Origin of the sequence: Acinetobacter sp. SFA, assembly GCF_001647535.1 — a bacterium.
GTDB lineage: Bacteria > Pseudomonadota > Gammaproteobacteria > Pseudomonadales > Moraxellaceae > Acinetobacter > Acinetobacter pecorum.
On the sequence record NZ_LSZI01000022.1, the window covers coordinates 1 to 115343 of the forward strand.

99 protein-coding genes, 1 pseudogene and 1 riboswitch (1 of these 101 running past the window's edge) are annotated in these 115343 nt (G+C 44.2%); of the genes and pseudogenes, 38 read left to right on the forward strand and 62 right to left on the reverse strand.

Annotated features, from left to right (window positions below; all coding sequences use genetic code 11):
* Together AY607_RS14005 and AY607_RS14010 are read right to left on the reverse strand one after the other, a co-directional pair.
* Positions 1-377: acyl-CoA dehydrogenase family protein (locus AY607_RS14005; RefSeq protein WP_171255317.1), on the reverse strand; the 377-nt coding region annotated here is incomplete at its 3' end.
* 31 nt (positions 378-408) lie between these two features.
* On the reverse strand, positions 409-1563 hold the full coding sequence (locus tag AY607_RS14010) for an acyl-CoA dehydrogenase family protein (protein WP_064102957.1): 1155 nt from the start codon (positions 1561-1563) through the stop codon (positions 409-411).
* Positions 1564-2055: 492 nt separating this feature from the next.
* Between AY607_RS14010 and AY607_RS14020 the strand changes: the two genes are divergently transcribed.
* The gene (locus AY607_RS14020; protein ID WP_064102868.1) at positions 2056-2892 is read left to right on the forward strand and encodes an IclR family transcriptional regulator; all 837 of its coding nucleotides are present in this window, start codon (positions 2056-2058) and stop codon (positions 2890-2892) included.
* Positions 2893-3119: 227 nt separating this feature from the next.
* Positions 3120-4832, forward strand: a complete 1713-nt coding sequence (locus AY607_RS14025) for an electron transfer flavoprotein-ubiquinone oxidoreductase (RefSeq protein ID WP_064102869.1) — start codon at positions 3120-3122, stop codon at positions 4830-4832.
* Positions 4833-5091: 259 nt separating this feature from the next.
* On the opposite strand, the gene AY607_RS14030 is transcribed toward AY607_RS14025, so the two are convergent.
* From AY607_RS14030 to betI, 5 genes are all read right to left on the reverse strand, one after another.
* Entirely contained in the window at positions 5092-7293 is a 2202-nt protein-coding gene (locus tag AY607_RS14030; RefSeq protein ID WP_064102870.1) for an OsmC domain/YcaO domain-containing protein, read from the reverse strand.
* A gap of 334 nt (positions 7294-7627) precedes the next feature.
* On the reverse strand, positions 7628-8398 hold the full coding sequence (locus tag AY607_RS14035; protein ID WP_064102871.1) for a hypothetical protein: 771 nt from the start codon (positions 8396-8398) through the stop codon (positions 7628-7630).
* A 128-nt stretch (positions 8399-8526) separates the two neighbouring features.
* Positions 8527-10182 carry a choline dehydrogenase gene (gene betA / locus AY607_RS14040; RefSeq protein WP_064102872.1) on the reverse strand — a complete coding sequence of 552 codons (1656 nt, stop codon included), beginning with the start codon at positions 10180-10182 and terminating at the stop codon, positions 8527-8529.
* An 11-nt stretch (positions 10183-10193) separates the two neighbouring features.
* Positions 10194-11669, reverse strand: a complete 1476-nt coding sequence (gene betB / locus AY607_RS14045) for a betaine-aldehyde dehydrogenase (RefSeq protein WP_064102873.1) — start codon at positions 11667-11669, stop codon at positions 10194-10196.
* Between the two features lie 21 nt (positions 11670-11690).
* Positions 11691-12269, reverse strand: a complete 579-nt coding sequence (gene betI / locus AY607_RS14050) for a transcriptional regulator BetI (protein WP_064102874.1) — start codon at positions 12267-12269, stop codon at positions 11691-11693.
* A gap of 269 nt (positions 12270-12538) precedes the next feature.
* On the opposite strand from betI, the gene AY607_RS14055 reads away from it, so the two are divergent.
* The gene (locus AY607_RS14055) at positions 12539-14575 is read left to right on the forward strand and encodes a choline transporter (protein WP_064102875.1); all 2037 of its coding nucleotides are present in this window, start codon (positions 12539-12541) and stop codon (positions 14573-14575) included.
* A 25-nt stretch (positions 14576-14600) separates the two neighbouring features.
* Positions 14601-15212, forward strand: coding sequence for a MarC family protein (locus AY607_RS14060; protein WP_225215744.1), 612 nt, complete (start codon positions 14601-14603; stop codon positions 15210-15212).
* Positions 15213-15279: 67 nt separating this feature from the next.
* On the opposite strand, the gene AY607_RS14065 is transcribed toward AY607_RS14060, so the two are convergent.
* Together AY607_RS14065 and AY607_RS14070 are read right to left on the reverse strand one after the other, a co-directional pair.
* Positions 15280-17445: a TonB-dependent receptor family protein gene (locus AY607_RS14065; protein WP_064102876.1), complete on the reverse strand. Its 2166-nt coding sequence runs from the start codon at positions 17443-17445 to the stop codon at positions 15280-15282.
* A gap of 468 nt (positions 17446-17913) precedes the next feature.
* Positions 17914-18831: a LysR family transcriptional regulator gene (locus AY607_RS14070; protein ID WP_064102877.1), complete on the reverse strand. Its 918-nt coding sequence runs from the start codon at positions 18829-18831 to the stop codon at positions 17914-17916.
* A 305-nt stretch (positions 18832-19136) separates the two neighbouring features.
* Between AY607_RS14070 and AY607_RS15080 the strand changes: the two genes are divergently transcribed.
* The gene (locus tag AY607_RS15080; protein WP_171254973.1) at positions 19137-19304 is read left to right on the forward strand and encodes a hypothetical protein; all 168 of its coding nucleotides are present in this window, start codon (positions 19137-19139) and stop codon (positions 19302-19304) included.
* A 162-nt stretch (positions 19305-19466) separates the two neighbouring features.
* Here the strand turns inward: AY607_RS15080 and AY607_RS14075 are convergent, their stop codons facing one another.
* From AY607_RS14075 to AY607_RS14085, 3 genes are all read right to left on the reverse strand, one after another.
* On the reverse strand, positions 19467-19667 hold the full coding sequence (locus AY607_RS14075) for a hypothetical protein (protein ID WP_064102878.1): 201 nt from the start codon (positions 19665-19667) through the stop codon (positions 19467-19469).
* A 253-nt stretch (positions 19668-19920) separates the two neighbouring features.
* Complete coding sequence (locus tag AY607_RS14080) at positions 19921-21651, reverse strand: bifunctional protein-serine/threonine kinase/phosphatase (protein ID WP_064102879.1); 1731 nt, start codon at positions 21649-21651, stop codon at positions 19921-19923.
* A 66-nt stretch (positions 21652-21717) separates the two neighbouring features.
* Positions 21718-22527: a formate/nitrite transporter family protein gene (locus AY607_RS14085; RefSeq protein ID WP_064096757.1), complete on the reverse strand. Its 810-nt coding sequence runs from the start codon at positions 22525-22527 to the stop codon at positions 21718-21720.
* 286 nt (positions 22528-22813) lie between these two features.
* Between AY607_RS14085 and cynS the strand changes: the two genes are divergently transcribed.
* A complete protein-coding gene (gene cynS, locus AY607_RS14090) occupies positions 22814-23263 on the forward strand; it encodes a cyanase (RefSeq protein ID WP_064102880.1) in 450 nt (149 codons plus the stop codon).
* Positions 23264-23566: 303 nt separating this feature from the next.
* Here the strand turns inward: cynS and AY607_RS14095 are convergent, their stop codons facing one another.
* The 13 genes from AY607_RS14095 to nirB all read right to left on the reverse strand — a co-directional run bounded on the left by AY607_RS14095 (position 23567) and on the right by nirB (position 39430).
* On the reverse strand, positions 23567-24916 hold the full coding sequence (locus tag AY607_RS14095; protein WP_064102881.1) for an MFS transporter: 1350 nt from the start codon (positions 24914-24916) through the stop codon (positions 23567-23569).
* Positions 24917-25244: 328 nt separating this feature from the next.
* A complete protein-coding gene (locus tag AY607_RS14100; protein ID WP_064096754.1) occupies positions 25245-25886 on the reverse strand; it encodes an ATP-binding cassette domain-containing protein in 642 nt (213 codons plus the stop codon).
* A gap of 1 nt (position 25887) precedes the next feature.
* Positions 25888-26571: a molybdate ABC transporter permease subunit gene (gene modB / locus AY607_RS14105; RefSeq protein ID WP_064096753.1), complete on the reverse strand. Its 684-nt coding sequence runs from the start codon at positions 26569-26571 to the stop codon at positions 25888-25890.
* 6 nt (positions 26572-26577) lie between these two features.
* Positions 26578-27342, reverse strand: a complete 765-nt coding sequence (modA, locus tag AY607_RS14110; protein WP_064102958.1) for a molybdate ABC transporter substrate-binding protein — start codon at positions 27340-27342, stop codon at positions 26578-26580.
* A gap of 26 nt (positions 27343-27368) precedes the next feature.
* The gene (locus AY607_RS14115; RefSeq protein WP_064102882.1) at positions 27369-28610 is read right to left on the reverse strand and encodes a molybdopterin molybdotransferase MoeA; all 1242 of its coding nucleotides are present in this window, start codon (positions 28608-28610) and stop codon (positions 27369-27371) included.
* On the reverse strand, positions 28607-29530 hold the full coding sequence (moaCB, locus tag AY607_RS14120) for a bifunctional molybdenum cofactor biosynthesis protein MoaC/MoaB (RefSeq protein WP_064102883.1): 924 nt from the start codon (positions 29528-29530) through the stop codon (positions 28607-28609). Before moaCB ends, AY607_RS14115 begins: the two co-directional genes overlap by 4 nt.
* Before the next feature lie 68 nt (positions 29531-29598).
* Positions 29599-30141 carry a molybdenum cofactor biosynthesis protein MoaE gene (locus tag AY607_RS14125; RefSeq protein WP_064102884.1) on the reverse strand — a complete coding sequence of 181 codons (543 nt, stop codon included), beginning with the start codon at positions 30139-30141 and terminating at the stop codon, positions 29599-29601.
* Between the two features lies 1 nt (position 30142).
* On the reverse strand, positions 30143-30409 hold the full coding sequence (locus AY607_RS14130) for a MoaD/ThiS family protein (protein ID WP_064102885.1): 267 nt from the start codon (positions 30407-30409) through the stop codon (positions 30143-30145).
* Positions 30410-30411: 2 nt separating this feature from the next.
* The gene (moaA, locus tag AY607_RS14135; protein ID WP_064102886.1) at positions 30412-31437 is read right to left on the reverse strand and encodes a GTP 3',8-cyclase MoaA; all 1026 of its coding nucleotides are present in this window, start codon (positions 31435-31437) and stop codon (positions 30412-30414) included.
* A 230-nt stretch (positions 31438-31667) separates the two neighbouring features.
* Positions 31668-32294 carry a molybdenum cofactor guanylyltransferase gene (locus AY607_RS14140; protein WP_064096747.1) on the reverse strand — a complete coding sequence of 209 codons (627 nt, stop codon included), beginning with the start codon at positions 32292-32294 and terminating at the stop codon, positions 31668-31670.
* The gene (locus AY607_RS14145) at positions 32291-35068 is read right to left on the reverse strand and encodes a nitrate reductase (RefSeq protein WP_064096746.1); all 2778 of its coding nucleotides are present in this window, start codon (positions 35066-35068) and stop codon (positions 32291-32293) included. Before AY607_RS14145 ends, AY607_RS14140 begins: the two co-directional genes overlap by 4 nt.
* Positions 35069-35248: 180 nt before the next feature.
* A complete protein-coding gene (gene nirD, locus AY607_RS14150; protein WP_064102887.1) occupies positions 35249-36859 on the reverse strand; it encodes a nitrite reductase small subunit NirD in 1611 nt (536 codons plus the stop codon).
* A gap of 24 nt (positions 36860-36883) precedes the next feature.
* Positions 36884-39430, reverse strand: a complete 2547-nt coding sequence (gene nirB / locus AY607_RS14155; RefSeq protein ID WP_005170842.1) for a nitrite reductase large subunit NirB — start codon at positions 39428-39430, stop codon at positions 36884-36886.
* Positions 39431-39933: 503 nt separating this feature from the next.
* On the opposite strand from nirB, the gene AY607_RS14160 reads away from it, so the two are divergent.
* Together AY607_RS14160 and AY607_RS14165 are read left to right on the forward strand one after the other, a co-directional pair.
* Positions 39934-40512: an ANTAR domain-containing response regulator gene (locus AY607_RS14160; RefSeq protein ID WP_004280362.1), complete on the forward strand. Its 579-nt coding sequence runs from the start codon at positions 39934-39936 to the stop codon at positions 40510-40512.
* 10 nt (positions 40513-40522) lie between these two features.
* Entirely contained in the window at positions 40523-41527 is a 1005-nt protein-coding gene (locus AY607_RS14165) for an ABC transporter substrate-binding protein (RefSeq protein ID WP_064096743.1), read from the forward strand.
* Between the two features lie 64 nt (positions 41528-41591).
* On the opposite strand, the gene mtlD is transcribed toward AY607_RS14165, so the two are convergent.
* A complete protein-coding gene (mtlD, locus tag AY607_RS14170; RefSeq protein ID WP_064102888.1) occupies positions 41592-43718 on the reverse strand; it encodes a bifunctional mannitol-1-phosphate dehydrogenase/phosphatase in 2127 nt (708 codons plus the stop codon).
* A gap of 318 nt (positions 43719-44036) precedes the next feature.
* Here mtlD and AY607_RS14175 point away from each other — a divergent pair, with 318 nt between their 5' ends.
* The 5 genes from AY607_RS14175 (at position 44037) to AY607_RS14195 (ending at position 48163) form a co-directional block, all read left to right on the forward strand.
* A complete protein-coding gene (locus AY607_RS14175; protein WP_064096741.1) occupies positions 44037-44981 on the forward strand; it encodes an ABC transporter permease in 945 nt (314 codons plus the stop codon).
* On the forward strand, positions 44981-45862 hold the full coding sequence (locus tag AY607_RS14180) for an ABC transporter ATP-binding protein (RefSeq protein WP_064102889.1): 882 nt from the start codon (positions 44981-44983) through the stop codon (positions 45860-45862). The genes AY607_RS14175 and AY607_RS14180 overlap by 1 nt, the downstream gene beginning before the upstream one ends.
* Positions 45863-45939: 77 nt before the next feature.
* A complete protein-coding gene (locus AY607_RS14185; RefSeq protein ID WP_064102890.1) occupies positions 45940-46947 on the forward strand; it encodes an isopenicillin N synthase family dioxygenase in 1008 nt (335 codons plus the stop codon).
* Positions 46944-47825: a hypothetical protein gene (locus AY607_RS14190; protein ID WP_064102891.1), complete on the forward strand. Its 882-nt coding sequence runs from the start codon at positions 46944-46946 to the stop codon at positions 47823-47825. The genes AY607_RS14185 and AY607_RS14190 overlap by 4 nt, the downstream gene beginning before the upstream one ends.
* Before the next feature lie 8 nt (positions 47826-47833).
* Positions 47834-48163, forward strand: a complete 330-nt coding sequence (locus AY607_RS14195) for a DMT family transporter (protein WP_004280373.1) — start codon at positions 47834-47836, stop codon at positions 48161-48163.
* A gap of 67 nt (positions 48164-48230) precedes the next feature.
* Here AY607_RS14195 and AY607_RS14200 read toward each other — a convergent pair whose 3' ends face one another.
* From AY607_RS14200 to AY607_RS15260, 5 genes and pseudogenes are all read right to left on the reverse strand, one after another.
* Complete coding sequence (locus AY607_RS14200; protein ID WP_064102892.1) at positions 48231-49253, reverse strand: ABC transporter substrate-binding protein; 1023 nt, start codon at positions 49251-49253, stop codon at positions 48231-48233.
* The gene (gene atzF / locus AY607_RS14205) at positions 49250-51058 is read right to left on the reverse strand and encodes an allophanate hydrolase (RefSeq protein ID WP_064102893.1); all 1809 of its coding nucleotides are present in this window, start codon (positions 51056-51058) and stop codon (positions 49250-49252) included. The genes AY607_RS14200 and atzF overlap by 4 nt, the downstream gene beginning before the upstream one ends.
* A gap of 11 nt (positions 51059-51069) precedes the next feature.
* Complete coding sequence (locus AY607_RS14210; protein ID WP_004894906.1) at positions 51070-51513, reverse strand: CopG family ribbon-helix-helix protein; 444 nt, start codon at positions 51511-51513, stop codon at positions 51070-51072.
* The gene (locus tag AY607_RS15345) at positions 51506-51637 is read right to left on the reverse strand and encodes a hypothetical protein (RefSeq protein ID WP_004647016.1); all 132 of its coding nucleotides are present in this window, start codon (positions 51635-51637) and stop codon (positions 51506-51508) included. The genes AY607_RS14210 and AY607_RS15345 overlap by 8 nt, the downstream gene beginning before the upstream one ends.
* Positions 51638-52150: 513 nt before the next feature.
* Positions 52151-52297, reverse strand: a pseudogene (locus tag AY607_RS15260) (type II toxin-antitoxin system RelE family toxin); the annotation flags it as partial.
* Between the two features lie 87 nt (positions 52298-52384).
* On the opposite strand from AY607_RS15260, the gene AY607_RS14215 reads away from it, so the two are divergent.
* The gene (locus tag AY607_RS14215; RefSeq protein ID WP_064102894.1) at positions 52385-53434 is read left to right on the forward strand and encodes a hypothetical protein; all 1050 of its coding nucleotides are present in this window, start codon (positions 52385-52387) and stop codon (positions 53432-53434) included.
* Positions 53435-53495: 61 nt separating this feature from the next.
* On the opposite strand, the gene uca is transcribed toward AY607_RS14215, so the two are convergent.
* The 4 genes from uca to AY607_RS14235 all read right to left on the reverse strand — a co-directional run bounded on the left by uca (position 53496) and on the right by AY607_RS14235 (position 59749).
* Complete coding sequence (gene uca / locus AY607_RS14220) at positions 53496-57101, reverse strand: urea carboxylase (RefSeq protein ID WP_064102895.1); 3606 nt, start codon at positions 57099-57101, stop codon at positions 53496-53498.
* A gap of 3 nt (positions 57102-57104) precedes the next feature.
* Positions 57105-57755: an urea amidolyase associated protein UAAP2 gene (locus AY607_RS14225; RefSeq protein ID WP_044110873.1), complete on the reverse strand. Its 651-nt coding sequence runs from the start codon at positions 57753-57755 to the stop codon at positions 57105-57107.
* A gap of 11 nt (positions 57756-57766) precedes the next feature.
* Positions 57767-58504 (reverse strand): urea amidolyase associated protein UAAP1, encoded by a 738-nt coding sequence (locus tag AY607_RS14230; RefSeq protein ID WP_064102896.1) that lies wholly within the window; start codon positions 58502-58504, stop codon positions 57767-57769.
* Positions 58505-58534: 30 nt separating this feature from the next.
* A riboswitch (guanidine-I (ykkC/yxkD leader) is annotated at positions 58535-58650 on the reverse strand.
* 205 nt (positions 58651-58855) lie between these two features.
* Entirely contained in the window at positions 58856-59749 is an 894-nt protein-coding gene (locus AY607_RS14235) for a LysR family transcriptional regulator (protein ID WP_004647024.1), read from the reverse strand.
* A 281-nt stretch (positions 59750-60030) separates the two neighbouring features.
* Here AY607_RS14235 and AY607_RS14240 point away from each other — a divergent pair, with 281 nt between their 5' ends.
* Positions 60031-60741: an HAD family hydrolase gene (locus tag AY607_RS14240; RefSeq protein ID WP_064102897.1), complete on the forward strand. Its 711-nt coding sequence runs from the start codon at positions 60031-60033 to the stop codon at positions 60739-60741.
* Positions 60742-60822: 81 nt separating this feature from the next.
* Here the strand turns inward: AY607_RS14240 and AY607_RS14245 are convergent, their stop codons facing one another.
* From AY607_RS14245 to AY607_RS14260, 4 genes are all read right to left on the reverse strand, one after another.
* Positions 60823-61173, reverse strand: coding sequence for a hypothetical protein (locus AY607_RS14245; protein WP_064096729.1), 351 nt, complete (start codon positions 61171-61173; stop codon positions 60823-60825).
* 232 nt (positions 61174-61405) lie between these two features.
* Positions 61406-62572, reverse strand: a complete 1167-nt coding sequence (locus AY607_RS14250) for a fatty acid desaturase family protein (protein WP_064102898.1) — start codon at positions 62570-62572, stop codon at positions 61406-61408.
* Between the two features lie 42 nt (positions 62573-62614).
* Positions 62615-63637 (reverse strand): flavin reductase family protein, encoded by a 1023-nt coding sequence (locus AY607_RS14255; protein WP_064096727.1) that lies wholly within the window; start codon positions 63635-63637, stop codon positions 62615-62617.
* 299 nt (positions 63638-63936) lie between these two features.
* Entirely contained in the window at positions 63937-65574 is a 1638-nt protein-coding gene (locus tag AY607_RS14260) for a long-chain-fatty-acid--CoA ligase (RefSeq protein ID WP_064102899.1), read from the reverse strand.
* A gap of 470 nt (positions 65575-66044) precedes the next feature.
* Between AY607_RS14260 and AY607_RS14265 the strand changes: the two genes are divergently transcribed.
* Positions 66045-67463 carry a PLP-dependent aminotransferase family protein gene (locus AY607_RS14265; RefSeq protein WP_064096725.1) on the forward strand — a complete coding sequence of 473 codons (1419 nt, stop codon included), beginning with the start codon at positions 66045-66047 and terminating at the stop codon, positions 67461-67463.
* A gap of 42 nt (positions 67464-67505) precedes the next feature.
* Here the strand turns inward: AY607_RS14265 and AY607_RS14270 are convergent, their stop codons facing one another.
* The 3 genes from AY607_RS14270 to AY607_RS14280 all read right to left on the reverse strand — a co-directional run bounded on the left by AY607_RS14270 (position 67506) and on the right by AY607_RS14280 (position 71444).
* The gene (locus tag AY607_RS14270; RefSeq protein WP_064096724.1) at positions 67506-68828 is read right to left on the reverse strand and encodes a DcaP family trimeric outer membrane transporter; all 1323 of its coding nucleotides are present in this window, start codon (positions 68826-68828) and stop codon (positions 67506-67508) included.
* Positions 68829-68936: 108 nt separating this feature from the next.
* A complete protein-coding gene (locus AY607_RS14275) occupies positions 68937-70310 on the reverse strand; it encodes an MFS transporter (protein WP_064102900.1) in 1374 nt (457 codons plus the stop codon).
* Positions 70311-70529: 219 nt separating this feature from the next.
* Positions 70530-71444: a LysR family transcriptional regulator gene (locus AY607_RS14280; RefSeq protein WP_064096722.1), complete on the reverse strand. Its 915-nt coding sequence runs from the start codon at positions 71442-71444 to the stop codon at positions 70530-70532.
* 115 nt (positions 71445-71559) lie between these two features.
* On the opposite strand from AY607_RS14280, the gene AY607_RS14285 reads away from it, so the two are divergent.
* The 12 genes from AY607_RS14285 to pcaD all read left to right on the forward strand — a co-directional run bounded on the left by AY607_RS14285 (position 71560) and on the right by pcaD (position 82751).
* A complete protein-coding gene (locus AY607_RS14285; RefSeq protein ID WP_064102901.1) occupies positions 71560-72669 on the forward strand; it encodes a muconate/chloromuconate family cycloisomerase in 1110 nt (369 codons plus the stop codon).
* 13 nt (positions 72670-72682) lie between these two features.
* Positions 72683-72973, forward strand: a complete 291-nt coding sequence (gene catC, locus AY607_RS14290; RefSeq protein WP_064096720.1) for a muconolactone Delta-isomerase — start codon at positions 72683-72685, stop codon at positions 72971-72973.
* Positions 72974-73126: 153 nt separating this feature from the next.
* On the forward strand, positions 73127-74047 hold the full coding sequence (catA, locus tag AY607_RS14295; protein ID WP_064102902.1) for a catechol 1,2-dioxygenase: 921 nt from the start codon (positions 73127-73129) through the stop codon (positions 74045-74047).
* Positions 74048-74119: 72 nt separating this feature from the next.
* On the forward strand, positions 74120-75508 hold the full coding sequence (gene benA / locus AY607_RS14300) for a benzoate 1,2-dioxygenase large subunit (protein WP_064096718.1): 1389 nt from the start codon (positions 74120-74122) through the stop codon (positions 75506-75508).
* Positions 75505-75996: a benzoate 1,2-dioxygenase small subunit gene (benB, locus tag AY607_RS14305; protein WP_064102903.1), complete on the forward strand. Its 492-nt coding sequence runs from the start codon at positions 75505-75507 to the stop codon at positions 75994-75996. Before benA ends, benB begins: the two co-directional genes overlap by 4 nt.
* 92 nt (positions 75997-76088) lie before the next feature.
* A complete protein-coding gene (gene benC / locus AY607_RS14310) occupies positions 76089-77105 on the forward strand; it encodes a benzoate 1,2-dioxygenase electron transfer component BenC (protein WP_064102904.1) in 1017 nt (338 codons plus the stop codon).
* Positions 77106-77123: 18 nt separating this feature from the next.
* Positions 77124-77909, forward strand: a complete 786-nt coding sequence (benD, locus tag AY607_RS14315; RefSeq protein ID WP_064102905.1) for a benzoate diol dehydrogenase BenD — start codon at positions 77124-77126, stop codon at positions 77907-77909.
* Between the two features lie 58 nt (positions 77910-77967).
* The gene (gene benE, locus AY607_RS14320) at positions 77968-79188 is read left to right on the forward strand and encodes a benzoate/H(+) symporter BenE (RefSeq protein ID WP_064102906.1); all 1221 of its coding nucleotides are present in this window, start codon (positions 77968-77970) and stop codon (positions 79186-79188) included.
* A 37-nt stretch (positions 79189-79225) separates the two neighbouring features.
* Positions 79226-79897: a 3-oxoacid CoA-transferase subunit A gene (locus tag AY607_RS14325; RefSeq protein WP_064102907.1), complete on the forward strand. Its 672-nt coding sequence runs from the start codon at positions 79226-79228 to the stop codon at positions 79895-79897.
* A gap of 19 nt (positions 79898-79916) precedes the next feature.
* Entirely contained in the window at positions 79917-80570 is a 654-nt protein-coding gene (locus AY607_RS14330; RefSeq protein WP_064102908.1) for a 3-oxoacid CoA-transferase subunit B, read from the forward strand.
* A 126-nt stretch (positions 80571-80696) separates the two neighbouring features.
* Entirely contained in the window at positions 80697-81902 is a 1206-nt protein-coding gene (gene pcaF / locus AY607_RS14335; protein WP_064102909.1) for a 3-oxoadipyl-CoA thiolase, read from the forward strand.
* Positions 81903-81971: 69 nt separating this feature from the next.
* The gene (gene pcaD, locus AY607_RS14340; RefSeq protein WP_064102910.1) at positions 81972-82751 is read left to right on the forward strand and encodes a 3-oxoadipate enol-lactonase; all 780 of its coding nucleotides are present in this window, start codon (positions 81972-81974) and stop codon (positions 82749-82751) included.
* A 75-nt stretch (positions 82752-82826) separates the two neighbouring features.
* Here the strand turns inward: pcaD and AY607_RS14345 are convergent, their stop codons facing one another.
* The gene (locus tag AY607_RS14345) at positions 82827-83714 is read right to left on the reverse strand and encodes a DMT family transporter (protein WP_064096709.1); all 888 of its coding nucleotides are present in this window, start codon (positions 83712-83714) and stop codon (positions 82827-82829) included.
* 378 nt (positions 83715-84092) lie between these two features.
* Between AY607_RS14345 and AY607_RS14920 the strand changes: the two genes are divergently transcribed.
* Both AY607_RS14920 and AY607_RS14355 read left to right on the forward strand, forming a co-directional pair.
* Positions 84093-85574: a PAS domain S-box protein gene (locus AY607_RS14920; protein WP_081408825.1), complete on the forward strand. Its 1482-nt coding sequence runs from the start codon at positions 84093-84095 to the stop codon at positions 85572-85574.
* Entirely contained in the window at positions 85565-86212 is a 648-nt protein-coding gene (locus tag AY607_RS14355; RefSeq protein WP_064102911.1) for a response regulator transcription factor, read from the forward strand. Before AY607_RS14920 ends, AY607_RS14355 begins: the two co-directional genes overlap by 10 nt.
* A gap of 32 nt (positions 86213-86244) precedes the next feature.
* Here the strand turns inward: AY607_RS14355 and AY607_RS14360 are convergent, their stop codons facing one another.
* The 11 genes from AY607_RS14360 to AY607_RS14410 all read right to left on the reverse strand — a co-directional run bounded on the left by AY607_RS14360 (position 86245) and on the right by AY607_RS14410 (position 95306).
* Complete coding sequence (locus AY607_RS14360) at positions 86245-87237, reverse strand: 2Fe-2S iron-sulfur cluster-binding protein (protein ID WP_064102912.1); 993 nt, start codon at positions 87235-87237, stop codon at positions 86245-86247.
* Between the two features lie 6 nt (positions 87238-87243).
* Positions 87244-87576 (reverse strand): non-heme iron oxygenase ferredoxin subunit, encoded by a 333-nt coding sequence (locus AY607_RS14365; RefSeq protein WP_064102913.1) that lies wholly within the window; start codon positions 87574-87576, stop codon positions 87244-87246.
* Complete coding sequence (locus AY607_RS14370) at positions 87573-88343, reverse strand: SDR family oxidoreductase (RefSeq protein WP_064102914.1); 771 nt, start codon at positions 88341-88343, stop codon at positions 87573-87575. The genes AY607_RS14365 and AY607_RS14370 overlap by 4 nt, the downstream gene beginning before the upstream one ends.
* Positions 88340-88864 carry a flavin reductase family protein gene (locus AY607_RS14375; RefSeq protein WP_064102915.1) on the reverse strand — a complete coding sequence of 175 codons (525 nt, stop codon included), beginning with the start codon at positions 88862-88864 and terminating at the stop codon, positions 88340-88342. Before AY607_RS14375 ends, AY607_RS14370 begins: the two co-directional genes overlap by 4 nt.
* Positions 88851-90122, reverse strand: coding sequence for a styrene monooxygenase/indole monooxygenase family protein (locus tag AY607_RS14380; protein WP_064096703.1), 1272 nt, complete (start codon positions 90120-90122; stop codon positions 88851-88853). The genes AY607_RS14375 and AY607_RS14380 overlap by 14 nt, the downstream gene beginning before the upstream one ends.
* A gap of 56 nt (positions 90123-90178) precedes the next feature.
* Complete coding sequence (locus AY607_RS14385) at positions 90179-90640, reverse strand: nuclear transport factor 2 family protein (protein ID WP_064096702.1); 462 nt, start codon at positions 90638-90640, stop codon at positions 90179-90181.
* Between the two features lie 11 nt (positions 90641-90651).
* A complete protein-coding gene (locus tag AY607_RS14390; protein ID WP_064102916.1) occupies positions 90652-91005 on the reverse strand; it encodes a hypothetical protein in 354 nt (117 codons plus the stop codon).
* An 11-nt stretch (positions 91006-91016) separates the two neighbouring features.
* The gene (locus AY607_RS14395) at positions 91017-92219 is read right to left on the reverse strand and encodes an aromatic ring-hydroxylating oxygenase subunit alpha (RefSeq protein ID WP_064102917.1); all 1203 of its coding nucleotides are present in this window, start codon (positions 92217-92219) and stop codon (positions 91017-91019) included.
* 89 nt (positions 92220-92308) lie between these two features.
* Entirely contained in the window at positions 92309-93643 is a 1335-nt protein-coding gene (locus AY607_RS14400; RefSeq protein WP_064102918.1) for an acetamidase/formamidase family protein, read from the reverse strand.
* A 33-nt stretch (positions 93644-93676) separates the two neighbouring features.
* On the reverse strand, positions 93677-94561 hold the full coding sequence (locus AY607_RS14405) for a transporter (protein WP_064096698.1): 885 nt from the start codon (positions 94559-94561) through the stop codon (positions 93677-93679).
* 301 nt (positions 94562-94862) lie between these two features.
* Positions 94863-95306: a GNAT family N-acetyltransferase gene (locus AY607_RS14410; protein ID WP_064096697.1), complete on the reverse strand. Its 444-nt coding sequence runs from the start codon at positions 95304-95306 to the stop codon at positions 94863-94865.
* A gap of 402 nt (positions 95307-95708) precedes the next feature.
* Between AY607_RS14410 and AY607_RS14415 the strand changes: the two genes are divergently transcribed.
* Positions 95709-96776, forward strand: coding sequence for a putative zinc-binding metallopeptidase (locus AY607_RS14415; RefSeq protein WP_064096696.1), 1068 nt, complete (start codon positions 95709-95711; stop codon positions 96774-96776).
* 106 nt (positions 96777-96882) lie between these two features.
* Here AY607_RS14415 and AY607_RS14420 read toward each other — a convergent pair whose 3' ends face one another.
* The 3 genes from AY607_RS14420 to AY607_RS14430 all read right to left on the reverse strand — a co-directional run bounded on the left by AY607_RS14420 (position 96883) and on the right by AY607_RS14430 (position 101539).
* Positions 96883-98379 carry a succinate CoA transferase gene (locus tag AY607_RS14420; RefSeq protein ID WP_064096695.1) on the reverse strand — a complete coding sequence of 499 codons (1497 nt, stop codon included), beginning with the start codon at positions 98377-98379 and terminating at the stop codon, positions 96883-96885.
* A 125-nt stretch (positions 98380-98504) separates the two neighbouring features.
* Positions 98505-99674, reverse strand: coding sequence for a thiolase family protein (locus AY607_RS14425; RefSeq protein WP_064102959.1), 1170 nt, complete (start codon positions 99672-99674; stop codon positions 98505-98507).
* An 83-nt stretch (positions 99675-99757) separates the two neighbouring features.
* Entirely contained in the window at positions 99758-101539 is a 1782-nt protein-coding gene (locus tag AY607_RS14430) for an acyl-CoA dehydrogenase C-terminal domain-containing protein (RefSeq protein ID WP_064102919.1), read from the reverse strand.
* 499 nt (positions 101540-102038) lie between these two features.
* Between AY607_RS14430 and AY607_RS14435 the strand changes: the two genes are divergently transcribed.
* Positions 102039-102644, forward strand: a complete 606-nt coding sequence (locus tag AY607_RS14435) for a TetR/AcrR family transcriptional regulator (protein ID WP_064096693.1) — start codon at positions 102039-102041, stop codon at positions 102642-102644.
* Positions 102645-102738: 94 nt separating this feature from the next.
* On the opposite strand, the gene AY607_RS14440 is transcribed toward AY607_RS14435, so the two are convergent.
* From AY607_RS14440 to cysK, 4 genes are all read right to left on the reverse strand, one after another.
* Complete coding sequence (locus AY607_RS14440) at positions 102739-102933, reverse strand: heavy-metal-associated domain-containing protein (protein WP_064102920.1); 195 nt, start codon at positions 102931-102933, stop codon at positions 102739-102741.
* Positions 102934-102982: 49 nt separating this feature from the next.
* Entirely contained in the window at positions 102983-103390 is a 408-nt protein-coding gene (gene cueR / locus AY607_RS14445; RefSeq protein WP_064096691.1) for a Cu(I)-responsive transcriptional regulator, read from the reverse strand.
* Entirely contained in the window at positions 103390-106083 is a 2694-nt protein-coding gene (locus AY607_RS14450; RefSeq protein ID WP_064102921.1) for a heavy metal translocating P-type ATPase, read from the reverse strand. Before AY607_RS14450 ends, cueR begins: the two co-directional genes overlap by 1 nt.
* Positions 106084-106267: 184 nt before the next feature.
* On the reverse strand, positions 106268-107266 hold the full coding sequence (cysK, locus tag AY607_RS14455) for a cysteine synthase A (protein ID WP_064096689.1): 999 nt from the start codon (positions 107264-107266) through the stop codon (positions 106268-106270).
* Between the two features lie 281 nt (positions 107267-107547).
* Here cysK and AY607_RS14460 point away from each other — a divergent pair, with 281 nt between their 5' ends.
* The 5 genes from AY607_RS14460 to AY607_RS14480 all read left to right on the forward strand — a co-directional run bounded on the left by AY607_RS14460 (position 107548) and on the right by AY607_RS14480 (position 112592).
* Positions 107548-107865 carry an ArsR/SmtB family transcription factor gene (locus AY607_RS14460; protein ID WP_064096688.1) on the forward strand — a complete coding sequence of 106 codons (318 nt, stop codon included), beginning with the start codon at positions 107548-107550 and terminating at the stop codon, positions 107863-107865.
* A gap of 183 nt (positions 107866-108048) precedes the next feature.
* Positions 108049-109797 carry a SulP family inorganic anion transporter gene (locus AY607_RS14465; RefSeq protein ID WP_064096687.1) on the forward strand — a complete coding sequence of 583 codons (1749 nt, stop codon included), beginning with the start codon at positions 108049-108051 and terminating at the stop codon, positions 109795-109797.
* Between the two features lie 329 nt (positions 109798-110126).
* Positions 110127-111323: a serine/threonine transporter SstT gene (gene sstT, locus AY607_RS14470; RefSeq protein ID WP_064102922.1), complete on the forward strand. Its 1197-nt coding sequence runs from the start codon at positions 110127-110129 to the stop codon at positions 111321-111323.
* Positions 111324-111365: 42 nt separating this feature from the next.
* Positions 111366-112043 carry a YoaK family protein gene (locus AY607_RS14475; RefSeq protein ID WP_064102923.1) on the forward strand — a complete coding sequence of 226 codons (678 nt, stop codon included), beginning with the start codon at positions 111366-111368 and terminating at the stop codon, positions 112041-112043.
* A 12-nt stretch (positions 112044-112055) separates the two neighbouring features.
* Positions 112056-112592: a DUF2058 domain-containing protein gene (locus AY607_RS14480; protein WP_064102924.1), complete on the forward strand. Its 537-nt coding sequence runs from the start codon at positions 112056-112058 to the stop codon at positions 112590-112592.
* A gap of 200 nt (positions 112593-112792) precedes the next feature.
* Here the strand turns inward: AY607_RS14480 and AY607_RS14485 are convergent, their stop codons facing one another.
* Entirely contained in the window at positions 112793-114586 is a 1794-nt protein-coding gene (locus tag AY607_RS14485; protein WP_064102925.1) for an NAD-dependent malic enzyme, read from the reverse strand.
* Between the two features lie 523 nt (positions 114587-115109).
* Between AY607_RS14485 and AY607_RS14490 the strand changes: the two genes are divergently transcribed.
* On the forward strand, positions 115110-115343 hold the beginning of the coding sequence (locus AY607_RS14490) for a mechanosensitive ion channel family protein (protein WP_064096836.1). 1020 nt of this gene lie beyond the right edge of the window; only the first 234 of its 1254 coding nucleotides appear in the window; its start codon is at positions 115110-115112; its stop codon lies off the right edge, out of view.

Sequence of the window (115343 nt, forward strand, 5' to 3'; positions counted from 1 at the left end):
GGTAAATACTTCTGCTTTTGCTCTTCAGAACCAAATTCATTAATAGGCACCATCACCAGAGAGCTTTGTACGCTGGCCATGGAACGATAACCTGAATCGACACGTTCAACTTCACGGGCAATCAGACCATAACTGACATAATTTAGACCTGCACCACCGTACTGTTCTGGAATGGTTGGACCCAGCAAACCTAATTCTCCCATTTCACGGAAAATAGCCGGATCGGTTTTTTCATGACGAAACTGTTCCAGTACACGCGGCATCAGTTTGTCTTGACAGTATGCTGCCGCTGCATCGTGAATCATGCGTTCTTCTGAAGTGAGTTGCTGTTCGATTAAAAACGGGTCTTGCCAATCAAATCTAATTTTTGTCGTCATTTTAATATTTCCTTATTTTAAAATTATGAGATTAGGCAGTTGCTTGTTTAATCATTTCACGCGCAATAATAATTTGCTGGATTTGTGTGGTTCCTTCATATAAACGGAACAGACGCACATCACGGTAGAAACGTTCAATTGAATATTCACTGATATAACCCGCTCCGCCATGAATCTGCAAACAGCGATCAGCTATTCGGCCACACATTTCGGTTGCAAACATTTTGGCACAAGAGGCTTCAGTCGTAACATTTTGACCCGCATCACGCAGACGCGCAGCATCCAGCACCATACATTTGGCTGCATAAATTTCGGCCTTAGAGTCTGCCAACATCCCCTGGATCAGCTGGAAATTCGCAATGGGCTGACCAAACTGTTTGCGTTCCACTGCATAGTTAAGTGCGTCTTGCAGCATACGCTCTGCCATGCCAACGCTATAACCGGCAATGTGCAGACGACCCTTATCCAGCACACGCATTGCTGTTTTAAAGCCGATCCCTTCTACACCGCCAATCAGTTGATCTTTATGCACTTTACAGTTATCAAAAATTACATCACAGGTATAGGAACCATGTTGGCCCATTTTCTTGTCAATTTTACCTAGGCTTAAACCAGGCGTGCCTGCTTCAACTAGAAATGCTGAAATAGCACTAGCACCTTTAATTTCTTGATTGGTACGTGCCATCACAGTAAATGTCGTAGCTCGTGGGGCATTGGTGATGAAGCGTTTAGTTCCGTTTAAAATATAATAATCGCCGTCTTTGACTGCACTGGTTTTTAAAGCAGCAGCGTCTGACCCTGAATCAGGTTCGGTTAAACAGAATGAACCAATAATTTCGCCCGTTGCATAACGCGGTAAATATTTCTGTTTTTGTTCTTCTGTACCGTCGATGATGATGCCACTTGAGCCAATGCCGTTGTTAGTACCAATTAAAGAGCGGAAGGCAGCCGATGTCTGACCCAACTCCATCGCGACCAGAATTTCTTCTTCCATGGTAATGCCTAAACCGCCATATTCTTCTGGAATCGTCAGGCCAAACAAACCCAACTCTTTCATCTGTTCCACAATATGTTCAGGAATGGCATTGTTCTCTTCTACTTCATGCTCAAGAGGCACCAATTCATTTTTTACAAAATTTCGAATCGTCGACAGAAGCTGGTCTAACATTTCTGGATCACGAATCATATAAATCTCCATGGATATAATTTAGGTAAATTCCTTTACCATTATTTTTGTTTCGCAATACGAAATAAATAATCACATAAAATCATTTTTAGCAAGAAAAATTACCAAAATTTTTATTTTTATCTTAAAAATGAAATTTTTCTGGTATTTGAGTTAAGTTGTGTTTAAGATTTAATTTCACAATGCGAAATATTACCAATGAAGAATCGTTGTGTTTATCAGCTTTTGAAGATAAGGCTGCATCTTTCTTCTTGAGGTAATGCTTATTAATTATTGCTATTGTGGTGAAAAATCGAAATTTTGAATGACTTTCTTTAACCTGAAAACCAGATGACTGCATGTTGTCTGGAAGCTTGGATAACTACATTCTTTCCGATCACAAATAATTTAGGTACTTTTTTCTACATTTTATCTTTTGTATAAGTGTTTTATTTTGTATCGTGAAATTATATTGTTATCATATTTACTAATTTAACCTTAATTGCCTTGAACATGACAAAAAATAAAACTGGTGAAATTCCCAATTTTGATGAAATCCGTTTAGACCCGATTTCACATATTCATAGAGAAAACAATCCTCAATTTATTGCGTCTATTGCGCGTGGATTGGAAATCTTGCGCTGCTTTTCTTCAACCAATCAATTACTTGGCAATCAGGAAATTGCACAATTAACCAACTTGCCTAAGCCGACTGTAGCGCGTATTACCAGTACCCTGGTTTCTTTAGGTTATTTAAAACAATTGCCTAATACCACAAAATATTTACTGGATGTGGGTGTATTGGCTTTGGGCTATGCAGCTCTGAGTAATATTTCTGCGCGGACTCAGGCTTATCCATTTATGGAAGAAATGTCGCGTTATTCTCAAGCTCCTGTGGCAATGGCTACACGTGACCGTTTGAGCATGATTTATCTGGAAGTGGTACATACAGAATCGACGCTGACCATGCGCCGCCCTGTCGGTTCTACCTTACCGATTCATAGCAGTGCCATGGGACGTGCCTGTCTGGCAGCAATGGATGTAAAAGAACGCGAATATTTATTTGATGCGATCAAAAAAAGAAATGAAGACCAGTGGCCAACCATTAAGCGTAATCTGGAACGTGCAATCCGTGATTATCAGGATTATGGCTACTGTCTGTCTTTAGGTGACTGGGCGAAAGATGTGAATTCCGTGGCAGTTCCACTGGTTCATCCCAAACATGGGATTTTAACGTTTAACTGCGGTGCACCAAGTTATCTGTTAAACCAGGAAAAACTGGAAAATGAAATTGGACCGCGTCTGATTCACATGGTGAATAATATTGCGATGAATCTCAATAACATATAAAAAATTAATCATCAGAGCGACATTAAGTCGCTCTTTCTATTGAATACCCAGGCTATACATCTTCTTACTTTACCCAGAATTTGCCGCAAACCTTTTTGATGCTGTGAAATAGATAAGATTTAAAAAAAAAGATAAAGTCCTATTTCAAATAAAAAGATCAAGAATAAGCTTCATAACCGATTTAGATAATGCTATAAATATCGCTATACGAAATTGGATTTTATATTATGAAAGATATAACAAGAGAATCAATGGAGTTTGACGTCGTCATCGTAGGCGCAGGCCCTGCGGGTCTTTCTGCTGCAATCAAAATCCGTCAACTTGCAATTGAAAACAACTTAAACGATCTGTCCGTTTGTGTCGTAGAAAAAGGCTCCGAAGTCGGTGCGCATATTCTTTCCGGTGCTGTGCTTGAACCGCGTGCCATGAACGAGCTGTTCCCGGACTGGAAAGAACAGGGTGCCCCGCTGAATGTCCCGGTGACTGAAGATAAAACTTTCTTCCTGCTGTCAGATGAAAAATCACAGGAAGCACCGCACTGGATGGTACCTAAAACCATGCATAACGATGGCAACTATGTCATCTCGCTCGGCAACGTGGTGCGCTGGTTAGGCCAGAAAGCGGAAGAACTGGAAGTGTCGATCTTCCCGGGCTTTGCCGCCTCTGAGATTCTTTATCATGAAGATGGCACGGTAAAAGGCATCCAGACCGGTGACATGGGTATTGGTAAAGATGGCGAACCGACACATAACTTTACTCCGGGTTATGAACTGCACGCTAAATACACGTTATTTGCTGAAGGTTGCCGTGGTCATTTAGGTAAGCGCCTGATCCAGAAGTTCAACCTGGACAAGGACGCCGATCCGCAGCATTACGGCATCGGCATTAAAGAGCTGTGGGAAATTGATCCAGTCAAGCACAAACCGGGTCTGGTGATGCATGGTGCCGGCTGGCCACTCAATGAAACCGGTTCTTCAGGTGGCTGGTGGCTATACCACGCCGAGAACAACCAGGTGACCCTGGGCATGATCGTGGATCTTTCTTATGAAAACCCGCATATGTATCCATTTATGGAAATGCAGCGCTGGAAAACCCATCCACTGATCAAGCAGTATCTGGAAGGTGGCAAGCGTATTTCTTATGGTGCCCGTGCCGTGACCAAAGGTGGTTTTAACTCGCTGCCGAAATTCACCTTCCCGGGTGGCTCATTAATTGGGGATGATGCCGGCTTCCTGAACTTCGCCAAGATCAAGGGTTCTCATACGGCAATGAAATCCGGCATGCTCTGCGGTGAAGCGGTATTTGAAGCGATTGCTGCCGGTGTAGAAAAAGGTGGTGATCTGGCGGTTGCACGCGTGGTAGAGGGCGAAGATTTCTTTGTTAAGGAATTGACTGCTTATACCGACAAGTTCAACCATAGCTGGCTGAAAGAAGAGCTGTACAGCTCGCGTAACTTCGGCCCGGCGATGCACAAGTTCGGTCAATGGATGGGAGGTGCATTCAACTTCATCGACCAGAACGTGTTTAAAGTGCCGTTCACCCTGCATGATCTGCTGCCTGACTTCAAGGCATTAAAAACTGTCGATGCAGTGAACTTCAAGCCGACCTATCCAAAACCGGATGGCAAGCTGACTTTTGACCGACTGTCTTCGGTATTTGTATCGAACACGGTCCATGAAGAAAACCAGCCTTCGCATTTGAAACTGACTGACCCGTCCATTCCGGTTGAAGTGAACCTGCCGAAATGGGATGAGCCTGCACAGCGTTACTGCCCGGCGGGGGTGTATGAAATCATGGAAAATAATGACGGTTCCAAGCGTTTCCAGATCAATGCAGCCAACTGTGTGCACTGCAAGACCTGTGACATCAAGGATCCTTCCCAGAACATCACCTGGGTGACACCGGAAGGTGGTGGTGGTCCGAATTACCCGAATATGTAAGGTAATTCTTGTGAATGTGAGAAATAAATTTATTTCTCACATTCATATACCCAATCTTGAAGCAGTTAGTATTAACACTTCACTTTAATTTTTTAGGTAATTCCAGTTCCCTCGGGAGCTGGAATTAATAAGTTAGAATAGAAAATAATATAAAAGATTGCATATAGGATCAGAGATAAAAATGGCCTACTCGAAACCGAGTAAGCCATTTTTAAGATTTAAAACAAATGACGAAAAATTTTAGTCATTCATCTATGGATTATTGCTGAGCCACAAACTTGGCACGCGCTGCATGCAATTTCTTATAGCTGTCAATTAAACGTAGATGACGATCCAGCCCTTCAAGCTGCATGTTGGTTTCGGTCAAACCATAGAAACGAACTGTTCCTTCGATTGAACCTAGAACGGCATCCATACGGGCATCACCAAACATACGACGGAAGTTGTGTTCATAATCTTCCAGTTCCATTTCATCATCCAGAATGACTTCCAGAACGACATTCATGGACTGGTAGAACAGGCCACGTTCAACGGTATTGGTATTGAACTGCAGGAATTGCTCCACCAGATCTTTGGCTTCTTCAAATTGCTGCAAAGCCACATAAATCAACAGTTTCAGTTCAAGAATAGTGAGTTGGCCCCATTCAGTATTTTCATCGAACTCGATACCGATCAAGGTTTTGATCTCGGTATAATCATCTTCATCCGCTTCTTCCAGACGCTCAACCAGTGCTTCCAGTTGTTCATCATCCAGGCGGTGCAGATTCAGGATATCTTCACGATATAACAAAGCCTTGTTGGTATTGTCCCAAACCAGATCTTCTACCAGATAAATTTCCGAATAGCCCGGTACCAGAATACGGCAAGCTGTTGCACCTAGATGCTGATACACCGCCATATAAACTTCATGACCCATGTTTTCCAGAATCGTGAATAATTCCTGAGCTTCATCAGCATTCGAATTTTGACCATTATTGGTGAAGTCCCACTCGACAAAATCATATTCTGATTTCGCGCTGAAGAAACGCCAAGACACCACACCGCTTGAGTCGATGAAATGCTCAACAAAGTTATTCGGTTCAGTTACTGCATTGCTGCTAAAGGTTGGTTTTGGCAGATCATTCAGACCTTCAAAACTACGGCCTTGTAACAACTCAGTTAGACTGCGTTCTAATGCCACTTCAAAGTTAGGATGGGCACCAAATGAGGCAAATACACCGCCAGTACGCGGGTTCATCAAGGTCACACACATGACCGGGAACTGGCCGCCTAATGAGGCATCTTTGACCAGAACCGGAAAGCCCTGTTCTTCCAGACCTTTAATACCTTCAATAATTTTTGGATATTTTGCCAGAACATGTACAGGCACATCCGGTAATGCGAGTTCACTTTCCAGAATTTCGCGTTTTACCGCACGTTCGAAAATTTCAGAAAGACATTGTACTTGCGCTTCAGCCAAGGTATTGCCGGCACTCATCCCGTTACTTAAGTAAAGGTTTTCGATCAGATTGGACGGGAAATAAACGGTTTCACCATCAGACTGACGTACAAATGGCAATGAACAGATGCCACGAGCCTTATTGCCCGAGTTGGTATCATAAAGATGGGTACCCAATAACTCATCTTCTGGATCATAAATTTCACGGGTATGTTCATCCAAAACTTCTGCAGGTAGTTCGCCATTTGGGCCTGGCTGGAACCACTTTTCATCTGGATAATGCACAAATTCGGCATTGGCAATATCCTCACCCCAGAACTGGTCGTTATAGAAGAAGTTGCAGTTCAGACGTTCAATAAATTCACCCAAGGCAGATGCTAGCGCACTTTCTTTGGTAGAACCTTTACCGTTGGTAAAACACATCGGCGACTGCGCATCACGGATATGCAAAGACCAGACATTCGGCACGATGTTACGCCAAGAGGCGATTTCAATCTTCATGCCGAGGCCCGCCAGAATTGCAGACATATTGGCAATGGTTTCTTCCAGCGGAAGGTCTTTACCCGGAATGAAAGTCGTATGGTCAGAAGCCAGATTTGGCATTAATAAGGCCTGAGCATCGGCATCAATGCTTTCCACTTCTTCAATGACAAATTCAGGACCGGTTTGAATCACTTTCTTGACGGTACAACGGTCGATCGAACGTAAAATCCCTTGGCGGTCTTTTTCAGAAATATCAGCCGGCAGTTCCACCTGAATTTTAAAAATCTGTTTATAGCGGTTTTCAGGATCAACAATATTGTTTTGCGAAAGGCGGATATTATCAGTCGGAATGTCACGTGCTGCGCAATAGACTTTGACAAAATAAGCCGCACAAAGTGCCGACGACGCCAGAAAATAATCGAATGGGCCAGGTGCCGAACCATCGCCTTTATAGCGGATCGGCTGATCGGCAATCACCGTGAAGTCATCGAACTTGGCTTCCTGGCGAAGATTATCGAGATAATTGACCTTAATTTCCATGTGGATACCTAAATATTCTTATGTGCCGTCACGGACAGATAAGATGCTGAATCTGAATATACAAGCCGGTTCACGGAGGAGAACTTGAATGAAAAATAGAAAATGGTCAGGTTATGCCATTTGACTAAGTGTCTGGATAACGCTGCCGAGAATGGGCGCTATTATAGAATTATTTTATGAAATTGATAATATTTGTCTGAAATTCTGCCAGATTAAACCAGACCTTCAGTCTTTCCTGAACTGCCGGAGCATGAATCAACTTCAAGTCATGAATTATATTATCAATTAACGTTACGGATAAGGCAGATTTTCACCTGCCTAGTCTGAGATAACTTTAGAAATCATAACTCAGTGCAAATACTGCAAGATTACGCTGCTTGTCATCATAGCGGTCATAACCGCCAAAGATATATTCACCTGACACACTCAACTGCGGTAAAAGCGCATAACTGAGTCCGGCAGAAGCATAACGAAAGGCAAACTGCTTTTCGGTATCGCCCAGTTCACCGCCCTCATATTTGCCTTCATCGTTAAAATAGCTCCCTGCTGCCGTAACGCTGGCATTCAGGCGATCATTCAATTGATGGCTCAGGTTAAGTGTATAAAAAGTATCGCCCTGATTGGCATAAGCCACATCATACAGATAGGTCGATATGCTGACCCCGATATTGGTCTGATCATTCAACGCACGACTTACATTTAAACCCAGCTCATTTCCGGTAGTATGCTTGCCGCCCGGATAATAATAGATTGCGCTCCATAGATCCCAGTCATAATTTTCGCTGCTATGGGTATAACCCAGCAGAAAGTCATGCTCGAATTTGTCTGAGCGATGTCCCGGACGCCCCTGCACTTCTGCATAAGAGTATCCAAGCGTAGATCCCCAATATCCGACATAAAAATTGCCATAAGCTAGATTCAGCGCTGCCTGTACAGCAACGTCGTCATTTTCAGGTGCATTGGTTAGACCACGGGAGATATATTTCGAAACCACACTGATATTTCCACTCGTTTCTATTTGTTTTACTTCCGCATCATCGGCATAACAGTAAAAACTTGAAACAGCAGCACAGCCAAACAGCACTGTTTGATTGAATATTTTCATAAAATATAAAATGTATTAAGCAAAGCGGAGATAAAATCGAAAGCAGTCGAGGTTTTATCTCCGTTTTGAGACAAAATTGAAATTCGCTTTACTCCTGCTTTACTAGACGACAGGAATAAAACCATGATTTAAGCGCGAGGTGCCTTGTAAAAAGGTGCAGATGAAGGTGCAAGAGGAGGCTTGCCACGAATATGGTCTGCCAGTTTTTCAGCGATCATAATCGTAGTTGCATTGAGGTTGCCGGTAATGATCAAAGGCATAATGGAGGCGTCAATCACACGCAGCCCCTGCATTTCATGTACGCGTCCATAACCATCGACAACCGCCATGTCATCCTCACCCATTTTACAGCTACACGATGGATGATACGCGGTTTCTGCATGATTACGAACAAATTCATCAATTTCAGCATCAGTTTGTAGATGTTTTCCCGGACTGATTTCTTCACCACGATAGGGATCCAATGCCGGCTGATGCATAATTTCCCGGGTAATCCGGATGGCATCGCGGAATTCACGCCAGTCCTGCTCGGTACTCATATAGTTGAACAGAATACGTGGATGCTCAAACGGGTCTTTGGATTTCAGACGGACACGGCCACGTGACGGCGAACGCATAGAGCCCACATGTGCCTGAAAACCATGTTCATGAATGGCATTGGTGCCATTATAATTAATCGCTACAGGCAGGAAATGATACTGGATATTAGGCCATTCAAATTCGTCTGAGGAGCGGATAAAACCACCGGCTTCAAACTGATTACTGGCCCCGATACCTTTACCTAAAAATAACCATTCAGCGCCAATCATCGGCTGGTTATACCATTTGAGTGCCGGATATAAGCTAACCGGTTTTTTGCACTTATATTGCAGGTACATTTCCAGATGGTCCTGCAAGTTTTCACCCACGCCTAGCAAATCCTGAACCACCGGAATATCCAGACTTTTTAACAGTTCGGCCGGACCCACACCGGAGCGTTGCAGGATTTGTGGCGAGGCGATTGCACCACCACATAATAAAACTTCACGATCCGCAAAGACCTGAATCGGCTGTAAGGTATTTTGTCCTTCAAAATACTCCACACCAATTGCCTGATTACGATTAAACAGAATACGGTTGGTCATGGCGTGGGTAATAATTGTGAGATTATCCCGGCCTTTGGCCATATCCAGATAACCACGTGCTGTACTGGAACGACGGCCTTGCGGCGTTACGGTACGGTCCATCGGCCCAAAACCTTCTTGCTGATAGCCATTCAGGTCATCAGTACGTGGATAACCGGCCTGTACACCTGCCTCGACCATGGCATAGAACAGTTCATTATTGCCATTTTTAGGTGTTGCCACCGAAACTGGTCCAGAATCACCATGATAATCATTGCCGCCAATATCGCGGGTTTCAGCTTTTTTATAATACGGCAGACATTCGGCATAGCTCCAGTGTTCTAGCCCTTTAAGGCTGGCCCACTGTTCAAGATCCATAGCATTACCGCGAATGTAACACATGCCGTTAATTAACGAAGAACCGCCCAGACCCTTGCCGCGCCCGCACTCCATACGACGATTATTCATATGAGGTTCGGGGTCGGTCAGATAGGCCCAGTTATAACGTCGTCCCTGTAGGGGATAAGCCAACGCAGCTGGCATTTGTGTTCTGAAGTCTAGACGGTAATCCGGTCCACCCGCTTCCAGCAACAGAACTTTCACATCCGGATCTTCAGTTAAACGCGCTGCGAGCACATTTCCTGCCGAACCTGCGCCGATAATAATATAATCGTAATTCATCCAATCCTCCCTTATGCGCTAAATACAGACTGGAAAGGACTGAGTTCGACCTGAACTGACTTGGTCTGGGTATATTGCTGTAGCGTGACAATACCGTTTTCGCGACCAACACCCGAATGTTTATAACCACCAACTGGCATTTCTGCCGGTGATTCGCCCCAGGTATTAATCCAGCAAATGCCAGCTTCAATTTGATGAATAATACGGTGCGCACGTGCCAGATTCGGTGTCACGACACCAGCTGCCAGACCATACTCGGTGTCATTGGCTCGACGAATCGCCTCTTCTTCTGAGTCATAACTCAGAATACTCATGACTGGACCAAAGATTTCGTCACGGACAATCGTCATGTCGTCACGGCAATCGGTAAATACCGTTGGTAGCACATAAGCGCCTTGCGCAAACTGCTCATCTTCAGCACGGCCACCACCACACAATAAGCGTGCACCTTCGATCTTGCCCTTTTCAATATAGCTCAATACTTTTTCCATATGAGAGAAGCTGGACACTGGACCAAAATTGGTCTCAGGATCAAGTGGATCCCCCATACGGATATAAGGAATACGCTGCAAAATCTTTTCTTCGAATTCTGCTTTTAAGGCTAAAGGTACAAATACGCGGGTACCATTGGTACAGACCTGACCGGAACTGTAGAAGTTGGCCATCATGGCAATATCTGCTGCCAGATCCAGATCGGCATCTTCACAGATAATCAGCGGGGATTTTCCACCCAGCTCCATGGTGACTTCTTTCAGGCTCGAATTTGCAGCTTGGGCCATAACTTTTTTGCCGGTTGCGACACCACCGGTAAATGAAACTTTGGCTATGTCCAGATGTGAAGTCAGATAGCCACCAATTTCACCACTACCGGTTACCACATTGAATACGCCATGCGGCACGCCTGCTTCAGTATAAATTTCTGCCAGTTTTAATGCAGTTAGAGGCGTCACTTCACTGGCTTTAAAGATCATGGCATTGCCTGCTGCCAGTGCAGGTGCCGATTTCCATAAAGCGATTTGAATCGGGTAATTCCATGCACCAATCCCGGCAACCACACCCAAAGGTTCACGGCGGGTATAAATAAACGAACTGCTTCTGAGCGGGATTTGCTGGCCTTCTAATGCTGGCAAAATACCTGCATAGTATTCGAGTACATCTGCACCTGTCGCAATATCGACGGTGGATGTTTCACTGAAAGCTTTACCACTGTCGAGACTTTCTAAACGCGCCAGCTCGTCATTACGTTCACGAAGAATAGCGACAGCCTTGTTCAAAATACGGGAACGTTGAATCGCCGTCATTTCTGCCCAGACCTTTTGTCCTTGCTGTGCCGATTCAACAGCGCGATCGATATCTTTTCGCGTACATACTTGCACGTCTGCCAGAACTTCGCCTGTTGCAGGATTAATCGTTTGAAACGTGCTATTGGACGTTGCATCGACATACTGTCCATGAATATAAGGACGTTGCAGTTTGAAGGTTGTCAATGGAATTTCCTCGCAGGTGGGTTATTTGAGTTGTTGTCGGATATATTCACTACACAGTTCAATCGGCAGTTCTGGATCAATTTCGCCACTTACCAATGCTCCTCTCAGCCAGAATCCGTCAATCAATGCTGCCAGACCTTGAGCGGCTTTCTCTGCCTGGTCTTTACTCAACTTTTTCATGAATTCATATTTGAGATTGGAATGTAAACGGTAATGATTGATCTGCTGTAAACGGTGTAATTCAGGTTGGTGTAAACTGCTAGCCCAGAATGCCAACCAGACTTTCATGGCTGCCTTGTCCGTTTGTGGAGCAGAAAAATTACCACGTACGATCGCCAGTAAGCGTTGTTCCGGCATGTCATCAACCTGCATCTTTATCTGTGCAACAGATGTACCTAATTGCTGCAACAAGTAACGCATTGTGGCTTCAATCAAGCCATTTTTACCTTTAAAATAATGACTTATGATGCCGTTTGAGACACCTGCCCTTTGAGCAATCTGACTGATTGAGGCTTCTGCAAAACCCAGCTCATTGACTGCAGCTAAAGTGGCGTCGATAAGTTGCTGACGGCGGATCGGTTGCATACCAACTTTGGGCATAGGTCTAACCTGAATAACGGATATAACAATAGAAAGTTACTTTGCTAAAAAAATAGCGGAATGATGTAACAATTAATAAACGCTTTTTTAATTGAACGTTCAATTAATAAAAATTATAGTGCCAGCTCACCCTTGATGTACAGCGCAGTTTGTTTTGGATTTGCAAAAGTTTGTAATTCACGAAAACAGGGAAGCTTTATGGCATGTTTTTACTTTTAAATCACACTGCACTGTAGATCATCCGGCAACAAAACGATGGTCATGGATTTATGCAAAAGAAAAATGAAGAGATGCAAGATGGTCTGAATAAAGTAGTTTTTTATTTTTCGGCGACACTTATTCTGCTGTTTTCTATCATTACCATTTTATTTAATGAACAAGCCAATCAAGTCATTATTAATATTTTAAACTGGGTCAGTCGTACCTTTAGCTGGTATTACCTGCTGGCGGCAACGCTGTATCTAGTTTTTATCATTTTTATTGCCTGTTCTCGTTATGGCGAGATTAAATTAGGTCCCAAACATTCCAAGCCAGAATTTAGCCTGCTGAGTTGGTCGGCGATGCTATTTTCTGCCGGGATCGGGATTGACCTGATGTTTTTCTCTGTGGCGGAACCACTTTCTCATTATATGAATCCCCCTGTAGGCGAAGGCGAAACCTTTGAAGCTGCGCGCCAGTCCATGGTGTGGACCCTATTTCACTACGGCTTAACCGGCTGGAGTATGTATGCGCTGATTGGGGTCGCCCTGGGTTATTTCAGCTATCGCTATAATTTACCGCTCACCATCCGATCAGCACTCTATCCTATTTTTGGAAAAAGAATTAATGGCCCGATCGGCCATACTGTGGATACGGCTGCGGTACTCGGCACGATTTTCGGGATTGCCACCACCTGCGGGATTGGCGTTGTGCAATTAAATTACGGCCTGCATGTGCTGTTTGGTTTACCGGAAAATATCTGGATTCAAACTGCACTCATCGCCGTTGCTGTGATTATTACTATTATTTCAGTCACTGCAGGTGTCAATAAAGGCATCCGGATCCTGTCTGAAATTAATATCTATGTGTCAATTGGGCTGCTGCTATTCATTCTATTTGTAGGCAATACCGAGTTTTTATTAGCCGCCTTGATTCAGAATTTTGGTGACTATATCAGCCAGTTCCCGAAGCTTTCTTTAACCAGTTTTCCTTTTGAACAACCCAAAGAGTGGATGAATAGCTGGACCCTGTTCTTCTGGGCATGGTGGATCGCCTGGTCACCTTTTGTTGGTCTGTTCCTGGCCCGTATTTCCCGTGGTCGTACCATTCGCGAATTTGTCACCGGGACTTTGGTTATTCCTCTGTTATTTACCCTGACCTGGTTGTCTATTTTCGGTAACAGTGCTTTATACAGCGTGATTTTTGATGGTAATACTCAACTTGCTACGACAGTTTTAGAAAATCCGGCACATGGTTTTTATGATCTGCTGGCGCAGTATCCAGGCTTTATGTTTACAGCAGGTGTCGCCACCATTACCGGCTTGCTGTTCTATGTGACCTCAGCGGATTCAGGGGCATTGGTATTGGGAAATTTCACGACCAAATTCACTAATATTGAGCATGATTCACCACGCTGGCTCAGTGTGTTCTGGGCCATTGCCATCGGTTTGCTGACTTTGGCTATGCTCATGGCGAATGGCGTGACAGCATTACAGAACACCACGATTATTATGGGTCTGCCTTTTAGTTTCGTCATTTTCTTTGTGATGGCGGGACTCTATAAGTCCTTGCGTCTGGAGGATTTTCGTCAAGCCAGTACCAGCCTGAATGCGGCACCTGTGGTCGGTAATGTGGATATCTTGAACTGGAAGAAGCGTCTGAGCCGGGTCATGCTGCATCCAAGCCTGTCCCAGACCCGGACCATGCTGGACAATGTCTGCAAGCCGGCCATTGAGGCCGTTGCAACCGAGTTAATTGACAAAGGTATTCAAGTCAATATTCAGGAAAAATCACTTGAGGAAGAACCTGAACTGTATCATCTGGATCTGACTATTCAGCTCGATGAAGAAGAAAACTTTGTCTATGAAATATGGCCGGTACGCTATGACACGCCAAATTTCAGTTCACGTGGTAAACGAACCAAACGTTATTACTATCGCCTGGAAAGTTATCTGTTTGAAGGCTCTCAGGGCAACGATCTGGTCGGTTATAGCAAGGAACAGGTGATCAATGACATCCTGGATAAATATGAACGTCATATGATGTATCTGCACATTAACCGGATCAGCCCAGGTAAACGTCCGCTGTTCCCGGATCGTGAAATCTAGGATTACTCAACTACGGAAGGACGCAATGATGTCAGAAAGTTTGAATGCTTTTGCCCTGTTTTTCTCCCTGCTCAATCCATTTTTGATGAGTATCTACATGCTCGGAATTATCCGTAATTCCGATGCAAAAGTCTTCAACATGGCATTGATTCAAGGCAGCCTGATCAGCTTTATTGTGTTCATCATTTTTGCAAAAACCGGTGAAGCCTTCTTTAATGAAGTCTTGCATGTACGGTTTGAGTCCTTCCAGATTTTTGGCGGTATTATCTTTCTGGTGATTGGCTATCGTTATGTCTTTGAAGGTGCTGATACGATTGGCGTGATGCGTGGGGCACCCAGTCATCTGGCGGGCACGATTGCCATGCCGTTTATGATCGGTCCGGGCACCATTTCGGCTTCTGTGATTACCGGGATTCAGCTCAGTTTAATGCAAACCATTCTGGTGATTTTCTCAACCCTGTTTCTGACCTGTAGCTTGCTAATTCTGATGAAATACCTGCATGATCATTTACAGCACAAGTATTCAAACTATATTGACCTGTATGTCGATATCGTCGGTCGTGTTGCAGCGCTTTTAATCGGTACCATTGCCATCGATATGATCGTGACAGGTATTACAGGAATATTAGAAACCTGATAAATCCGTTCTATCAATAAATAAAAAGAGCGGGAAATATCCCGCTCTTTTTTTAATTTTTAAATAATTAAAATTTAAATGACACACCGGCATAAGTAGAAAAACCTTCACCCGGTGAAGATCGGGCAAGATCTGCACCCCGATCGTCATAACCTGGAATCACGACTGCTGCATATTTTTTATCGGTAATATTTTTAAAGTTAATCCAGGTTTTCCAGAACTGATGTTCTGGTGCATAACCCAAGTCAACACCCCAGATCTGATAGTCATCACTGAATCGGCTATTGGCATAATCATGTGCCATTTTGGACGCATATTCTGTATTCAGGCCAATATACAGGCCGTTGTATAATGCATAACTGAGCTGTGCCTGATATAGATGTTTGGGTATGCCCGGCAACTGGTTCTTGCCAAACAATGGATCATTTTTATACTGGAAATCGCTAAGCGTATAAGCCTGTTGCAGACGCAATTCGCCATATCGGGATTCATGCAATGGCGTATCCAGACTTAGCTCCACCCCTTGATGAATGGTTGGCGTGGCATTGGATTCAACAGCAATTGGTTCGGAAGGTCGTTCTGCTCCATCTTCATAGGTTTTGATCAGTTCTGAAGTTAGCAGTTCATTTTTCACTTTGGAATAGTAATAGCTCAGTGCCCAATCGCCAAAGACTGATTGTCCTCGGCCACCCAGTTCCAAGCTATTGGCGGTTTGTGTATCCAAGTAAATGGGAGCACGCACCCGGCCAGAAGCAATGCCACTGTCAAAATAATAAGGCGAAGACCATACCATAGACCAAGGGTGCGTCGGTTCAATGCTGCGGCTTAAATTGGCAAACCACTGTACATCGTCATTCGCTTGATAAGTCAATCCAAGACGTGGTGCAAAATTCCATTCATAACGGCTGACTTCCGGGCTGGCTACTGGATAAGTCACTTCACTTTCCCGATGGGTATAGGCTGCTGCGAATCCCAGATCCAGTTTGAACTGATCATTTAATGCAGTTTCCTGATCAAATTGCAGCACGTTGTCTGAACCCCGATAGGTATAACGGCGAGTAACCGTATCTGCCGGATATAATGTTCCATCAATGGACATATCGCGTCGGATGGTTTCCGTTACCCCACTGTTTGGGCGATGAGTCGTGCTGCGCAAGGCAATACGCCCCTGATGCTCCAGACCTAGAAACTGGTAAGGCTTTTCATACTGGAAGCGCGCCGTAATATCTTCATAATCGACATTGGTACGATAACTACTTTCACGTAAATCCAGAGGATAATGGTGATAGGCCAGACTACCGGTCAGTTTGGCATCATCCTGTAAATTCCAGGTCGTAGTATTGGCCAACCAGGTACTGCCCGGCTGAATCCGTATGGCATCCACTGCCAAATTAAAACTATTCGCTGCTTCAGGATCATTCTTGAGCTGTTCTTGCGTAATTCGTCCCGGAGTTAAATGCTTGCTCTCACGGTAACGGGCATAAAAACGGGTTTCGATATCCGGACTAACTTGATAGCCCAGATTAAAAGCCAGACCTTTGCCATCGCCTTGAGCATGATCCTGAATTCCGTCAAACTGGTTAGCTATTACCGCCAGATAATAATCTGATTTATCCAGCTTTCGGCCAGTACTAAACTGATATTTCTGATAACCATGGCTACCCATTTCATATTTGAGTTCAGAGCCATCCTGATCAGCGCCAGTCTTGGATTTATAGTTAATTGTTCCGCCTAAAGACAATCCACCCTGTTTTAAACCGTTAGCACCACGATACACCCCGACATGATCAATCCACCATGGCTCGAGCAGCTCATAAGCTGTACCGCCCGGTCCTGTAAACGGAATATCATCAATCATGATATAGGTACCAGAGGCATGCGCGCCTGAAGTGCGGTTAATTCCTGAGCCACGGATTGAGACTTTTACTCCTTCATTTCCCGCAGACTGGGCATAAATTCCTGACTGCAAACGGAACACATCGGCCGTCGTTGCAAGTCGCTGCTGTCCTAGCTGCTGCTCACCAATGAAATTTGTTCCTCCTGAAACCTGAGCCAGTTCTTTCTGAGATTGCTGTTGCGGAGTGGCATTTTTTTCAGCACTGATCACGATAGTATTCAACTGTTGAACGCTACCCGGTTCCCTAACCGTTTCAGCATAAACATAACCCGATAAAATCGACAGGATCATGAGGCTAAGTGGGCTTTTTCTAAGAGGTATTTTTGTCATATGCATGGCGAGTTTATACAGTCCTGTATAAGTGGTCCTGATCTGCTTGAGATGTGGATTAAAAATCTTGCTGTAGCATAGATCAACCTTGGTAATTTCAGGAGTTATTTTGTGCCAAAAAATTGACTGATCAGCGTATGTTTTTAAATTTTATTTAATCTTTTTATTAAAAATGAATTTGCAAGATCAGAACTATATCCCTACAAGTTCCTGGAATTTAAATTTTAAGTAATTGATATTTAATAATATGATATTTAATTCTGCACAGATACATTCCCACTTGGCAAAATGTAATACTTGTCAGAAATTATGATCGACTAAACCAGTTCATTAAATACGAAAGCTGGATTAAACAGCTGTATCAGCTTATAGATCAATCAAAATGATGCAGACCAGGAAAGTTAAAATTAAAAAATCCTGACTAACAGGATTTTTTAGCAGTAATAAGTCTAAAGATATTCAATTTTTCATTGATTAGTTGTAATAAGCCTGCCTTTTTTTGGAAAAACGGTCCAGCTGTTTCAAGAAGCCTTCAAAATAATCTTTCTGCTTTTCTTCTGTACGATAGCCAGCGTATAAAGTACGGCGCAATCCTTCAGGCGCCACACAGTCTAAACGGCGTGAAGTCACCCAGCCCTTTTGTTCATATTCATTTACCACCCAGTCTGGCAATGCACCAATCCCGCGCCCACTGGCTACCAGCTGGATCAGCATTTGGGTTAAATCAGTGGTACGAATAGCTTTAGGTAATACATTAGCGGGGATAAACAGACGCGACATGATATCCAAACGGTGTTTATCCACCGGATAGGTCACCAGCGTTTCTTCAGCCAGCTCCTCAACAGTAATATGTTTCGCTCTTACCAAGGAATGAGTATTGGATAAAACCAGGCGTGATTCGTATTCAAAAATCGGAAAATATTCAATGCCTTTGAGTGCAATTGGATCAGCAGTGATCAGCAGATCAAACTCTCCAGTTTGCAGTAATTCATGGGGATTCGATTCAAAACCTGAGGCAAAGTCCAAGTCTACATCCGGATATTGCATCCGGTACTGGTTAAGCAATGGCATTAGCCAGTCAAAACAGCTATGACATTCGGAAGAGAAGACAATTCTCCCGGTCTGACCATGCACAATACGGCTGATATCACCCTGTGCACTTTGAACTTGCGGTAATATTTCATCTGCCAGTTTTAATAACCGTAACCCCACATTTGAAAAACTTACAGGACGATTACGCCGGTTTACCACTTCAACGCCAAACCACTGATCAAGCTCACGTAGCTGATGTGATAAGGCCGATGGTGTTAAACATAAATCACTTGCGGCTGCAACCAGGGAGCCATGCTCCCGCAGAGCGGTCAGGGTTCTTAAATGGCGGAGTTCTATCATGGGAAATACCGAAAATTCAAAAAGTAATCACATTTGTTCTGTCTTTAGCATACCCCAATCGCTCACAATTAGTTATTTTTTTTCATTTAAATTGAAAATTAATGAGTATGACTCATCTAGGATTGTCATAAGTTAAAATTATAATTTTTATACAGTTAATTATTTTAATTAAATTCCCCCCATAAAATATTGCTTAAACTTACAGCTGCAACACGTTAGAAAAATAACTCAGGCATAAAACTCACAGACTAATTTTGCTGTATTCATACAATAAAAACAGACAGTATTTTAGAGGATAAAAGACCATGCAGAATCCAATCGATCGAAATGATGAAGAACTCACTGAAGAACAACTTGATCCGCAAGAAAAACAGGATCGGGAAATCCAGCGCGGTCAATTAGGCATCCAGGATCCACAGCGTCAGCGGGATCAATTGCGTCAGGAAAAACAGGATGAGGAACAAATTCAGTAATTTTCCCTGAGATGCAAAATAAAAAACTCCCCATATTTTAAAATATGTGGGGAGTTTTTTTATTTATGAGCATTGCAAAAATTCTGGTCTATCTATTCCAAACCCTACATTTTATCTATCAGATCTAGGAAGAACGGTAAAGTCTTTTATATGGCTGCTATTTTACTGTTTCGTCTCTGTACTGGCTTTTGCTTGTAGGGGTTGAGCTTGTGTCTCTGCCACTTTTTTCTTGGCCTGAATTTGTGCCACTTTTTCCTGATTCTTTTCAGCAAAACGTAAGCCTCCATCTCCCGCGAAACTGGTTTGGCTCATCACAATGGAGCTACTCGCGATTAAGATCAGCCTAAAAAATTGAAGTTTCATGTCTTATCTACCTTTTTATTCTAGTGGTATTAAAAATAAGCAATTATTATTCCAATGTTTTTATGCTTATTTAGATTTTAACTGCATTTGCTATTTTATAGAGATAATCTTCAAAAACACAGAGTCAATCATCGTAAAAATATAAAAATATGCAATAAGAATAAATAGATATTTTGACTGCATCTCAGCTTGAATCAGATCCGATTTTTTACTCCAGTCAAAAAAATCGTTGAACAGCCTATTTGAATTATTTTCATTGGCTAAAATACAGTGCAAACACCCAGAGCAATAACAAAAACAGAATCACTGTGCAGGATTTCCAGAAAGTGACTGGATGCTTTTCAAGCATAGGACGTGAAACTGATTTTTTAAATTTGAGATCTGGGTGTTTCAGATCATATATAAATGCTGAAAGTGCTTCATAGCGCTGCTCTGGACGAATAGAAAGCGCTTTTTTAAAGATTGCGTCCAAGTCATGTGGCAGATCCGGTCGATACTCATAAAGTGGATGATATCGAACCTGCTTTAAGGCCTTTTCGGTCTTGCAGCGCGCGAGGTCTGTCCCATAAGGCAATTGTCTGGTCAATAAATAATAACTCATCACCGCCAGCGAGAACTGATCTGATTTTACTGAGGGCGAACGTCCAATAAAATACTCAGGTGCCATAAAGGCCAAAGTTCCTAAAGGACCGTCTGCATGTTTGGGATTCAGTTCAACCAGACCTCTGACCGCGGTCGACCCATAATCAATCAGTTTCACTTTCAAGGTATCAACTGGTTCGAGCAGCATGATATTTTCTGGTCGTACATCTTGGTGCAGCATTTCAAGACGGTGCATGGCATTCAATGCTTTGGCCACCTGTTCAATGATAGGAAGCAACTGCTGTAAAGTTAAAGCTGTTTTTTGACGATGCAGCCAGCGACTTAGGCTTTCCCCTTGCAAGTATTCATAACTTTGAAATAAAAACTGCTTGCTGCCCTTATGCGGATAACATTGCAGCAGATTTTCATGTTTTAAGCGTTTCGATACCCAGTCTTCTAGCTGGAATTGTTCTACGGCTTTCAGGTCATCCTGCACATCAACAGACAAGGTTTTAATGACCAGCTGATTTTGTGTCGCTTCATCACGCGCCAAATAGAGGCTGCTGCGATGATTTTGGTGCAGGATTTTATCAATTCGATAACCTTCAAACAGGTCGCCATGACTCAGCTGTTGCGGAAATAAAACATGGCTCTTGATATGAAAGGATTCCTCCTCAGGCAACTGTTCCACTTTAATGATTTGAATGGTGAGATTGTCATCACTACCCCGCTTTAAGGCCAGTTCGATTATCGACCTGGCAATGATATCCAGATGTTGTTTCTGTTGCAGCATCTCCGAGATGAGCTGCATCTCCATAAATTCATAGACACCATCTGTCATCAAGATAAATAAATCATCTTCACATAATTCAAGCTGCTGATAATCGACATCGATACGATGGTCGGCACCCAGTGCACGACTTAAATAATGTTCTGTTGATGACAGGAAAACCCGGTGATCAGCCGTCAACTGTTCAATGGCTTGTGCCTGAATGCGATAAATCCGGCTATCGCCTGTATGAAAAATATGCGCCCTGTTTTGTTTCAAAATCAGTGCACTAAAGGTGCAAACATAACCCTGATCCTTATCAAAACGCCCGCGGCTCTGCTGGGTTTGTGCATAGAGCCAGGAATTGGTCGCACGAATGACCCGTGCCGCTGAAGTTTGGGTACTCCATGCATCTGAAGTCGAATAATAATCCGATAGAAAACTGCTGACCGCAGTTTCTGCTGCAATATGACTGACATTGCTGCTGCTGATCCCGTCTGCAATTGCACAGGCAATTCCCTTACTGCTAAGCGCGTGGCCTTCAGGAATATAGACCCCGTGAAAATCCTGATTCTGTGCTTTGATTCCAGCAGAAGAATATTGCCCAATGCTGATCTTTAATTTTTTATTCATTTTAAATACTCAAAAAGGGATCGAATCGATCCCTTTAATCTCAAGACATAAATCATCATGCTTAGATTAGAATTCTTTTTTAGCGCCAGTACGTACATGCGTGGTATAGAGCGCCAGACCTGTCAGTGCCAGACCGCCCACCAGATTCCCCAGTGCAACCGGTAACTCATTCCACAAGAAATAGTCTGTAATCGAGAAATCACCGCCCATCATCATGGCAAATGGGAACAGGAACATATTCACGACTGAATGTTCAAAACCCATGGCAAAGAACAGCATGATCGGCATCCACATCGCGATGAATTTGCCGCTGACCGTGGTTGACATCATGGCACCAATTACACCGAGTGATACCATCCAGTTACACAGCATGCCGCGGATAAAAATCGTGATCCAGCCAGCAAGACCATATTCGGCATAGCCTAAAGTCCGGTCTTCACCTATATGGGCAATTTTCACCCCGACCGCATTCGGTTCAGCGGCGAAACCCATGGTATAGACAGCGGCCATTAACACTGCCACGGTTAAACATCCGGCAAAGTTACCTAAAAAAACCAGACCCCAGTTTTTTAAAATACGTGACCACGTCACCCCTGGTCGTTTGTCTAGCCAAGCCAAAGGGGTCAATACAAATACCCCAGTGAGCAGGTCATAGCCCAAGAGATACAACATGCAGAAGCCAACTGGAAATAACAGCGCACCAATCAGCGGTACTCCTGTTTGTATACCCACAGTGACTGCAAATACTGCTGCCAGTGCCAGAATTGCACCTGCCATAAAAGCACGAATCAAAACATCACGCGTTGCCATATGAAGTTTTGCCTCACCGGCATCAACTACTTTTTTTGCAAACTCTGCAGGAGCAAGATAAGCCATATTTTTATCCCCTTTATATAAATAACTTGCCTGTTTGCAAATAAAAAACGCCTAAAGTCTATTTCAACCCTAGGCGTCTTTGCCTTGCATTATTCAAACAGATTAATCGTGTCATGGCGCCATTGCCATATTTAATATAGATAAAAGCAAATAGCGTGCCACTCATTTTAAATGACTAATAAAAATAATATAAATTATTTTAAAATTTAATCCTTATACTTATATTGGCACAATCTCTGCATTATCTATAGTGGTCATTTTTTAAATATAGCTATTGGAGAAGATTATGATTAGCCATCGTCAACAAGTGACAGACATGATTATTTCAGCGAAAGTTTTAAAGTCTATCAAATGGGCAGATGTCGCTGAAGCTATAGGCCTTTCTAAAGAATGGGTGACTGCTGCATGTTTAGGTCAGATGGCTTTTAATAAAGAACAGGCTGAAAAAATTGGTGAAATATTTGGGTTGACTGACGAAGCCATTGCCTGGCTGCAAATTGTACCCTATAAGGGTTCTCTGCCAACTAGTGTGCCGACAGATCCGCTGATTTATCGCTGGTATGAGGTTGTCAACATCTATGGTATGACCATTAAAGAACTGATCCACGAAGAATTCGGAGATGGAATTATGAGTGCAATTGATTTCAGCATGGATATTCAACGAGAGAATAATCCAAACGGAGATCGGGTGAATGTCGTATTATCCGGAAAGTTTTTACCTTATAAAACTTATTGATCTACTTTTTTTAAAAATAAAAGCCATTATTAAAATGGCTTTTATTTTATCTGCACTTATTAAATTCATTTATTTTTTAATAATCTTTATTAAAACATATATAATTTTTTCATCTCAAATTAAACATATAAACTATAAATACTTTTATTGTTTATCCGATTAATTCAATCATCCTGTCCTTTTAAAATAATACTTTCCTATCCTGAATATTGAGTTCATCATTTTATTATTGAGTTAGCAAAACCAACAAAAAGGATATTTCTATCCTTTTTGTCAATTCATTTTATATCAGGGCGTGTTGTGTTATTGCTGTGCTTCCGCCAGATGACGTTCATTTACTGCCTGTTCATATAACAGCTGTTCTTTTTCTTTATGCTCGACAGAGAAGCGGATCATCAACACACAACTTGCAGCAATCACCACCAAGCCACCCAGTACCATCAGGGTGGTTTGAATATCTAACATGCCTTTTAACAGGAAACCTGCAGCTACCGCGCCGACATTGCCACCTGCTCCAATAATACCGGCCACACCACCCAAGGCATCACGGTCGATAAAAGGCACCAGTGCATAGGTAGCGCCACATGCCATATGGGTAAACAAAGCAAAGATAGTCATCGCCATAATAGCCAAGGTCGCGCTGTTCATTTGCGAAAATAGAATAAGAAACAGACCTTCCAGCATGATCAAGGCAAATAGGACTTTGGTTCGACCATCCAGACCTTTTTGAATCGCAACTTTGTCTGAAACAATACCACCCAAGGCGCGGGCAAACAACGCCAGTAAACCAAAAATTCCGGCAGCCATGCCTGCCTCTTTTAAGCCAAACTGAAAGTTGTCAACAAAGTACAAGGCAATAATATTATGGATGAAAATTTCAATACCAAAACAGGCTGCGTAAGCTCCAAATAGAATCCACACACGGTAGTTACGTGCGGCATGCATCAAGATTGCAAGGCCGCCTTTTTTATCGCTACCAACAGAAATACCTTGAGCACGGAGTTCTTTAAAATTGCCTTGTGGACAGTCCTGAGTGAACTTCCAGTACAATACACCGACAATGATCATCAGAATACCCGGAACCAGAAGTGCAATTCTCCATCCCATTGCCTGTTCTACACCGAACATCACCAAAGCAGCCAGCATTAACGGCATCAGGGCTTGAGTCGCACCGCCACCGGCATTACCCCAACCTGCTGTAGTTGCATTTGCCGTTCCCACCACATTTGGCGCAAACATAATACTGGTATGATATTGGGTAATCACGAAGCTGGCACCGATGGCGCCAATCAATAAACGGAAAAACAAGAAAGATTCATAACTGTTGGCCGACGCCACACCAAACACTGGAATACTGCCAATAATCAGTAAAGCGGTATAGGTTTTACGCGGACCGTACTTGTCACATAACGGCCCTACGATCAGACGCACCAGAATGGTAATAGCGACTGCGGCAATATTGATATTGGCGATCTGCTCTTTGGTCAGGCTGAATTCACCGGCAATAACCGGCATTAACGGTGCACAGGCAAACCACGCAAAGAAACAGACAAAAAAAGCGAGCCAACTCATATGGAAGGCTCGCATCGCTGAAGTACTGAAGTTAAATAGACTTATTTTTGTTGCTTTATTGAGACTTGTATTTGAAGACATAGCCATTTCCTTACCAGAACTGAACTTATTTAAGTCACTGTGATGCCGAGGCATATCAGTAACGATCAGAACGGACGTCATTGGCCGTCATACAAATGTAGAGTCTTCTTTGACTTTAACCAGATATATGCACAGGTCATGCCAGATTGTTTTTAAAATAAAATAAGTTATTGTTTTGTATAGAATAATTTATATTCAAGCTTTTAACTTAGATGTTTCTTTCTTAAAAATAGTGAAAAAATAGTTATCTTCTGAGGCATTTTTTGCAAAACAGCGAGAGGATGACCTGCTCGGAATCATTGCTGGTTTAAATCGGTGCAGCATTGAATCAGACTATTTTTCCCTTTTCAAAATGCAGCACCTGCGCCTGTAAATACGCCACTTCATCTACATGATGAGTCACATAAATCATGGGTAAATCTGTTTGATTAATCACAATTTTCAGAAAGGGTAGAATCTGGTTTTTCAGCTTTTGATCCAGTCCATTTAAAGGTTCATCCAAAAGTAATAGATCGGGAGAAGATAAAAGTGCACGCCCAATAGAAACACGCTGTGCCTGTCCACCAGAAAGTTGATGCGCCCTATGCCGAAGCAGTGGCTTTAATTCGAGTAACTCCACAATGTCTTCAAACATAAATTTCTGCTGACCTTTATTTTTTATATTTAGCTGTTCTGCATATTTTAAATTCTGCATGACATTCAGATGCGGAAACAGCAAGGCTTGCTGAAAAATCAGAGCAATTTTTCTTTGATGAACAGGAATATTCAGTTTCTGCTGATGATCAAATAGTATTTTTTGCTGAAAATGAATAAAGCCTTGTGATGGTTTTAATAGTCCTGCAATATTTTTTAAAAAGGTGCTTTTCCCACTTCCTGATGCTCCGACAATACCAATCAACTGCATCTGCATATCCAGATTGGCCTGTAGCTGGAAATTTTCGTAATTAAACTGAAAATCACACTTCAACATCTTAAGCTTCCAATTTACGTTGATACTTCTGCATGATCCAGTAATTTGCAATCAAGGCAGAAAAAGCCAGAATCAGAGATAAAATGACCAGACGCATGGCCATGCTTTCTCCATCAGGTTGTTGCAACAGGCTATAAATGGCGATAGGAATCGTGCGGGTTTCCTCGGGAATATTGCCAACAAAGGTAATGGTGGCACCAAACTCTCCCAGACTGCGACTGAAACATAAAATGCTGCCGATTAAAATCCCCGGCAAAGCCAATGGCAGACTAATGCTATAGAATACCCGCCATGGTGCAGCGCCCAGAGATCCTGCCACCTGTTCTAACTGCCGGTTGATCATTTGAAAAGACAAGCGAATTGGTTGAACCATTAAGGGAAATGCCACAATAATTGCTGCCAGTACCGCACCTTTCCAGTTAAATATCAGCTGAATTCCCCATGCATGCAGATATTGCCCCAGTATCCCCTGATGGCCAAATAGCAGGAGCAGAAGATAGCCCAGTACTACCGGCGGTAGCACCATAGGCATCTGCAATATTGCCTCTACGAGAAATTTGGCCCTGAATTCATAACGTGCCAGCAGCCATGCTACGGCGATAGCAAATGGCAGGCACACCGCTGTGGCAAAGCCCGCCACTTTGGCTGAAAGCATCAAGGCATTCAATTCTTCTGGTGTAAGCATGAGCAGTTAGCTTACCTTAAGCTTAAAGCCATATTTCTGGAAAATCTGTCTGGCCTGTGCGCTCGTCTGGATAAATTCAGAAAATTGGACTGCAGCCTGATTTTTCTGGCCCTGCCGGGTTAAAGCAATCGGATACACAATCGGACGATGTGTACTGGCTGGAAATACTCCCGAAATTCTAACTTTTTTACTCATCAACGCATCAGTTCTATACACAATACCGACCTGACATTCGCCACGTTCTACAAATGCGAGAGTTGAACGGACGCTATCCGTCCCGACTATTCTGCCCCGAAGCGGCTTCAACCAGCCCAGCCGGGTTAAGCTTTGCTGGGCATATTTTCCGGCAGGCACCGATTCCATTTGTCCGGTACATAAATAACCTTGAAAGGCTTTAGCAAAATTAAAGTCGGCTGATATTCTAAAATGGTTTTTTTGCTGAATAGGACTAATCAATACAAGTTCATTCAAGAGCAAAGGTCGAATCTGACCGATCGAAATTTTTTGTTTTTTAAGTAAATCATGCATCCATTCAATATCTGCAGAAATAAAGATATCACTCTCAGCTCCTGCTGCAATCTGTCTGGCCAGCACAGAAGATGCTCCAAAAACAGGAATAATTCGAATATTGCGATGTTGCTGCTGATATAGCTTGGAAATATCAGTGATTGCATTGGTCAGGCTGGCTGCAGCATATATTTTTACTGTCTCAGCATGTGTTAAGCCGGATATAAGCAGCATGCCGATGAATAAGATTCTGAAAAGTTGCATCTGTTTATTTCTACTTTGCATTCAGTTTAAATCCATAAACCCTGTACGACTTGCCCAGCCTGGATTTCTGTTCCTGCCGGAATACGAACCAGACAGTTGGCCTGTATCAGATTACTAAGCATATGCGACTGCTGCTTTGCCAGGCTCTTGAGTTGTAAGGTACCCTGATCAAATTCGGCAGCCATTCTTAAAAATCGCTCGCGTGCATCCGCTTTCAAATCATGCGTCATCACCGCATTGAGCCATGCAGGTGACTGCTTTTTCCCTTGTAAGGCATTCAGTAAAGTTGCCGTATAGATTTGCATCCCGACATACACGGCAGCCGGATTTCCCGGTAAACCCAAGAGATAACAGTAACCTTGATCATCTCGACGATACTTGGCAAATAACATCGGTTTTCCGGGCTTCTGCTTCACTTTCCAGAAAATCTGCTCAAAACCCTGCTTCAGGGCAACCGGGCGAATGAAATCATAATCACCTACCGAAACCCCGCCTGTGGTCAAGATGACATCGTATTGGTGTTTGAGTCGGTTCAGTAATAATTGCAGTTCGGACTCACAATCGGACACATGCAGAATATCTACGTTTTGTCCCTGTGACTGAAACCAGGCCTGAATTAGTGGAGCATTGGCGTCAAAGATTTTGCCGGAATTCAGGTCTTCAATGCTGGAAGCGACTTCATCTCCAGTAATCACAATAGCGATTTTAGGATAACGATAGACTAAAACCTGCTTCACACCTGCCATACTTAAAGCTGCAATTGCACCTACATGCAGTTTTTGTCCTACATCTGCCAGACGTTGTCCTTGTGCGATTTCCTCGCCTGCATCACGTATATCCGTATGAGGTTTTAGGTCTGTTGTGATAATGATTTGATTGGCATGGTATTCGACAATTTCCTGACGGGCGACCGTTGTAGTTCCTGCTGGAATCCTGGCACCGGTAAAAATCCGGACTGCCTGAGCTGGTCGTAGTTCAATTTCAGTGCTTTGCCCTGCCCGAATTTCTCCAATTAGTTCAAAAGTGCTGTGAGTCCTAAGATTTTCTGGACTGCAAAGCGCATAGCCATCTACAGCACTTTGTGAAAACAGCGGCAATGGAATGGCCGAATCAATCGCTTCTGCCAGATAGCGATTCAGAGCCTGAGCAAGCGGCAGGCTTTCAGTTACCAGGATATGCGTCTGCTCAAGTATCATCTGCAGTGCCTGATCAACAGAAATCAGTCCCGGTTCAGCACCGCAGGCTGAATGTGATATTGCCTGATTCATTGATAACCTCCCGCATGTGGAATGTTTTTTTGCACATCAAATAAGTGCACCAACGCTGGAAGCACCGCGATCAGGGATTCTTTCGCCCCCTGCCGACTTCCCGGCAAGGTCATCACCAGACTGTTCTCAATATAGCCCGCCACGCCACGACTTAATGCCGCATAAGGGGTACGTTTTTGCCCAAAACTACGTGAAGCTTCCATCAAGCCGGGAATTTCCCGTTGCAGCAAAGGTTGCAGGGTTTCAACCGTTAGGTCTTTAGGACCTAAACCAGTACCGCCCACAGTTAGAATCAGCGGATACTGATTTTTCTGCTGTTCAATCAGGGTCAAGAGCTGTTCTGGGCTATCGGGAATGACCTGATAACTAATAGAATCAAAATTGGCTTCTTTTAAAATTTCCAGTACGTTTTGCCCGGCAGTGTCCGGCTTTTTGCCTGCTGCAACCGTATCGGACAGTACAATAACTGAAGCGGACAGACTCTCTTTAAGTACGCGGGTAAAATGTGATTTTCCACCTTTTTTCTGCTGCAACCTGCATTGATCCAGCGACAAATCTTCCGGTTCACAATGTGGCTTCAGCATGTCATACAAGGTCAGACCCGCCAGACTGACCGCTGTCAAAGCTTCCATTTCCACACCGGTTGGTCCAATGGTTTCAACGGTAGCAATAATTTCGACATGTGCATCAAACAGTTTATATTCGACATCGGCACGATAAATCGGCAATGGATGGCATAGTGGAATCAGCTCATCGGTCCGTTTGGCACCCAGAATGCCGGCAATGCGTGCTGTTTTCAGGGCATCCCCTTTTTCAGTATTGCCATTACGCAGCAACTCAATGCAATGTGGCGGTGCATGCAGGATTCCAGTGGCAATTGCTGTACGATAACTTTCTGCTTTCATCCCTACATTTTTCATGATTCATCCCGGACTAATTTAAAAATCTGTTTAAAGTGATTTATGTTATGGGTTCTCATTGAACACATTTAATTAGATGGTGATTGGCAAGCGTGTGGTGCTACATGATGATGGTGACAATGCACATCTTCTGCAGGATGAGAATGATCCGTTTCAGGTCCATGATCTCTTCGGATACAACAGCCTTCGACATATTGACTACTACCATCCATATAAAATTCTTCTTTCCAGACTGGCACTTCATGCTTCACCCGTTCCACAGCTTCCTCACAGGCAGCAAAGGCCTCACGACGATGGGCCGCATAAGCCATAGCAATGATGGCTGTTTCCCCAATCCCCAGTTCTCCAGTCCGATGCACCACCCGCACATAAGACACTTGGTATTTGGTCTGGATCTGCTGTTCAATTTCACGAATCATTTTTTCAGCCACAGGCGCATAGGCGGTATATTTCAGGGCACGCACAGCTTTCCCCTGATGATAGTTACGTACTGTTCCGACAAAGATGCCGATTCCACCACATTCCGGAAAATGCTGAATATCATCAAAATCCTCTATCCTAAAAGCAATCTGCTGGATTCGGGCAAATTGGTTTAATGGTTTGAGTTGCATCTCAGCCTCCTGCTACCGGCGATAACAGCACCAGCGTACTGTCCCGATTTAAAATATTCTGTCTGGAAATGATGTCTTCACCGATTGCACAGGCGCAGCGTTCCAGCATGGGCTGTATATCAGGATAAATGGATAGCAACTGGTTCAGGACTTCAGAAACCTGAATTTCAGACTCACATTGCAAACTCAAATCTGCGGGAATTTGTCGTTCAATCGCACCGAAGGCTTCTATTTTGATATGAATTAATTTTTGCTGAGTGAGTGACATATTTATCCTCCAATGCTGTGCATGCTGATTTTTCGGATCGGCTTTTGTATTGGTGATTGCTGGATCGCATGGAAGCCGGCCTCTTTACGCCAGATATAAGCGTGGAGCTTGTGCTGAAATGTCTGTGTGGCGAAATGATCCAGCGCCAGTTGTTCGATATCTGCCTTAAGGTTCAGGCTTTGTCTGGCAAATAAACAATTATAAAATTCACCTTGGGCATTGAGGCGTAGACGATCACAATCACCGCAAAATGAATGGGTAATGGTGGAAATAATCCCAAAAGGCTGTCCATTGACCAGATAGCCACGGGCTGGATTAGCGCCTTGGCCTTGAGATATCTGGACATCAAATTCGGTTTTCAGTTGATCCAGGATATCTTGCTCACTGATGACATCAGACGGATTCCATTTCTGATCGCCATCGAGGGGCATAAACTCAATAAAACGCAGTTCTACAGCCTGATGTCGTGCCCACTTAACCAAAGGAATAATCTGATCGTCATTGATCCCTTTGATCAGCACACTATTGATCTTGACGGACAACCCTGCCTGCTGCGCGGCAGCAATACCTTGAAGTACAGGCTGTAACTGTTTTTGGGTCAGTTGCTGAAACTGCTTTGGATCAAGACTGTCCATACTGATATTCAGATCGTCCAGTCCTGCCTGTTTAAGCGCTTGAGCATAATCTTTTAAATAATGGCCATTACTGGTCATGGAAATACGTTTCAGGCCAATGGCTTTCAATGTCTGTAAGCAGGCAATAAAATGAACAATACCTTGACGCATCAACGGTTCGCCCCCCGTCACGCGGATCTGCTCAATCCCGTGTCGCACCATAAACTCGCAAAAAGCATAGAGGGCTTCAAAACTGAGCAAATCTTTTTTATTTATCCATTCCGGATGTTCAGGCATGCAATAGCTGCATTTGAAATTACAGCGGTCAGTCACCGAGATCCGCAACTTACGTTTCTGGCGTCCAAACTGATCCTGAAAGATACTGCGAGGTGCTAAAGCTGTCATGCTGTTCATTGCTGCGGTCCATGATGAGATCTGCACGGTTATTTAACAGTCTTGATTTACTGCCCTATTTCTTCACAATGAATGAGCAATAAGTGTTCCAACTTTGCACAAATTTATTTTTCTTGAATATTAATGGATAATATTTGTTCTTTTTTAGTCCGAAAGTTTGCTCGAAAAATAAAAAAAGCAATATTTTGGTGAGCCAAAATATAATAATTCGGCTTTTAGCATTTTAAACGCTAGAGAAAGTTAAGCTGTTGATGCTGCTGTAGCTCATCAAATGAATTAATACTGTGGAAAAACAGGGCACGATTTTTAAAACTTGCCCGCTGCATGTGCATGTCAGCAAAACAGAGTTTTAAACTGTGTTGATCATTTTCAAGATGTTGTATAAGAGTGGGTAAGCTGCTGCGTTTCATAAGACAGAATGGAAACAATGCTTTTTCATTTATTTCAACCACCGCCACTTCAGATAAAGGATGTCGTTGCAGGGCCTGATGTAAACGTGAAATGACCTTTTTGGGAATATAGGTCACATCACAGGGTACGAACAGCACATAATCAGATTGTACATATGACCAGGCACTCTTCATGCCCATCAATGGTCCCTGAAAGCCGGGTTCATCGTCCTGATAAAAATCAATCGAAGGAATCATCCGTTTATAAATGGAATGATCCCGATGGCTATTGACCCAGACTTTGCTTGCCCGGGACTTCAACTGCTGATGGATTTTAATTAGCTGGATTTCATCATCAAATTTGTGCAGTAATTTATTGATGCCATTCATGCGCCGCGCTAAACCGCCGGCCAGGATCACCACCTCGGTTTCCGGATAAGACACCGTTTTCATCACTCTTCTTTTCATTCTATGTACTCCGTCTGGCAGGCTTTAATCAGGCCTCTAATTTCGGGCAAACATGAACCGCAATTTCCTCCGGCTTTCAGACATGCAGTCACCTGTTTTTCATGCGTGATATTTTTATCTTTAATGGTTTGAATAATTCTGTTCTTACCGACCTTAAAACAGCTACAGACCAATGAACCTTCACTATTTCCCATTGACATGGCCTGACCTGCCAGCAATGCTTTACGATGTAATGCACTCAGACGTTCACGTCTAAACAGGCCAGCCACCCAGTCACGATCTGGCAATAGCGCCGCTGGTGCGATATAAAAACTGGCAATTAACTGGCCATCCTGAAGCACCACACTATGACTGATATGCGCCGTTTGATCTTCGAGATTCAGCCATTCAAAGCTTTCATCATCAAAGGCTAACAGGCTCTTGATCTGCCCGGTGATGTCAGAAAAACGGCGCCGGTCTGCCAGTTCATAACGGATGGCCTGAGTGGTTTGAATTTTGCTCCACCACACCGTATTTTCAATCATGGTCTGGATCTGTTGTTCAAAGCCTTCCCGTACATACAGCACGCCCTGCCACTGAGTATAAAATGGCTTGATCATCACCGGAGTATGCTTAAATTCTGGCTCGCCGGAAATCGGGTCAACTACCGGATTAACTACTTTGCCAATCCGCGCATCGGATGCAAACTGGTCGTTCCAGTGAATCGGTGCAAAAATCTGGCCACGTCGCATATTTTGTGAAAATTGCACACGGAGTACACAACTTCCCCAAGCGGATTTCACCTCGACCAGCTCGGCATCTTTCAGGCCATATTTCAGCGCATCTTGCGGATGCAGCTCACAATAAGGCTCGGCACGATGCTGGGATAAACTGGCAGATAATCCGGTGCGGCTCATGGTGTGCCATTGATCGCGAATGCGTCCGGTATTCAGGATCAGAGGATATTCAGCAGAAATAGCATGTACCGGATCGGCTGCAATCGTCGGCACAAATCTAGCTTTGCCATCTGCATGACTAAACAGGCCTTGGCTAAATAGTTGACCAACCTGATGAACTTCTTGCTTATCCCAGACCGGCCACTGGATCGGTGCCAGATTCTGGTATTCCGCAAAACCGAGATGAGTTAAACCTTGCAGGTTGAAATAGCGAAAATTCGGTGTATCTTCACGTTGCGAAAGCGAACTATTCTGATAAGCAGATAAACGGGCATGTTCCAGAAAAATGTCATGGCTATTGTTAAAGTCAAAACCGCTAAAACCTAAGACCTGAGCCACCCCGGAAATGGCCCACCAGTCTGCTTTGGCTTCACCTGGAGCCGGCAAAAAAGCCTTTTGCCGGGAAATACGGCGCTCCGAATTGGTGACTGTGCCATCTTTTTCGCCCCAACCCAGTGCCGGTAACAGTACATCGGCATATTGCGTGGTATCGGTGTCGAGACAAATATCGGAAACCACCACAAATTCACACTTCTCCAGAGCGCGTTTAACCTGATCTGCATCGGGCAAACTCACGATCGGATTAGTGGCCATAATCCAGATGGCTTTGATTTTCCCGCTTTCCACCGCTTGAAATAAATCCACCGCTTTTAATCCGGGCTGCTGCGCGATAACCGGGCTTTGCCAGAAATCCTGCACCAGTTGCTGATGCTGCGGGTTATCCAGATCCAGATGACTGGCCAGCATATTGGCTAGTCCCCCGACTTCCCGTCCGCCCATGGCATTCGGTTGTCCAGTCATGGAAAAAGGTGCCGAACCGGGTTTGCCTATTTTTCCTGTCAATAAATGACAGTTGATAATGCTATTGGCCTTGTCTACTCCCTGAGAGGATTGGTTTACACCCATGGAAAACAGACTCATGATTTTTTCGGTCTGGGCAAATTTCTGAAAAAATAAGGTTAATTTTTCAATAGCAATACCGGTACGTTTTGCCACGCTTTCAAGCGATGACTCTGTCGAGCTGCTGGCAAGTGCCTGCTCCAGGCCTTGAGTATGCTGGGTAACAAAATCCTGATCGGTATAGCCATTTTGCTGAAGATATTGCAACAAGCCATTAAACAGCGCGACATCCAGACCTGGTAAAATGGGTAAGTGTAAATCTGCCGCTTCACAGGTTGCAGTAAAGCGTGGATCAATCACCACCACGAATAAATCCCGCTCTTCTTTGGCTTTCATGATGCGCTGATAAAGCACCGGATGGCACCAGGCGGTATTGGAACCCACCAGAACCACCATTTCTGTCTGCTCAAAATCTGTGTAGCTGGCCGGTACTAGGTCTTCGCCGAAAGCCCGTTTATGTGCTGCCACAGCAGATGACATGCACAGCCTTGAATTGGTATCAATATTGGCAGTACCAAGATAGCCCTTTACAAACTTGTTCACCACATAATAGTCTTCAGTCAAAAGCTGGCCGGAGACGTAAAAGGCGATGCTGTCACGTCCATACTGATCAATACATTGCTGAAATTTATTGGCAATACTTGAAATGGCATGATCCCAAGTGCTTATGTGCCGCTGTTCTTTTCGACCTGTCATCGGATGCAGAAGCCGGGTTTTTAGACTAAGTGTATCGGCAAGATGACTGCCTTTAATACACAACTTGCCCAAGTTCGCAGGATGCTGAACATCGCCTTCAACCTGAACCTTTTCACCCATCGGGGTTTGGCTTACGTGCGCGATGACGCCACAGCCTACTCCACAATAAGGACAGGTCGTCTGAGTAGTTTTTATTTGGGATTCAGTAGAGCTATGTAGTTCCATAACCGGAATACTATTCATTGCTGCTGTGCTCCTTAATCATCCAAATTCACGTGTTTCACCAAATCTCTGATATCTAGCTTTTACAGGTTTGATTTAAATTTTTTCTATGTCTCAAAAGCTTTAATCCTCCCCAACCCTCCTTTAATAAAGGAGGGAGATTCGCCTCTTTTTCAAAGAGGGGTTGGGAGATTGATCCGATTACCCTGCTTTCTTTAATGCAAAATCCCGACCAAAAAGCAGTTTGCTGCGGATATTACTAATCGGTGTCTGGTCTGCAATCAGTTCTGCATACCAAGCCCCATCTTCAGTATCGCCAAATAGCACAGCACCAATGACTTTGTCCTGCTGGATAATGATCCGTTTATAGATCTGACGCTTTTCATCATTTAGCACGATATCTTCAAAATCATCCTGAGGTTCGAAATTTCCGGCTGAGAAGACATCACATCCGCTAACCTTGAGTTGGGTCGGAACAGGTGGTGCCTTAAAGGTCAGTCGGCCATGTTCAGCCAGATGTGTCGCACAGATAAAGGCCTGTCCCCATAATGGCTCAACCAGTCCAAAGGTTTGGCCACGATGCTCAATACATTCACCTACCGCATAAATACTCGGGTCATAGGTTTGCATGGTGTCATTTACCAGTACTCCGCGATTACAGCGCAAGCCAGCCTTCTCAGCCAAGGTTTTATTCGGACGAATCCCGATGGCAAAAACCACCAAATCGGCATCCAGCATTGTCCCGTCTTTTAAGCGCAGTTGAGTCACGTGACCGTCAATACCGAGCAGCTCTTCGGTATTGGCTTCGGTAATGATCCGGATACCTTTGTCTTCAATTGATTTTTTCAGCATTTGACTGGCTTTCATGTCCAGCTGACGATCCATAATACGGTCCATCAGGTGCAGTACAGTTACATTCATCCCTTGCTGCTTCAGTCCATAAGCTGCTTCCAGTCCCAGCAGGCCGCCCCCAATCACGACGGCGTTTTGTTTGGTTTTGCAGTAATCCAGCATGCGGTTAACATCCTGAATATCCCGGAAGCTAATCACGCCTTCAAGTTCAGTACCTGGAATTGGTGGTACGAAAGGTTTCGAACCGGTCGCGAGGATCAGACGATCATAAGCAACGACTTCGCCTTTTTCGGTATGAACCTGCTTACGTGAACGGTCGATAGAGATGGCAGCATCTCCAGCAATGAATCGAATGCCTTTTTCGGCATACCAGTCGGCTGAATGCAGCATAATTTCGGCAAAGCTTTTCTCACCAGACAATACCGGTGACAACATGATCCGGTTGTAATTACCCCATGGCTCTTCCCCAATCACGGTCATTTCATAACGATCTGGTGCCATATCCAGCAAGTCTTCCAGACAGCGCATACCCGCCAGTCCATTCCCGACCAGTACCAGTTTTAAACGCTCTGTGTTTTGACCATTACTGGAAATATAGGTCTTTTGTGCAGTTGGGCTGATAAAGACTGTGCCGTTTTCAATTCGGGTTGGAAATACCAGTAATTTCTGATCTTGCTCTTCCAGACAACGGCCGGTCACCAGACTGAAATGCTGCTTGTAAATTGGGGATGCGACTACACGCTCACCTTGCAGATCGCCCAGAATGCCACGTGCCATGACATTGGCCAGACTAAACGGATCCTGATTGCTGAGCGCATAAACCCGCTGTTCCTGACCCACGCGAAAAATTGCAATCTGTTGATCTTCAATCAAAGCTGCAACACCAGTATTCGGGGTGATCTCATCCAGATGACAGACTTCGTACCAGTTCAGTTCGTTCATATCTTTTAAAATTGTCATTTTCATTCTCCCTGACTGTGGTGTTTAGGCTTCAACCACTGGAATACGGTTGAGATCACGTTCAGCGTCAGTCTTTGGCCGGATCTGACCACGTACAGGTGCAAACTGAATATGCGGGTCATTCTGCTCGGCTGCTTTGGCGTTGATAAAGGTTTTAAAGCGTTTGCGTACTTCTGGATCTTCAATCGCGGTGCGCCATTCATCCTGATAAGTGCCAATCACATGCTGCATACGGCTTTCCAGTTCAGCCGCAATGCCAAGCGAATCGTGCACAATGACATCTTTCAGATAATCCAGCCCACCTTCCATATTGTCACGCCATACACTGGTGCGCTGTAGACGATCCGCCGTCTGGATATAGAACATAAAGAAGCGGTCGATATATTTGATGAGTGTGGAAGTATCCAGATCTGAAGCCAGCAGTTCTGCATGGCGCGGCTTCATACCGCCATTGCCGCAGACATATAAATTCCAGCCTTTTTCCGTGGCAATCACCCCCACATCCTTACTTTGTGCTTCGGCACATTCACGGGTACAGCCGGATACGGCCATTTTGGTTTTATGCGGTGAACGCAGGCCCTTGTAACGGTTTTCCAGAAAAATCGCCAAGCCGACAGAATCATCGACGCCAAAACGGCACCAGGTACTGCCCACACAAGATTTCACGGTACGTAAGGATTTGCCGTAGGCATGTCCGGACTCGAAACCGGCATTGATCAGTTTTCCCCAGATTTCCGGTAATTGATGTACCTGCGCACCAAACATGTCAATCCGTTGTCCACCCGTGATTTTCGTATATAAGCCATAATCTTTGGCAATCTGACCGATGCTAATCAGGCCATCCGGGGTGATCTCGCCGCCTGCCACACGTGGCACAATCGAATAGGAACCATCTTTCTGGATATTGCCCAGATAATAGTCATTGCTGTCCTGCAAACCGGCATGACTTGGTTTCAGAACAAAATCATTCCAGCAGGATGCCAGAATATTGGCCACAGTCGGTTTGCAGATATCACAGCCCATCCCATGACCATGTTGCTGAATCAGGTCAGAGAAAGTCTTGATTTCATGCACGCGTACCAGGTGATACAGTTCCTGACGCGAATAGGCAAAATGTTCGCACAGGTGATTGTTCACCGTGACACCCTGACGCTGTAATTCGGATTTGAGAACCTGCGTCACCAGTGGCGCACAGCCACCGCACGCCGTTGCAGCCTGCGTGCATTTTTTCAGTGCACCCAATGAAGTTGCACCGCCATCAATGGCTGAACAGATATCAGCTTTGGAAACGTTATTACAGGAACAGATGGTCGCACTGTCAGGCAATAAATCGATGCCACTGCCACCCGATTTGGAAGTTGACTGATCAAAGCCTGGCATGATCAGGCTTTCCGGTTGCTCCGGCACAGCCAGACCATTCAGCATCATTTGTAGGAGATCGCTATACTCTTTGGCACAGCCCACCAGCACCGCGCCCAGCAGCTTGGTCCTGTCTGCTGACACCACGATTTTTTTATAAACCTGCGCGGCTTCATCAGCATAGAAATAGCTCAAGGCACCAGGTGACATGGCATGTGCGTCACCAATAGAAGCAACATCCACACCCATCAGTTTGAGCTTGGTGCTCATGTCGGCGCCAGCGAATGCATGACTCTCTTGGCCCAGTACATGTTTCGCTGCGATACGCGCCATGTCATAGCCTGGTGCAACCAGACCATAAATTTTATTGTCCCAAAGTGCACATTCACCAATGGCATAAATGTCCGGATGTGAGGTCTGGCAATAATCATTAATGATGATACCGCCTCGTTCACCGATGAGCAGACCGCTCTGCAGGGCCAGTTCATCACGTGGGCGAATGCCGGCAGAGAATAAAATGATGTCGGTTTCAAGGACTGAGCCATCGCCAAACCTCATGACATGCTGTGCAGTTTCACCATCTTCAATACTTGATGTGGCTTTCTGGGTATGAACCTTGACGCCTAAATCTTCGATTTTAGAACGCAATACCCGGCCACCCAGATCATCAATCTGCACCGCCATCAGACGCGGTGCAAATTCCACCACGTGGGTGTCTAGATTCAGATCTCGTAATGCCTTCGCTGCTTCCAGTCCGAGCAAGCCGCCACCAATCACCACACCGGTTTTTGCATTCAGGCTGGCGGCACGAATCGCGTCCAGATCTTCAATAGTACGATAGACAAAACAGTTTTGACGCTCATTGCCCGGGATTGGCGGTACAAAGGCATAAGAGCCGGTGGCAAGAATCAACTTGTCAAAACTCAGCACATCACCGTGATTAGTCGTTACCGTTTTATTCAGCTGATCCATTTCAACTGCTTTGGTATTCAGTCGTAAATCAATGCCATAGGCATCGGCGAAATCACTACGGCATAGGCTCAGATCCTTGACCGACTTGCCGCTGAAATATTCAGTCAAATGTACCCGGTCATAAGCTAAATGTGGCTCTTCTGCCAAAATGGTCAGCTCAATGTCATCACCGGCCTGTTCCAGTACAGATTCGATGAATTTATGCCCCACCATGCCATGCCCAATCATGAGAATTTTCATATCTGCACTCCAACTATTGTTTTTTTAAAGATGATAAAAAGCCGCATATCACGTCTAGGCATTGATATGTCTGCTGATTGAATATGTTGTAAATACCGCAACCCAGCGCTTTGTAATGCTGGAGGAAGGGTTGAAATGCTTGTGCGTTTTGTATTGCTGAACAACTGACCATGTCATTTATCCTGTGCTGAACGAAATACCAATCACACTCCTTGAAAGTGCAATTACGATCAGAACGGACATCGTTGGCCGTTGTTAGTATTGAAAGTCATCTTTGACGATTTAATAAATGCAGAAATCGTGCCAACTTTTCCAACAAGAAAACGCCTTATTCCAGGCAGATGATCTACCTAAATGCTTCATTTTGATCAGCTATCAGCTGAAATCCCTAAAGCTATGCACCAAATTGAACAGAAAAATAGAATTTTATGCACCAATTTAATGGCATGTTTTTTGCTTTACTCCTGCTTGAATATTCCTTAGGCCTTACTTGAAAATATTCCATGTCCAAATTACGAATTGCTCTTATTGATGATGATCTGGAGCGCGCCCAATTCATCCAGGAATCCTTACTTTCACATGATTTTCAGGTGGTGGCCTGTTTAATCCTGAATGACCTGAATATGGTACATGTTAAGGGTATTCATGCAGATGTGATCCTGCTGAATATGGATCATCCGCATCGGGATATTATTGAAAGCTGTGTCAGCCAATATGAACTTCCCACCGTGTTGTTTACCCAAAACTCCAATAAAGACACCATCAAAAGTGCCATTGATGCCGGAATCACGGCTTATATCGTCGATGGTATTGATCCCACCAAACTAGAAAGCATTCTGGAAATTTCGATTGAACAGTTCCGTAAGCATAAAAAGCTGCTAAATGATTTAAAAGAAACCCAAGACAAGCTCATTGACCGTAAAGATATCGATAAAGCTAAAGCCCTGCTCATCCAGCTACATGCCTTAACAGAAGAACAGGCTTTTGCTTTATTACGTAAAAACGCCATGAGTCACCGGATCACCATTGGTGAAATGGCCAGACGCTTACTGGATGCACAGAAGCTGTTACTGGGCCAATAAGGAAAAGCATATGTCTACACTAGAAAAAACTGAACTCAATATTGGCTATATTCCTTTGCTTGATTGTGTCGCCATTCTCTGGGCAGAAAAACAGGGCTACTTTGCCGAACAGGGATTAAAAATCAATTTAATCCGTGAAGCCTCCTGGTCAAGTTTGCGTGACCGTCTGGCCTATGGCTTTCTGGATGCTGCACATTGTCTGTCCGCCATGTTGCCCGCTGCTGCCCTGGGCACAGACCAGTTACAGGTGGCTTTGCAAACCCCTCTAGTACTGAGCGTGAATCAGGCTTTTATTAGCCTGCGCCAAGATCTGTGTTATGAACTCGGTATCCATCCAAGGGATGATGAACAGAGTACCTCAAAGAAACTGGTACAAGCTTTACAACAGAATCATTCCATCAATCTGGCCTATGTCTATAAATATTCGATTCACCATTACTGCTTAAAAGAATGGCTGGCGCTGACTGATCTACAACTGGCCAAGAATATCCAGCTGATGACATCTCCACCGCCTTTCATGGTGAAAGGAATCTCGGAACAGGTATTCGATGGTTTTTGCGTGGGAGAACCCTGGAATATTCAGGCCAAACTTGAAGGCTATAGCTTTATCGTTGCGGCGAGCCAGAATGTCATTCCAAAAGTTGCCGATAAAGTTTTGGCCATGACTCAGGAATGGGCAGAACAGCATCCATTTACTGTAGAGGCAGTGGTCAAGGCAGTACAAAAAGCGCAGAATGATTTAAAGCAGCGCAGTGATTTATCAGAAGTATGGGACATGCTGGTGGATTATCAGATTATTCAGTTTGGATGTTCCGCCCAGCGGCATGTCTATGACTTTCACAAGATCAAGAATATCATCCGGAATTTTGTTGGGGAAAGTGCCGAACCGAAAGTCGATGATTTTATCTGGCTCCTGCAGCAGATGCAGAAATGGGAAAATCTTGATCTGTCAGTGGATGATCAGCTACAGATTGCGCAATCCTGTATTTATCAACAAGAAGCTAGCACTGTTTAATACTTTGTATATTCCCATAAAAAAGACCCGGGAAAATTTCGGGTCTTTTTATTTAACGTTTTATTTAGCTTAATGCTTGCTGTAAATCCAGTTGCATGAATTTCTGCAAGGACAATTTTCCAGCAATAATCTGATTGATGAATTGTGACATTTCATCATACAAAGCCTCATAAAGCTGCGGTTCCAACGCCATATGCTTTAATTGAATCTGCAAATGCATCAAAAGTTCCTGCTGCTCGCATTCACCCTGCTCTAGGGCATAGACATAACCGAGCACTGCGCCTTTTAAAACAGCATCAAATGGCAAGCTATATTTAAGCAAGGTGGCCAATGATCCCATAACACGCTCATTGTGCTCAAGTTTTCTTAAGGGCTCACGACCTACACGAGCGCATGGATCCTGATAGGCATTGGCACAGGATTCACTAAAGCTTTGAGTCAGACGTTCAAGGTCTGAGGCATGTTTTGGAATCTGGTAGCAGAGGCCATGCTTCACCTGAGCTAAGGACTGGTGCATAAATTTTCTGACTATATGATCAGACATGGCAATACCAATAGTCTGATGTCCCCGCAGACTGGCATACCAGGCCATCATCGCATGCACGCCATTCCATAAGCGGTTTTTAATCAGCTGGATATTGGCAATATCATCCACCAGAATCATCTGCCGCATTTTCGCCAGTAACGGACTGTTATTTTCCACATAAATCGGCATATCCGTTTCAGCGTTAAACAGAATCAGATCCATAGACTGCAGGATATGACTCGGCTGGAAATTACGGCGCAGGTCTTCAATATATAGCCCAGCCTGATGTTCCTGTTCTGTATTCAGTGCCGTAGCATCATCCAGATCAACTACGGACAGATCTTCATCCAGCTGATACTGCTTGAACATGTTGTATTTGATACGCAGCTGACGATACAGTTTCTGGTCTGACAGCTTGCACACCATACGGTTGACCACGGTGTCACAGAAATAATGCTGATCCATAATTTTCTGGGCGGTCTGTTCATCAGTAATCATTCGCAGACTATTCAGAATCTGCTGCATCACCTGTTGTTTAGCACCGATTTTATTCAGGATAATTAAAACTGTCAGTGGCTGATCCTGCTGCTCATAAGCCAGATAACGTGCGTATAAGCCCTGTGCAATGACCTCCGCTTCAGAAACCAGTGCTTCCTCAGGTACGCAGACTGCTACAAGACTGGATTCAATATACATGTTCTGCATCTGTTCCAGATCATGCGCATCAATTACGCTCATATTTTCAATACGCTGGTCAAAAGAATTCTGGCCATAGCGAATGCAGTAAGTGCCAAAAGCATTAACGCTAGATTGATACAGCGGATTACGTGTCGAAGCAATAATTTTGCGCGGACGAGTGTATCCATCCCAGTGGGATAATACCTGAGCCAGATAACCGCCCCCAATTGCACCAAAACCGTGAATCCCGACAGTCAGCTGATTGAGTGTTTGCGGAAAAGCGGTTTCCAGTTCCGGCATGTCCAGAACCGGAACAAACTGGTTCAGTTCTCCCAAAAAATCTTCGACCGTTTCATAATAATACTGGGCTTGTGCCAGCATGGACTCGTTCGGTATTTTGATATCCTTGAACAGCACCGTCATACCACCTGCATCATAGGCAGAACGCAAACCATTTTCAGAATCTTCAAACATCAGGCACTGGGCCGGGCTTAAATTGATTTTTTCGGCTGCACTGATAAAAATTTCCGGATGAGGTTTCCCCTGTCTAATCTCATCGCCACACACCAGTACATCAAAAAACTTATAGACATTGGCATTGATCAGATATTCTTCTGCGATCGCACGGCGACTTGAAGTCGCTACCGCCATTTTCAGGCCTGCCTTGCGTAGGCGTTCCAATACCTGCAATAACCCCTTTTTAATGGGAACACCGTGATGACGTACATGTTCCAGTTCCAGCACATCAGCACGCTGGCGAATCTCGGCATAGGGCACATCCTGTCCATAACGCTCTTTGGCTAGCTGCTCTGCACTACGGGCACTGAGGCCCAAACACTGAATTAAATAACTTTCAGAAAATTCGACACCAATCAGCTCACGTGAAGCTTGCTGCAAGGTTTGAAAGCGCAAGCGTTCCGTATCGAACATGGTTCCATCCATATCGAAAATAGCGCCATGTACGATTTGATTTTTAAACTCTAACATTGCTCCCCTTTTTATAATTCAATGAGTTAAGAAGTGAGCAATACCTTAAAGAAAAGCTGGGTCGAATTAAACCGATGTAAAGATATGAAATAGTTTTGATTATAAAACAACCAATAAAGACTAAAATTCTATGTTTTATGTTTACATATGTAATCAAAGTGTTAACTTAAGTAACTTATCATCCCTGTTTTTCGTTTTAAATTTTCTTTTGAAATATAAGAATATTTTAATATTTTGGCTGTTCCCACCCATCATGGCATTCATTTTGCTTATTCAGTATTACGTTTTATAAAATTTGTAATATTGAGGGGCAACACTATGAGTTACGTTGCACGTGAACTCAGTCAAAGAAATAAACTGCTACTTGGCTTGGGGTCTTTTTTAATACCAATTCTGATTTGGTGTGCGGTCAGCTATTTGCCATTTATCTGGCATCCACAGGTCGAGATTACCAATCCCGGTAGTGTGAGCTATTTACAGGTCAATAGCCGGATTGATAAAGACGTGTTTTTTTCCGCTGCCCAATCCGCAGTGGATCAGGGTCTGGCCCCACCTCAAGGCATCCTGGTCAATCCCATCTATTTGCCAGCACCGCATCAAGTGGCAATTGCATTAGTAACCGCGTTTACCACCCCTCCTGTTCAACCGAATGCACCCTGGTTTTATGAAAGCCTGTGGCACAGTATCAAGTTGGTCTTTACTGCATTCTTTATTTCTTGCCTGATTGGCATTCCACTCGGAATTTTATGTGGCTTTTCCAAGAAAATTTCCCTGTTAACAGAACCTTTTGTCGAGTTCTTCCGTTACTTGCCTGCTCCGGCTTTTGGCGCACTTGCCGTTGCAATATTGGGAATCAATGACGCACCTAAAATAGCCATTATTGTGATTGGAACCCTGTTCCAGATGATTCTGCTGATTGCCAATACTACTCGTCTGGTCGATCGCAGCCTGATTGAAGCCGGTTTTACTTTGGGTACAACGAAACTGAAAAGCCTGTTTCATGTGGTGATTCCAGCGGCTATGCCAGAGATTTACCGTAATCTGCGCGTGTTGCTGGGTTGGGCATGGACGTACCTGATCGTGGCTGAACTGATCGGCAGCACCTCCGGAATTACCTGGTTCATTACCCAGCAAGCCCGCTATCAGAACTTTCCCAATGTCTTTGCCGCGATCCTGATTATCGGGGTGATTGGTCTGCTGTGTGACGTGATTTTAATGAAACTGGGACAACGCTTATTTAAATGGAAACCGGGAGCTAACTGATGCAAAACACTGAATTTAATACCCGCGAATACTTTGACAAGATTTATAGCCGTCCGGTGATTCTGGAAGCAAAGCAATTGACGCAAAAATTCAGTCATGGCAAAACCGAACGTACGGTTTTAAATACACTCAATTTGAAAATTCATAAGCGGGAGTTCATCTGTGTGATTGGGCCTTCCGGTTGCGGCAAGTCAACCTTTAGCCGTGTAGTCGCCGGTCTGGATCCTTATAGCAGTGGTGAGATTCTGGTGGATGGCCAGCCGATTACCGGCCCAAGTCCGGAACGTGGCATGGTGTTTCAGGGCTATACCCTGTTTCCATGGAAAACCGTCAAGGAAAATGTCATGTTTGGTCCGCGCATGAAAGGCCAAAGTAGTGCAGCAGCAGAAGCACAGGCACGTGAATGGATCAATATCATTGGTCTGGAAAAGTATGAAAACCAGTATCCGCATGAGCTGTCTGGCGGGATGAAACAGCGTGTCGCGATTGCCCGGGCTTTGGTCAATGAACCGAAAATCCTGTTGATGGATGAACCTTTTGGGGCACTTGATCCGCATACCCGGCAAAAAATGCAGCGTCACCTGATGGACCTATGGCAAAACATTGATATCACCATCATTTTTGTGACCCACGATATGGATGAAGCCATTTTACTGGCCGACCGGATTGTTGCACTGAAAGCCAATCCGGGTGAAATCAAGGAAATTATCGAAGTTGATCTACCTCGTCCACGCCATCCAGACGTCATGCTTAGTCCTGAATTTAAACAGTTAAGACAACGTGTCGATTATCTGGTGCATGCTGAAGAAGACGAACTGGATCCGGCACTGGCAGAACTGCCGGTCATTCCGCGTATGACCAAAGTCAGCAGCAATAAATAATCTTATCCAAAATGCTTTTGGGACGACCCGAAGGTTTTAATCGCTGTGTTGGACGACCAACATTAGAGGTGATTGTCATGCAAGCGCAATATGTACTCCCACTGGTTGATATTTCAAAATTACAAAGTCCGGATTTAGCCGATCGTATTGAAGTTGCTCATGCTCTGGATCATGCCTGTAAAGAAGTCGGATTTCTTTATCTGCAAGGTAGCCAGTTTAATTTTGATTACGCCAAAGCTCTGATTGAAATGGCCCAGTCCTATTTTTCTCAGGATCTGAGCACCAAAATGCAGCACTATATTGGTAAATCAAAAAACCATAGTGGCTATGTGCCGATTGGCGAAGAACAGTTTGCCGGCAACAGTTATGATTTAAAAGAAGCCTATGATGTCAATTATGATTATCAGGGTACACAAAAAAAATGTCCTTTACTTGGCCCTACCTTATGGCCAGACCATCCGGATTTCAAGTCTATTGTCAGCCAATACTACAGCCATCTGCGTGAGATCAGCCGGCAGGTTTTTTCTGCCTTTGCACTGGCATTGGGCGTTCGTGAGGACTTTTTTGAAAGCAAAATTACTGATGCACCAAGTCAGCTACGCTTGATTCATTATCCCTATAATCCGGAAGTGCAAGATGCCGAAGGCATTGGCGCACATACCGATTACGAATGCTTTACCCTGCTGTTACCCACCGCACCCGGCTTACAGGTTTTGAATAAAGCAGGCGAATGGATCGACATTCCACTGATTGAAAACACACTGGTGATGAATATCGGTGACATGATGGAAATTCTGTCAAATGGTAAATATCTCGCCACCAAGCACCGCGTGAAAAAGGTCTCGGAAGAACGTTATTCGTTCCCGCTATTTTGCGCCTGCAATTATGACACCGTGATTGAACCGGTTATTCCCACTGAAAATTCCAAATATTCTGCCCTGATCGGGGGTGAGCATCTGTTTAATCAGACCGCCCAGACCTTTCAATATTTAAAACAGCGCGTTGCTAGCGGTGAACTGATCTTAAAAAATGCTGTACCACTTTCCTCTTTTGGACTTGAAGAACAGGCGGAGACAGCATCATGAATCTGTTTGAAGTAATTAAAAGCTTAAAGCCTGTGACTTTTCAGCCAGAGATTATTCCAGGCTTTTTATATGGGGCATTTCGGCGTAAAAGCATCAGTTTTTATAATGGCCTGACCGATGAAAACACCATTGTGTACTGGTTTCAGTCGCGCAGTTTTACCATTGATCTTCGTCTAAAAAGCCAGACAGGAACTGCTGTTCAGGAGCGCCAAGGCTGGATTGGCAATACACTTTGGGATAACGCCAGCCAACTCTTGTCCTGGGAAGTGAAAGACTACGCCAATTACCAGAATCATGTGCAGTGGCCGGAACCAGCCAGGTTGCATGCAATTGGCAACTGCATTCTGGAATTTTCTCCAAGTAATGTCTATGTCGAAGACTGGCGCCAGCAGGTGCAATACGGTTTATTTTTAGGCATGCGTCTTCAGTCTGCACTTGATGTTCAATCTGGTCAAACACTGGAAATGGATGGTGGCCTGATTATTTGTGCTGATCATATTGCCTATGCGCTGACGCGTTTGCCTGAAGTGCAAAGTGCAGTAGCTCAAATGGACTTGAAAGCTGTTGATCCGACCGTGTTTGCCTTGTTGGAAAGTTTTGAGGTTTCTATCGGGACTGATGGTCAAGCTAAAACTTACAGCACCCGCAGCAGTGAGACAGGCAAAGCCTTTAACCTGGAAAATTTTGAAGTTCTCAATGAAAGCAGTCTGGTTCAGCATGTCATTTTAGATGATCGTCAAATCGACCTGATTTTTGAGCTGGATATATACCAGCCGGATTACCAATTTCAATATGCCACCCCCACGACTACACAAGCTGAAAGCTGGCTGAAGTCAGAACAGGATCACCTGATGCAGCATGCAGCACGGGTGTTATAGGGAGAAATATGTCTTTTTTATATCTTTCGATTGCCATTATTGCAGAAGTCATTGCCACTTCTGCATTGAAAGCTTCCAATGGTTTTAGCGTGCTCTGGCCTTCACTTGCCACAATTGCCGGTTATGCCGTTGCCCTGTTTTTCCTGTCACTGACCATGAAAACCATTCCGATGGGCATTGCCTATGCAATCTGGTCTGGTGCCGGCATTATCCTGATTTCAACGGTTGGCCTCTTGGTGTTTAAACAGCAACTGGATCTTCCCGCGCTGATCGGACTGGCGTTTATGATCATTGGCATTATTTTTATCAATGTCTTTTCCAAAAGTACGCAGCTTTAATTTTTTAATATTCATCTGATAGTAAAAAATCCCCAGACCGGGGATTTTTTATGCACGAGATCAGGCTTTATTGCAGCTCTTGTACTAGCGTTGGAACAATCACGCCGTCCACGTTCATTTCAGTCGTATAAATGCCGTTGGCCACATTGAACTTGTTCACATGATAGCTGGAACCATAGATCGAGTCGAAACCATCACCTTTGGTAAAGACTTTCTTGTTGGCGGCCAGATCCAGTAAATGTGTGCCATCAATGAACTGCATATAGGTTTTCGCATCGACACCGACACGTTTGGACATGATCTGTGCAGCATCTTCACGAGTCGCCGGGTCATTGATGTATTTGACAGTTTTATCCCAAACCTGAATCACCTTTTTCCATTGCTCTTTATTGGCTTCTAGATGGGCAGGATTCACGGTCAAGGTATCGTAAATTAATCCCGGCTTGTCTTTAGAAGTAAAAATAATCTTGGAACCGGCCACTGCAGATAGAGCCTGATTTGCCACTGGCTGCCATACCGCAATCGCATCAATATCGGGAGTGGCAAAAACCTGTGGCAATTCATTGGTCATGGTATTGACCAGTTTGACCTCATTCAGTTTAACCTTGGCATCATCCAGTGCAGTGGACAGCAATAAGTGATCGACCAGACCTTTTTCAGTTGCAACCGTTTTACCGCGCAGATCCTGAATCGAATTAATGCCATTCTTGGCAATAATTACGTCATTTCCAGCTGAATAATCGGTCGCCATGATCATCACACCCTTGGTACCGCCGGAGCCAGTGACCAGATTATCACCATTGGTGACCAGTACGGCGTCCAGCTGATTCGCTGCGAATGCAGAGAGTGAAGCAGAATAGTCGAACCATTTAAAATCGGCATTAACTCCGGCATCTTCCAGCCAGCCTTTTTCAATCGCCACTTGCCAGGCCACAAATCCCGGCCAGTCACTATAACCAATCCGGATGGGCTGAGTATTCACACTCCCTGCTGCCTTGGCATTTGGTTCAGGTACTTTAGCGGTATTGTCACAGCCACTAGAAAGGATTGCAGACAGTACGGAAACGGACATCAGTGCTTTTTTGATCATTTTGCGACTTCCCCTATGCATTCACATTTAAATTTGGTATTTGAAAGTTGTTTAGATTTCATAAATTCGCGCCAGCCACCGAAATGACTGATATCTGTAGCATCTTCAAGTGCATAGCCTTCACAGATAAAGCCTTTGACCCATGTGCCATCAATCAGCTGGACATTACCGATCCCCAAAGGTGCCGGAACTTCTGCAACAATGTCCCCGAACAGTGCACGCGGAATGTCCCAGACTTCGACTTCAATTGAACAACCTTTCGCGTTGTATTGCAGGCCAGGTTTTGGCGGTGTGGTATTTTTTAAAGCGTAGAGTTTGTAATGCGAAGCAGTCCGGGTCTGCTTGATCAGGGTGCCGCCACGTGTGGTCAGCTGAAAATTCAGCGGCATTCCGGTCAGATGTGCACCGACGACAGCCAGTTTGACGCTGTGACTCGATGAGATTTCAGTTGTTTTTTCATACAGGCGTTCAGATGTGCCTAACTTTAACTGGCTTGCCTGCTGCCATTTTTGCCCGAACTTGGCCAGTGCTTCATCCATCCAGGCCGGCGCAATAAAGGTCACACCCGTTGGAAGACCATCAGCACGAATGCTATTTGGTAGCGCCAAAGCCGAAAGATCGGCAAAATTGACAAAATTGGTATAAGCGCCCATGTGGCTGTTTTTTACCAGAGGATCGGCTTCTACTTCTGCAATGCGATAAATGGTGGGTGCAGTAGGCACCATCAAGGCATCATAATCTGCCAGTGTATTTTGAATAACACGGCTCAGGTGGGCACGTTCATATTCATCCTGCATGACATCGACCGCATTGAACCGGTCTGCCTGCGCAATAATCTGGCCAATTACCGGATGGGTCTGCTCGCGTTGCACCATTTTTTCCACGGCACTGGTACGTTCAGCCACCCAAGAGCGGTTATACAAGGCCGCTGCCAGTTGTTGAAATGGAGCAAAATCAATCGGCTCAACCATATAACCCAAGCTTTGTACACGTGCGATCGCTAGATTAAACGCTTTTTCAGTTTCAGCATCGCCATAAAATTCGAGTGTATCCGGAATGGCAATTTTCCCTTTTGAAAATTGGCTCGGTTCATTCTGAGGATGCATTCTGGAATAATCATCGCTGGCATCATAGCCTTGCATGACTTGCGCCACCTGCCAGGCATCATCCACCGTTAAGGCAAAAATCGAAATCACATCGATGGTACGACAAGCCGGAATCAGGCCTGTAGTCGAGAACCAGCCTTTGGTTGGTTTGAGTCCGACAATGTTATTATGCCCTGCCGGTACACGTCCTGAACCTGCAGTATCTGTACCCAGTGAAAATGGCACTAATCCGTTTGCGACGACTACACTGGAACCCGAACTCGAGCCGCCACTGATATATTCAGGATTAAAGCTGTTCTTTACCGCGCCGTATGGGGAGCGCACACCAACCAGACCCGTCGCAAACTGATCCAGATTGGTTTTACCCACGACAATCGCGCCGGCAGCTTTTAATTTGGCTACTGCGGTTGCATCGGAAGTTGCCAGATAAGCTACCTCTTTACATGCTGCTGTGGTATAGAACCCTGCAACATCAATATTGTCCTTGACTGCAAATGGCACCCCATAAAGTGGCAAGCTTGCACTATCTGCACCAGTCAATGCATCAATTTGTGCCTGTAATTGTGCTGCTGTTGCAATTGAAATCCAGGCATGATCGTCATTATTCAATCCGGCAACATACTCAATCAGGTCACTAAGCTGGATATTGTTATTCTGGTAGGCGTGTTGCCAGTCCTGTACAGTCCATAAGTTGTGCACAGCTGTTCTCCTTAAGTGTGTTCGGTATTTTGTGGAATAGGCGGCATGACGGCATCCATCAGTTCGAGATGCCCTTTAATCACGCCTTTCAGTGCAATAAATTGTTCGCTAATTTCTTTCAGATCACTGCTCGCGCCCTGCATCAGCATGACTTGCAGGATTTTTTCATCATCCAGCTGGATATGAAGTGAGTTGATCACTTGTGCCAGATACTGCTGCTGCAGATCGACCAGCTGACTGCGTAGCGGTTTCAGGCTGACGTCATAGAGCAAGGTGAGTGTGCCGACCATAACTTCATCGCGAATCACCAGATCATCAATCAAGTGGCGGTTAATCATGTCGACAATGGCCTGCGAGCGGCTTTCATAGTGCTGCTCGACAATTTTTTGATCCATTGCCTGTAAGGTTGTTTCTGGCACGGTAATACTGATCCGTGCCAATTTTTGTTTAGGCACGATGTTGATCCTTGGGTTGATATTGGGAAGACTGTTTAATGTGAAAGCCTGCGCGTACGCTGAGCAGCTCAACCAAAAAGTGAAGCCATGGATGCATTTTTTTATTTGATGTCGGATTGTTCATGTGCATCTCCTGTAAATATTACAAAACCAAAATTTCGTATTACTTAGGAAAATGCAGAAAACGTGCCAATTTTTAGTTATTTGGATAAGGTGAATAAACTTACATAAAAGGGCAAAAAAAAGCCCCATAACAGTGAGATGGGGCTTGTTCTAAAGCAAAAGTAAGTTTTGTATTTCACCGGTTTATTCCATTTTGATTGCTCATGTCCTTGCTATTCTTTTTATACATGAATGGTTAACCGATGTTTGTGCTTATGAGTGATCAAGTGTATTGCTCTCCTCTATTTATGTTGTATATAAATAAATGCATTAAGCGTGCCACAATATAAAATAGAATAGATTTAAGCAGAATACTTTTAAAATCGATCACATACATATATAAACCAGAATAAGGATGATTTAATTTTATTAAGTGCGGCTAAAAAATAGCCCATTTTGCACCATTGGGGTTCGAGAGTGCATCAAAGTGTGGCTGAAGGATGTTCAACAATGGCAAGTACTTCTAGGATGATTTTTACATCTTTTTATAAATGGTATCTCTACGGTCTACGTCGAGCACTAACACCACAATTTTTGAATCAATAACTTGATACACCAAACGATAGCCTGCTGACTTGAGTTTTACTTTATATAGAGCGGATGAGCCACTTAGTTTACTTTTTTAACTTTAGAAATATTTCACCTTAATACAACCCTATATTTCAATATGCTAATATTAGCTATATCTATCAATTAATTAGAAAATACTATGGCAGAAAATTTTAGTTATAAACGTTTAGAGGTCATTTCTGTTTTATACAAGTCTTGGGATGAAATTGATACAAAACTTAGGTTAAAAGGTGGATCGATTGATCGCTATAGTTTTTGCTTTATTTATGCTCAAAAACCGCCTAAGACTAAAGGTATTTCCAATAGTATTTACACATTCCCTATGTTTAATTGTGGGTATTTTATTTATACGCCTAAAAATATTTGGTTATTTTATAGTCGATCCAACATTTCCTCTAGATCGAATATGTATGAAAAAGCTATATCACTGAAAATTAAATTTTTAACAAAATTGAAAGAGGTTATAGCAAATTTTCATAATAATGAAACCGCAAATATATTTGAAAAAGATACGAATAAAATCCTGAAAACACCATTTAAATCAACGGAAATTCTTATTTATACCATTCCAGCAATATCAACAATATCTGCGATACTAGAAGGAACTTTAAGGGAAATATTAGCGAAATATTTTCAAAATGAAATTAACTACTATGTTGACCAAGGTATTAAAGAAGGAAGATCTAAACACAATAATTATCAGAAGATGCTTGTTGCAAAACAATGGAATATAGAATCTGTTAGTTCATTTAAAAAACTTTTAGATGAGTATTCCATTATATTTGAACTCAGCATTTCCTCATTGATGGATAAAGAAATTATAAACATAATTAATTCTTTATTCACACTCAGAAACATTTTTGCCCATGGAACAAGTATTGTAACTACGAATCGGCCTGTAATAGACGATGATTATTTCAAGAATTGGAATCAAAGAGTTAATGATTTACAGAAAGTTTTAAAAAAATATTTTGGTTCAGACGATTTTTATTTGAATATATCAGATATTCGAATTAGTAGTTTCTATATGGGATACACAAGAATATTTCTACTCAAAATAATTGATTTTGTTGCTAATTATGATAATTCAGGTCAAAAAACGATCAGTAACATTAATTTTATTAATACTTTAAAATCTGAAAGATATCTTAACTACAAATATGATGAATACTTTTTAAAGATGTTTTGATGTAGCTAAGAGCATCCAAGCTTTTTACTTAGTTAAAAGCTTGGATGTCTAAGAGGTTAAATCATGCCACTGGCGCCAACGTAAACAACACCTGCCCCGTTTTCACCGTTTGCCCTTTTTCAATCGTAATCGCATCGACACGCATACGCTCAGGCGCAATAATTGGAATCTCAATCTTCATCGCTTCAATCACAGCTAAAGTTGCACCTTCTTCCACAATATCCCCCGACTGACATTCAATTTTCCAAATTGAACCCGGCATATGCGATTCCACCGCACAGCCACCTTCAGGCACTTCTACACCTTCACCATCATCCACCGCATCTAGGCTTTCAGACACATATTCTGCAAGCCCTGCTTCATGCCAACGTTTACGTTCAGCATCAAAGTTGGCTTGTTGCACCGCTTTAAATGCAGAAATGGATGCTTGGTTTTCAGTTAAGAAATCATTGTATTCTTTGAGGTTGAGTACACCTTCTTCAATACGCAGTTTTAAACGCCCTGCTTTAAAGTCCTCACGCATTTGCATGAGTTCAGCTTCAGACACTTCATAAAACTTAATCTGGTCAAAGAAACGCAATAACCACGGCATACCTTGTTCAAAGTCTGGGTTTTTACGGTAGCGTGACCACATTTGCGAGGTACGACCGACAAACTGATAACCGCCCGGACCTTCCATACCGTATACGCACATATACGCACCGCCAATACCGACAGCATTTTCAGGTGTCCACGTACGCGCAGGGTTATATTTGGTGGTGACTAAACGCTGACGCGGATCAAGTGGCGTTGCCACAGGCGCACCCAAATACACATCGCCCAAGCCCATGACCAAATAACTCGCGTTATAAACCACGTCTTTCACGGCTTGTTTGTCTTTTAAACCATTAATACGACGGATAAATTCGATATTGTCCGGACACCACGGTGCATCAGGGCGCACGGTTTGCATATAACGTTCGGTTGCAAGTTGGGTCTGTGAATCTTCCCACGCAAGCGGTAAATACACAGTACGTGATGGCACTTGCATCTCGGTGACATCAGGCAGTTGCTCTTCAGCGACTTGAAGCATACGCAGTAACTCAATCTGATCGAGCTGAGTCGAATCAAAATGAATTTGTAGCGAACGAATACCCGGTGTCAGGTCAATAATGCCTTGAATGTGTTGATCTTTCACCCATTGCATCAGTGCATGAATACGGAAACGCAAGTTTAAATCTAAAACCAGTTCGCCATATTCCACCAACATATAGTTGTTTCCGGCAGGACGATACACCACATCAGGCGTGCCATTTTGACCTTTTAAGGTATCTAAAATGGCAGATTTCAACGTGCTGATTTCAGGATAGAACGATTCATCAAAAGTGACAGCTTGCGTATCTTGAGCATTTAATTGCGCATGATATTTTTCATTCAGCAATTTCGCTTGATGGTAACTCACAGGCACAAATTTGACTTTATCGCCTGCTTTGAGTTGACCGAGTTTCCACAGCTCAGAATTGATCACTACCGCAGGACACACGAAACCACCGAGGCTTGGACCATCTGGACCGAGAATAATTGGCATATCACCGGTGAAATCAATCGCACCAATCGCATAGGCATTGTCATGAATATTGGATGGATGCAGACCTGCTTCACCACCGTCCTGACGAGCCCATTCAGGTTTTGGTCCAATCAAACGGATACCGGTACGGCTTGAGTTAAAGTGAATTTCAAACTCGTTGGCAAAGAAGGTATCAATGTCGTTTTTGGTAAAGAAATCCGGCGCACCATGTGGACCATACATCACCGCAATTTCCCAAGAGTTTGAGAATGCAGGGATTTGATCTTCTATTAATGCTTTGACGTCATCGGATGTAAATGCCGTGATTGGAAGCATATCTCCAATCAGTAAATTACGCCCTGCATGACCGCCAAACTGACCCAAGGTAAAAGTCGCTTGTGAGCCTAAATATTCAGGCACATTCAGACCACCTTTAATCCCGATATAAGTACGGCAACCTGTGGCGATCTTGCCACATTTCAGCATCTGACCTTTACGCACATTCACAGTTTGCCACATCGGGACAGACACACCATCCAAAGTCGATGGCATATCGCCACCTGCTAATACAATTTGGCTATCGCAATGGAATTTTAAGCTTGGACCTTGCAAAGTACATTCAAGCCCTGCGGTATTGGGTGCATTGCCTAACAATTGGTTCGCGACATTTAAAGACAGCGGATCAATCGCACCTGATGGTGGCACACCAACATCCCAATAGCCCAAACGACCTGTGACATCTTGCACGGCAGTTTGAATGCCCGCTTGTAAGACTTCAATTTTTTGGGTTTTCCATTCAAAGGTATTTAAAAAGCGCGTGGTCTGTGTACCGGCTTTAAATACATCGCAGTCGATAATGTTTTGTAGATATTCAAGGTTGGTTTCAATGCCTGCCACTTGGGTTTTAGCCAGTGTATCGGTCATGGCTTGAATCGCAGACTCACGATCATCCGCAGTCACAATGATTTTGGCAATCATCGGATCATAGAAAGATGAAACGTTTGAACCAGTCTCTACCCAAGTTTCATTACGCGCATTGTCATCAAATTCTACGTGAGTTAATAACCCTGCACTTGGTTGGAAGTTTTTGATTGGGTCTTCAGCATAGAGACGCACCTGAATCGAATGCCCTTTGGATTCAAGTTTTGATGTCGGTGCAACCCAATCACCACTTCCTAAAGTCACCATCCATTCAACCAAGTCCACACCAAAGACTTGCTCGGTGACACCATGTTCCACTTGTAGACGGGTATTCACTTCCAAGAAATAGAATTCTTGCGTGTCGGTATCCATCACAAATTCCACGGTACCTGCCGAGCGGTAATTCACCGATTGCATCAATTGAATTGCGACATTTTGAATATAGGCACGTTGCGTATCGTTTAAGTGTGGCGCAGGCGTTTCCTCAATCACTTTCTGGTTACGACGTTGCACCGAACAATCACGCTCACCGAGTGCTAGGATTAAGCCATTGCCATCACCAAAAATTTGCACTTCGATATGACGGGCATTTTGTACGAATTTTTCGAGGTATAAACCTGCATCTTTAAAGTTGGCTTGCGCTAAATACGACACGGTTGCGTAGGCATCTTTCAGCTCTTCCGCATTCCAGACCAAGCGCATGCCGATGCCACCACCACCTGCTGTACTTTTCAGCATCACAGGATAGCCAATACGTTCCGCTTCAAGCAGTGCTTCAGCTTCATCAGCCAATAACTGACTACCCGGAAGTAACGGTACATTGGCTTGAATTGCAAGCTCACGTGCCGTGTGTTTTAAACCAAAGGCTTTCATCTGTTCCGCATTTGGTCCTAAGAACACAATGCCTTGTGCTTCACACAGATTACAGAATTCTGCATTTTCAGAGAGGAATCCATAACCCGGATGAATCGCTTGCGCACCGGTTTGTTTAGCAACTTCTAAAATTTTATCGACATTGAGATAGCTTTGGCTAGCAGGTGCATCACCAATAAAGACCGCTTCATCGGCTAAAGTGACATGCAATGAATCACGATCCGCTTCTGAATAGACAGCAACCGATTGAATGCCTAATTTTTTAAGGGTACGAATGACACGACATGCAATTGCACCACGGTTGGCGATGAGTACTTTATTAAACATGGCTTACTCCTCGCCTTCGCGGACAATCAGTTGAATTTTAGTTGGGTTATAGGCATTGCATGGGTTATTCAATTGTGGGCAGTTCGAGATCAGCACAATTAAATCCATCTCGGCTTTGATTTCCACATATTTACCCGGTGCAGAAATACCATCATCAAATTTTAGGTGACCGTCCGAAGTTACAGGCACATTCATAAAGAAGTTAATGTTTGGACCAATATGGCGCACGTTTAAGCCATGCTTTTTAGCAATTGGATGCTGTGACAGTGCAATCATGAAATTGTTACGGCAACTGTGCATTGGGTATTTGTCATGGGCATAACGTACGGTATTACTTTCACATGAACATGCACCGCCTAAAGTGTCATGGCGACCGCAATTGTCATCATTAATGGTGGCGATTTTATTGCCAAAGTTAGTATATAAAGTTGTGCCTTTTTCGAGATAAATTTGACGGTTCATCGCCAAAGTATCGGTTGCGCTATAACGCTCTTCAGGGTTATGTGCGGAAATAAATAAGGTATCCACCGCCTGATTGCCTTCTAGATCCACGATGCGGAAATACTGGCCTTTTTTGACTTCGCACATCCACGCTTCACCGGCAGGACAAACTTCGCTGAGTACTGATTTTTCTAGGTTTACTAATGCAGTCATGATTATTCCCCTTAAGCAGTTAAAGCGTAGTAGCGGTTATTATTTTGGAACGCACGCTGATTTTGCGGGCATGAATCACGGCAGACATCGGTGTCGCCTAAAGGAAGTGCTTTAAACAGTGAGAGTTGAATATCAGCGGGTACATATTCAGATGAGTTATCTAAGGCATGCGGTGCGCTAGATAAAAACACCAAACAATCCATTTCAAAGCGCAGTTCAATCACTTGATCGGTATTGTCAGACTTCACATAAGACAAGTTGCCGTTGTCATCCGGTTGAACTTTTGAGAAGAGGTTTAAAGTATTGCTTAAGTCCGTAGCCGATAAACCAAACTTGGTCATCTCTAAAAGCAGACTGTCTTTGCCATTGCGGTACATATCGTTACGGGCATCCTGGAAGGTCTTCGTGCCAAACTGTGCTTCAATTTGCGGTGCGGTACTTGGTGCACAAAAAGCATCATTCCAACCGTGGTCATCTTTGACAATTGACACCATCGCACGACCCAAATCTGACGCCAAAATGTGCCCTGTACTTAAAAATGCGCTGTGTTGACCTTTAAGGCTGTCTGGCATGTTATAGGCTTCAAGCTTGTCTTCACTATTCACACAAAACAGTGAAACATTGGTATTTGCGCCCAAGGATTTGAGTTGTAAAACTGCGCCACGTTGAATGCGCGCTGACCAGTGATGGCCACCCGGTAAAAGTTCAGTCCAAAGTGCGGAATCTTCGTGATAAGTAGTTGTGCTCATAACAGCCTCTGCATCTAACTTGTACGGTTTACCTCCCGGGCTTTTATCCCTCCGTGTAGCTTTGGTTTTAACAAACCTAGCCGTGAACTCTCGGTCGCAGACGCAGTCTTAAAAAAATAACTGCCGGAACCCTAGATCACTTTGTCTATGACAGAGTTAATGCAAAGGCTGTGCCAAATCAGTAATACTATTTTCCCGTTTGGTAATACTTTTTTGAGCTGGAACTGATCAATTCAGGTGCAAGGCTCTGAAAAAGGCATCAAGATGTACCAAAATAAAAAATTCCCGGCTTGAACCAGGAATTTTAAAATCTAGAGATGAAGATTAAATCAAGCCTTCCATGTTGCAAGCTTATTTACTTAAAATCTCATGCAGCATATTACGTAGCCATTGATGGCTGGTTTTATGATGACAGGACATATGCCAATACTGCTTTACGGAATAGGTCGGGAAAGCAATCGGTGCCTCAAAAATCTTGAGATTGCCGCGTGATAATAAAACTTCACTCAAATAATAAGGCACGGTCGCAATCGCATCGGTTTCCTGTACCACCAGTCCTACCCCCAGATAACTTGGCAGACGCATTAGAATGTCACGCTTAAGTTCCAGATTCAGCAATTCATTTTCAATATGGTAATGCCCCATCCCGGCATCAATATCGATATGGGTTTCACGTAAATACTCTTCGGTCGTGATGCTGTCACCGGTCAGGCGCGGATGGTCTTTCGCTGCGATCACTACATAATATTGCTCAAACAGTTTCTGCTGATAAAAGCCATTCTCCAGATTTGGCAAGAAGCCCAAAGCCAGATCAATCTCACCATTGGCCATCTGATAACTGGTTTCCGAGGTAATCGGACGCACATTAAGACGGATATGGGATGCATGCTGCTTCAGATACTGGGAAATTTTTGGCAATAACACCAGATGCGATACATCGGTCATCGCTAGTGTAAAGCGCTGCTGTGAAGTGACCTGATCAAAATTGATCGTAAAATTATTGATTGCTTCAACTTTGCTCAGTGCTTCGCTGACCAAGGGAAAGAGCTGTTTGGACAGATCCGTAGGTAGCATCTCATTGCCAATACGTAAAAATAAAGGATCACCATAATGCTGGCGAATTTTATTCAGCAGATTGCTCACCGCTGGCTGGCTCATATCTAAATGATCGGCTGCCTGAGATACGTTTTTAAATTTATAGACATAATAAAAAATACTGAGCAATTTACAGTCAAGTTCAAACACAGAAATACATTTCCTTTAACTTTCTCATCATTCGGACAGGTCTTTCATCCGCATAAGTCTATTGAGGGTCAGATTAAAATATAACACTTCGCAACTATTTTCAGGATTAAACTCGCTGTAATTTTCCGTAAATAAATACTTTTGCCAGATGAATAAATCCATTAAAAAGTACCTTAGCGTAAAATTTCCAGCCCGGTTTGCTCAGGTCAGTTAAACATTTAAATCGTATGCGATATACTCAGCCACACCCAATAAATGATAAAAATACAGAGAAATCTTATATGTTTCAGGATAAAAAGCTGGTCTGTTTTGATCTGGATGGTACGTTGATTGATTCTGTAGGCATCTGGAATCAGGTCGATGCAGCCCTGATTGATGAGCTCTCCAACAGAAAAGTCGATTTACATGAGATTCAGCAACAACGCGATCTTCAACTTACCGCCATGAGACATAGGTCAGATCCTTATCTGGAATATTGTGGATTTTTAAAAGAACAATACGGTTTTGAACCAGCTAAAGAAGAAGTAAAAAATCGTCGTTATACAATTTCCCGACATTTTCTGGATGATATCGTCGAGTTAAAACCTCGGGCCGACCTCCTGATTCAGGCTTTAAAACAGCAACAGATATCTCTGGCTCTGACCACCACCACCAGTTTATTCAATGTACAGCGCTATCAGGATAACAATCAAAATATTAATTCTAAAATCAGCTTTGATGAGGATTTTGCCTTGATTCTCACCCGTGAAAATGTCCAGAATATTAAACCTCATCCCGAGGTTTACCTGAATGTTTTGCAAGCCTTTAACCTTCGACCAGAGGAATGTCTAATTATTGAAGACTCTTTAGTCGGTGTAGAAGCAGCAAATCATGCGGACATCGAGGTGGTGGCAATTTATGATCAGCACTCCGCTCATGAAATAGATTTGATCAAAGCCAAAGCGAATTATTTTGTCGAAGATTTTGCTGAATTATTAAGTTTCCTCCCATAAAGCATTCCTAAAAAAAGATGTCATGCTTTATCCTTGCACATGACATCTTTGATTTTATCTTGTGCGTAAAATTCTCGCTGACTATTTGGCTTTTTTGTAGACTGAACCTGAACCGACCAGATTTCCGGTTTTCTCATCGATTGCGAAATCGACCATACCTGCACCTGCGTTCAACTGAAGCAGGCCATTTTCGCTCACTGCTGCGGGCATTGGATTCTTTTTCTCGGTTTTACCGGTTTCCTTATCTTTAATAGTATTGGTTATCAGATAATTTTTACCATTTTTGGAAATAACCAGAATATTTTCAAGTTTTGGATTTTCCATGGTGTTTTTCCAGTTGCCCTGATAATCTGGTGCTGGCGTTTCAGGGGTATTACAAGCTGTTAGAAGCACTAATAATGGGATTGCTGAAAAATATTTAAGATATTGCAAAATTGAAACCTTGGATGATAGAACGCGGCCATTATAAAAAGAAGGGACTGTGCCTAAACCATCAACTTGTAGGTGAAGCGTTTCGACCGTAATGAGTTTGTCTAACCTTCGTCATTTTTTTGAAAATGATCTTCATATTCCATTCATGAACTGGGGTGATAAAAAAATCCTCAATAAACCATCCAAATCTATTGAGGAGTACCAAACTGGATAACTGAGAAACTTGAAATAATTAACTCACCAGCTTCGCCTTAAAGTAACTGAACACTGATTTTACTGCGTGAGTTTTTCCGGTAATTTGCTGATTCCATTCATTTGGCAAAGAACATTTTGCCAGTCTTACCCATACGGTAGAAAACTGTTTCATAAAGCTGGCTTCGTTGTAGTGAATACCATATTCTGCACAGAGTGCTTTGACCTTTGGAGCAACCTCAACATAACGGTTGGCCGGCATATCCGGGAACAGATGATGCTCAATCTGATGGCTCAAATTACCACTCAGTATATGCAACCATTGGGTACCGCTAAAATTGCTCGAACCACGAATCTGACGGACATACCATTCTGCACGGGTTTCCTTATCGGTATTGTCCATTTCAAAGGTTTCGGCATCTTCAGTGAAATGTCCGTTAAAAATAACAGCAGAAGCCCACAGGCTACGGATCACATTGGCAACGGCATTACCGGTAAATACTGGAATGGCATTTGGGCCAGCAATCAGCGGGAAAAATACATAATCTTTTAACACCTGACGGCGCATTTTTTTGCGTAAAGGAGCTGCTTCTTCCCAGACTTCTTTCCAGGTTTTGGTTTTATAGGCAATCACGTCTTCCAGATGCAGGCGTTGCAGGCCAACATACCATTCGAAAAACACCATTAACTGAATGCCCAGTGGAATATTGAACAGAAAGCGTGGTTCCCACTTTTGCGATTCACTGACCCGAATCAAGCCATAACCCACATCATGATCCATCCCCACAATATTGGTATAGGTATGATGAATATAGTTATGCGTATATTTCCAGTCATCGCCGGTTGAAATCGTATCCCAGTCATACGTCACACCATTCAGACTCGGATCATTCATCCAGTCAAACTGGCCATGCATGACATTGTGGCCGAGTTCCATATTTTCCACGATTTTGGAAAGACCGAGCAGACCTGTCCCAGCCAGCCATACCGGTGGTAACCAGCCAGCAAACATCAGCATGCCACGTGAGGCAATTTCACTATAGCGGACAAAGTTACGGATTTTATAAATATATTCGGCGTCTTTTTCCCCCAGATCATCCATGACCTCGCGGCGGATTGCATCGACTTTGGCACCAAATTCCTCAATCTGTTCAGGACTGAGAAATTGGCTTTTGCTATGTCGTTTAAAATCAATTTGCATATTCATGGGAGCACCTTCTTATAGTTTAATTAATGGCTTATCAATAGGTTATAGATTAATCACCACAGGACTCACTGCCTGGGAAATGCACAGTTTGATCTGGGTATTGTTGCCATGATCAACTTCACCGGTCAGGACGTTGCGTACCGAACCACTGACTTTGGTACAGGAACAGGTGTTGCAGATTCCCATCCGGCAGCCATATGCAGGACGCAGGCCTGATTTTTCAGCACTTTCCAGTAAAGTGGCCTGGGCCTGAAACTCTTGCTGCGATCTTAAAAACTGTACCGGCTGCGCCTTAATTTTCTCATCGACTGCAATCTGGAAATATTCTGAATGAAAATTGGCTTTCAAATCCAGTTTATCGATGATTCTCAGTGCAGCTTTCATCATCCCGGCAGAGCCACAGGCATAAATTTTTCGCTCTGCCAAATCTGGCACTAGCTTTTGTAATAAGCCTTGGGTTAGATGCTGCTGGTGTTCCAGCGTATTGAAATGGTGATATTTCAAGTTTTGATGCATTAAAGCCAAGGTTTTCAACTCCGCATGAAAAGCATCATCCCGAGTGAAATAAACCAGATCAATCTGTTCCAGAGAATGAATGACCGCTTTTTGTAGCAAGGAATAAATGGCCGTAATACCACTGCCTGAAGCCAGAAATAAAATCGGCTGGGTGGATTTTTGCAATGTGAACTCGCCTTGCGGCTGAGATATTTCGACCACTGCACCAATTTGCATCAGGCTTAAGGCACGTGAAACTTTCCCCTGCTGTTTTACTGCAATAATCAGATCGCCATTTTTTAATACCGTCACTACTGAATAATGTCGCTGATGACGTACACCATCGAGCCTGATGGTCACTGCAATATTCTGGCCGGCCTGAAATGACTTGATGTTAAAATTATGATTCGGACGTAAATGAATCTTGAAAAAGTCAGGGCTGATAGCTTGAATACTCATAACAGCAGCTTTAACTTTTTTGATTGCCCAAGTTGGATGGATTTTTTCACCAATAAAATCAATGAAATCTTCCCGTATCCAATGCGGCTGATAGGTTGGCATACTTGTCATTTTTATCCCCTTATCGGCAGACAGCACCATTAATGTACAACTGTCTAATTATTATATTGTTCAGGATAAAGAATTCTCATGCTCAGACCATGTCAATACAGGTCAAATTATGTGCTCAACCCCCATAATATAGCTTTTTGTCTGACAATATTCGCTAAAAGTATCGATTCCAACGCTATATCTTGAGAAAAAGAATTTTAAACTTGTACCGCTATCTAATGTTTACATAAAAAACTGACCTCTATTCGAGATCAGTTTGTTGGGTAGCATGTTAAGAGAACTCTTTTGAACTGGACGCTCTAACCTGCCGCCTGTTCCAAAAGAATGGTCCCATATAATTCACGCAGATCCTTTTTCAGCATTTTACCAGTACCACTCAGTGGAATCGCATCAACGAACACGACTCGATCTGGAACCTGCCATTTGGCAACTTTGTCTGCATAATAATCCAGCAGATCAGTCTCAATCAGCTGGCTGCCCGGCTTTATAATGGCAATTAATACGGGACGCTCATCCCATTTAGGGTGCTGGGCAGCAATCACGGCAGCCATCGCTATTTCCGGATGTCCCATGGCAATATTTTCTAAATCTACCGATGAAATCCATTCTCCACCAGACTTGATTAAATCCTTGGAGCGGTCGCTGAGTTTCATAAAACCATCCTGATTCAGCGTGGCAATATCGCCGGTATCGAACCAGCCATCATCTGTCAGTGCAGATTCTTCCTTGCCAAAATAATGACTGATGACCCAATGGCCCTTAACCTGTAAGTTTCCTGTGCTAAGTCCATCACGTTCAATTTCATGCGTACCTTTTTCTGCATCGATCAAACGTAAATCAATCCCGAATGGCGGACGGCCTTGAGACAGACGAATCTGCAGTTTTTCTTCATCCGGCAGAGACAAATGTTTGGTCTTGAGCTGATTGGCCGTACCCAGTGGACTGATTTCCGTCATACCCCAGGCATGGATCGTTTCACAATTAAACTGTTCTTTGAACGCTTTGAGCATGGCGGGTGGGCATGCCGATCCGCCCACTACATTCCGTTTTAGGCTTTCCAGTTTTGAACCTGACTGATTTGCTGCTGCAATCAGCCCCTGCCAGATGGTCGGAACACCAAGTGCTACCGAAACCTTATAGCTATCAATCAGGTTAACCAGACTTGTCCCGTCCAGACCCGGTCCCGGCAGGATCAGGGTACATCCCACCATCGCGGCAGCATAGGGAGTGCCCCATGCATTGACATGGAACATCGGTACGACAGGCAACATAATATCGGCAGCTGAGACATTTAATGAGTCAGGCAAAATAATTGCATAACTATGTAATACAGTAGAGCGATGGCTATACAGCACACCTTTGGGATTACCTGTGGTTCCAGAGGTATAACACAAGGAACTTGCCGAGTTTTCATCAATCACTGGCCATTCGAAATCTGCATTTTGTCCAGCCAGCAGGTCATCATAAAATTGTACTTCCGGAATCGCTTCTGTTACTGCCGGATCAGCCGCATCCAGACAGATGAAATGCTCTACAGAGGTCAGCAGTGATTTCACTGCTTTAATTAAAGGAACAAATGTCTTGTCGAATAGCACCACACGGTCTGCGGCATCGTTCATAATAAAAATCAGCTGTTCAGGAAACAAGCGCGGATTAATGGTATGACAGACCAGACCACTACCAGAAATGGCATACCAGGATTCTAAATGGCGGTGATTATTCCAGGCAATGGTTGCGACCCGATCTCCCTGCGCCAAGCCAAGTTGTTGCAGCACATTGGCAAAACGTTTCGAGTTTTGGTGAATTTCGCCCCAATTGGTAACTTTAATACTGCTATCAGTATTTTTGGAAATTACTTCGGTATCTGCATGATAGCGTCCTGCATGTTCAATCATGCTGCTGATCAGTAAAGGCTGAAACATCATATTTCCGAGCATTCTCCACTCCTTTGTGCTTGTTATTGGTCCGTGTATTGATATCGTTGTTATATATGCATGATGGCTCGGTCTGAGACCGTGACATAATTTTTATCATCATGTGGACTGAATTTAGCAAGGAAATCTGGGTTTGTAAGTATCGAATTGTGACAAATTTACAGAAGTGACTCTGGCGTATAAAATAAGAGCACGATTTATATAGAAATAAAAAAACTCTTCATAGAAAGACTGAGCCTGATATTCAGTTTAATAATCGTGTATTGATTGAATGTCGACTGGCTTAATACAGCTATCCCATTTAATGGTCATGTTTAATAGGGATACTGACCTTAGAAAAACAGTACAACAGGTTAATGTAACGCATGTTTGAAAATAAACTGACATCCACCCTAGTCTTAATTTGTTATATTAAGTATATTAAAATATGCTATAAATCAAGATAATTAGAACAGTCTTAGTTCAGAAAGTGTATGTATAAGTCTGAAAAGTTGGCACAGACCATCCGTCAAATGATTGAAAATGGCGTATGGAAGGCGTATGAAAAATTACCTTCCCTTCGTGAACAGGCACAATTATCCGGCTATAGTCTGATGACAGTACTGAATGCCTATCAGGAACTCGAAGCCCAAGGTCTGGTCTACGCCAAAGATAAATCAGGCTATTTTGTTGCAGAACGTGCCCAGCCATTTACTCGTAAACAGCCCGTCCAGATTGGTTTAAATTCCAGAATCCAAATCAACTCGGTAGTGTTTAATTTCTTAAAATCAACTCAGCCGGCCGAAATTGTACCTTTTGGTTCAGCATTTCCTAATGCAGAACTATTATATAACGCCAAATTCATGCAGATTCTGGCGCAGCAGGCCAAAAGAAAAAGTAGTTATAACAATCAGAATCACATGCCGCCTGGCAATCAGGACTTACGACAACTGATTGCCAACCGCTATCAACTACAAGGAATCCCATGTCATCCCAATGACATTGTCATTACATCTGGTGCACTAGAGGCATTAAACTTGTCCCTGCAGGCCTTAACTCAACCGGGCGATTTTATTCTGCTACAGCAAACCATATTTTATGGTGCCTGGCAGGCAGCCGAACGTTTGGGGTTGCAAGTGATTACGATTCCTGAACACCCACAATTCGGCTTTGATCTGGAATCATTTGAACAGGCTTTAAAACAGTATCCGATCAAGGTGTGCTGGCTAATGCTGAATGCACATAATCCGATTGGCTTTACTGTTAATCCGGAAATTAAGCAGAAAATTGCAGAACTTTTATATAAATATCAGGTGTATTTGATTGAAGATGATGTTTATCAGGAATTAAATTACGGTTCAGCCAAACCGCTACCAGTTAAATACTTTGACCAGCACCAGAAGGTGCTGCACTGTACATCTTTTTCCAAAACGCTGGGGATGGGTGCACGCGTAGGCTGGGTGTATGCCGGTCCATTTTCTGATGCCATTCAGCATTTACAGCTCATGAGTACTCTAACTGTTAGTCCCTTACTTCAAAATGCGCTGGTCGAGTTTATGTCGCACCATCATTATGAAAAACATCTAAGGCATTTAAGACAACATTTGGAAAAATATAAAAAGAAATTTTATCAGGAACTTAAAGCACGTTTAGGAAGCATCTGTGAAATTTACTATTATTCCAGTGGTTATTTTCTCTGGATCGAATTGCCTGAACAACTTGACGGTCAGGTTTTATATGAGCAACTGATTCAGCAGAATATTGCGATTGCCCCTGCACTGCTGTTTAGGCCGGATCATGCCAGCCAACATTATATTCGTCTGAATTGTTCTTATGAATGGACAGCCAGAATTGAAAATTCGATCAATCTGCTGGCAGAAATCATTCTTCAAAATCGCAAAAGCGTGGATTGATTCATCCACGCTTTTAAAGTGCTTCTGCTAGATTGCTAAAGTTTAGAAACTATAAATTGCGACTGCATTAACTCGGTTGTCTTCACCTTTAGTACTGCCATTTGGTGCTGCCACTACGGCTTCACGTTCACCATATACATATTCCAGGCCGAAACTCAAAGGTTTTGTTGGGCTATAGAAAACATTTGCCCAAGCTTGCCAGAGGTCTTTGTTAATAGCGGTTGGATTTGCGCTGGCAGCGATATATGCATTATCCTGGTCAAAATTCATATAGCCATAACCCAGTGTACCACGCAATTTCTCGTTAAATTGCTGAGTTAAACCTACTGAAATTGAATCAAATTCACTTTGTAAAAGATCACCATTCGTGGCTGCAATGACCCCAGGATTGGCATAAGATACAAAGCTGCTATCACCTTTGACGTGATAGTAGTCAGCTTTGAGCGTCGTACCTGGCACAAGATCATACTTGGCACCTAAACCTAGACCCCATGCGGTTTTTTCATCTTCGTTGATACGTTTTTCATGACCCATGGCCCGTGCACTGACTATAAAATTATCTGCCAACTTATGATTTAAACGTGCCGTTAAAGCAGGTAGACGCTGTTTGATAGAACCATCTTTCGGATCTTCTACTGCAAGGACCAGATTGGTAGCCGGGCTAAAAGTACTGGTATGACGTACTTGTGGCGTCCGTTTAATTGATCCGCCCGCATAAACCAGAGCATCTACAGTTTCCGGGATATAATCAGGTACCGCAAAGTTTGACCAGGTTTGACCAATCAACCAGTTAGCATAACTGATATACGCATGACGGATACGTAAGTTATCAAAGCCGGCACCACCCAAGAAGTCCACTTCAATTTTACCGCTCAGGGCTTTATCCCTAGCACCGACAGGTGTTTTAAAATCCATACCTAAACGGGTTGCAGACAGGGTTGACTTAAACTCATCACTACGTTCGCCTGTGCCTTCAAGTGGGACAGTATTAATCTGGTTATACATGCGGGTAGCTGAACCACCTTCAGCCTGATAAGAGGCATCCGCTCGGATATTACCGTATAAATTGAACTCGGCACCACTGGCAATTTTCATGACAGGTTTAGTTGCAGGCGTACTTACTGGTATTGGTGCTATTGCCACTGGGGCAATTACCATGGCTGTCTGAGCTTGCTGCTGTTCAACCAGTGCGCGTAATGCCTGAACTTCTTGGCGCAGCTGTTCAATTTCCTGTTGGTTCGACTGGGCTGGGGTTTGGGCTTGAGATGACAAACTGATGCCCCCTAAGCTCATTGCCATCATGCTCATCAGAACTGTGCGTTTGAATGTGATTTGTGGTTGATTAAATAATTGTGTCGTGTTCATCCTAAACTCGCTTTTTATTATGCGTCTCGATTCTAGCAACAGATCACCACTGGTTACGATGGCGATCTATATCATTGGGAATATTATCTTTATTGATTGAAATCTAACTTAATGTATCGCTTCTTTTGTCAATGGACTTGGCTTTACGCTAGACGTTGCAAGGACTTGGCCATCTACGGAAGTTTTTAAGTTCACCAGGAAAATTGCCAGCGCAGCGATCACGCCAGGAATCGCAATTGCAAAGAAGTTCATTTGATGCGGTAAATTCATGGTCAATAATGCGCCAGTAAGTACCGGACCCACAATCGCACCAATACGTCCAATGCCTGATGCCCAGCCCATGCCGGTAGAACGTACCGTCGATGGATAATACTGTGCTACAAAGGTATAGAGCAGGATTTGTGAACCAATCGTTGCAGCACCTGCCACAGCAATCAGGGTATACAGCACGAATTGCGGACTGTTAAAACCAAGAAGAATCAATGCCATAGCACCACACAGGAACATAATGGTCAGTACTTTTTTGATATGGAATCTATCCGCAAGATAGCCGCCACCAATCGCACCCACCATTCCACCAATATTCAGGGCAAACAGGAAGATCATACTTGCGCCCAGCGAGTAGCCTGCCTGGATCATCAGTTTTGGTAACCAGCTGCCCAGTGCATAAACCATCAACAGGCACATAAAGAATGCCAGCCAGAACATGAAGGTACTGAAGCTACGGCCTTGTTGAAACAGTGCTTTTAATGGTGCTTCATCCCCTTTTTGCACTTCATTCAGTACAAACTGGGTATCACTGGTAATGACCTGTGTTGGAGAAATCTTTTGAATAATATGATGTGCTTGAGCCGTTTGCTGCTTGTTAGTCAGATACATCAATGATTCTGGCAAGTATTTCCAAATCAATGGCAAAAGGAGCAGTGGAATACCGGCAAGCAGGAACATAATTTTCCAGCCAAATTGTGGCACCAGCCATGCACCCAGTAACGCAGAAGTCATCCCGCCAATCGCATAACCACTAAACATCAGGGCAACCAGCGTACTGCGAATACGTTTAGGAGCATATTCGGTCATCAATGCCACCACATTAGGCATCACACCGCCAATGCCAAGACCAGCCAGAAAACGTAAAATTCCAAATTCCACTGGAGATGTGGCGAAAGCCCCGATGAAGGTAAAACCGCTAAAAATCGCCACACAGATCATGATCGTCTTTTTACGGCCTAACTTGTCGGATAGCGTTCCGAAGGTCATGGCACCGAACATCATCCCGAATAAGGCGGTACTGGCCAGCAGTCCGGCTTGCACTGCGCTGAGCGACCATTCTTGCATCAGCAATGGTAATGCTACGCCGTAAATGACTAAGTCATAACCGTCAAAAATAATGATCAGCAAACACCAGATCAGTACCCCCCAGTGAAAGGGGGTAAACTTCGCCTCATCAATCAGCGTATTTATATTAACTTTATTTGTAGACATCTCCACCTCCAAATTGTGAAGTTCAATTTATGAATGCCACAATGGAGAAAATGCGTAAGAATGTCCAAAACTGAATAGGCATGCTTCTATACCTATAAAGTCTGGCTGAAGTTAAGTTGCTAAATTTATTATAAAATATATTATAATAATCTTAACTTAGCCTGTGCTTACATGAATTTATCCGCTGTGCAGGATTGATTACGCTTCTAGATTGAACTATTAAAATACTGAACGATCGTACCTAATTGCTTCCAGATCATAGACTTGATAGACCGCATCAAACAGATAGCGGATGTATTCACTTTCATCCATGTTACGGATAGCCATGAATACTGGACTGACAGCGAACTCATCTAGAAGCGGAATGAAGTTCAGGTGGGCCAGTTTAATATTTTGTGCACTTTCCGGCACAATACAAATCCCTTCTCCGGCAGCTACAAAGCCTAGTGCCAACTGTAATTCACGTACGATACGGATATTTTTGGGTTCCAGGCCATACTCAGAAAAAATACCGCGGACCTGGGTGGCAAAATTCGCCTTGCCGCTATTGGGATATAAAAACAGTTGCTGATCAACCAGTTCAGAAAGATTTAAACCTTCTACCCGTTGCGCCATGCTATGACTGGAGTGTGCAGCGACCATCAGTCGTTCCTCACGCAGCAACACCCGTTTTACTGCCGGATCTGAAATTCTCAGACGCCCAAACCCTACATCAATCCGCCCTTCTTTCAGCGCCTGAATCTGTTCATGGGTATTCATCTCCATCATCTCGATCTTGAGATGTGGATGCTGCTGTTTGAATAAAAACAGAATGCGCGACAGCAAGCCAAACAATAAAGAGCCAACAAAACCGATAGTTATGGTCCGATCCGTAATGCCAATTCGCTTGGTCATCGACTTGATCTCTTCCGCATTAGACAAAAGTTTAACAGCGTGCTGGTAAAAGAATTGACCGGCTTCAGTAGTTTTTAGCGGACGGCTACCACGCTCAAAGAGCTGAATATCGAGCTCTTGCTCTAGATTTTGGATCTGTCGGCTCAAAGGTGGTTGAGCAATAAACAGTTTTTCTGCCGCTTTGGTAAAACTTTGTTCTTCGACGACGGCAACGAAGTAACGTAAATGTCTGAGTTCCATGGCACTGAATACCTTTAAAGTATAAAAAAATGCTAAATCGATCTTAGACCAATCAACATTATTCTTTTAAGGTATATCAAGTCAAAGCATTAAAGCAAGAATGTGAACCCGTATTATGTATAAGTCAGTTGAAACCTTGCTGGTAGAAATTCCAACCATTCGCCCTCACAAGATGGCAGTGGCAACGATGCAAACCCAGACCCTGGTATTGGTCAAAATCACCACTGAAGATGGTTACATCGGCTGGGGGGAAGCTACGACTATCGGTGGCTTGGGTTATGGTGATGAAAGCCCGGAAAGCGTCAAAGTTAATATCGAAACTTATTTCGCCCCACTTTTAAAAACATTATCCGGTTTAAATGTTGCACAGACATTACAAACAATCAAAAAGAACATTAATGGCAACCGTTTTGCCAAATGTGCAATGCAAACAGCACTTCTGGATATACAGGCACAACGTTTAGGTTTGCCATTAAGCGAAATCCTCGGTGGCCGCTTGCGTGACAGTATTCCGGTTCTTTGGGTATTAGCTTCGGGTAATACCGAAAAAGATATTGCTGAAGCGGAGAAAATGATTGCGGCAAAACGTCACAACATTTTCAAACTTAAAATCGGTTCTCGTCCGGTTGAAGAAGATGTTGAACATGTGCTTGCAATCAAGAAAGCGCTGGGTAAAGACATTTCAATCCGTGTCGATGTCAACCGTGCTTGGTCAGAACTGGAAGCCATTAAAGGAATTCAATTATTGCAAGATGGTGGTGTTGATTTAATAGAACAGCCATGTGCAATTGATAACCTAGACGCCATGCGCCGTCTGACCCGACGTTTTGATGTTGCCATCATGGCAGACGAATCGCTAATGGGTCCGCACTCAGCGTATGAGATTGCCAAACAAAATGGTTCATCTGTTTTTGCAGTCAAAGTTGCCCAGTCAGGTGGCCTGATTGAAGGTTGCGAAGTAGGCAAGATTGCCAAACTTGCAGGTATTGACCTGTATGGCGGCACCATGCTGGAAGGCCCTGTAGGCACGATTGCTTCGGCACATGTGTTCTCTACTTTTGAAAGTCTGGCATTTGGTACCGAGCTGTTTGGTCCTCTACTGCTGACTGAAGATATTTTGAAAACCCCACTCAACTATCAAAACTTTGAACTTGAGATTCCGAAAGGGCCAGGTCTGGGGATTGAGTTGGATGAAAACAAGATTGACAACTTGCGTCGTCAGTAATTAGGAGAAACCCATGCTTTTTCAGGTACGTATGGATGTAAACATTCCACGTGATCTGCCAGTTGAACAGGCAAATGAAATTAAGGCTGTTGAAAAAGCCTATTCGCAGGAATTGCAGCGTCAAGGCAAATGGCGTCATATCTGGCGCATCACGGGCCAGTACTCAAACATCAGTATTTTCGATGTTGAAAGCAATGAAGAGTTGCACGACCTGTTACAAGGCTTGCCTCTCTATCCTTACATGAATATTGAAGTGATGGCATTAAACCGTCACCCGTCTTCAGTTCGAGATGACGACAGTTAATTGAATGAGCGGATTGGGAGTCACCGGATTCCCCTTCCAAATCGAAAACAGAGGGTATTTCAACAAGGATTGTGGCCAGCCAAATTTAGCCAGCCAATAAAAGCTAAAAAGTGCGCCACGAAAAGATGAAAAACATACTTTAGGAGCAATAGTATGAATCGCCAAGAAATTGATGCATTAGTTAAGCAAATGAACGTTGATACAGCGACAGGTCCTGTAGATGAACGTGTACAGCAAGTCGTTGTGCGTTTATTGGGTGATCTTTTCCAGGCTATCGAAGATCTTGATATTTCTCAGTCAGAATTATGGAAAGGCCTGGAATACTTTACTGATGCCGGTCAAGCGAATGAATTAGGTTTATTGGCTGCAGGCTTGGGGCTGGAACATTACTTAGACTTACGTGCTGATGAAGCAGATGCTAAAGCAGGTATTACTGGCGGTACGCCACGTACGATTGAAGGTCCGTTATATGTAGCTGGCGCACCTGAAACTGTAAGCTTTGCCCGTATGGATGATGGTTCTGAAGAAGGCAAAATCCCAACTTTAATCATTGAAGGTACAGTGACGGATACTAATGGCAATCTCGTTGAAGGTGCCAAGGTTGAAATCTGGCATGCGAACAGCTTGGGCAATTACTCATTTTTTGACAAGTCACAGTCTGATTTTAACCTACGTCGCAGCATCATTACTGATAGCGATGGTCAATATACTGCATTAACGACAATGCCAGTGGGTTATGGCTGTCCTCCAGAAGGTACCACCCAGTTCGTGCTGGACAAATTAGGCCGTCATGGTAACCGTCCATCACACGTCCATTACTTTGTGTCTGCACCGGGTTACCGCAAGCTGACCACTCAATTCAACATTGAAGGCGACCAATACCTGTGGGATGACTTTGCATTCGCTACCCGTGAAGGTCTGGTAGCAACTGCTGTAGACGTAACTGATGAAGCTGAAATTGCAAAACGTGGCCTGAAAGGTCCTTTCAAATACATTCAATTCGATATTGAACTTGTGAAAGAGAAAACAGACGCACCTTCTACTGAAGTTGATCGTCGCCGCGCTAGCGCTTAATACACTTGAGAAGCGGGATATGCATCGAGATATATCCCGCTGACTTCCCCCTTGGAAAGTCGGAGAAAGGACATGCCTCGTATTCCCGTAATTAACACCAGCCATTTAGACCGTATTGATGAATTACTGGTTGATGATTTTGAATCTGGTGAATTTAAACTGCACCGTTCGGTATTTACAGACCAGGCGCTGTTTGACCTTGAGATGAAATACATCTTTGAAGGTAACTGGGTTTATCTGGCGCATGAAAGCCAGATCCCAAACAATAACGACTTTTATACTACCTATATTGGCCGTCAGCCGATCATCATTGCACGTAACCGTCAAGGTGAACTGAATGCCATGATCAATGCCTGTTCGCATCGCGGTGCACAGTTATGCCGTAACAAGAAAGGCAATAAAGCAACCTATACTTGCCCGTTCCATGGCTGGACCTTCAATAACTCAGGTAAGTTATTAAAAGTTAAAGATCCGGCTGATGCGGGTTATTCAGACTGTTTTAACCAAGACGGCTCGCATGACCTGAAAAAAGTAGCACGTTTTGAAAACTACAAAGGCTTCCTGTTTGGCAGCTTGAATCCGGATGTCCCAGCGCTGGAAGAATATCTGGGCGAAGCGACCAAAATCATTGACATGATCGTAGGTCAGTCTGAACAGGGTCTGGAAGTATTACGCGGTTCTTCGACTTATACCTATGAAGGTAACTGGAAGCTGACTGCAGAAAATGGTGCTGACGGTTATCATGTATCTGCCGTTCACTGGAACTATGCTGCAACGACTCAACAGCGTAAAGAAAAAGAAGCTGGTGATAACATCCGTGCCATGAGCGCGGGTTCATGGGGCAAACAAGGCGGTGGTTCTTACGGTTTCGAACACGGTCACATGCTGCTTTGGACTCAATGGGCTAATCCTGAAGACCGTCCTAACTTTGCCAAGAAAGATGAATACACCGAGAAATACGGTGAAGCTATGGCGAAATGGATGATCGAGCGTTCACGTAACCTGTGTATCTATCCAAATGTTTACTTCATGGATCAGTTCGGTTCACAAATCCGTGTGCTACGTCCGATCTCTGTCGATAAGACGGAAGTCACCATTTACTGTATCGGCCCTGTAGGTGAAGAACCTGAAGCCCGTACCCGCCGTATCCGCCAGTATGAAGATTTCTTTAATGCTTCAGGTATGGCTACACCAGACGATCTGGAAGAATTCCGTGCCTGTCAGGCAGGTTATGCCGGTATCGCGCTGGAATGGAATGACATGTGCCGTGGTTCCAAGCACTGGATCCATGGCCCTGATGATGCTGCCAATGAAATTGGTTTAAAACCAAAACTGTCTGGTATTAAAACCGAAGATGAAGGTTTATACCTGGCTCAGCACCAGTACTGGTTAGAACTGATGAAAAAAGGTATTGCGACCGAGAAAGAGATTGCAGCATCAACTGAAGGAGAAAACGCATGAGCGACATCACTTTAGAAAATATTGCTCAGTTCCTATATCAGGAAGCACGCTTTCTGGATGATGAACAATGGGATGACTGGTTAACTTGTTATGCCCCTACTGCTTCTTTCTGGATGCCAGCCTGGGATGATGATGACAAGCTGACCACAGATCCACAGTCTGAAATCTCCCTGATTTATTACCCGGACCGTCAAGGCCTGGAAGACCGTGTGTTCCGGATCAAGACTGAACGTTCGTCTGCCACCATGCCGGATACACGTACCAGCCATAACATCAGCAATATTGAAGTTGTTGAACGTGATGGCAACAAAGTAACCGTACGTTTCAACTGGAATACTTTGAGCTTCCGTTACAAAAACAGCTACAGCTACTTTGGTATGTCACGTTATGAAATCGATTTTTCAGGCGATAAACCACAGATTTTAAGCAAATACGTGGTACTGAAAAACGATTACATCAATCAGGTCATCGACATCTATCACCTCTAAGACTGTTTTATTACAGCCAGGTAAAACTCTTCAGCCAGATGGAAAATTGGCTGAAGGGTCCAGTTACAAAGATTTATATAGGATATTCAGCCATGTCAAACCACAATGTTGCACTTCAATTTGAAGATGGCGTTACACGTTTTATTTCTGTTGCTCAGGGCGAGACCCTGTCTGATGCAGCTTACCGTCAAAAGATCAATATTCCTTTGGACTGCCGTGATGGTGCTTGTGGAACGTGTCGTGCGTTTTGTGAATCAGGTTCATTTGACATGCCTGAAGAAACTTATATTGAAGATGCACTAACACCTGAAGAAGCCGCTGAAGGTTATATTCTGGCTTGTCAATGTAAGCCAACGTCAGATGCAGTGTTCCAGATTCAAGCTTCTTCAGAAGTGTGTAAAACCGAAATTCATGCTTTCCAGGGAGCGCTGGCTCGTGTAGAAAACCTGTCTGATTCAACTATTACTTTTGATATCCAGTTAGACGAAGGTCAACCAGACATTCACTTTCTGGCAGGTCAATATGTCAATGTCGGAATTCCAGGCACCACAGAAACCCGTTCTTATTCATTCAGCTCAAAACCGGGTAATCGTTTGACTGGTTTCGTGGTACGTAATGTACCGAATGGGAAAATGAGTGAATTCTTGAGCAAAAATGCCAAAGCTGGCGACAAAATGACCTTTACCGGTCCGTTTGGTAGTTTCTATCTGCGCCCCGTGACCCGTCCTGTCTTGATGCTGGCGGGTGGTACAGGGATTGCACCATTCATGTCGATGCTGCAAGTACTGGAAGAAAAAGGTTCAGAGCATCCGGTCCGTTTAGTATTTGGTGTGACCAATGATTTCGACTTGGTTGCCATTGAAAAACTGAACGAATTGCAAGATAAATTCCCGTGGTTCGAATACCGCACTGTAGTGGCAAACCCGGAATCTGCACATGAACGTAAAGGCTATGTCACTGGCCATATTGAAAATGAATGGCTAAATGCTGGTGAGGTTGATATCTACCTGTGTGGCCCAGTACCCATGGTTGAAGCGGTTCGTGGCTGGCTAGAAGCAGAAGGCGTAAAACCTGCAAGCTTCCTGTTTGAAAAATTCTCTGCAAACTAACTAGAGGGAATTTATTCAATGTCTAATCGTCAAAGATTTGAAAATAAAGTCGTAATCGTGACCGGTGCCGCTCAGGGCATCGGGCACGGGGTCGCGTTGCAAGTGGCGAGCGAAGGCGCTCAAGTCGTCATGGCTGATCTTTCCCCTTATGTGGAGGAAGTTCTGGCTGAAATTGAAGCGACTGGCGGTGATGCGATTACCGTCAAAGCCAATCTGGAAACGTTTGCCGGTGCTCAGTCAGTCGTTGAAAAAGCGCTAGAAACCTATGGCCGTGTTGATGCGCTCATCAATAACGTCGGTGGCGCGATCTGGATGAAACCTTTCGAGGAATTTTCTGAAGAGGAAATTATCAAGGAAGTGAACCGTTCATTGTTCCCGACACTGTGGTGCTGCCGTGCAGTTTTACCAGAAATGATTAAAAATCAGAAAGGTACCATTGTAAACGTATCTTCTATTGCGACACGCGGTATTAATCGTGTTCCCTATTCAGCATCCAAAGGTGGCGTAAATGGCCTGACCGCTTCCCTTTCCTTTGAACATGCCAAAGATGGTATTCGCGTTAACGCTGTTGCAACGGGTGGCACCGAAGCACCACCCCGTAAAATACCACGTAATGCCAATCCACTGACTGAATCTGAACAAGAATGGATGCAGCAAGTGGTAGATCAGACCATTGACCGTACGTTTATGGGTCGCTACGGCACAATTCAGGAGCAAGTAAATGCCATTCTATTCCTGGCTTCCGATGAATCATCTTATATGACAGGTACGGTAGTACCGGTCGGTGGTGGAGATCAGGGCTAGTCCTGATCATCACGATTTTTAACAGGCTCATGGTTCGACGCAAGGAGGCACATTACCAATGAACACCCTGTTTCAGACATTAAAAAATGACTGGTCAATTTCAGCAACTGTTGCAGGATTTCTAGCAGTGCTGATTTCCTATTCAGGACCACTGATCATTTTTTTCCAGGCAGCACAGCAAGCCCAAGTTTCCCCAGACACGATGATTTCATGGATTTGGGGAATTTCTATTGGTGCGGCGCTTGCAGGTATCTTTTTATCAATTAAATACAAAATACCTGTCGTCACCGCCTGGTCTGCGCCCGGAACGGCACTATTGGTCACGCTGTTTCCCGATATTTCGCTCAATGAAGCGGTTGCGGCCTATATCACCTCTGCTGTGGTGATTTTTCTCATTGGTATTACCGGTTATTTCGACAAGTTACTGTCCTGGATTCCTCAGGAAGTCGCTGCCGGAATGATGGCGGGGATTTTACTGCAGTTTGGTTTAGGGCTGTTCACCGCGACCGATACCATGCCCTATATCGTCTTTGGCATGCTGGCGGTGTTTTTGCTGGCCAAGCGTTTCAGTCCACGTTATGCCATGGTCTGGGTGCTGGTTGCCGGTGTGATTTTAAGCATGCTGCTGGGCAAGATGAACCCGGTCACGGCAGATTTCAGTCTGGCAATTCCGCAATTTATTGCACCGGAATGGACCTGGAGTTCCACCCTGAATCTGGCCCTCCCACTCATTCTAGTTAGCCTGTCGGGCCAGTTTTTACCGGGAATGGCCATTATCAAGATCAGTGGCTATGACATGCCCGCCAAGCCAATTATTAGTGCAACCAGTATTGCCTCGCTCGCAGTAGCCTGTGTGGGGGGGATTACTATTGTATTGGCCTCTATTACGGCCGCATTGTGTTTAGGCAAAGACGCGCACGAGCTGAAAGAAAAGCGTTATATCGCCGGTGTGGCGAACGGGCTTTTTTATATTTTAGGCGGCCTGTTTGCCGGCAGCATTGTCATGCTGTTTAGCCTGATGCCGAAGGAATTAATTGCAGCTTTGGCAGGACTGGCCTTACTCGGAGCAATTGCCACTAACATCTCTATGGCGATGGGCAAAGAGTCGCAACGTGATGCCGCACTGATCACTTTTTTAGCAACCGCTTCCGGCATGCATTTCTTGGGACTGAGTTCAGTCTTTTGGGGGATTTGTATTGGCCTGGTAGCACATTTTCTGCTGTCACAGAAAGACCGTAATGCTGTTCCGGTTGCAACATCAGATTCAAAACAAATTTAAAGACATCCATTAGTTTAGGGTATGTAAGGACCAGATTATGATAGATAAAAGTTCATTATCATTGAAAGAAGCACTCTCCCAGATCAAGGATGGTTCTACCATTATGATCGGCGGATTTGGGACAGCGGGTCAGCCTGCTGAACTGATTGATGGTCTGATCGAATTGGGAATCAAGGATCTTATTATTGTCAACAATAATGCTGGTAATGGCGACTATGGTCTGGCGAAACTGCTTAAAGCGGGCGCTGTGCGTAAAATTATCTGCTCTTTCCCGCGTCAGTCTGATTCCTGGGTATTTGACGAATTCTATCGTGCAGGCAAGATCGAACTGGAACTGGTGCCGCAAGGTAATCTGGCTTGCCGTATTCAGGCAGCAGGTATGGGCTTAGGTCCAATCTATACCCCAACCGGTTTTGGTACCTTGCTGGCTGAAGGCAAACCAACCTTGAACTATGAAGGCAAAGATTTTGTCCTGGAAAATCCGATTAAAGCTGACTTTGCTTTAATTAAGGCCCATCAGGGCGACCGTTGGGGCAATCTGGTCTACCGTAAATCAGCCCGTAACTTCGGCCCGATTATGGCGATGGCAGCTGATGTGACCATTGCACAGGTTTCTGAGGTGGTTGAACTGGGTGCGCTGGATCCAGAGCACATCATCACCCCGGGAATTTTTGTTCAACACGTTGTTCAAGTTAAACCTGCACAGTAATTGGCATCGGAGAGAAATAATGAGCTATAGCAAACTGACCCGTGACCAGATCGCTGAACGTGTGGCACAAGACATTCCTGATGGTGCTTATGTGAACCTGGGTATCGGCCTGCCAACCAAAATTTCAAGTTACCTGCCAAGCGATAAAGACGTATTCCTGCATTCTGAAAATGGCCTGTTGGCTTTCGGTCCTCCTCCTGCTGAAGAAGACCGTGATCCAGAACTGATCAATGCCGGTAAAGAATTCGTGACCTTGCTCGAAGGTGGTTCTTTCTTCCATCATGGTGATTCATTCGCGATGATGCGTGGCGGTCACTTAGACATCGCGGTACTGGGCGCGTTCCAGGTGGCTGAAAATGGTGATTTGGCCAACTGGCATACTGGTGCTCCGGATGCGATTCCAGCAGTCGGCGGTGCGATGGATCTGGCTGTTGGTGCGAAAAAAGTCTTTATTACCACAGATCACGTGACCAAAAAAGGCGAGCCCAAAATCGTGGCTGAACTGTCTTATCCTGCGACTGGCCTGAAATGTGTCGACCGTATTTATACCGATCTTTGTGTGATTGATGTGACGCCTGAAGGTATGAAAGTGATTGAAAAAGTCGAAGGTCTGTCATTTGAAGAATTGCAGTCAATGACTGGTGCCAAACTGATTGATGCGACTCAAAACTAATTTATAAATCCTCCCTAAACCCCTCCTTTATTAAAGGAGGGACTTTCATCCTTTAAATTCAGGGAAAAACGCCTCCCTTTAGTAAAGGGAGGTTGGGAGGGATTCAAAGATTTGGAAAGTAAAAACATGAAAAACGCATATATTATCGATGCCATCCGTACCCCATTCGGCCGTTATGCCGGTGGTCTCGCGCCTGTTCGTACAGATGACTTAGGTGCAGTTCCAATTAAAGCTTTGATGGAACGCAATCCAAGCGTGAACTGGGAACAGGTCGATGACGTGATTTATGGCTGTGCCAATCAGGCCGGTGAAGACAACCGTAACGTCGGTCGTATGTCTTCATTGCTTGCAGGCCTGCCTTATCAGGTTCCGGCAACGACCGTAAACCGTCTGTGTGGTTCATCGATGGATGCCGTCGCAATGGCAGCACGTACGATTAAAGCCGGTGAAGCCCATCTGATTATTGCTGGTGGTGTAGAAAGCATGTCGCGTGCCCCATTCGTGATGGGCAAGTCAGAAACAGCGTATGGCCGTAGCCAGAAGATTGAAGACACCACCATGGGCTGGCGTTTTATCAATCCTAAGCTCAAAGAAATGTACGGCGTGGACACCATGCCGCAAACGGCTGAAAATCTGGCAGAACAGTTCAATATCAACCGTGAAGATCAGGACAAGTTTGCTCTGACCAGCCAGCAACGTACCGCAGCAGCGCAGGCCAATGGTTTCTTTGCCAAAGAAATCATTCCTGTGGTGATACCACAGCATAAAGGCGATCCGGTGATTGTCGATAGTGATGAACATCCACGTGCATCTACCACTGCAGAAGCTCTGGCGAAACTAAAACCTGTGGTGAAAGCAGAGGGGACTGTAACGGCGGGTAATGCTTCTGGTATTAACGATGGTGCGGCTGCCCTGCTGATTGCATCTGATGAAGCTGTTGCTCAGCATGGCTTAAAACCACGTGCCAAAATTATTGGTTCAACAGTTGTAGGTGTTGAACCACGAATCATGGGTTTTGGTCCAGCACCTGCCATCAAGAAATTACTGGTACAAACCGGTCTGACTTTAGAACAGATGGATGTGATCGAGCTGAATGAAGCTTTTGCTGCTCAGGCACTGGCATGTACCCGTGACTTGGGAATTGAAGATGGTTCAGAGAAAGTCAATCCAAATGGTGGTGCGATTGCTTTGGGTCATCCACTCGGTGCTTCAGGCGCGCGTTTAGTGACGACTGCACTCAACCAGCTGGAACAAACCGGTGGTCAATATGCGCTGTGTTCAATGTGTATTGGTGTCGGTCAAGGTATTGCTTTGATTATTGAACGTGTTTAATTATTAAATGCTCTTTCTTCCCCTCCTTTCCCAAAGGAGGGGAAGAAAGAGCATTAAGGACTTAAAAAAATGCCAACATTTACATCTAACGATGCCCAGATCAATTACCAGACTTTTGGTGATGCCAGCAAACCCGCCCTGGTTTTTTCTAACTCATTGGGTACCAAATTCAGCATGTGGCAGCCACAAATTGAATTTTTCCAGCAAGACTATTTTGTCGTGTGTTATGACACTCGTGGTCATGGGGCTTCTTCTGCACCGCAAGGTCCGTATAGCCTGGAACAGTTAGGTCAGGATGTGGTCAATCTACTGGATCATCTGAATATCCAGAAAGCCGCTTTCTGTGGTATCTCGATGGGTGGGTTAACCGGGCAATGGTTAGCGATTAACAAACCTGAACGTTTTAACCACGTGATTATCTGCAATACTGCTGCCAAGATCGGTCAGGAACAGGCCTGGCTGGAACGTGCCGCACTGGTGCGTGAACAAGGCTTGGCTCCGATTGCATCGACTGCAGCATCACGCTGGTTTACCGGTCCCTTTATCAAGAGCAACGCAGCGAAAGTTGCAGAACTTTCAAACGACCTTGGAGCTGGCAGCCCGGAAGGTTATGCAAGTTGTTGCGAAGCTTTGGCTAAGGCGGATTTACGTGAACAGATCAAAACCATTTCTGTGCCGGTACTGATTGTGGCCGGTCAGCAAGATCCAGTGACGACAGTTGCAGATGGTCAAGCCATGCAAGCTGAAATTTCACAAAGCCAGCTGTTTGAAATCAATGCCTCGCACATTTCCAGTGTGGAGCAACCAGAAGTCTTTAATCAGGCAGTTCAGAAATTTATTGCAGCTTAAATAATAGATGCAAAGAAAAAGCCACTGTTGATCAGTGGCTTTTTTATGCTTAGATTTTGAAAAACTGGTTCAGCATCAAGCCCAGATCACTAAAATCGCTGCAATCACCACTAAGCCCAAACCCCAATGCTCGGTACGTGCCAGTTTTTCTTTAAAGAAATATGCCGAAATCAGCATACTAAACAGAATCTCAATTTGTCCCAAAGTTTTGACGACCGGCACACTCATCATGCTCATGGCAGTAAACCAGCCGAGTGATGCCATAAAACTGCACACACTCACTTTAAAAGTTAAGCCCAGACGTTGCCACATGGCCACTAAAGTCTGGCGACTGAATATGCTGAGATAGATCAGCATACTGATACACTGAAAACCGATCACCATTAACAACACCCAGGCCGCACGATGCAAGGTTGGCAAATTGCTTAATTCCAGACTGGCTTCGCGTACCAGAATTGAGGTAATGGCAAAACTTAAACCGCTGCCGATCCCGATCGCCAATGTTCTGGCTGAAAACCCGCTGACCTGTTGGCCTTTACTCAATAAAAATACCGCATATCCACCCAGCACCACACCGATCCAGGCCAGAAATGACAAATGATCCGCTAAAAAGGTCACGCCAATAATAGCTGCCAGAATGGCTTCACTTTTCGCCAACCCCACCCCCACCGCGTAATTTTTTTGCTTGAACAATTGTACCATCAGCGCCGTAGCTAAAATCTGACTGCAACCCGCAATTACTACATAGACCCAAAACCTGGGCGTGAAGTGAACCACACTTTCAACTGGCTTGAAATAATACAAGCTGCTCAGGTACAGCGCAGCAAATGGCAAGCCAAAAATAAAGCGTGCCAAGGTGACTCCCCACACATCAACCGTGGTACTGAGCTGTTTTTGAAAGGCGTTACGCCAAGCCTGCATAAATGCAGCCATTAAAGTGAAAAAAATCCAGCTGAATGCCATCTACTGATCGCTATTACCTCAAAAGTAAATTAATTCTATGCCTTAGTAAAAGCGCTGACTAATTAAAAATAGGATACTGGCCGATAGCGGAAAGTTTGGCTTATATTAAGGAACGAGTCGGCTAAATGAATACAATATGATCTGATAGCGATCTAAAAACGTGAAAATGGTACTAATTTTGCTTATCAAACCTAACCAGGCTGATAGATGTCATGTGGATTTATTTTATATGTTTAAAGTATGCAATCAGACCTAAAGTGCAATTGAACTCTTTTTTACTTTGCTCCAATATGAAATACAAAATAACAAGTATTCATCATTGAAGGCGAATACCCCCTGTACCAGATCGCCGGATGCTATCTCAGGTAAGGAATGAGAATGACCAGTTTAAATTATTATCAAACCATCTTTGATAAGGCGGGTGATGCTATTTTTGTGCATGATATCGGCAGTGTCGAATTCATGGACGTCAATGAAGCAGCTGAAAACCTCACCGGTTACAGCAAATCTGAATTAACCAGCATGAGTGTAGAAAAAATCAGTGCGCATAGCCATGGTTTTGATTTTTACCATGCCTTAAAAAAGGTGCAACAAGCTGCCAGTCATGAAGCAATTACATTTGAATGGATCATTCAGGCGCAGAATCAACGGCAGATTCCTGTTGAGGTTTGCCTAAAAACGGTCGAAATTGAGCATCAGCCCAAGCTACTGGCTTTGGTTCGCAACATTAGTGAAATCAAGAAATATCAGTATCAGCTGCAGTCTAAAGATCAGTATTTCAAGATGCTGCTGGAAAACTCGGGTGATGGCATCGCGATTCTGGACCTGCAAGGCAAACTACTGTATGCCAGCCCTTCTCTACAACGTATTTTGGGTTATCGTGACCGCTTTGTTTTAAATAAAAATGTGCTGAGTGTCATTCATCCGGATGACCGGATTAAAGTCCGGCAACTGTTATTTAAAAAACCGGCTGAACAGTCGATTGGAGTGCTGCATTACAAAATTATGCACCATAATGGTAAGTGGCGGCACCATGAAGCAACCTATCGCAACCTGCTCGACCATCCGGATATTCAGGGAATCCTGATCAATTACCGCGATATTAGCGAACGGATTGAAGCAGAAGAAATGGCGCGGGCTCGGGAACGTCAGTTAGGCCATATGTCACGCTGCAAAACCATGGGTGAACTTGCGACCGCACTGGCACATGAACTGAATCAGCCCTTAGCTGCACTCAATAATTATGTCGGTGGCAGCATTATCCGTATTCAAAACGGCCTAGCCAATACCACTGAAACGCTGGATGCCATGAATGCCGCACTGGATCAGACCAAAAGGGTCAACCAGATTATTCACAGTATGCGCAGCTTTTTGCGCAAAGGCGAAGCCAATTTTCAGGTACATTCCCTCAATAAATTGATTCAGGACCTGCATCCCCTGATTGGACTGAAAGCCGATCAGGGCGGCTGTACCATTCATTATGAGCTGAGTGTGACACCGGTTTCTATCTCTGCTGATGAAACCCTGTTTAGCCAGGTCATCATTAATCTGGTCTTTAATGCGGTGGATGCGTTACAACGCAATCCTGAAGGTCAACGTGATATCTATATCCGGACCTGGCAGCACAACCAGCATGCCCGAATTGCCATTGCAGACAATGGTCCGGGACTGCAAGGACAAAATCCGGAACAGCTGTTCGAGTCTTTTTATTCGAGCAAGAAAGACAGCATGGGGATCGGATTGACTTTATCGCGTAGCATTATTGAAAACCATCAGGGTTATTTATGGGTCTGCCAGGGTGAATCCGGCGCAATTTTTAATATTTCATTATCTGCACAGGAGCGTGCTAAATGTATTTAAATAATTCTCATGTTCCCGAGCCCATAGTCTACGTCATTGATGACGATCAGGATATCCGAAACTCGCTGACCTGGTTGCTGGACTCCGTTCAGCTGGAAACCAAAACATTTAGCAGTGCGACCGAATTTTTAAATTATCCACGGCCGAATACCCCAGCCTGCTTGATTCTGGATATCCGTATGCGCGGCATGAGTGGCCTGCAGTTACAGCAACAGCTAAATCAGCAGAAAGCCTATATTCCAATTATTTTCATGACCGGTCATGGTGATATTCCGATGTCGGTAAATGCCATGAAAGCCGGGGCTTTTGATTTTCTGGAAAAACCTTTTAATCCGCAGCATATGCTGAACCAGATTCAGGCCTGCCTGCAACAGGCCGAGCAGGACTTTGTCGCAGGGGAAAATCGCAAACAGCAATTATTGAAACTGAAATCCTTGTCACCACGTGAGAATGAGATTATCAATTTGCTGGTGGATGGCCTGTCCAGTAAACATATTGCGCAGATGCTGAATATCAGTCATAAAACTGTCGAGATTCACCGCACTCATATCCGGCAAAAACTGGGGACAGAGTCGATTGCCCAGATTGTGAATATGGTGCTGATGTGCCGGGACAAAACTATGCAGGCGATGGGTTAACCTATCGCCTCTTTTGAAGATGGATAAAGGATTTAGAAGAATCGGTCGAAATGAACTTGTTGTAGTGGAATACCCGCCTGATGCGCCATCTGTTCAATGGATTTCACCATCGGCGGTGGCCCGGCACAATAAATCTCATGCTCAGGTAATTGCTCGCCCAGCACATCATTGATTACATCATGAATGAAACCGGAACGGATGCCGTCTATCAGTTCTGCAGACGTGGCAGGCACATAATTGAGACGCTCACCCAATTCGGTCCAGTCCCTGAGCTGATTTTCGGTCAACAAATCACGTTGTTCACGTCCACCGTGGAAGAACCAGACCTTATGATGTTGCAAGCGCGGATTGGCCGCCACACCACGCGCAATCGCCAGCATTGGCGCAAGACCCGAACCACCTGCAACACAGACAATCGGACGTGGCTGTTCCTGCAAATGCGCCAGACCATAAGGCCCATCAATCTGAATCACGGCATCTTGTCGTTGTTGCTCATCGAACAGCAAATTGGTCATCTTGCCATCCGGCACACGGCGAATCTGGAACACCCACAGTCCTTCGTCATTCGGCAAGTTCGACATCGAATAGGCCCGCAGCAATTCCTGATTTACCCAGAGCAGTGCATATTGCCCTGGAATAAATTGGGCTGGTTCATCCGACTGTAAATGAATTTCTAAAATATCATGGGTAATCGCTTGCACATGCTTGAGCTTCACGGCTTGCTGTTTTGGCAAAATTTTAGGCGTGCACTGTTCATCTAAACGAACCTTGATCACACAGTCCGATTTTGGCCGACACTGGCAAGCCAATACACGTCCCTTACGTTTATCGCGATCAGACAACCCAGGTGCGTCTGCCCACAGATTTTCAACCTCACCCGACAACACTTCAATTTTACAGGTGCCGCAACCACCGGCATTGCATTCATAAGGCAAGCCCAAACCTTCACGCAAACCGCCGCGCAGCAGAACATCGTCTGCTGCACAGTGAAATTGACCCTGTCCTTCAATCTGGATTTTATACATAGCACCTTACTCCACCAAATAGACCTGACCATCACGTACAAATGAGGTGTAGGTTTTGAGTGGAATACTGCAGGGTGCACCACACGGCTCACCAGTTTTAATATCGAAAGCGCCAGCATGGAACGGACATTCTACTTCGCAGCCATCAACTTCACCATCAGCCAAAGATGCATCCCCATGGGTACAGGTATCATCAGTGACATAGAATCCACCATCTTCCAGATGAAATACCGCAAGTGGTGGATAACCGTCGATAATGACCTGTAAGCCTTCCCCCTGTTCAATCTCCGAGGTGAGGCAAAGAAATTTTTCAGCAATATTGTTCACTTGAATATTCATGCGCTCAACTCCTCAATCGGTGAATCTGTCGCTTCAGGTCCCAGGGTGTGATAACCGCCATCGGCATGGATGGTGCTACCGGTGAGCAATTTGGCTTTTGGACTGCAAAGCAGGCTTAAAGCTTCTGCCACCTCTTCGGCATCGGCAATACGGCCCAGCACATGGAAACGACCCGCAACACGATCGGTTTTCGGACGGTCATTGCCTGAAATCATCTGCATTGGCACAGACCAGGTCCAGCCCAAAGACAAGGCATGCACGCGGATACCATCAGTGGCTAAATCGAGTGCCATACTTTTGGTTAGCTGTTCCAGTGTGGCCTTTGATGCCGGATAAACCCAGCGCTCTTTTTGGGCAATACGGGCACTGACACTACTGATATTGATCACTGCAGCATCTGAACTCGCTTTCAGCAATGGGCGGCAGGCCTGTACCAATGCAGCATGACCAAACACCGTGACATTGAAGGTATTTTGCCAATCTTGACGTGTCGACTGAGATCCATGATCCTCATACAGACAGGCCAGATTCACCAGAATATCCACTTGTGTCAGCTTGCCCACCAAGGCCTGAATGCTGTCATCACTGGCCAGATCAAGATATTCAAAGCGAGTTTGGGTTTCATTTGCGACCTGTTGGCCTTGTTCCTGATTAATATCAGCAATAATGACGTCCGCACCCAGGCCTTTTAATTCTTTGACTACAGCCTGGCCAATATGGGTTGCACCACCTGTTACTAAAACAGCTTTATTCTTAAGATCGCTCATGAAACCTCCTTATATTGAGGCCATTCTGTAAACTGTCCTTTGCAGAACAGCAATGGACGCTGATTGCTGTGACGGCATTGCTCAATTTTTCCAAGGAAAATCTGGTGATCGCCGGCTTCAATCTGCTTTTCATTTTTGCAAACAAACTGCACCACACACCCTTCCAATACGGGCGCTTTAGACTGTTCAATATTCCACACACCGTGCTGGAATTTATCGGCAATCGGCTTGGCAAAGTTCAGACCTACGTCCTGCTGGTCTGCTCCCAGAATATTAATGGCAAAGTATTCTGCATTTTCAAAAACCATACGACTTGGTGAATGATTCACTAGACTCCACAAGACGAGTGCAGGATCTAATGACACGGAACTAAATGAATTAATAGTCAGTCCGACAGGTTGTTGCTGTTGATCCAGACAGGTGACAATCGCTACACCTGTGGCAAAACCGCCGAAGGCCTGCCGAAGCGCTTTCGCTTCAGCCAGGTCAACGTCCTGCCACAGTACTTCAGGCAGCTGCATGATTAAACTCCTTGCGTGACAGATATTCTTTCGCGCCCTCCGCACCATCCACGGCTGGCCAGAAACCACGTGGATGGTTGAAGTGGCCCATAAAGTCATCGGCAATTGCACTGTTTTGAGATGCTGCTCCCAGAACTTGAAGCAAGCTTTCGCTTGGCGGATTTAGCAACAGGTTGGTAAATTCAGTGGTATAGCGGCCGGAATATTCCCAGAATTCATCAAAGACTTGCGTCATCCATTCGGCAGTAAAGGCTTCATCGCCATGTGCCAGAATGGCCTGCAGATAATGCTCGACCATACGAGTCGCATTGTTTGCGCCCTGACCAGCAATCGGGTCATTGACCATCACTGTGTCGCCAATACCCCAAATCGAAGCACCATTTTCCAAAGTTGCAACCGGATAACGGACTTCCGGACGGAATGCGCCTTTCAGCCAGGCATTCGGATCACTCAGTTCCATGTTATCGACCATACGGAAGCTCTGGTCTGGTGTTACTTTAGCTACTGCTTCTTTCATGCGTTGCAGCATTTCGTCACCGCTGGTCACATCATCAAAGATATCCATTGGACCATTGGGTACACATTCAAACAGGAAGCTTCGACACGGGCCATAGGTATGGCTGTAGAATGGCATGCTGAAATATTCACCTGCACCGGCAATAAAGTTAAAGTGCAAGGTTTGCGATGGCTGACCTTGCCAACTGTTCGGTCCGCACAAGTCATCACCTACCACCAAAGCCGCAGCCAGTTTACGTGGCGGAGCCTGATGCACCGAGCGGGATTCATTACGTTTGAACAGGCTGGTAATATTGCCTTTGCCCGCCGCAAGAATCGTTAAATCATTTTCAGCAGAGATGATTTCCAAATCTTCAGGTGTCACATTCTGGATTACCAGCTTGCCACCACGACGTGGGTATTCTTCTAGCCATCGGTGGTATTTAGTGCGCTGGTCCATGGCAATGCCTTTATTTTCATGCAGAAAACCGGTCAAAGGCAGTGCCACCGTACCGTCTGGCGCACGGAAGTCGACATGAATCGCCTCTCCATGATGTGCCTTGCCATCCCAGAAATTCAGGCCCAGTTTACGTTCCACTTCAAGCGTATTGGCGAAGAACATGGTGGTACTGACCATGCGGCCATGTAACAGTTCTTCAGCTGGACGATCTACATATACAGTAACGTCGTATTTTTTTTCTAGTAATGAGAATGCCAGTAACAAACCTGCCTGCCCACCACCAATAATTGCGATTTTTCTCATCTCTTGAATTCCTCTTTGGGCCGTGTCTGATGCAGTAGCTATCGTTATATTTGCGCTTATGTTGTCGGATACGGCTGATTAAAAGTCAGGTTTAATTCCACCCGGTCAAATTTCCATTCATCTTCTTCATCACAGCGAACAGTGGCTTGATAAAATCCGCCCAGACAGCTGGTGGTGGCCTGCATGCCTTTCTCGGCAAGTTTGCAGACTTCCCAAAGCATCCAGCTGACATTGGCATGATGATGATCCAGCACTTCGATATCCGGCATGGCCATAATGTGCAGGCTCCACAGCACCTGCGCTTCAGCAATGCCAGACAGCGCATCCAGAATGTTTTGCCGACCTTGATATTCGCCAAAACCATTCGCACACCAGACCGCATCGTCATGAAACAGATGCTGCATAATGGTTGGGTTGTTGCGCTGGTCCGCTGCGGTTGCATAGCGGCCGACCAGGCTGCGAATGGCTTCGCAGCTTTCCAGGTAGTGCAAACGGGTTTCCAGATTGTGCTGGCTCATATTCAATTCCTTTAAACGTTGACCACGTCACCAGTTTCATAGACAAAGCGGGTTTCTTCAAAGGCATATGGCACACCGACAGAACCTTTATACAGTTCGATATGCGGTGCAATTTCAGCAAAGCTCAGGCTGAGCCAGTACAGCTTGTGTAGCTCTTCCGGCAATGAGCCCAATGGATATTGGTCTAATGCCGCCAGCAGGTGACGCATTTCCGGCAGAATCGCATCATAAAATGCCTGCAGCTCTTCTTTGGTGGAGTTCAGACGGGCCAGATGACGCTGTTTAGAGGTTCCAAGTGCCCACTTCGCGACAAAAGGTTCCAGAGCAGCAAAGTCAGCCGGCAATTGTGAAATGATATTTGACATGTGCATTCTCCTTATGCGCGATTCAGGTATTGTTCAAGAACGTGGTAGCCATGACGAATCAGGATTTCTTCATCCTGTAAATGCATGACTTTCTTGGCTTTAGATTCCAGTGCTTCCTGGGTGTCTTCCATGGTTGCAGTATCTTCTAACCAGGCATTACGCTGCAGTACCTGAGCAAATTCCTGTGCCCAGCGCTCTGAATAAGTTTTCGCTTTAGGCAGGTAGTAACGGCCTTCCCAACGGGTTTTGTTGTGACCGACTGGCCAGAACTGGTGGGTAAACCATACGCCTTCTGTCACATGCACCAGAATGTTCGGGAAAATGACAGAAAGCTCGAATGAAAAATCATCACGGTCATTTGGATTCACTGACTTCGGTAACTGCGTACGTTCGTAGTGATTGACCAGTGATGCTCCGGTAATTTCTCCGGAAAGTGCCGCAGCCGGTTTTGGATTGGCATTTTTAGTGAGGCAGACCGCACAGGTACGGTGATCGCCAAACAGTTGTACTTCTTGCAGGCCAGAGGCAAACACATTCGGGAATGAACCGGCATGAATGGTGGCTACGTGATAGGCCTCAGCAAAGGCATCATGTGCGACTTTCCAGTTACAGTTCAGTACCGTGTTATAGGCAAAGCATTCTTCCATTTCATGAAACGGATAACCGCCTAAATGTGTACCCATGCCGCCCAGGAATTCTTCTACACCTTGAGTGCCTTCATTATCCAGGTTCACGAAAATAAAGCCTTCCCAGACTTCGGTACGTACGGGTGCCAGACCGTTATGACCTTTGTCAAAGCAGGAAGTGAATTTTTCCTCTTCAGGTACACTAACTAAGTCGCCTTTGGCATCGTAAACCCAGCCATGGAAACGGCAGGTCACAACTGCAGCTTTATTTGACCCGAAAGTTTCGTTGTCGGTTTCTACTACAACCTTGTTGCCCCGATGCGAACAGATGTTGTGAAAGCCGCGGATCTCGCCGTCTTTGCCATGCATAAGAATCACGGAAGTTTTAGCAAAATCCAGACGTTTGACCTTGTAATCGCCTTTCTTTGGAATTTCTTCAATACGACCGACTTTTAGCCAGACTTTAGAAAATACCTTGTCGATTTCTTCCTGATAGATTTCCGGTGAAATACATGGCTCGGTTGGAATAGGTTCAATACCGAGTTCAGGATAAAGTTCGCCCCAACGGAGTTTAGAATTACTGTTCATATGACATTCCTGTTCAAGTTTCTAAGTTCTTTACTTTCAATAGGCAGTGGTGTGGCACCACTGCAGCTTGTTGTTAAATCCAGTTTTGATTAAAGTTGATAGTGTTCGCGCACCAGATCTGCGATGCCGAGTTTTTCCAGAATTGGCATTGGACACAGGAACGTGGCACGTACCATACCCGGCAAACGGCTGATTTCAATCGAACCGGTAATGGTGCAGCGGTTCATGACTTCGTCATAGCTCAAACCCGTAGTTTTAGCCGCGCGATTCAGTGCATTTTCAGTCGCATCATTCAGATTTTTACCAGTACCCATAAAGGTAATTGGACCGCTTTCTTCAATTTCGGTCTGGCCCCAGCGTTCGCCGAGTGCTTTCACTTTCTCTTTTTCTTCTTTAGTAAATGGACGGGCCATCGGTGGAAGATCATCTGGTGCCTGTAACAGGATTGGACCATCAATGGTCAGACCTTTAATCACTTCGACTTGCAGTTCGGTTTCACCAGACACGTCCGTGGCATGACCGGCAATTTCGCCATTGCCTTGCTGTGCATGCATGTCGCCCATGTACACACCGGCTCCTGGCACTTTAACCGGACAGATCAAGATACAACCCGGACGGATTGAGTTGGTATCCATATGGCCATCGGTTTTTGCTGCAACAAGCTCATCTTCTGTCATGCCAAATTTGTGCGGTGCATTAATCAGGTACTGACCAAAGTCATGACAGTTATGTGAGTCAGGTAGATCACGTGATGGTGTTGTACCGATGTTGCCCAGGAATGGACGCATATGCGCTGCGACTCCCGGCATATCAGCACGAGCAAGCGACAGGATTGAGTGTTGTGCTGCATGTTCAGGCAGTGCAGACAGTTCATTGACATTGCCGGCAAGTTTGTTGGCAATCTCCTGATTGACCGTCAAACTCACTTTGTTTTCTTCATCAAGCACGATCACATAGCCATGTGAAAACTCAAAAGCACTGACTTCCGCATCACAGTTTTTACAACGAATTGCATCTTCACCAATGCCCTCTACATAGCTTGCAGGCTGTTCTGTACCACATGCACTACAGTATTTCGCCACAAACGGGTCGCCATGGTAGCGTCCTTCAACAAAGCTCATGACACCTGAAGATGTTGCAATCGAGTTCACTTTCATTTTCTTGATTTTAAGTGCAACCGCATCACCGACTTCTGCACCTTCAATAAACACAGGCAATGTCACTTCATGACCACCCTGGAATGCAGGGGTAATCATTGGGCCCCAACAGCCCGGAGGTGTACCGGTTTTTAAGATTCCGCCATTTTTCAGTGGGCCAAGCATGCGTTGGCTTGGACCAACAATCCCGCCCGAAAATTCATTCACCAGCAAATAGTCCACTGCATTGGTACTGCCTGCTGCATAGTCTTGGTTTTCAATCTTCATCGTATTACCCCTATAGTTTTAAATAGCTGATTTTTAAAATGGAACTGTGATATCAAGTGCGAACTTCTGACCTTCAGGTCGGTTTTCCACATCAAATTCTTTCTGGTATTTGGCGGCAACTGCGACGCCTTTAGCGAATTGGTAGCGCACTTGCGGACCAATACTGGCTGCTTTTGCCTTGAACTCGCCTAGTACGGCCCCTGCACCAGAGTCGCCTTCAAGCTGGCGATGTACATAACCACCTAGACCGACCGCTAAAGGTCCCATGTGCTTGGCAACGATGTAATCCACATGCAAGGCATTACCTGACTCATAACTGGTGTCTTTGTTTTCAAAGTTGATGTCATACATCCACTTAGTGCTGACTTCGATGCCTTGCTGGTTCAGATAAGTCGCAGAAACAATTGGCTGAATGGTGTAGTAGTTTCGGCCAATATTGGCGAGGCGGTTTTTGTTATATGAACCGACTGGGATATAGAAATCGACACCCGTTGCCACATGCCAGTCACCTTTGTGCCAGCCCAATAGAAATGGATCGATAATCACATCACCCAATGCAGTTTTTTCATCTTGCCCACCGCCCAAAGTGATGTCGGCATTGGCATAAACCAGAAATGCGTGCATCCCCCATGTTGCACCTAGAAAGGTCTTGTCACTGACATACACACCACGCGCGACGGTGGCAAAGGTATCCAGCTTGAAATCATCAAATACCGGATGATCATTTTTGAATTTGTCTGCTGAATAAAACTGGTTGTAGCTCACCAGGTAAGTACCTGGAGGTGGCATTGCACCACCGAAGAAACTTTCTGTGCCATCCGGATAGGCACTACCACCATTTTCAGCTGCAAATGCGAACGGTGCACAGCTGATCAGGCTTGTGGTGAGTACCACTGATTTCAGATATTTGCTTAGCATTTACAGCTTTCCCCTAGTCTTCAAAGTCTTTAGTTGCAGGGCTTTCGAAGCCTCAAGCGCATGACTTAATCTAGACTTGAAACATGGCAGGGAAATATAGGGACGAATCTGTGTTTAGATAGGTAAAACCTGAAGATGGCTAGCTGAAACTGCGCAGTAGTCTAGGTGTTTGTCTGGAGAAAATTTAGTTAAATGGCACATTGCTATAGGTGAAACCACCTATAAAACAGTCAGAAAATGGCCATTTTTTTGGAAAAATTTTGGAATATAAAATTGTGCCTGATGGCCTTTCATTCCGCTTTTAACAATCCGGATATTCCTTTTGCATCGGGATAAAACGGATTCCATGTTGTTCCGTGTATTTCCCCGTTTCCACAAAACCAAAGCGCTTGTAAATATCCAAGGCATAAAGACTGGATTTTACCGTAATACTTGAATGGCCTTGACGGCGGATCTCGCCTTCTAAAAAGCGCCACATTTGCCGGCCATAACCCTGCCCCTGATAGGCTTGGTTCAGGAAAAAATGCATGAAGTGTGCAGGTTCCATATAAGCCACGACACCTATCACCTGATGATCGATTTCTGCCACAAAATAATGAATGTCCGGACGCTCGAAAATGGCCTGAATCATCTCAGGCTGAAAGCGCTGGCGCCCCTCTTCTGAACTGATCACGGCATCGACAAAGGGTGCAATCACATCGATAATGGCACAAGTATCCTGAATATTGGCTTTTCTGATTTTCATGTTTTTTAAATCCCTCTTTATTAGCTTGTCCACATTAAAAAATTTTTATTCTTAAAAGTTAGCTGCTTTAGCTGTTCTTGAATGGACTTCCCCAAATTTAAAAACTGGTCTGAATATTCGGTAATATCCTTCTCTGCGCCTTGTCCGTATTTTCAAGACAGCAACTCACTCTATTTAAAAATCCATTTATTTAAAAGCTTGTTTAACTATACTTTTCTGATTAAAACCAAGCTTCATTTAATATCAGGCAGCCTGTCTTTACAATTCATCCATATAGAATTTTCGATGAAATTTTTATGATATTTCTTTATCAGGAAGAAATTTAGGTAGGCATTCTGAACTTTTCTTGGTGTTCATCAAAGATAAACATTTGAGGTCGTTCGCTTCCCTGCAGGGAGTTTAATGAAACATTTTGAATGTGCTGTCTGCAAGCAACAGCTGTTTTTTTACAAATCAGTTTGTGATCATTGTCTGTCACCGATCGGTTATGTTGCTTCGGAAAAAGATCTGTGTGCATTCGAAAAACAGAGTGCTGAACGATGGGTGCCAATTGCCAAGAACTACCAGCATGCCAGCTATAAACCCTGTCATAATTACGTTCAATATCAAGTATGTAACTGGATGATTCCCAGCGATGAGGACGAGGAGTTTTGTGAATCCTGTCAGCTCACCCATGTCATTCCTGATCTGGAAAATTCAGAGAACCTGATTTACTGGTTTCGGCTGGAAGAAGCCAAACGCCGTTTCCTGTATTTGGCTCAGCGCATGAACATGATGCCACGGCCTAAAAAGTCAGAGGATGATCCATTTGGTCTGCGATTTGATTTCCTGCTGCCTCAGGAAGACCAACCTGTTTTAATTGGTCATGCCAACGGGATCATTACCTTAAATGCAATTGAGGCTGATGTGGTTTATCGGGAAACCACACGCGTGAATATGGGTGAAAACTACCGGACGCTATTAGGTCATTTTCGTCATGAAAGCGGACATTATTATTTTGCCATCATGCAGCATATGCACCCAGAGCTGCTCGATGAATTCCGCCATTATTTCGGGGATGAACGGCAAAATTATGGCAAAGCACTTGAACGCCATTATAACAAAGGTGCGCCGATCAACTGGCAGGAAAAGTACATCAGTGCTTATGCTACAGCCCATCCCTGGGAAGACTGGGCAGAAACCTGGGCGCATTATCTGCATATGATGGAAACCCTGGAAACTGCCTATTATGGTGGTCTTCGTGTTGAGGGCAATGGCAGTTATCTGGCCAGCATGAATTTTAAAGAATGCCCGATTGGTGGGCAGGACTTTGAACATATCCTTAAAAACTGGATTACCCTGACTTTTAATCTGAATGCCTTAAACCGTTGTATGGGCTTGGAAGATGCCTACCCGTTCAAGTTGAACGAAACAGTTAAAGACAAGCTACGATTTATTCACCGGCATGTGCTGGAAAAAGTTTTCAAATAGCCTGACCAATTACCTGTAAACCTAAATTTCTCGTTCCATATCACTCATATTACAAAGCCCGTAGTAAATGACGGGCTTTGTTTTGAAATTACTATAATTAAACCAATTAAGCCGTTTTCATTGAACCGGTTTCTTCAAACTGGGCATGCCAGGACAAAGCTTCATTTAACAAATGCGGTGTTTGACCACCATGTGCACAGGCGCGCTCAAAGTAATCATTCAGACTTTTGCGATAATCGGGATGAGCACAAATATCGATAATCTTGCGGGCACGTTCACGTGGTGCCAATCCGCGCAGATCGGCCAAACCTTGCTCTGTTACCAGAATATCCACGTCATGGTCAGTATGATCTGTATGGCTCACCAGTGGAACCACAGACGAAATCGCACCACCTTTGGCATAGGATTTAGTCACAAAGATCGCAATATGTGCATGACGGGTAAAATCACCTGAGCCGCCAATACCATTCATCATCTTGGTGCCAGCGACATGGGTTGAATTCACATTCCCGTAAATATCAAACTCCAGTGCGGTATTGATTGCAATTATACCCAGACGGCGAATCAGCTCAGGATTATTGGATAATTCCTGTGGACGTAACACAATTTTATCTTTGTACTGATCAAAATTCTTCATCACCCGTGCCGCACACTCATCGCTCAGGGTCATGGAACAACCAGAAGCAAAGGTCATTTTTCCTGAATCGATAAGCTGGAAAGTACAGTCTTGCAGGACTTCAGAATACATTTCCAGATGGTTGAAATTAGAATGTTCAAAACCTGCAAATACGGCATTTGCCACGGAACCTACTCCGGACTGCAGCGGCCCCAAATTTTCAGGTAACCGCCCTGCGGCGACTTCATTTTCAAAGAATTGAATTAAGTGGCTGGCAATCGCCAGTGTTTCTTCATCCGGCTCATCCATTGCGAAAGAAGTATCCGGAATCTCATTAATGACAATCGCAGCAATTTTTTCAGGTGCAACATGGATTCCGATTGTGCCTATCTTGTCACTGGCTTGCGTCAAAGGAATCGGACCACGGTTTGGACGGGCTTTAGGCAAATAAATATCATGTACGCCTTCTAGGACCGGATTAATTGTCGTGTCGATTTCAATAATGACCCGATCTGCCATTTCGATGAAATTCGCCGAGTTTCCACAAGAACCGGTCGGAATAATCTGGCCATCTTCGGTAATTGCAGTTGCAGCAACTACGGCGATATTTACTGCTGGAAGGTTTTTATGACGGATATTGTCTGCCAGTTCAGAAAGATGCTGATCGATATACATCACTTCACCATTATTGATGGCCTGACGTAAAGAAGGATCAGCCTGATAAGGATAACGGCGGGTTATAACGTTGGCTTCATTCAGTTTCCCATCAATCCGGTTCCCCAGACTTGCACCTGTCGCCAAGGTAATACGGATCGGATGCTGCCGGGCATATTCAGCCAATGCCAAAGGCACAGTTTTCACCTCGCCGGCGCCGCCAAACCCGCTCAAACCAATTACATCACCGTCTTGAATCAATTGTAGTGCTTTTTCTACAGGTACTACTTTATCTTGTAATGCGAGCAAACGAATACGCTCTAAACCGTTCATAAAAATTCTCAAAAATTAAAAATAAAGAGACGCCTGCTCCTGGCGTACCAGAAGCATTGTGGTCTAATTCAAAAAATATTTAAGTTTGCTACTTTGAGCATATGATCATGCAATTATGAAAAGACTTAAATCAGTTCTACAGCAATCGCTGTTGCTTCCCCACCGCCAATACACAGTGCTGCAATGCCTTTCTTGCCACCAGTACGCATTAAGGCATGAATCAAGCTCACAATAATTCGGGAACCGGAAGAACCTAGGGGATGACCAAGCGCACAGGCACCGCCATTGACGTTCACTTTTGCTGAATCAAGTTTAAAAGCATCTATTGCTAACATGGTCACCATGGCAAAAGCTTCATTGATTTCCCAAAGATCAACCTCCTGAGCATCCCAACCCGTTTTTTTCAGGACTTTTTCAATCGCACCCACTGGTGCAATGGTGAATTCTGATGGATGCTGCGAATGGCTGGCATAGGCCACAATATTAGCCAGCGGCTTTAAGTTGCGCTGCGCGGCAATTTCACTCGAGGTAATCACCAGTGCCGAAGCACCATCAGAAATGGAGCTGGCATTTGCCGCAGTAATTGTTCCATCCTTTTTGAAAGCTGGACGTAAGGTTGGAATTTTGTCAGCCTTGGCATTTAAAGGCTGTTCATCCTGTTCCACCACCACATCGCCTTTACGGCTACTGACAGTAACCGGTACGATTTCATCTTTAAAGAAGCCTTGCTGAACGGCGGTCACGGCTTTATTTAAGGAACCAATTGCATAGTCATCCTGCTGCTCACGGGTATAGCCTTTTTTATCCGCCATTTCCTGAGCAAGGATTCCCATAGACAGGCCGGTTTCCGCATCTTCCAGACCTTCCTGGAACATATGGTCAATGACTTTTCCATGCCCCATACGGAATCCGGCCCGTGCCTTGTCCATTAAATATGGTGCGTTTGACATCGATTCCATACCACCTGCAACCACAATCTCTGCTGAACCGGCCTTGATTGCATCTGCTGCCTGCATCACCGCCTTCATGCCTGAACCACAAATTTTATTAATCGTGGTCGCCCCGGTGGAATCAGGTAGACCCGCCTGGCGCATGGCCTGACGTGCCGGGCCCTGCTTTAAGCCGGCTGGCAGTACGCAGCCCATAATCACTTCATCAATATCATTGACCGACAGACCTGCACGTGCCACTGCTTCCTTGATCACCACAGCACCCAAATCCGGCGCGGTACAGCTTGAAAGTGAACCTTGAAAACCGCCCATCGCGGTACGTACTGCATCTACAATTATGATCATTTTAGTTTCATCCTTTTTCATCATTGTTATCAACCCTACATAACCAAAGCGCTGTAGAGCTGGTCCTTCGCAATTATTGCGGGTTAAGCCTGTGCAGTAAAATAGTCTTCAGGCAACTGCATCACCAGTTCCGCACCTGCCTGAATACGCTGAATTCTTGCACTTAAATCCGGAAGGACTTTGGCAATATAGTAATTGGCCAGTACCAGTTTATTCTGGAAGTAGCTGTCATCTTTGGCTGCAGCGGCTTTACTAATCCGCGCATACATATAGACAAAGCTGAGCAGCCCAACCGCATGTAAATAATCGACAGCAATCGAGTTGGCAAAATCAGGGTTCAGCTTAGACTGCTCGACGATGAATCTGGTGATGTCTTCAAGTTGCTGGCAGGTTTCTAGAGTCACAGCTTTAATCGTCAATGAATCATCTAAAATTTGGGCAAATTCACGGATTTCCGCGATATATTCTGCGATATAAGCGCCATTACATTTGGTGGTTTTACGACCGATCAGGTCAATCGCCTGCACGCCATTGGTGCCTTCATAAATCTGTGAAATACGCAGGTCACGAATACACTGTTCCATGCCCCATTCACGGATATAGCCATGACCACCGAAGCACATTTGCGCTTCCAGTGCAGAATCCAGTGCCTTGTCGGTCAAATAAGCTTTGGCGATTGGCGTTAACAGCGCCACACGGTCAGTTGCTTTACGCACCGCTTCAGGGTCGGTGGAGTATTTGGTAATATCCAGTTGTTGACCTACATACACCGCAAACGCACGTGAAGCTTCATTGTTGGCACGCACATTGAGCAGCATACGACGTACATCACCATGCACCAGAATTGAATCGGCTGGTTTTTCTGGAGATTTTGCACCAGTTGATGCACGGCCCTGTAAACGGTCCGTCGCATATTGTGCCGCATTCTGGTAGGCAAATTCTGCTGCACCAATGCCCTGAATTCCCATAGACAAACGTTCGTAGTTCATCATCACGAACATGCCGGCCAGACCTTCATTTTTATTGCCAACCATATAGCCCTTGGCGCCGTCAAAGTTCATGACGCAGGTCGCCGAGCCTTTAATTCCCATTTTATGTTCGATTGAACCGGCAGATACTGCATTACGCTCACCCAGTGATCCATCTGCATTGACCAGGAATTTCGGCACAATAAACAGGGAAATACCACGTGAACCTACGGGTGCATTCGGAGTTTTTGCCAGCACCAGATGAATGATATTTTCACTCAGATCATGCTCGCCGCTGGTAATAAAAATTTTGGTGCCGGTAATATTGTATGAACCATCTTCATTCGGTTCAGCTTTGGTCTTGATAATGCCAAGATCTGTGCCGGAATGTGGTTCAGTCAGACACATGGTGCCCGACCATTCACCTGTATAGAATTTTGGTAAATAAGTTTCTTTTTGTTCCTGGGAGGCGCGGTCATTGATGGCCATACCTGCACCCACCGTTAATAGGGGGTAAAGCATGAAAGATGGATTGGTGCTCCAGATCATTTCATCGGCAAGTACGGTCAACATTTTCGGCATATTTTGTCCGCCCCATTCTTCAGGAGCACCCAAGCCTACCCAGCCACCTTCGGCAAACTGTCTGAACGCTTCTTTAAAACCTTTGGGTGTCGTTACCACACCATTGTTAAACTGAGCACCACCCTCTTCATCTGCAGGACGATTCAGATCAAGAATGACATTTTTTGAAAATTTTGCCATTTCTTCCAGAACCGCATTTGCAGTCGCCATATCGAGATGTGCAAGATTTTCGTTACCTTGCCAAAATTGTTCAGCCTGAAATACATCATTTAAAATAAATTCCATATCTTTCAGCGGCGCATTATAAATCGGCATTTTCAACTTCCTAAAATGGTGATACTCAATCCTGTTGCCAGGTATTTTCTGATTTTGATTAGATTTACTGCAGACAATTGCAAAATCTTGATATCAAATTCATTCAACAGTGAATATATAAAGTGACTCATAAAACTGCTTTGAAACTCACATCTTCTTGTCCAGTATAATCTACTGAATATGTCAGCTTAATATTGCTCTGTATTCTGCGCAAAACCTTGATGAATGCGGGCTTAATACCATCAAAGGATTTAGCTTGGTGCGCTGAAACAATAAAATAAATATACGGGAAATGGAATTTTATTTAGCAAAGTTGATCTCTAGGGTTCAATTTTCTTGACAATATTTTGAGCTTGTCACCCTGTCTATTTTTATTTGTCAGCAGTTGCTGCATAAATATACAAAATAAGATAAATATCACGACCTTAGTTTTATAGTAATCACGTGCAAAATTGCATATTCTTGGAAGGTTGTTTTTCAAAAAGTATGGACCAAGAAGATGATGACTGTAAGACAGCAGAACTTCCTTCTTCGTAAAGAGAAGATCCTGAACATGGCAGAGAGTTTGCTGCTTGACAATAATCAGGACATCACCTTGAGTGAACTCGCCAGTGAACTGGATATTGCCAAAGGAACCATCTACAAGCATTTTAAAAGCAAGAACCAGTTATATTTAGAATTAATTATTCTCAATGAAAAAAGAATTCTTGAAATATCAGAAAAGCATAATAATGATATTAAAAATTATGTTTCACAATATATGCTCTATCACATGCTTAATTCCAACCGGACCATTCTGTTGCATGTCATCGAAGAGCGTTTAACCAATAATGAAAAGAATCTGAAAGATTTATTTCAGGAGCTTTATCGTATTCGTGAAGAACGGATTCTCCGGATTAAAGATATCACTCATGATTATCTGGTTGCTTTAGAAAGCGCCATGTCGATTCGGGATTATTTATCTTATATCTGGACTGTGACCTATGGTGCCTCACTGTTATTAAATTCAAGCAATTATCAAAAAGCGATTGGTTCACGCGAACGTCTGATCAAGCTGTATATTAATCAGGCACTCATGACACCGGATAAAATTTCGTCGGTATAATGATCTGAATAAAAAATGCCTGATTTATTCAGGCATTTTTTATTCTAGACTATGAGTTTATAAAAATATTTTATGTCATCTTATCTGATCAATATCAGGCTGCCACAGGTGGAAAACCATCTTCAGTTAAAGCTGCAACAATCTCGGATTCGCTCACACTCGATTCAACCTCGACCAGCTTGCTGGCCACGTCAACATTTACTGTGGCATTTTCATCCAGATCTTTAATTGTGGCAGTGACACTGCGTGCGCAGCCACCACAAGTCATGTTTTCAATACGGAATTTCATGTTTAGCTCCATAGGATCGATTTAAAAATTGATGTGAATACAGCGCATGTCATTGCTGCTCAGTTCTGACACCTTGTTCAATCTGTTTTAAAATCTGGCAATCGGACTGTTCATTGCCGGCACACTGCTCCACCGATTGCTGTAATATCATCAGCATATGCTGCATATCGGCAATTTTCTGTTGTAAAAACTGGATATGCTTTTGAGCCAGCTGTTTGACCTCGCTGCTCTGGCGTGAGCTGTTCAGCCACAGGCCCAGCAGTTCTTTCATCTGCTCCGATGAAAATCCCAGTTCACGTGCATGCTGAATAAAACTTAAGGTTTTAATGTCCGCATCAGTATAAACCCGATAGCCTGCATCGCTTCGTTTCGGAGCGGGCAACAAGCCAATTTCTTCATAATATCGGATCATTTTTGCAGAGATGCCTGAGCGTTTTGCGGCTTGGCCAATATTCATCACGCTGACTCCTTAAACTGCACCGGTTGATAAGCCTTTAATCTCAAGGCATTGCTAACGACAAACACGGAGGACAATGCCATTGCGCCTGCGGCAAACATTGGCGATAACAGAATACCCCAAAACGGATACAGCACACCTGCGGCAATCGGAATTAAGGCAATATTATAGACAAAGGCCCAAAACAGATTCTGTTTGATATTGCGCATAGTGGCCTGACTCAAGCCGATGCCTGTCGCCACATGCTGTAAATTGCCTGACATCAATACGACATCGGCCGCCTCAATCGCGACATCGGTGCCGGTACCAATCGCCATACCAACATCGGCCTGGGCCAGTGCCGGTGCATCATTGATTCCATCTCCAACAAAAGTGAGCACACCATATTGCTGCTGGAGTTGACGTACTGCATCGACTTTTTCATGCGGCAAGACTTCGGCAATCACCTGATCGATTTTCAGCTGTTTGGCGATCGCCTGTGCGGTATGCTGATTATCACCCGTAATCATCGCTACTTTGAGGCCTTGGTCATGCAAGGCCTGAATCGCACTATAAGTAGTTGGTTTAATCGGATCGGCGACGGCAATAATCGCAGCCAGCTTCTGATTAATTGCCACATATAAGGGACTGCGACCCTGATCACCGAGTTTTTGTGCAGCAGACTTAAACAGATCGACATTTAAGCCCAAGTCCTGCATCAAACGTTCCGCACCAATATGCAGCTGCTGACCGGCAACCTGTGCTTTGACCCCTGCACCAGTGATCGAATCGAAATCGGTTACTTCACTCAGTTCAAGTTCTTGCTTGCGGGCAGCCTGAACGATGGCATGAGCAATCGGATGTTCAGATTTAGCCTCCACTGAAGCGACGAGCTGCAATACCTCCTGCTGATTAAAATCTGCCGTAACTTCAAAGTCGGTCAGCAGCGGTTTTCCCTCAGTTAAGGTTCCAGTTTTGTCCAGTGCGACGACTTTGGTTTGCTGCAATAACTGCAATGCTTCGCCCTTACGAAACAGCACGCCCAGTTCTGCTGCACGTCCAGTTCCGACCATAATCGAGGTAGGAGTCGCCAGTCCCATCGCACATGGACAGGCAATAATCAGTACAGCAACTGCATTTACCAATGCGTAGGTCAGATTCGGCTCAGGCCCAAACAGGAACCATACCATAAAGGTCAAGGCCGCTAGCGCCATGACCGCAGGTACAAACCATAAGGTTACTTTATCGACCACGGCCTGAATCGGCAATTTTGAGCCTTGCGCCTGTTCTACCATTTGAATAATCTGTGCCAGCACCGAATCCTGTCCGACCGCAGTGGCCTTGATTTGCAGGGTTCCGTTCTGGTTTACCGTACCCCCCACGACCTGATCGCCAACCTGTTTGGCCACAGGTAAAGGTTCACCACTAATCATGGCTTCATCGATATAACTTTGCCCGCTAACAACTTCACCATCGACAGCAACTTTTTCACCCGGACGGATTTCAATCAGCATACCTTGCTGCACATCAGCAATGGCTAGATCAACCCAGTGATTATTTTGTCGTACTCGGGCTGTTTTCGGCTGCAAACCGACCAGATACTGAATCGCTTCCGAAGTTTTCCCTTTGGCTTTGGCCTCCAGATAACGCCCCAGCAAGATCAGCGTAACAATGACGGCAGCCGCTTCGAAATACACATGCACGGTGGACTGTGGTAACAGCTGCGGAAAAAAGGTCGCAATACAGGAAAATCCGTAAGCTGCAATGGTTCCGACTGCGACCAGAGAATTCATATCTGGTGCCAGACGTAATAAAGCTGGAATCCCATGCTGATAAAAACGTCGTCCTGGAATCAGCAGTACCAAGGTGGTCAATACGAACTGGATGTACCAGCTGTTTTGTGTTCCCAGTGTATGGGTAATCCAGTGATGAAAAGCTGGTATCAGATGTGAACCCATTTCCAGAATAAATACGGGAATTGCCAGAACAAGTGCCAACCATAAATCGCGTTTCAGCTGTGCAGTTTCATTGGCTTTCTTTTCCTGAAAAGCCACATGATTCTCGGCTGAGAGATCGGTACCGGATTTTAGTGTGGCTTGATAACCAGCTTTCTCCACAGCAGCAATCAATGCCGGAATCTGGGAGTGCGAGGCTTTCACCCAGGCAGTTTCGGTGGCTAGATTGACCTGCGCCTCGCTGACGCCTTCTACTTTCAATAAGGCTTTTTCGACTCGTGCCACACATGAAGCACAAGTCATACCTTCAATTGCCAGTTCAATCCGGTCAGTCTGAATATCAAAACCGGCTTTTTGTACCGCCTGAGTTAGTTTAAATAATGGCACAGAATTGATCGCACTCACATGCGCCTTTTCAGTGGCCAGATTGACCTGTGCATCCAGCACACCCTCTACTTTTTTGAGTGCTTTTTCTACGCGAGCCACACAGGATGCACAGGTCATGCCTTCAATATTCAAATCAAACTGTTGCGTCGGCACATCGAAACCGGATTTTTCAATTGCTTGAACCAGCGCAGCGGCAGCAATCGGCTGCTGGCTTTTAATAAAAGCTTTTTCAGTCGACAGGTTGACAGATGCCTCGACCACGCCTTCAATTTTTTTTAAGGCTTTTTCCACCCGAGCTACACAGGAGGCACAGGTCATACCGCTAATCTGCACCTGTTGTTCATGCAACCGGGGAGTCGCTGATATATTCATTCCGTGTTCTCCATTCGCCCATTCACTACCTATCCCATAGCTTAAACATTACTATTATGGGAAGGTCAAGGTTTTGGGATAAATTCTTTATTTTTCCTTATATGAAGGCATGTAGCTCAATAAAAAGCCCGAACATAACGTCGGGCTTTTATGGCGATACTTTTGATCTAAAATGTACCGGACTCTAGTCAGCCGAAATATCTTCAAACAGGATTGAAGACAGGTAGCGTTCACCGCCGTCTGGCAAAATCACCACAATATTCTTGCCGGCATTTTCAGGACGAGCAGCCACCTGGGCCGCTGCTGCCATCGCTGCACCACATGAAATTCCCACAAGGATACCTTCTTGAGCGGCAGTTTTACGTGCCCATTCAACTGCTTCTGCGCTATTAATGGCAATCACTTCATCGACCAGGTCCAGCTCCAGATTACCTGGAATGAAGTTGGCGCCGATACCCTGAATTTTGTGTGGTCCAGGGGTTAGGGTTTCACCACGCTTCGCCTGACCAATAATTGCAGATTCAGCAGGTTCCACCGCCACTGAATATAAAGGCTTGTTTTTCACTTTTTCAAAATAACGTGAAACCCCGGTAATGGTACCGCCGGTGCCTACACCAGCAACTAGAATGTCCACATTACCACCGGTTGCTTCCCAGATTTCTGGTCCTGTGGTTTCTTCGTGAATTTTTGGATTGGCCGGGTTTTCAAACTGCTGTGGCAGGTAGTACAGTTCAGGGTTCTCATTGACTAGACGTTGTGCTTCTTCTACTGCCCCTTTCATGCCTTTAGCCGGATCTGTCAGTACCAGATTAGCACCTAGCGCTTTGACCACTTTACGGCGCTCAATACTCATGCTCGATGGCATGGTCAAAGTAATATCATAGCCTTTGGCTGCAGCAACGAAAGCCAGTGCAATCCCAGTGTTGCCACTGGTTGGCTCCACAATATGCATCCCCGGCTTGAGTTTGCCTGACTTTTCTGCATCAGCAACTAGTGCTGCACCCACACGACACTTTACTGAAAATGCAGGATTACGGCTCTCAATTTTTGCAAGTACATTGGCTGGACCTGAAATCACACGATTAATGCGAACAAGTGGTGTATTTCCAATCGCCTCTGCATTATTACTATAAACCGCTATACCTAGATTACTCGGTACTGGAAAAGCTGAATCTGTACTCATGATGATATCCCTGATGTTATTGGTTCAAGTCATTTAAACATCATACAAGCATTTTTGTGCTTTGTAGATGTTTGATGAAACTTGCACTTCATTGCACGAATGAGAACTAAAATGCTTCTCACATGCTGCAATAAATTTATCTTATCTATCAATATTTAAAATATAATTTTAATTGATAATTCAATTCATTAAAAACCATAAAACTTAACTGTTTTTAGCAATGTATTAAGGACCCAGCCCCGTATAATTGACTGGCTGTAACTTTATAATGGATATATTGAATGAAAACCGATTTTGAAATCACGACCATGCGCAATTCAGCAGAACAGGTCGTCGGCATTTTAAAATCTCTGGCCAATACTGACCGTCTTCTCATTTTATGCCATCTGTCACAAGCGGAACTGAATGTTTCAGAAATCGAGCAAATGACTGAAATCAAACAGCCTACGCTCTCCCAGCAGCTGATGATGCTGCGTAAAAGTGATGTAGTCCATACCCGGCGTAATGGCAAACAGATTTATTATTCAATTAAAGACCAAAATTTGATTGTCGTCTTAAATACACTTTACCAATTATATTGCAGCAATAAGGTAAATTAATGGTTATTTAAATTTTAGACATTAAGGGTGTTTTACATTATAAAAATCAGAATTCCAGATTTTTAGATGCAATGTGACTTGTTCCGATGATTCTAAATATGAATCATCACATATTTAGAACAGCTAAGACTTCTTAGCAGAATTTGTGCATAATATATCTATATTTGTGATTTAGACCTTTTTATGCCAAATTCCAAGTCTAAAATTCTGCATAAACTCCCTGCCTGGGCCTGGTTAAGCCACTATACGCCAGTCAAATTTAAATCCGATGTTCTGGCTGCCCTGATTGTAGTGGCCATGCTGGTGCCCCAAGGGATGGCCTATGCCATGCTTGCAGGCTTGCCACCGATCATGGGTTTATATGCCAGCATCCTGCCAATGATCATTTATGCTTTGCTCGGTGGTAGTTCGACTTTGTCAATCGGCCCCGTGGCCATCATTTCCATGATGACCTTCGCCACGCTTAATCCCTTGTTTGAGGTGGGTTCCCCGGTCTATATTGAAGCTGCAATGTTATTGGCACTGATGGTTGGCATTATCTCCCTGCTTTTAGGCGTATTCCGTTTTGGTTTTCTGATCCAGCTAATCAGTCATCCCGTGATTCAAAGTTTCATCATTGCATCAGCATTGCTCATTGCTTTTGGCCAGTTAAAGTTTTTGGTTGACCTCCCCTTAAAAGCCAATAATATTCCGGAGTTTGTCAGTAGCTTGTTGCAATACTTCCCGCTATTGCACCTTCCTAGCCTGATTTTCGGCCTGCTGTCTATCAGTCTGCTGATCTATCTGCCCAAGTTATTAAAATCTCAGGCTGTACAAAGCCGGATTGGTCCTACAGATTTTCTGGTCCGGGCGGTACCCCTGATTCTGGTGTGTCTCGGCATTGCTGCAATTGTATTTCTGGATTTAAAGATTTATGGCATTAAAACTGTCGGTGCAATTCCATCCGGTTTTCCACCTTTATCCTTTCCACACTGGAACTGGGAACTGGTCATGACCTTGTTGCCTGGTGCCAGCATGATCGCCATGATCAGCTTTGTAGAATCGCTTTCGATTGCGCAAGCCACAGCATTGCAGCAGCGCAGCCATCTAGATAGTAATCAGGAACTGATCGCGCTTGGCCTGGCCAATATCAGTGCAGGCGTAAGCTCAGCCTTTCCGGTAACGGGCAGCCTGTCACGGACTGTGGTGAATGCTGATGCCGGTGCCAAATCCCCTATGGCTGGTGTTTTATCTTCAATTCTGATTATTTTTGTCAGCCTGTTCTTTACCGGATTTTTTGAAGATCTGCCCCTGACGATTCTGGCCGCCACAATTATTGTCTCGATCTGGAAACTGGTTAACTTTCAGCCATTCGTTGATGCCTGGCGTTATTCCAAAGCAGATGGTCTTGCCATGTGGATTACTTTTCTGGGCGTGGTGCTGATTGACATTTCTACTGGTTTGCTGATTGGAATTGTATCAACTTTTGTGCTGATGTTATGGCGCATCAGCCGGCCGCATATTGCAGTCGTGGGTCTAGTTGAAGGAACCCAGCATTTTCGCAATATTCAGCGCCATCAGGTCATCACCTCAGATCGGGTGCTGTCACTGCGGATTGATGAAAATCTATCGTTTCTGAATGCCAATAACTTCAAAGGATATCTGATCAATGAGATCAGCCTGAATGACAAGCTACAACACGTGATTTTAAACTGTTCCAGTATCAGTGCCATTGATCTGAGTGCTCTGGAAATGCTGGAAGATTTAAATGCTGAATTGGCCAAACTGGATATTCACCTGCATTTCGCAGAAGTCAAAGGCCCGGTGATGGATAAACTGCAGGCGTCCAGATTGATGAAGCATCTGAGTGGCCGGATTTATCTGACACATTTTCAGGCGATCCGAGATCTGGCGCCAGAGATCTTTGAACAGCATAAAGATTATACAATTTAGGACCATTTAGACTTATACTCATGCCCGGCTATATAAAGCGGATATGAGTTCATGTCTTTTATGAATTTTCAAATATAATTTGAATTTCTTGGTCTGAAATTGATATTTATTTCATCTATAAAATTTTCTCCGAGATGATTTATCCATCATGTGCAGATTTTTTCTTCAAAAAAAAACAATATCTAAAACCAGTTAACTTTAGAATATATTAATAATATCAATAGTTTGACTTTAATATGAAAATATAGTCGAAGCCCTGTTTAATTTAAGTATAAAATAGCACGACTTTTTTCCCCATTTCGCCCTCGTAATTTTCACAAGGCAACCTTATGTTTTCTGCCCTTACGCGCATGAGCTTAGTCTCTCGAATCATCATCGCCATTATTTTAGGCGTGGCTGTGGCTGTGGTATTTCCCGAAGTTGCTCCCTCATTAAGCCTACTGGGCGACCTGTTTATTAAAGCCTTGAAATCTGTTGCACCGATTCTGGTTTTCATTTTAGTGTTAGCTTCTATCGCGAATTTTAAGGTGGGTCAGTCTAACTCTGCTATCAGGCCGATTATGATAATGTATACGGTTGGTATGTTCCTTGCTGCACTCAGCGCTGTGGTTGCGAGTATTTTATTCCCAAGTACACTGTTCCTGGATATCGCTACACAAACTGACTTGCAGCCACCTGGCAGTCTGGTAGAAATTCTGAAAAATTTGCTGCTCAGTTTTGTCGCTAATCCGGTGGTTGCCATTGCTGAAGCTAACTTTATTGGTATCCTGGCTTGGTCAGTAGCCTTAGGTATTGCTTTCCGTCATGCATCAGATACAACCAAGACACTTTTGAATGATGCAGCCTTTGCGGTAAATTATGTAATTCGTCTTGTTATCAGTTTTGCGCCTGTAGGTATTTTTGGTCTGGTTGCAGTGACTTTTGCTGAGTCTGGCCTCGAAACGCTGACCAGTTACGTGCATTTACTTGCCGTGTTGCTCGGAACCATGGTCTTTGTGGCTCTGGTCATTAATCCGCTTCTGGTTGCCTTAATCACGCGTAATAACCCATATCCACTGGTGTTCACTTGTTTGCAAGAAAGTGGTATTACTGCTTTCTTTACCCGTAGTTCGGCAGCCAATATTCCAGTAAACCTGGATCTGGCAAAACGTTTAGGTGTCAAAGAATCGACTGCAAGTATTGCAATACCTCTCGGTGCTGCAATCAACATGGCTGGTGCTTCTGTCACTATTACCGTATTGTCATTGGCTGCCGTGAATACTTTGGGAATTAATGTCGATTTTACCACCATGCTGATTCTTTCGGTGGTGGCTGCAATCTCGGCATGCGGGGCTTCTGGTGTTGCCGGTGGTTCATTGCTATTGATTCCGGTCGCATGTGGCCTGTTTGGTATTTCTTCAGACATTGCCATGCAAGTTGTTGCAATTGGTATGGTAATCAGTGTATTACAGGATTCTACTGAAACCGCGCTAAATTCATCGACTGACGTTTTGTTCACGACAGCAGTAGACCGCGCATCAAATTGATTTTATATTAATTAAACAATATGTTTAGCCATTGATGTTGTTATGCCATTACAGCGTTTACCCATCTGGATTCATCTGGGTGCATTTTTTCTTGCCGTGAATGCCGGCATGATTAATGTACTCGGTCTGATTACCGTCCTGCACCAATCCGTTTCCCATATGACCGGTAATATCAGTATGCTGGCCATGGCGCTGGTGAATTGGGAACCGCAGCATATCGTGTATCTGTTTCTGGTAACGCTATGTTATGTCATTGGCTCAATGTATAGCGGTCTTATTCTGGGTAACAGTCACTTTCAGTTAGGACGTCTTTATGGCTATCCGCTCAGCCTGGTGGCTTTGTTTATTCTGCTAAGCTGGATATTGCTCCCTTATTTTCCTCGCTATGGCCTGCTCTGGGCCTGTACAGCAATGGGCGTACAAAATGCCATGGTCAGCCATTATAAGGGCGCAATTATTCGCACCACGCATTTATCTGGCGTACTGACCGATCTTGGTCTGGCCTTAGGCTACCGTATACGCGGATTGGATGTGGAACCACGCCGGGTGATTTTACATGTTCTGATTTTACTCGGTTTTTTCGGTGGTGGTCTTCTTGCCAGTTGGGTTTACCCTTATTTAAAATTAAACTCATTCCTGATCCCGGTCGTATTGAGTCTGACCCTCAGCCTCACCTACTGGGTGATTTATATACGTTATCGACATCAATTCGACTCATAACTGGACATTCTTATGGTTAAAAACGCATTACAGGCACAATTGTTAAAGGCAGGTCTGGTCGATAATAAGAAAGCAAAAAAACTGTCAAAACAGGCAGTTCACGAAAAGCGCACTGGCGATAGCAGTGATGCTGAAATCAAGGCTAAAATTGAACAGGCCAAACAGGAAAAGCTGGCAAAAGATCAGGCGATTGAACGAGAGAAAAAAGCAGCGCTGCAAGAAAAAGAGCTCAAAGCTGCTATCATGCAAATGATCAATCAGCATAAAATTCGTGACACTGACGGTGAAATTGCCTATCAGTTTATTGATGATTCTAAAATCAAGAAAGTCTATCTGAATCAGCAAATTTATAATGCCTTGGTCGCAGGAAGCCTGGTGATCGCCCGCGAAAATGAAAGTTATGCTTTCCTGCCTAAAGCGCTGGCGGATCGTATCAATGCCAAAATGCAAGGCTTTATCATCGTGAATAATTCAGAGAAAAATGAAGAAACGACTGATGAAGAAGATCCGTATGCAGATTATGTCATTCCAGATGATTTGATGTGGTAAGCCTATTCTTATCTAATAAATAAAACCGGCTCAGGCCGGTTTTATTAAATTATATATTCAAGATCTTAGTTCAAATAATTAAAAATTGACTTAAGCTGGTATTTGAACACCTTTGCATCTATAACAAGATGAAATGTATTTTTAGAATAAAAAGATGCAGCTTAACCCGGCTCCTCTATATCCTCATTTTTAAGCTGAAACTAGATAGCTTCTACAGGTACATATACGGGCCACCAAGCAGCCTGACGAATCACCTCAACATCAGACTCTTCTGTTTTAAGCTCAGAAATTCCTTGGTCCCGTGCAGTACGAAGCACTTCTAAGGCAACAACACTGGAAGTTACTCTCAGATCGGCATTTGATGGTAATAACGAGGCACCTTCAGAACCTAAATTTGCCTGACTGGCCACGGCCTGGGCGGCGGCAAAGATCATTTCATCCGTGATTTTTTGAGCTTTGGCAACAATTGCACCAAAACCCAAACCTGGATAAAGTGCCGCATTATTGGCCTGGCCAATTTTATAACGCACATTGTGATAAATCACATCATCAAATGGTGCTCCGGTTGCCACAAATACTTTCCCATTCGTCCACTCAATCAGCTGTTGCGGTGTTGCTTCATGTAGTAATGTTGGATTGGACAATGGAAAGATGATGGGACGTTCAACATGATTGACCATATTTTTTACAATCTGTTCTGTAAATTGACCCGGTGTGGTAGACGTTCCTATTAAAATAGTGGGTCTTACTTGTGCAACAGTTTCTGCAAGATCAATAATCCCTTTATTTTGATTAGCTTTTGCTTGTAATGCTGCCATATGGGGCCAACGTGTTCTTGCCTCTATCGCAGTATGATTAACTACCCGATTAAAACCAGCAACTTCAGCATTTTTACGCACATAGGTTTTTTGGAAATATAGAAGACCATCATTCATATCTTCAGTTAATAAGCCGGGCAAATCGACTAACCAGATTCGGGAAATGGCTTGTTCTTTTGTCAGGCCGCTACGAATCATTTGAGCACAGATTTGATCTGCAATACCACAGCCTGCTGTGCCTGCACCAAAGATCACTACCCGCTGTTCAGTCCACGGTGTTTGACTTAATTTAACTGCATTTAACAGGCCAGACATCACAATAGCACCTGTGCCCTGAATATCGTCGTTAAAGGTTGGAAGGGTTTCTCGGTAACGGTCTAAAATCCGCCGGGCATTGGTCGAACCAAAATCCTCCCAATGCAAAACAGCTTGTGGAAATAACTTTCTTGCAGCTTTTATATAGGCATCTATAAAATCATCATAAACTTTGCCCTGAATACGTTCATGCCGGTTCCCGACATAAGACGGATCATTTAATAATTTTTCATTATTGGTGCCTACATCCAGAATAACAGGGATAACCCGGTGTGGATCTATTCCCGCAGCTGCGGTATAAACCGCCAGCTTACCGATGGAAATATCTACCCCGTTTGAACCCCAGTCTCCAATTCCCAGAATTTCCTCAGCATCGGAAGCGACTATCAGATCAATATCCCCAGATTCAGCACCATAGGATCGAAGCTTTTCTTCAATACTTTCAGGTTCATTAATACTCAAGAAAATACCACGTGGACGTGTCATGATTTCACTATAATTTTCAATTGCCTCCCCCACAATCGGGTCATAAACCACAGGCAACATTTCCAGCATATGACGCTGTAATAATGCATAAAACAATGTCACATTATTATCATGCAGACGCCACATATAAATATGCTTATCCAAATCACTGTTACAGGCCTGGTAAGCCTGATAGGCGCGATTTAATTGCAGTTCCATATCAGTCGTTACCACGGGTGGTAAAATCCCGGTTAAATCCAAAGCTTTTCTTTCTTCTATGCTAAATGAAGTCCCTTTATTTAAGGCAGGATCACGCAAAACTTCATAGCCACGTGCAGTAGTTTTAAATTTACGCTGGTTATTTTCAACAACCACTTTAGCTTGACGAGTATACATATTCATACCTTTTAAAATAATTATAGGATGTTGAGAAAGTATCTGGATTAAATATCAGCTCAGCCGAGCATCTTTTTAGAATCAACACTTGTTAAAATATTATTCGCATATTTTCTTTATGCACTGCGAGTTTTTTTGAAATCATTATTTTTTTAAATTCTGTGTTAATAATTATTCTACCTTTAGGCATTAATATTAAATGAGATAATTAAAAAATTGATTTCAATTTAATTCTTCTTGTATTAAATGATATTAGTTATTAATAAAAGTAAAAATCTATATTTTGTAACTTCAAATATTATATATTGAAAAATAAAACTTATTTCTCATAAAAAATATTCAGTAGCAAATCTATTGAATATGAAACTTGAAACCAAGCTAGAGCTGTATTTTCAGGCCTTTTTAACCGTTTGATAGTAAACAGCATATGAGGAAATGTATTAAAAGTTTATTTAAAATTAAAAAATTCATGCTAAAGCTATAAACTCTATAACTATTTTTTAATTGAATGAGAAAAGATAACTTGGAACAGTTTAAGGTGATCGAGAATATACAGGTCTGGGCAGATCAGTATCCATGGCTGGAAATGCTGTCTTCACTCAGTATTGTGATTTTACTGGCCATTCTTGCCAATCTATTTGCCAAACAGGTTGTGGTACGTGGAATTCGTAAAATGATTTCCAAAATGCCTTTTGCACATAATGAAATCATTGCCGAGCATAGCGTGATTCGTCGCATTGCCAATATCGTGCCCGCA

Bases quoted from the DNA above. Each gene is read 5' to 3' on its own strand.
- AY607_RS14010 (WP_064102957.1), bottom strand. From the start codon at position 1,563: ATGATTCGTGATCCAGAAATGTTAGACCAGCTTCTGTCGACGATTCGA.
- AY607_RS14020 (WP_064102868.1), top strand. From the start codon at position 2,056: ATGACAAAAAATAAAACTGGTGAAATTCCCAATTTTGATGAAATCCGT.
- AY607_RS14025 (WP_064102869.1), top strand. From the start codon at position 3,120: ATGAAAGATATAACAAGAGAATCAATGGAGTTTGACGTCGTCATCGTA.
- AY607_RS14030 (WP_064102870.1), bottom strand. From the start codon at position 7,293: ATGGAAATTAAGGTCAATTATCTCGATAATCTTCGCCAGGAAGCCAAG.
- AY607_RS14035 (WP_064102871.1), bottom strand. From the start codon at position 8,398: ATGAAAATATTCAATCAAACAGTGCTGTTTGGCTGTGCTGCTGTTTCA.
- betA (WP_064102872.1), bottom strand. From the start codon at position 10,182: ATGAATTACGATTATATTATTATCGGCGCAGGTTCGGCAGGAAATGTG.
- betI (WP_064102874.1), bottom strand. From the start codon at position 12,269: ATGCCCAAAGTTGGTATGCAACCGATCCGCCGTCAGCAACTTATCGAC.
- AY607_RS14055 (WP_064102875.1), top strand. From the start codon at position 12,539: ATGCAAAAGAAAAATGAAGAGATGCAAGATGGTCTGAATAAAGTAGTT.
- AY607_RS14060 (WP_225215744.1), top strand. From the start codon at position 14,601: ATGATGTCAGAAAGTTTGAATGCTTTTGCCCTGTTTTTCTCCCTGCTC.
- AY607_RS14065 (WP_064102876.1), bottom strand. From the start codon at position 17,445: ATGCATATGACAAAAATACCTCTTAGAAAAAGCCCACTTAGCCTCATG.
- AY607_RS14070 (WP_064102877.1), bottom strand. From the start codon at position 18,831: ATGATAGAACTCCGCCATTTAAGAACCCTGACCGCTCTGCGGGAGCAT.
- AY607_RS15080 (WP_171254973.1), top strand. From the start codon at position 19,137: ATGCAGAATCCAATCGATCGAAATGATGAAGAACTCACTGAAGAACAA.
- AY607_RS14075 (WP_064102878.1), bottom strand. From the start codon at position 19,667: ATGAAACTTCAATTTTTTAGGCTGATCTTAATCGCGAGTAGCTCCATT.
- AY607_RS14080 (WP_064102879.1), bottom strand. From the start codon at position 21,651: ATGAATAAAAAATTAAAGATCAGCATTGGGCAATATTCTTCTGCTGGA.
- AY607_RS14085 (WP_064096757.1), bottom strand. From the start codon at position 22,527: ATGGCTTATCTTGCTCCTGCAGAGTTTGCAAAAAAAGTAGTTGATGCC.
- cynS (WP_064102880.1), top strand. From the start codon at position 22,814: ATGATTAGCCATCGTCAACAAGTGACAGACATGATTATTTCAGCGAAA.
- AY607_RS14095 (WP_064102881.1), bottom strand. From the start codon at position 24,916: ATGTCTTCAAATACAAGTCTCAATAAAGCAACAAAAATAAGTCTATTT.
- AY607_RS14100 (WP_064096754.1), bottom strand. From the start codon at position 25,886: ATGTTGAAGTGTGATTTTCAGTTTAATTACGAAAATTTCCAGCTACAG.
- modB (WP_064096753.1), bottom strand. From the start codon at position 26,571: ATGCTTACACCAGAAGAATTGAATGCCTTGATGCTTTCAGCCAAAGTG.
- modA (WP_064102958.1), bottom strand. From the start codon at position 27,342: ATGCAACTTTTCAGAATCTTATTCATCGGCATGCTGCTTATATCCGGC.
- AY607_RS14115 (WP_064102882.1), bottom strand. From the start codon at position 28,610: ATGAATCAGGCAATATCACATTCAGCCTGCGGTGCTGAACCGGGACTG.
- moaCB (WP_064102883.1), bottom strand. From the start codon at position 29,530: ATGAAAAATGTAGGGATGAAAGCAGAAAGTTATCGTACAGCAATTGCC.
- AY607_RS14125 (WP_064102884.1), bottom strand. From the start codon at position 30,141: ATGCAACTCAAACCATTAAACCAATTTGCCCGAATCCAGCAGATTGCT.
- AY607_RS14130 (WP_064102885.1), bottom strand. From the start codon at position 30,409: ATGTCACTCACTCAGCAAAAATTAATTCATATCAAAATAGAAGCCTTC.
- moaA (WP_064102886.1), bottom strand. From the start codon at position 31,437: ATGAACAGCATGACAGCTTTAGCACCTCGCAGTATCTTTCAGGATCAG.
- AY607_RS14140 (WP_064096747.1), bottom strand. From the start codon at position 32,294: ATGAAAAGAAGAGTGATGAAAACGGTGTCTTATCCGGAAACCGAGGTG.
- AY607_RS14145 (WP_064096746.1), bottom strand. From the start codon at position 35,068: ATGAATAGTATTCCGGTTATGGAACTACATAGCTCTACTGAATCCCAA.
- nirD (WP_064102887.1), bottom strand. From the start codon at position 36,859: ATGACAATTTTAAAAGATATGAACGAACTGAACTGGTACGAAGTCTGT.
- nirB (WP_005170842.1), bottom strand. From the start codon at position 39,430: ATGAAAATTCTCATGATTGGGCATGGCATGGTGGGGCATAAATTCATC.
- AY607_RS14160 (WP_004280362.1), top strand. From the start codon at position 39,934: ATGTCCAAATTACGAATTGCTCTTATTGATGATGATCTGGAGCGCGCC.
- AY607_RS14165 (WP_064096743.1), top strand. From the start codon at position 40,523: ATGTCTACACTAGAAAAAACTGAACTCAATATTGGCTATATTCCTTTG.
- mtlD (WP_064102888.1), bottom strand. From the start codon at position 43,718: ATGTTAGAGTTTAAAAATCAAATCGTACATGGCGCTATTTTCGATATG.
- AY607_RS14175 (WP_064096741.1), top strand. From the start codon at position 44,037: ATGAGTTACGTTGCACGTGAACTCAGTCAAAGAAATAAACTGCTACTT.
- AY607_RS14180 (WP_064102889.1), top strand. From the start codon at position 44,981: ATGCAAAACACTGAATTTAATACCCGCGAATACTTTGACAAGATTTAT.
- AY607_RS14185 (WP_064102890.1), top strand. From the start codon at position 45,940: ATGCAAGCGCAATATGTACTCCCACTGGTTGATATTTCAAAATTACAA.
- AY607_RS14190 (WP_064102891.1), top strand. From the start codon at position 46,944: ATGAATCTGTTTGAAGTAATTAAAAGCTTAAAGCCTGTGACTTTTCAG.
- AY607_RS14195 (WP_004280373.1), top strand. From the start codon at position 47,834: ATGTCTTTTTTATATCTTTCGATTGCCATTATTGCAGAAGTCATTGCC.
- AY607_RS14200 (WP_064102892.1), bottom strand. From the start codon at position 49,253: ATGATCAAAAAAGCACTGATGTCCGTTTCCGTACTGTCTGCAATCCTT.
- AY607_RS15345 (WP_004647016.1), bottom strand. From the start codon at position 51,637: ATGAACAATCCGACATCAAATAAAAAAATGCATCCATGGCTTCACTTT.
- AY607_RS14215 (WP_064102894.1), top strand. From the start codon at position 52,385: ATGGCAGAAAATTTTAGTTATAAACGTTTAGAGGTCATTTCTGTTTTA.
- uca (WP_064102895.1), bottom strand. From the start codon at position 57,101: ATGTTTAATAAAGTACTCATCGCCAACCGTGGTGCAATTGCATGTCGT.
- AY607_RS14225 (WP_044110873.1), bottom strand. From the start codon at position 57,755: ATGACTGCATTAGTAAACCTAGAAAAATCAGTACTCAGCGAAGTTTGT.
- AY607_RS14230 (WP_064102896.1), bottom strand. From the start codon at position 58,504: ATGAGCACAACTACTTATCACGAAGATTCCGCACTTTGGACTGAACTT.
- AY607_RS14240 (WP_064102897.1), top strand. From the start codon at position 60,031: ATGTTTCAGGATAAAAAGCTGGTCTGTTTTGATCTGGATGGTACGTTG.
- AY607_RS14250 (WP_064102898.1), bottom strand. From the start codon at position 62,572: ATGAATATGCAAATTGATTTTAAACGACATAGCAAAAGCCAATTTCTC.
- AY607_RS14255 (WP_064096727.1), bottom strand. From the start codon at position 63,637: ATGACAAGTATGCCAACCTATCAGCCGCATTGGATACGGGAAGATTTC.
- AY607_RS14260 (WP_064102899.1), bottom strand. From the start codon at position 65,574: ATGCTCGGAAATATGATGTTTCAGCCTTTACTGATCAGCAGCATGATT.
- AY607_RS14265 (WP_064096725.1), top strand. From the start codon at position 66,045: ATGTATAAGTCTGAAAAGTTGGCACAGACCATCCGTCAAATGATTGAA.
- AY607_RS14270 (WP_064096724.1), bottom strand. From the start codon at position 68,828: ATGAACACGACACAATTATTTAATCAACCACAAATCACATTCAAACGC.
- AY607_RS14275 (WP_064102900.1), bottom strand. From the start codon at position 70,310: ATGTCTACAAATAAAGTTAATATAAATACGCTGATTGATGAGGCGAAG.
- AY607_RS14280 (WP_064096722.1), bottom strand. From the start codon at position 71,444: ATGGAACTCAGACATTTACGTTACTTCGTTGCCGTCGTCGAAGAACAA.
- AY607_RS14285 (WP_064102901.1), top strand. From the start codon at position 71,560: ATGTATAAGTCAGTTGAAACCTTGCTGGTAGAAATTCCAACCATTCGC.
- catC (WP_064096720.1), top strand. From the start codon at position 72,683: ATGCTTTTTCAGGTACGTATGGATGTAAACATTCCACGTGATCTGCCA.
- catA (WP_064102902.1), top strand. From the start codon at position 73,127: ATGAATCGCCAAGAAATTGATGCATTAGTTAAGCAAATGAACGTTGAT.
- benA (WP_064096718.1), top strand. From the start codon at position 74,120: ATGCCTCGTATTCCCGTAATTAACACCAGCCATTTAGACCGTATTGAT.
- benB (WP_064102903.1), top strand. From the start codon at position 75,505: ATGAGCGACATCACTTTAGAAAATATTGCTCAGTTCCTATATCAGGAA.
- benC (WP_064102904.1), top strand. From the start codon at position 76,089: ATGTCAAACCACAATGTTGCACTTCAATTTGAAGATGGCGTTACACGT.
- benD (WP_064102905.1), top strand. From the start codon at position 77,124: ATGTCTAATCGTCAAAGATTTGAAAATAAAGTCGTAATCGTGACCGGT.
- benE (WP_064102906.1), top strand. From the start codon at position 77,968: ATGAACACCCTGTTTCAGACATTAAAAAATGACTGGTCAATTTCAGCA.
- AY607_RS14325 (WP_064102907.1), top strand. From the start codon at position 79,226: ATGATAGATAAAAGTTCATTATCATTGAAAGAAGCACTCTCCCAGATC.
- AY607_RS14330 (WP_064102908.1), top strand. From the start codon at position 79,917: ATGAGCTATAGCAAACTGACCCGTGACCAGATCGCTGAACGTGTGGCA.
- pcaF (WP_064102909.1), top strand. From the start codon at position 80,697: ATGAAAAACGCATATATTATCGATGCCATCCGTACCCCATTCGGCCGT.
- pcaD (WP_064102910.1), top strand. From the start codon at position 81,972: ATGCCAACATTTACATCTAACGATGCCCAGATCAATTACCAGACTTTT.
- AY607_RS14345 (WP_064096709.1), bottom strand. From the start codon at position 83,714: ATGGCATTCAGCTGGATTTTTTTCACTTTAATGGCTGCATTTATGCAG.
- AY607_RS14920 (WP_081408825.1), top strand. From the start codon at position 84,093: ATGACCAGTTTAAATTATTATCAAACCATCTTTGATAAGGCGGGTGAT.
- AY607_RS14355 (WP_064102911.1), top strand. From the start codon at position 85,565: ATGTATTTAAATAATTCTCATGTTCCCGAGCCCATAGTCTACGTCATT.
- AY607_RS14360 (WP_064102912.1), bottom strand. From the start codon at position 87,237: ATGTATAAAATCCAGATTGAAGGACAGGGTCAATTTCACTGTGCAGCA.
- AY607_RS14365 (WP_064102913.1), bottom strand. From the start codon at position 87,576: ATGAATATTCAAGTGAACAATATTGCTGAAAAATTTCTTTGCCTCACC.
- AY607_RS14370 (WP_064102914.1), bottom strand. From the start codon at position 88,343: ATGAGCGATCTTAAGAATAAAGCTGTTTTAGTAACAGGTGGTGCAACC.
- AY607_RS14375 (WP_064102915.1), bottom strand. From the start codon at position 88,864: ATGCAGCTGCCTGAAGTACTGTGGCAGGACGTTGACCTGGCTGAAGCG.
- AY607_RS14380 (WP_064096703.1), bottom strand. From the start codon at position 90,122: ATGAGAAAAATCGCAATTATTGGTGGTGGGCAGGCAGGTTTGTTACTG.
- AY607_RS14385 (WP_064096702.1), bottom strand. From the start codon at position 90,640: ATGAGCCAGCACAATCTGGAAACCCGTTTGCACTACCTGGAAAGCTGC.
- AY607_RS14390 (WP_064102916.1), bottom strand. From the start codon at position 91,005: ATGTCAAATATCATTTCACAATTGCCGGCTGACTTTGCTGCTCTGGAA.
- AY607_RS14395 (WP_064102917.1), bottom strand. From the start codon at position 92,219: ATGAACAGTAATTCTAAACTCCGTTGGGGCGAACTTTATCCTGAACTC.
- AY607_RS14400 (WP_064102918.1), bottom strand. From the start codon at position 93,643: ATGAAGATTGAAAACCAAGACTATGCAGCAGGCAGTACCAATGCAGTG.
- AY607_RS14405 (WP_064096698.1), bottom strand. From the start codon at position 94,561: ATGCTAAGCAAATATCTGAAATCAGTGGTACTCACCACAAGCCTGATC.
- AY607_RS14410 (WP_064096697.1), bottom strand. From the start codon at position 95,306: ATGAAAATCAGAAAAGCCAATATTCAGGATACTTGTGCCATTATCGAT.
- AY607_RS14415 (WP_064096696.1), top strand. From the start codon at position 95,709: ATGAAACATTTTGAATGTGCTGTCTGCAAGCAACAGCTGTTTTTTTAC.
- AY607_RS14420 (WP_064096695.1), bottom strand. From the start codon at position 98,379: ATGAACGGTTTAGAGCGTATTCGTTTGCTCGCATTACAAGATAAAGTA.
- AY607_RS14425 (WP_064102959.1), bottom strand. From the start codon at position 99,674: ATGATCATAATTGTAGATGCAGTACGTACCGCGATGGGCGGTTTTCAA.
- AY607_RS14430 (WP_064102919.1), bottom strand. From the start codon at position 101,539: ATGCCGATTTATAATGCGCCGCTGAAAGATATGGAATTTATTTTAAAT.
- AY607_RS14435 (WP_064096693.1), top strand. From the start codon at position 102,039: ATGATGACTGTAAGACAGCAGAACTTCCTTCTTCGTAAAGAGAAGATC.
- AY607_RS14440 (WP_064102920.1), bottom strand. From the start codon at position 102,933: ATGAAATTCCGTATTGAAAACATGACTTGTGGTGGCTGCGCACGCAGT.
- cueR (WP_064096691.1), bottom strand. From the start codon at position 103,390: ATGAATATTGGCCAAGCCGCAAAACGCTCAGGCATCTCTGCAAAAATG.
- AY607_RS14450 (WP_064102921.1), bottom strand. From the start codon at position 106,083: ATGAATATATCAGCGACTCCCCGGTTGCATGAACAACAGGTGCAGATT.
- cysK (WP_064096689.1), bottom strand. From the start codon at position 107,266: ATGAGTACAGATTCAGCTTTTCCAGTACCGAGTAATCTAGGTATAGCG.
- AY607_RS14460 (WP_064096688.1), top strand. From the start codon at position 107,548: ATGAAAACCGATTTTGAAATCACGACCATGCGCAATTCAGCAGAACAG.
- AY607_RS14465 (WP_064096687.1), top strand. From the start codon at position 108,049: ATGCCAAATTCCAAGTCTAAAATTCTGCATAAACTCCCTGCCTGGGCC.
- sstT (WP_064102922.1), top strand. From the start codon at position 110,127: ATGTTTTCTGCCCTTACGCGCATGAGCTTAGTCTCTCGAATCATCATC.
- AY607_RS14475 (WP_064102923.1), top strand. From the start codon at position 111,366: ATGCCATTACAGCGTTTACCCATCTGGATTCATCTGGGTGCATTTTTT.
- AY607_RS14480 (WP_064102924.1), top strand. From the start codon at position 112,056: ATGGTTAAAAACGCATTACAGGCACAATTGTTAAAGGCAGGTCTGGTC.
- AY607_RS14485 (WP_064102925.1), bottom strand. From the start codon at position 114,586: ATGTATACTCGTCAAGCTAAAGTGGTTGTTGAAAATAACCAGCGTAAA.